Here is a 111114-nt window from a genome sequence, read left to right on the forward strand (position 1 = left end):
TTTGCCGTCGCGATAGACGAAGTACATCGGTACATCGAGCATGTAGTCGACGTAGCGTTCGTAGCCGAAGCCATCCTCGAAAACGAAGGGCAGCATGCCGGTACGATGCGGATCGGTGTCCGACCAGATATGGCTGCGGTAGGAGAGGAAGCCGTTGGGCTTTCCCTCGGTGAAGGGAGAGTTGGCGAAAAGCGCGGTCGCAAGTGGCTGCAACGCCAATGAGGTGCGGAACTTCTTCGCCATGCAAGCCTCGCTCGCATAGTCGAGATTGACCTGGATCGTGCAGGTCCGCAGCATCATGTCGAGGCCGAGGCTGCCGACGCGCGGCATGTGCCGCATCATGATCTCGTAGCGCCCCTTGGGCATGATGGGCAGCTCTTCGCGGGTCTTGTCCGGCCACATGCCGAGGCCGAGGAAACCGACGCCGCAAGCCTCGCCCACTTCCTTCACCTGTTGCAGGTGGCGACCGGTCTCGGCGCAGGTCTGGTGCAGGTTTTCGAGCGGGGCGCCCGAGAGTTCGAGTTGTCCGGCAGGCTCGAGGCTGACCGTCCCGTCCTCGCCGCGCATGGCAATTACCTTGCCGTTTTCCTCGACCGGCTCCCACCCGAACTTGCGCAAACTCAGGAGGATATCGCGGATACCTCCATCTTCCTCATAGGAAGGCGCGCGGAAATCATCGCGCTTGTAGACGAGCTTTTCATGCTCGGTGCCGATGCGCCAGGCGCTCTTCGGCTTTTCGCCTGCCTGCATCGGCGCGACCAGCTGGTCGCGCGATTCGATGACGGGGTCTTCTGCCCCCGAGGTCTCCCGCGTGCTCATGCGCGTTGCGATAGGCAACCGATTGGCGTGAGGGAAGCGCTAATTATGCGTCCCTGCGCTACCAGTCTCCAGTTGTTCCCATCCAGAGGGCTGTCGCGGCAATCGTCGCAGTCTCGCCGCGAAGGATACGCGGGCCGAGGGTGATTGCCCGCGCTTCCGACAGGGCGCGAATGTCCGCACGCTCCGCGTCGTCGAAGCCGCCTTCCGGTCCGACCAGCAAGGCCGCCGGCGAAGCATGCTCGCGGAATTGTTCGGCGGCGGCTTCTCCGCCCTCTTCGTCAGCGAAGAACAGCACGCGCCCCTTCGGCCAGGATTTGAGCAGGGCGTCGAGCTTTACCGGCTCTGCAACCTCGGGCAGCGCGGTCCGCGCGCATTGTTCGGCGGCTTCGGTCACGATATGGCGCGCGCGGTCCATGTTGAGCTTGTCCGCGACACAGCGCCGGGTGATCACCGGCTGGATTCGCGCGACGCCCAGCTCGGTCGCCTTTTCGAGCACGAGATCGAAGCGGTCCTTCTTCAGCAAGGCGGCGCAAAGCCAGAAATCGGGCACATCTTCTCGTGGCCGCAAATGTTCAACCGCTTCGAGAGCGACACTGCGTTTGGCAGCATCGACCACATTGGCAGCCCATTCGCCGGTGACGTTGTCGCAGAGCATCACCGTATCGCCCGGGGAGACGCGCATGACTCGCGAAAGGTAGTGCGCCTGATTGCCCTCGATCGTGATGTGGGCATTCGCCGAGAGTTCCTGTTCGACGAACAGGCGCGGTGCGCTCTTGGGCGGCCAGGCAGGAGTGGCAGGCATGACTAGGCAGGTGGCACGGGGCGCGTTAGGGGGCAAGGGATGAACGATACCGTCGTCCCCGATAGCGAACATCGCGGTCTCGTCGCACGGCTGCCGCAATTGCCGCGCGATCTTGCACAACTCGCACGGTTCGACCGTCCGATCGGCTGGTGGTTGCTGTTCTGGCCCTGCGCCTGGGGCGTGTGGCTGGCGGGAGAGGGCGCACAATGGGCGCTGATCGGCTGGATGCTGCTCGGAAGCATTGCCATGCGCGGTGCTGGCTGCGTTTATAACGATATCGTCGACGCTGAGCTCGACCGGAAGGTCGCCCGCACTGCCGTGCGTCCTGTTGCAAGCGGACGGGTCTCCAGGAAACTTGCCTGGGGCTGGCTGCTGGCGCTCTGCGCCATTGGCCTCGTCGTGCTGCTGCAATTGCGTTGGGAAGCGCAACTGGTGGCGCTCGCCAGCCTGGCGCTGGTTGCAGCCTATCCTTTCATGAAGCGGATCACATGGTGGCCGCAGGCGTGGCTCGGGCTGGTCTTTACCTGGGGCCTGCCGGTGGGATGGGTGGCCATGCGGAGCGACAATCTCGACGTGCTGGCGGCGGCCTATGCGGGCGCGGCGTGCTGGGTGATCGCCTATGACACGATCTACGCCTTGCAGGACCGCGAGGATGATGCACTGGTCGGGATCCGCTCCTCCGCCCTGCGCTTGGGAGAGCGGGTGCGCGGCGGGGTGGCTGGTTTCTTCACTGCCGCGATAGCCTTGTGGGCGCTCGCCTTCTGGCTCTATCGCGAGGATTGGGTCGCTCTGCTCGCGCTGATCCCTGTGGCGCTGCACTTTGTCTGGCAGGTGGCAACGCTTGACCCCGAAGACCCGTCCAATCCGCTTGAACGCTTCCGTTCGAACCGCTGGGCGGGCGCGTTGATGGCGGCGGCCTGTTTCATCGTCGGCAACGCCTGAGGAGCCCGCCTGATGTGCAATCTCTACCGCATGACCAAGGGCAAGGACGAGGTCGCCAAATGGTTCGAGGCGATCGAGGAAATGGGCGGCGCGAACTTCGGCGAGGAAGTCTATCCCGGATATCCCGGAGCGGTCGTCGCCGAAGGGCGGCTACGGCAGATGAACTGGGGCTTCCCGCTGGTGATGAAGGGCAAGCAGGGCCAGCCGCTCAAGCCCAAGCCGGTCAACAACACCCGTACCGACAAGCTCGACAGTTTCTTCTGGCGCTACAGTTTCGAGGAGCGCCGCTGCCTCATACCGGTGACCGCCTGGGCCGAGGCCGAGGGGCCGAAGGGCTCGAAGACCCGCACCTGGCTCTCATTGCCGGATAGCGAACTGTTCGCCTGTGCAGGAGTCTGGCGCACGAGCGACGAATGGGGCGATTGCTATTCGATGGTCATGACCGACGCGGGTGGAGCGGCGGCGGAAGTGCACACGCGCATGCCGGTGATCCTTGGGCGCGAGGACCACGGCACATGGGTTTCGGGCGAACCGGATGCGGCGCGCGCGCTTTGCCAGCCATGGCAGGGCGACATTCTGCTCGACCGCACAGACCAGCCTTGGGCAAGGGGAAGTGCGAGCAGTGGCGCCTCTCAGAAGAACCTGCTCTAGCGCTGCTGGAAAAGCTCTCCGCCCTTGATCACCGCATCGACATCGGCGAGTTCCCCTACATCGGCCAGAGGATCGCCATCGACAGCGATCATGTCGGCCCATGCACCCGGCTTGATCACGCCGACCTGACCTTTCTGCCCCAGCGCCTCGGCTGCGTTGATCGTAGCCGCCTGGATTGCTTCAAGCGGAGTCATTCCGTACTCGACCATCACGCGGAATTGGCCGCCGACATCTTCGTGAGGCATCACGCCTGCATCGCTGGCGAACACCATGCGGACGCCGCCCTCGTGCGCGCGGCGGAAATTGTCACGCTGGGCCTGACTTAGCGCGCGTTCCTTGGCGATGTTCTCTTCAAGCACGCCGTTAGCCGCGCCCTGGCTCAGCGTGTATTCGGTGTTGAAGATATCCATCGAAAAGAACGTGCCGCGTTCCTTCGCCAGCTTCACGGCCTCGTCATCGGCGTAGCTGGCGTGCTCGATCGTGTCGAAACCGGCGCGGATTGCCGCCTTGATTCCCTCTGCGCCATGAGCATGCGCCGCCGCCTTCAGGCCCCAAAAATGCGCCTCGTCCGCAATCGCGGTGAGCTCTTCCAGCGTGAGCTGCTGGATGCCTGGTGCCGTGTTGCGGCTGAAAACGCCGCCTGTGGCGCAAGCCTTGATCACTTCGGCACCGAACTTGCGCTGTTCGCGTACGCGCTTGCGCAATTCGTCGGGGCTGTCGCCGATCGCGGGGCTGGGCGTGTTCATGCTCGGTGGGAGAAACGTGTTGTCGCAATGCCCACCGGTTGCGCCCAGCGCGTGTGCTGCGGCGACTATGCGCGGGCCCTGCATCCAACCCTCTTCGATGACCTGATCGAGGCCGACAACGTTGTAATCGTCAGCGCCGAGATTGCGCACGGTCGTGAAGCCCGCGCCGAGCATCTTCTGCGCGTTCACCGCACCGATCACCGTCCAGAAGCGGTCGGTGAACTGCAGGCCGGAGTAGCCGCCGTACTCGGGCCTCCCGTCGAGATGGACGTGCATGTCGATGAGGCCGGGTAGCAAGGTATGCCCCGAAAGATCGATCACTTCCGCATCGGCAGGCGCAGAGCCGTTAGCTTCGACCGAGACGACCTTGCCATCCGTCACCGTGATAAGCGGAGCGGTCACATAGCGCCCGCTTTCGACATCGAGCATCCGGTCGGCGCTGACATAGATGGTTTCGGCCGAGGCAGGTGCCGCGGCGAGACCAGTCAGCGAGAAGGCGAGGGTTGAAGCGATGGCGGCGAAGCGCATGGGCGAGTTTCTCCCTGTTTCGAGTTCCGCTCATGTCTGGCAACTTCGCCATGCTTTGCAAGCGGCTTGAACATCGGTTCGCGCAGGATCGGCTCGTTCATGAGGCTTCTCCCGATGATGCGTAGCTCACGACCTCGAACTCGATCCCGTCCCAATCGAAGAAATAGAAACGCCGGCCGGGTTCATAGTCGTCATGGCCGAAGGGGGCGAGCCCATGGCGCTTTACCACTTCCTCCGCGCCGTCGAGATCGTCGACCGTGAAGGCGAGGTGGTTGAGTGGATTGCCCTTGCTGTACTCGCCCCTCACATGATCGCCCGTGTAGAGCGCAAGGTAATAATGATCGGTACCGACATGGATTGTCTTGCCACCGAGCATGGAGGGGCCGCGCCAGCGCTCTGCCCAGCCGAGCAAATCGACCAGCAGGGCGGCGCTGCGTTCGGGATCGGTTACCGAAATATTGGCGTGTTCGAGGCGTCCTTGAGCCATTGTGCATCTCCTGTTCTGTCTCGCCACGGGGTGCAGCGAACTGCGACGCACACATTGATGCAACCTTAAGCTAAGTTGAGGTCAAGGGTTAATTGCTCTATGTCTGTGATCGATGAAACCGAACGACCTTCTGACCATCGGGGAAGTGGCGGGCCGAACCGGTCTCTCCGTTTCCGCCATTCGCTTCTACGAAGACAAGGGGCTGGTCGAACCGATCAGAACCTCGGGCAACCAGCGGCGCTTTCTGCGCAGCGACATCCGGCGGTTGAGCTTTATCCTGATCGCGCAGCAGCTTGGATTACCGCTCGCTGAAATCGAGGAGCAGCTGAAGAAGCTGCCCCATGGCCGGACGCCCAATGCGGGTGACTGGCGCCGGATCAGCGCATCGATCCGTGGTGAGCTCGATCGCCGCATCGCGGAGCTCGAACGGACGCGCGACCGGCTCGACGGGTGTATCGGCTGCGGTTGCCTAAGCCTGAAGAAGTGCGCGCTCTACAACCCGGATGATCGTCTGGCCGCAGAAGGGCCGGGCCCGCGCCAGGTCCTGCGTTAGGCCTCCGGCCCGAGCTCGGGGTCGAGATCGCGCGGGCGCGCGAGATGGACCAGCTTGCCGCAGCCCTTCTTCAGCTGAGACCACTCTTCGATATCGCACTCGAACACACAGAAGGAGGCGGTCGGCAATTTGGTCGCTGCTTCGTCGAAGAGGGCGTTCTCGTTCTTCGGGTCGACCAGTTCGAACAGCACTTCCTGCAGGCCCGGATTGTGACCGACGACGAGCACGGTGTCGGCATCGCCTGCATGGTCGATGATGACTTCGAAAATCGTGTCGGCGCTGGCGAGATAGAGCCGCTCGTCCCATTCCACTTCAAGTTCGGGCAGGCCTGCCAGCACCGTCCGCTTCACGCGCTCGGCAGGGCTGGCAACGACGACGTCCCACTTGATGCCGTGATCGCGCATGTGCTGACCGATGAGCGCGGCACCCTTCCGTCCGCGCTCATTTAGTCCGCGGTCGAAATCGCGCTTCGAAATATCGTCCCAGTCGGACTTGGCGTGGCGCAAAAGGGCGAGGATTTTCAATTCAGCTGTCCGACTGTTCGTGCGCGTCTGCCGCGATCTCGTTATCACTCGAAACACCAGCAGCAACGCGTTGTAAAGCCTCCTCCAGCGTCAATCTGATGACAGGGGTGCCTTCGGGGAAGGCGCTCAGCAGGCGGCTGGGGAAGGCGGGGGAGAGCACGATGAAGTGTCCGGCGTCCTCCTTGGTGCGGATCAACCGGCCGAAAGCCTGGGCGAGCCGGGCGCGGATTATGCGGTCGTCATAGGCGCTGCCGCCATTGGCCGCGCGCCGTGCCTTATGCAGGATATCGGGGCGCGGCCAAGGGACTTGCTCCATGACGACGCAGCGCAGCGAGTGGCCGGGAACGTCGACCCCGTCGCGCAGGGCATCGGTGCCGAGCAGCGAGGCACGCGGATCGTCGCGGAAGATATCGACCAGCGTTCCGGTATCGATCGGATCGACGTGCTGCGCATAAAGGGGCAGTCCGGCGCGGGCGAGCCGGTCGGCGATGCGACCATGAACCGCGCGCATCCTTCGGATCGCGGTAAACAGGCCGAGCACGCCGCCGTCCGATGCCTCGATCAGCCGCGCATAAGCGCCGGAGAGCGCGGGCAGGTCACCCTTCTTGATGTCCGTGACGATCAGCACTTCGGCGCGCGCGGCGTAGTCGAACGGGCTTTCGGCAGATGTCAGATGGGGCTGGCTCTCGACATGCTCAGCGCCGGAGCGGGCAATGGCGGACTCCCACGGATCGGCTTCTGGGCTACGGTCGGTCAGCGTGGCACTAGTCAGCATCACGCCATGTGCAGGTTCGAGCACGACCTTGGCGAAGGGCTTCATCGGATCGAGCCAGCGGCGATGGATGCCGACATCGAACTCACGCGCGTCCGATCGTTCGACCGAAAGCCAGTCGACGAACTCCGGGTCGGCCGGGCCGCCAAGCCGGTCGAGCAGCGCCTCCCATGCCGCGATCAGGTCGATCCGCCATTGCAGCGAGAAGCGCGCACCTTCGATTCGCGCACGGCCCTGCGCGTCGAGCCAGTCGGGCGCGTCTGCCATGACCGCCTCGAGCCGTGTGCCGAGCTTTATCATCGGGGTGCGGATGGCCGCGAGCGCTTCGGCCGCCGCGCCCGCAGCCTCGATCAATTCGCCCGGCAGGCCCGAAGCCTCGGTCTCGATGCCATAGCCTGCATCGATGCCGCCCGATTCATCGCGGGCATAGGTGGCTGTGCGGACCTGGGCGAGAAGCGCTTCGAGCGGGCCATAGGGTTCGCCTTCATTGAGGCGGCCGAGCCAGCCGTCGGAGGGGAGGGCGAGCGCGGCTTCCAATGCCGCCTCGATCGCATCGCCGCCTTGTTCGTCATAGCTCGCGACATCGGCGAGTCGCGCGGCAAGGCCGCGCCGCCGCCCGCGCGAATTGCGCTCCGGCCCGATGATCCAGCGGCGCAGCTCGATCGCTTCCTGACCGGAAAGCACTGCGGCGAATGTCGAATCCGCAGCCTCGAAAACGTGATGTCCTTCGTCGAAGATGATGCGCGTGGGGCGCTGCGCATGGTCGCGGCCGCGCGCGGCGTTGACCATCACCAGCGCATGGTTGGCGATGACGAGATCGGCCTGGGCGGACGCTCGCGCGGCGCGCTCGATGAAGCATTTGCGGTAATGTGGGCAGCCGGCATAGACGCATTCGCCGCGCTGGTCGGTCAGCGCCGCGATGCCGCGCTTGCGGAACAGCGTGCCGAGCCAGCCCGGAAGGTCTCCGCCGATCATGTCACCGTCCTGGCTGAAAGCGGCCCAGCGCGCGACCAGTTGCGCCAGGATCGCAGGCCGCCCGGCAAAGCCGCCCTGCAGCGCGTCCTCCAGATTGAGCAGGCAGAGATAGTTCTCGCGCCCCTTGCGAACCACAACCGGCTTCGATCCGTCGGCGCGCTCGGCAGGCCAGGCGCGGCGGCTCTCCTGCCTCAGCTGCCGCTGCAGGTTCTTGGTATAGGTCGAAACCCAGGCTGTCCCCTGCGAGGCGTTCGACCACAGCGATGCTGGTGCGAGATAGCCCAGCGTCTTGCCGATCCCGGTGCCCGCCTGCGCCAGCAACAGGTGCGGCACTTCACGCCTGTCGCGCGGGGCGAAAACCTGCGCCACGTCGCGCGCATAGGCCTGCTGTCCCTCACGTTTCTCCGACCCTTCGCCAGTGAGGTGATCGAGCTGCGCCTGCACGTCTTCGGGCGCGAGCTGCACTTGCGAAGGGGCGGGGCGCTCGGGCGCTTCCTCCCATTCGGGCAGCTTGGAAAACAGCCATTTCTCCGCCTTTTGTGGCTTGGCGACATGGGGGCTTAGCACCTGCGCCCAAGGCCACCGCAGCCGCACCAGCGATTGCAGCGTGGACCAGGCGCCTTCGCGCTCGGGCCAGTTCTCGCTCTCGCACATGGCGATCAGCGCGCCCGCCGCCTCCTGCAGGAAGGCAGGCACGTGCTCGTCGCCCTCCGGCTCTTCCAGGTCGAGCGCCTGCGCCAATCCCCGCGGTGTGGGCACGCAAAACCGCGCCGGATGGACGAAGGCGTAGAGCTCGAGCAGGTCGAGGCCTGACAGGTCGGGATAGCCCAAGCGGCTCGCCACCAAAGGCGCATTAAGCAGTAGCACCGGCGTGTCGGCCGCCGCCATGATCGCGTCGCCCTTCGACACGGCGCCGGTCGCGGCATTGGGACCCTTCAGCCAGGTACCGGAGTGGCTCGCGTGGAGTGCGGGGAGGGGAAGCGGGGCGGACACGGTTCAAGCGTTGCAAGAGCGAGAACGAAAAGTAAACGCTCGCAAAGCCAGATTTCCCTCGTTCGGGTCGCGCTCTTACCGGGCGACGGCAGTTGGCGGTCGCAATCGGGTCTTGGCGGATCGACTCTTCGCGCTTGCAACATGCGCTGCCTTGCGCAAGAGGCGATTGCCATGAGCATGGAAGAACTGATCGCCGCTGCACGTGTCAACAAGGCCTGGCCTTTCCAGGAGGCGCAGCGCCTGCTCAAACGCTATCCCGACGGCACCAAGCCCGATGGCTCGCCGGTCCTGTTCGAGACGGGCTACGGCCCCTCGGGCCTGCCGCATATCGGTACATTTCAGGAGGTGCTGCGTACCACGCTGGTGCGCCGCGCCTTCGAAGCGCTGATCGGTGCGAAGCCCGAAGACGGCAAGACGCGCCTCGTCGCCTTCTCCGACGATATGGACGGCCTGCGCAAGGTGCCTGACAACGTGCCGAACCAGGCGCTGCTAGAAGCGAATCTGCACAAGCCGCTTAGCCGGGTGCCGGACCCTTTCGAAAAAGGGCATGAGAGCTTTGCCGCGCACAACAATGCGAAGCTGCGCGAATTCCTCGACCGCTTCGGTTTCGAATATGAGTTCGTTGCGGCCAACGACATGTACAATTCCGGGCGCTTCGACGATGCGCTCCGTCAGGTCCTGCGCAAGAACCAGGATATTCTCGACATCATGCTGCCGACCCTGCGCGAAGAGCGGCGGCAGACTTACTCGCCGGTCCTGCCGATCAGCCCGTCGACCGGCCATGTGCTGCAGGTGCCGGTCGAGGTGGTCGATGCGGAAGCGGGCACTATCCGTTTCACGGACGAAGATGGAACCACGGTCGAGCAGAGCGCATTGGGCGGCATGTCCAAGCTGCAGTGGAAGGTCGACTGGGCGATGCGCTGGTATGCGCTCGGCGTCGATTACGAAATGTACGGCAAGGATCTGACCGACAGCGGCGTGCAGTCGGGCAAGATCGTCAAGGTGTTGGGCGGCCGCAAGCCCGACGGACTGATCTACGAGATGTTCCTCGACCAGAACGGCGAGAAGATTTCCAAGTCGAAGGGCAATGGCCTCTCGATCGAGGAGTGGCTGACCTATGGTAGCGAGGAAAGCCTCGGCTTTTACGTGTTCCCCAATCCCAAGAGCGCGAAGCAGCTCCACGTCGGGGTTATCCCGCGCGCGGTCGACGATTACTGGCAGTTCCGTGAAAGGCTCGCCGAGCAGCCGCTCGACAAGCAGCTTGGCAATCCCGTGTGGCACCTTCAACGCGCCAATGGCGGGTTCGAGGGCAGCGAGGCGCCCGGTGCTGGCGACACCTTGCCAGTGACCTATGGACTGCTGCTAAACCTCGTCGGGGTGCTGGGAGCCGAGGCGAGCCACGAGCAGGTCTGGTCCTATCTCGGAAACTATATCCACGATGCCGATCCGGAGCATCACCCCCAACTGAACGGGCTGGTCGATTGCGCGCTTGCCTACAACCGTGACTTCATCGCCCCCACGCTCAAAAAGCGTGCGCCGAGCGAGAACGAGGCCGCCGCTCTGCGAGCGCTCGACGAAGTTCTGGCGGGGCTCGATCCGGAAACTCCGGCAGAGGATATCCAGACCGAGGTTTACGAGATCGGCAAGCGCGAGGAGTTCGATTTCGAATCCCTGCGTGACTGGTTCAAGGCGCTCTACGAGACCTTGCTGGGCAGCGAACAGGGGCCGCGCATGGGCAGCTTCATCGCGCTCTACGGGGTTGAAAACTCGCGCCGCCTGATCGCGGAGGCACTGGCAAAGGCCTGATCTTTCAGGCTTGCCTGCTTATTTCCACTTCCGGGTCCGGTACCACTTGGTGAAAACATATTTGGCGCCCTTCACGACCGGCGTTCCGGCGTGCATCGTGTCTTCGTTCGGGGTGCCGTCGGGCAGAGCATTGTTCCAGACCAGAAGGACGCCGGGCTTCGGCTCGATCTTTACGCCGACCTCGGTGAAGTGAGTCTCGCCGCCTTCTTCGACTTCGTTGAGGAAAGCCATCGCCGTCCATGATCGCTGTCCACCTCGCTTGCGCTCCAGCTCCCAGTACTTCTCGCTGGTGTAGAACCAGTCGTTGTGCGGTTTGAACTGCTGGCCCGGCAAATAGCGCTGACCCTGGATGGCCTCGCCGCAAATCGGGTTCATGCCGAGCCGATCATCGATCCGGCGCGAAATCCCGATGACGAATGGGTCACGCGGATCGAGATCGCCCGAATAGGAGGTGCGAAATCCGCTCGCATAGTCTTGCTCGTGCAGCGTAGAGGGTTTCGCGGTGACGTCGATCATCATGCACAGCCGCTGACACTCAGCGGGGCTCAGGAAATCGCCGATCGCGAAGATTTCGGCCTTGTCGGTCTCTACCTTGTACGCCTCCGGATCGGCTTCAAGCCGCTTGCGCACGCTGGCACCGACGCGTTTCAACGCATCCTTGTCGGGAATCACTGCAGTCTTCGTCATAGCGCCTCGTCCTAGCAATTGAGTCTCGCCCCGCAAGCCACGCGCTTGCCGCTAGGCCCAGCAATGCTACACATGTCTCACAATCCGTCTGGGGAGGAAACGATATGACCGATGCTTCGCAGTCACGTTATTCGACTGTCGCCATGCTGTTTCACTGGGTGATCGCGATTTTGGTGATCGTGAACTGGCGCATCGCCGAAGGTGCCGAGCATCTCGAGGGGGCCGAGAAAGCCGCAGCCATCGCCCCGCACAAGGCAATCGGGATAACCATTCTTGTGCTTACGGTTCTGCGTCTGCTCTGGCGGTTGGGGCACAAGCCGCCGCCGATGTCCGATCTCATTCCGAAATGGCAGCGCGTGCTGGGCAAGACCACGCATATCATTTTCTACGTCCTGCTAATCGGGCTTCCGATCGGCGGCTGGCTCGCCGGGTCTTATGCGCAGAGTCCGGTCAACTACTTTGGATTGTTCGAACTGCCGATGGCGCCGGTCGAGCAGAATTACGACATGGCAGGGACAATCATCGAGCAGCATGCGCTTGGCGGCTCGATCATGATCTACCTCATCGCGCTGCACATCCTCGGTGCGCTGAAGCATACTTTCATCGACAAGGTGAACGGTATCGGGCGGATGCTGCCTTTCGGCCGCACCTGACGCCCACACCGCGCAACCCAACATTCAAAAACCCCCGTCGGCACCGCCGGCGGGGGTTTCTTGGCAGCTAGCGCCGTGTTCCAGGGAACGGCGCCCAGCTTTCTTCAGGTGGCCGAAGCCTACCAGAAGAAATCGTAGATCACGTCGACCACTTCGCCGGTATAGATATTCACCAGCATCACGTCGTCGTAATAGCGCACCCAGCGGTAGGGACCATAAACCTCCGGCAGGCGATAGTGCCACGGATCGCTGATCCAGTACCGATTGCCGTAGAACAGGCTGTCGAGATAGAACCCGATGCTGATCCGGCTGTAGTAGTGGTTGCGGTAGGGCGAGTAGTAGCGCCCAAGCCGATAGATACTGCGATTGTGGCGGCGATAGTTGTGCCAGTTGTAGCGGTTGTTGTTCCGCCACCGCTTGCGATCCCACCGGCGATAATCGCCGTGGCGGTAGTCGCGCCGTCCGTCGCGATAGCCGTCACGACGTCCGTCACGATAGGAATCGCGGCGGATTTGACGATCCTCATACCGATCACGGTAGCGCTCGGCCCTGCGACCGTCGCGGCGTCCGTCGCGATAGCTACGATTACGATCGCGATCTGCGTAGGAGCCATTGCGCGATTCTACCCGGCGTTCCACCCGGCGCTCTATATTGGGCCGAGCTGGTTGCCGGTCGCCACGGTTCCAATCGCGCGAGTTACGCTGCCGGGCAACGTCCGCGCTCCGGTCGCCACGGTTCCAATCGCGCGAGTTACGCTGCTGGGCAACGTCCGCGCGGCGATCGCCGCGATTCCAATCCCGGCCCGAGCGTTCGACATTGCGACGCTGCTCGCGCTGCCTGACTTCCTGCGCACGGCGTTCCTGGCGCACCTCGGCCCGACGCTGCTGGCGATTGTCCTGACGCGACTGCTGACGGATTTCGCGGCGAACTTCGCGCATCTGCCGCCGGTCACCGCGTTCTGACTTGTTGCGCTGCTGCGAACGTTCGCGGTCGCGTTGTTCAGCGGCGTTGCCCGCCGCTTCTGCCTTTGTCGGAAACGCGGTCAGCGCCATCGTAGCGGCGAGGGCGGAAAGCGCGCTCCCTTTGAGTAACTGGGTAACTGTCATGTTGGGCTCCTGTTCAAGCCGCCCCACCACTTGCGGCCCAATGTGATGCCCGCCTTCTACGCGGCACGCCCTGACCCCAAAGTGAACCAGTTGTTTGGGCTTCTGTTCAGGTTCGTGCTTATTTTCCTGAATCTCCCAATCGTTGACACGGTAGCCCGTTGCGCAGATGGCGACCCTTGCATGTTCGACACATTCGATCACGTTCGCGCCGATATTGTGCAGCGCCTCGCCGAGGGGGCGAGCGACCGCAAGAGCGCGATGCACACACCCGTGGTTGCGACAGCCGATGCCGATGCGCGGGTGATGGTGCTGCGCGCGTTCGACCGCGACCTTTGGACGCTGCGTTTCAACACCGATGCACGCGCGCCCAAGGTGCAGACAATCGGGGCCGGCGCACCGGTCGGCGTACTATTCTACGACCGCGAGGCAAAGCTGCAGCTTCGCGTGCGCGGGCAGGGGCGGATAGAGACCGACACGCCGCTGGTCGATGCGGCCTGGGAGGAAAGCACCAATTTCGCGCGGCGCTGCTATCTGGGCGAAGGGCCGGGCGCCGTTTCCGATACGCCGACATCCGGCCTTCCTGCAGAGTTCGAGGGTGTCGAACCCGAAACCCACGAAGTCGTCCCGGCGCGCGAGAACTTCGCCTGCCTCATCGTCGAACTGCATTCGCTCGACTGGTTCTACCTTGCGCATACCGGCCATGTTCGCGCGCAGTTTTCGCGAAAAGCCCGCGGCGAGTGGGAAGGGCGCTGGGTCGCGCCCTGAGTTTTCCAACAAACTTGACACAATTGACACCCTGTCAGGTGCCTGTTTCCGTATCAAGTCACTGATCTTATTGGGAAAATGGCCTGAATGCTCGCTTGACACTTTGCCTACAGAATTGCGCAAGCGATGGGAGATAGGGAAAGTGCTCATGCCTCTCTCGCTAGCGGGCGCAGCGCGAGTAGGAAAAGGCCAACACCGATCCTTCGCAAATTGCTTGAGAAACGAGCGGCGCGCTGTAATCGGACGCACATGACCCTGCGCGGTTTCCTTCTGGCGATGCTGGCCCTGATCGGCGCGCAATTCTCGCCTGCCGGTTTCATGCCGGCTCAGGCGCAGGACGGGACCTTTGTCATCACGATCTGTACCGGAAGCGGACCCGTCACTCGCACGGTCTCTTCGGACGATCCGCTGCACGAAGTGCTCGCTGCCGAGGCAGGCAGCGACGAATCCGGTAGCCCATCGGGTGACCGGTTTCATGACGAGACCAAGATCAACAAGGAGTGCGAGTTTGCAGGCGGCGCGGGTGCGATCGATATCCCGCCTTCGCCAGCCCTTGTTGCGGCCTGCATCGGCTGTATCGAGCCGACCGGCCAGCTGCCACTCGCGCTGACCGGCATATTCCCGCAAGGGCTTCCTCCGGCGACAGGTCCGCCCGTTCTTTCCTGAGCCTACCGGATTGCGCCTTGTGGCGCTCCAACACCAAAATCAGGAATGAAAAATCATGAAATCCAGTAATTTACTGGTGGGCGCACTCGCGCTCACCGCTTCGCTTGTCCCGTTTGCCGCCCATGCGCACAGCATCAATGCAGACGACCACGCGCCGATCGGCGTGATGGGCGATCATGCACACAAGAAGGGCGAGATCATGCTGTCCGCCCGCTATATGCACATGGGAATGGCGGGCAACCAGATCGGCACGGATGACGTCACGCCCGAAACAATCACCACCACCGTGCCCAATCGCTTTGCCGGTATGCCGATGCAGCCGCCGACCCTGCGCGTCGTGCCCGAAGCCATGCGGGCCGAGATGGTGATGATCGGGGCAATGTATGCGCCGGTTGATGCCTTCACGCTGGCAATCGGCGCGACCTATGTGACCAAGGAGACGGACGCGCTCACATTTCAGGGCGGCATGGGCACGGCCGAGCTTGGCCGCTTCCAGTCGAGCGTCGAGGGGTTCGGCGACATGAAGGCGATGGCGATCATCCCGTTGCTGCCGCTACCCGACAAGACCGCCGACCGCCGCGACGAGCTCTACCTCAAGGCAGGTTTCAACGTGCCGACAGGTTCACGCACCAAAACGGACGAGGTTCTGACGCCGATGGGCACTACCATGACCATGCGCATGGCTTACGGCATGCAGCTGGGCACCGGTACCTGGGATTTCGAACCGGCGCTGACCTACAAGGCGCGGCGCGGCAAGATAGGCTACGGCGTGCAGGGCAGCGCCTCGCTCAAGCTGGGCGATAACACCCAGGGTTACAGCTTCGGCGATATCTACGAGAGCACCGCTTGGGTCAGCTATCGACCGGCGCAATGGGTCAGCCTGTCGGCGCGGGCCAAGGCGCGCACGATGGGCAGCATCGACGGGATGGACCCGGCCATCATGGGACCGACGCAGGGCGCCAATCCCGATCTATATGGCGGGGAACGGGTCGATCTGCTGGCCGGGGTGAACTTCGTCGGCACGCATGGCGCGCTGGCGGGACACCGGCTCGGGATAGAACTGGGAAAGCCGGTCTATCAGGATCTCAACGGCCCGCAGCTGGCGAGCGACTGGTCGCTGATGATCGGATGGCAGAAGGCCTGGTGACAGGAGCTGCCGTATTGAAGTGAGAGATCGGCAGGCGGTGGCAGGGGCAACGCGCCCGGATCGCCAACCGCCTGCCGAAACTCTGGTTATGCAGCCTGCTTGATATCGCGCAGGGTCACGTCGAAGGTCAGGTCTTCGCCGGCGAGCGGGTGATTGCCGTCAGCCTTCACCGTCTCGTCCCCCACTTCGAGGATGTAGAGCGTCATTGGCTGGCCGTCGGGCGACTGCGCCTGCAGCGCCATGCCGGGCTCCGGGGCCGGTTCGGGCGGCAGGTTGCCGCGCGGAATGTCGATCACAAGCGCTTCCTGACGCGGGCCGAACGCATTGTCCGAAGCGATCGCAACGGATTGCTGGTCGCCAACCTCCATGCTCGTGAGCGCTTCTTCGATCGCGGGGAAGATCTGGCCGCTGCCGAGCTGGACCTGCTGCGGGCCGACCTCTTGCGTGTTGCCGACGACTTCGCCGTCGGTGCGCTTGAGAACATAATCGATGGTGACGGTGTCACCGTTGTTGGGAGTGGTCATGAATATCCTTTTGGGATTTCGTGTTTGTGGCGCTCATTTGCGCCTTCAGGAATGCGCCCGGCTGAATAGTGCGGCATGGCCGCGTGCGGACGCTCGATCTCGCGGCATTCATGGGTTGAATGCCTGTTCTGGAGTCTCGCAAGTCGGGCGCGGCGTGTCAAATGGCAGGCCCAGTTGCTCGCAGACTTCTTCTAAGATGGTCCGATAGGGATCAAGATCAAGACCGCGATCAGGAAAGCGAGACCTGCGAAGGGCAGTTTCGTAAACCGACCGAGCACGATCCGGTCGCGCACGATCAGGCTGAGAAAAAGCACCAGCCAGACGAGCGGAACCGTGCTCATCGGCGAGAGACCCAAATGACCCGCAGCGCGCGAAGCCAGCGGTTCGAGGATCAGGAACGTGCCGATCATCATGAGCCGCTTGTGCAATTCGGGACGGCTGCGATTGGCAATGGCGAAGGACACGCACACAGCGAAAGCTGCGGCCATGATCGAGTTGATCAGGGCAAGGCCGGAGAGCCCGTCGTTCCGAACATAGTGCAGTGTCTGCAAATAGCCTGTCGTAAGGACGAGACCGGCTGCGGCAATCGCACCAAGACCTCCCAGCTTACGGTGCAATTTCACATTGCCTGTAGCGATCAGGTTTGGCTGCACAGCCAGGAGAGTAAACCAGACCAGCGCGAAGAGGCCATGGATGATGAACCGGGGTTCTCTGTTCGAAGGTTGCCCGATGTCGGTGAAGAGATTGTCTGAAAAAGCTACCAGGGACAAAGCGAGCAGAAATACGCCCACAACCGGAAAATAAGCCTTCTCGACCAGTGTCTTCACGTCAACAGCCCCCCATTGCGATGCCCCACGCTATCCGCGGTTTGCGCGCGAATATTGTCTGAAAACGACAGAGGCGGAAGTCAGGCGGTGAGGAGACGTCCGCGAGCGTGGGTCGCAATTCGGCTTGGGGTCACCTCGTCAGCTTCTTGTAAGCGAGGCGCGTCGGACGATCAGCAGCATCACCCAGCCGGCGGCGCTTGTCTTCCTCGTATGCCTCGAAGTTGCCTTCGAACCATTCGACATGGCTGTTGCCTTCGAAGGCGAGGATGTGCGTCGCGAGGCGATCGAGGAAGAAGCGGTCGTGCGAGATGACCACGGCGCAGCCGGCGAAGTTCTCGATCGCTTCCTCGAGCGCACCCAGCGTCTCGACGTCGAGGTCGTTGGTCGGCTCGTCCAGCAGCAGCACGTTGCCGCCCTGCTTGAGCATCTTGGCCATGTGCACGCGGTTGCGCTCACCGCCGGACAGCTTGCCGACGTTCTTCTGCTGGTCCGCGCCCTTGAAGTTGAACGCGCCGACATAGGCTCGCGTCGACATGTCGTGGCCGTTGACCTTCATATAATCGAGCCCGTCCGAAATCTCCTCCCAAACGTTGTTCGACGCGGTGAGGTCGTCGCGGCTCTGGTCGACATAGCCGAGGTGCACGGTCTCGCCGATTTCGATCGTGCCGCTGTCCGGCGTTTCCTGCCCGGTGATCATCTTGAACAGCGTGGACTTGCCGGCGCCGTTGGGGCCGATCACGCCGACGATGCCGCCCGGAGGCAGCATGAAGGAGAGGTTTTCGAACAGCAGCTTGTCGCCATAGGCCTTGGAGATGTTCTTCGCCTCGATCACCTTGCCGCCCAGACGCTCGGGCACCTGAATGACGATCTGCGCCTTGCCCGGCTTGCGATCCTGCTGGGCGTCCTGCAGTTGTTCGAACTTGCGGATACGCGCCTTCGACTTGGTCTGGCGCGCGCTGGGCGACTGCCGGATCCATTCGAGCTCGCGCGACAGCGATTTCTGGCGACCCGATTCTTCGCGCGATTCCTGTTCGAGACGCTTCGCCTTCTTCTCGAGATAGGTCGAATAGTTGCCTTCGTACGGATAGTAGGTTCCGCGGTCGAGTTCGAGGATCCAGCCGACCACATTGTCGAGGAAGTAGCGATCGTGGGTGATCATCAGCACGGCGCCGGCATATTCCTTGAGGTGGTTCTCGAGCCATTCGACGCTTTCCGCATCGAGGTGGTTGGTCGGCTCGTCCAGCAGCAGGATCGACGGTTTCTGGATCAGCAGGCGGGTGAGGGCGACGCGGCGCTTCTCACCGCCTGAAAGGTTTTCGACCGAGGCATCGGACGGCGGGCAACGCAGAGCCTCCATCGCGATTTCGAGCTGGTTGTCGAGCGTCCAGCCGTCGACCGCGTCGATCTCGGTCTGCAATTCGGCCATCTTTTCGCCGAGCGCTTCGAAGTCGGCATCGGGCTCGGCCATTTCGGCGGCGATCGCATTGTACTCATCGACCTTGTCGGCGATGTCGCGCGCGCCGTCCTTGACGTTTTCGAGCACGGTCTTGGTCGGATCGAGCTCGGGCTCCTGCGGCAGATAGCCGACGGTGATGTTCTCACCGGGCCATGCCTCGCCACTGAAATCGGTGTCGATCCCGGCCATGATCTTCATCAGCGTGGACTTGCCCGCGCCGTTGGGCCCGACGATGCCGATCTTCGCGCCCTGGTAGAACTGCAGGTTGATGTTGGAGAGCACGGGCTTCTGAGCACCGGGGAAGCTCTTGGTCATGTTCTTCATGACATAGGCGTATTGCGCGGCCATCTGGCGGGTCCTTCGAGTATCTTGCGAATGAGCGGGATTTACACGCGCAGATAGTGGGCGGCGGCGCTGAGGGCAAGGCGCGAATGGCGGCGCGGGATTTAGCTTGGAATTAACCTTGACCAACTAGGCAGCCAGGTGAGTTTTCGCAGGGGGCGCACGTGTCTGACCAGGTACTCGGGATCATAATTCCGGGCATGTCTCTGATCTTTGCAGCCGCAGCCTTGCTCGTCTGGTTGCGCGACAAGCGATCGCATTACCTGCTCGGTTTCGTGGTCGCGCCGATCGCGATCGGCGTCAGCCTGACGCTCAATCACTACGTGCTGGGCTGGGGCAGCGTCTCCATGCACGCGATCGCCCAGCTCTGTTCGGGCGGCGGCACCGTCGCGCTCGCCTGGGCTGCCTGTGCGCGGGTCGGCAAGAAAGCACCACTTGCGCTCTGGGGAGCGGGTCTAGCCCTGATGCTGGCAATCAACGCGCTGTCGCTGCAACAGGGCAATTTCACGGTCAATCTCTACCTCCTCAACGCCTATTGCGGGATCGTCATGACGATGGCGGCGCAACTGATGGCGGCTTCGGGTTCGAAGGATGTGGTCGACCGGGCGATGATCTGGGCTTTCGGTATCACCGCCCTTCAATTCTTCCTGCGGCCCGTTGCGGTGATGATGATGGTCGAGAACCTGACCGCGGCAAGCTATCGGGATTCAGCGGGGCACGCGATACTCATCGTGACCGCCGCGCTCTTCACCTTGATGCTGGCAGGAGTGATCCTGGCCGCTGTCATCTCCGACCAGATCGCCAGCCTCAAGTCGAGCTCGCAGATCGACGCCCTGACCGGACTGCGCCTGCGCCGCCCGTTCGAGGAGGGCGCGATGGACATGCTCGAGCGGAGCAGCAAGGAAGGGCGCGATGTAGCCATGATCGTCGGCGACATCGATCACTTCAAGCAGGTCAACGACCTGTGGGGACACCAGGCGGGCGACAATGCGATCGCCGCCTTCGGCAGCCTGATCGGCTCCATCGTCCGCTCCGAGGATATTTGCGGGAGGATCGGCGGGGAGGAGTTCTGCATCATGGTGTGGAACTGCAACCTCGACGATGCGAGCAACATGGCCGACCGTGTGCGGCGCGCCTTTGCCGCGATGCGGCATGACGGGATCAGCGAGAATGTCAGTATCACGGCGAGCTTCGGTGTGGCCTGCTGGCGCGAGGGCGAGGGCTACGGCAAGCTCTTCGCAAGGGCCGACGCTGCACTGTACGAAGCCAAGGATGCCGGGCGCAACTGCGTGAAGACCGAGGGTGCCAGACGAGGAGCAGGCCGCCGGAACGCTGACGAAGCCGCCGATACAGGCCAGTTGTCCATGCGCGCAGTCGGCTGATAGACGCTTCGCTTCTGTCGCGGACCCAGCACCAATCTTTAAGGCGAAACTGGCTGCAAGACCGCTGATTAAATTAACGAAATCACAAGTATCGCGGATCCCCACAAGAGTTGGTTAACCAATATCTTCTAAACCGGAAGGAGCCGGATGGAAGGGGTGAATGAACACGCAAATCATAGGCTTGACGACGCCGCTCATGGCGCTGGTCTTCTTTGCCACGTTCCTCCTTTTGTGGTGGCGCGGCAAGATGGACGCATATGTGCTGGGTTTCGCCGCGAGCTATCTGTTCTTTGCGCTTGGCTTTGCCGCGACACATCTGCTCGATCCCACTTCCGCTTACCTCTTCCACGCCACGCAGGCGCTCTACACTGCGGGGACCGTTTCGCTACTGTGGGGGGCAACGCGCCGCATTAACCAGCCGCTGATGGTCGGCCCGATCGTCGTGACCTACGTCGTTGCCGCAATTGTCCTGGCTATAGCTGTGGCCGTGACCGACGATGTCGCGCCCCGTCTCTATATCGTCAATACCAGCTACGGCGTGATGTTCGCATTTGGTGCGCTCACCCTCTTGCATTCGCGGAGGCGCGAGCTGTTCGATATTCTCGTGATCGGGCTGTTCGTGGCGAGTGCGATCAATTTCTTCATTCGTCCGGTCCTGACGCTGCTGGTCGAGCAGAGCATCCAGGCGTCGGATTATCGCGAATCCGTCTACTACTCGGTGCTCAACCTCGCTCTTGCGATCATGTCGCTCATGACCGCCATGACTCTGGTCGGCGCCTGCGTCTCCGACCTCGTCAGCTCGATCCGCGACAAGTCGGATCGCGACCTGCTGACAGGTTTGCGCAATCGTCGCGCGTTTGAGGCAGACATCGACGACTTGCTAGACCGTGCCCGTCACGACGATGTGCCAGCGAGCCTGGTCGTCGCCGATATCGATCACTTCAAGCAGGTGAACGATCTGTGGGGCCACCAGGCAGGCGATCAGGCCATCGCCAATTTCGGCAAACTGATCCAGACCATGGTGCGCGATGTCGACATCGTGGGCCGGATCGGGGGCGAAGAGTTCTGCATTCTGATCTGGAACTGTCCCGAGAATTCGGCCCACAAGCTGGCGGAGCGTATCCGCCACGCTTTCGCGCAGATGGCGCATGATGGTATCAGCGAAAACATCCACCTTACCGCCAGCTTCGGTGTGACCGAGTGGCGCAGCGGCGAACCTTATCGCAAGCTCTTCGCAAGGGCTGACAGCTACCTCTACGATGCCAAGGAAAACGGCCGCAACAAGGTGGTTTCCGCGGGCAAACCCGCCGACCGCAAAACGGGTGATCGGACCGCGTCGAAGCTCGATGCCGAAGCAGAGCGCGCTGCCGCCGCTGCGTGATCGGATTCATCGCCGTGGCGCAACTGCAACGCCCTCCTGAATTGTGCGACGTTCTGGCAACAGCAAATTGACCGAACGCTGAATTGCGGCGATTTTGCGCAGCGGTTTCAATTGCAATCGGGTCGCTAGTCCTGCCGGAACGCGAGAGTGCGTTTTCACGGCCGACCAGCGTCAACAGGGATCATGATCATGCAGTCACCTTCGCGTCTTTTTGCTTCCGCCGCCCTCATCGCCATCTCCGTCGCCGGCATCGCAGCTCCCGCCTATGCACAGGATGCCGACACGACTGCCGAGGACGAGACCGGCGTCGGCACCATCATCGTCACGGCGCAGCGTCGCGAGGAAAACCTGCAGGAAGTGCCGGTTTCGGTGGGCACGCTCGATGCAGAGGCGCTTCAGGTCGCGACCGGCGCAGGCGCGGACATCCGTGCGCTTTCGGGCCGCGTACCCAGCCTCAATATCGAAAGCTCCTTCGGCCGGACCTTCCCGCGCTTTTACATCCGCGGGCTTGGCAATACCGACTTCGACCTCAACGCGTCACAGCCGGTCAGTCTCGTCTATGACGACGTCGTGCTGGAAAACCCGGTGCTCAAGGGCTTCCCCGTGTTCGACCTCGACCGCGTGGAAGTGCTGCGCGGCCCGCAGGGCACACTGTTCGGTCGCAATACGCCCGCCGGTATCGTCAAGTTCGACACGGTCAAGCCGGGTCGCGGTGAGAATTACGTCCGCGGCAGCTACGGCACTTACGACACGATCAATCTCGAAGCAGGCATCGGCGGGCAGCTCAGCGATCTGGTCGCCGTGCGCGTGTCCGGCCTTTACCAGGGGCGCAGCGACTGGGTCGACAATATCGATAATGGCCCGGGTGACGATCTCGAAGGGTTCGACGAGTTCGCCGTGCGCGGCCAGATCGAGTTTGTGCCGACCGATGCTCTAAGCATTCGCGTCGTCGGCCAGTACCGCGATCTCGACGGTACCGCGCGCGTCTTCCGCGCGAACGCCTTTGCCACCGGTTCGAACGATCTGGTTGGCCTTGGCGGACCGGGCACCGAGTTCGAGCGTGACAAGGTACGCGCCGATGGCCTCAACTTCCAGACGCTCGAGAACACCAATATCGGCGCGACCATTGAATATGATGCAGGCGCAGTGACGATCACCTCGGTGACGAGCTACTGGAATGCCAATCTCTATTCACGCGGCGATATCGACGGCGGCTTCGGCAATGCCTTCGCACCCGAAATGGGACCGGGCTTCATCCCGTTCAGCGCCCAGTCGCAGGACAATGTGCCTAGCCTCGACCAGTTCACGCAGGAACTGCGCATCGCTTCCAACGGCGGCAGCCCGCTCGGCTGGCAGGCTGGCGTGTTCTATTTCGACGAAGCGCTCGACATCGAAAGCTTCGACTTCGGCACGCCGACCGACACCACCCCAGCTGCAGTGGCCGTACAGCGCCAGGACAGCGAAGCATGGGGCGTGTTCGGCTCGATCTTCTACGAGTTCGACAACGGGCTGCGCCTGCAGGCTGGCCTGCGCTACAACAATGACGAGCGTACGCTGACCGCATCGCGCCCGGTCGACACCCGTCCGGGCTTCCTCGGCTTCGGCGGTCCGGTGGCACCGGTTTCCGCTTCGGTCGATGACGATGTGCTGACCTGGGATCTCGCAGCGACCGTGCCGGCAGGCGAGGATGTGAACTTCTATGCCCGCGTGGCGCGCGGATATCGCGCTCCGTCGATCCAGGGTCGTCTCGTGTTCGGCCGCGACCTCTCGATCGCCGACAGCGAAACCACGATGAGTTACGAAGCAGGTGTGAAGACGATACTCGCTGGCGGTGCGGTGCGCTTCAACCTTGGCGGGTTCTACTACAACACCAACGACCTGCAGCTGACCGCGGTCGGCGGCGCCAACAACTTCACCACGCTGCTCAATGCGGATGAGGTCGAAGGTTACGGCTTCGAAGCCGAGCTGCAGGCGCGCCCGATGGAAGGCATCGAGCTTTCCGCGGGTCTTTCCTACAACGACACGCAGATCAACGATCCGGCCGCTTTCGTTGCGGGTTGCGGCGCGCCTTGCACCGTGCTCGATCCGGAGCGTACCCCCGGTAGCGGGATATACTCGATCGACGGCAACTCACTGCCGCAGGCGCCGAAGTGGACCGCCAACTGGTCGCTCGGCCTGAGCGAACCGATCCCCGGCACCAGCGGTGAAATCTACGCCTACACCGACTGGGCGTATCGTTCGAAGGTGCAGTTCTTCCTCTACGAGTCGGTCGAGTTCAGCGACGATTCCATGCTCGAGGGCGGGCTGCGCATCGGTTACCGAACCGACCGCTATGACGTGGCCGGCTTTGTCCGCAACATCACCAATGACGTGTCGGCGGTGTCGGGCATCGACTTCAACAACCTCACCGCGATGGTCAACGAACCGCGCATCTGGGGTGTCGAGGTCGGCATCACGTTCTGATTTCGTCGCGCGTCCAGCTCTTGCTGGACACGCACACACAGGGGCGATAGCAGCGCGGCCATGAGAAAAAACATGGTCGCGCTCGCTGCGCTTTCGCTCGCCGCTTCGGTTTCGCTCGTCTCGGTCGCGCAGGCAACATCACAGGTACCTCTCGAGGCGGTCGCCGATCAGGCGCTCGAGCAGGATGAACGCGCCTGGGACTTCGTTGAAGGCATCACCACCGAAGTCGGCCCGCGCCAGGCGGGGACCGAGGCGGAAAAGCGCGGCCGCGACTGGGCGGTGGCGTGGCTGGAGAAACATGGCTTCGAGAATGTCGCGGACGAACCGTTCGAGATGGATACCTGGGTCCCGGGCGATCTGCACAAGGCGCAGGTGATCTCTCCTTTCCCGCAGCCGCTCGTGGTCCAGCCGCTCGGCAAGAGTGCTTCGACCGGTCCCAACGGGATTACGGCGGAAGTCGTCAAGTTCGACACACATGCCGATCTGGTCGCAGCTCCTGCGGGCAGCCTGGCGGGCAAGATCGCCTATATCAGCCATTCGATGACGCCGACGCAGGACGGCTCGCAATATGGCTTTGCCGGCCCCGCGCGCTGGACCGGGGCGGGTATCGCTGCGAGCAAGGGCGCGGTCGCGACCGTGATCAAGTCGGTCGGCACCGACTGGCACCGCAATCCCCATACGGGCGGCACGAGCTTCCCCGAAGGCGTAGAGCCAATCCCGGCGGGCGCATTTTCGCTGCCCGATGCGGCCAATCTGGAACGGATGTTCGAGCGTGCGGGTGGCCAGCCGATCATGCTGAAGCTGACGCTGACGCCGAAGAACCTCGGCACGACGACCAGCGGCAATGTTGTGGGAGAGATCGTCGGGCGCGATCCGTCGCTTCCGCCGGTCCTTGTCGCCTGCCACATCGACAGCTGGTGGAACGGCACCGGCGCGTTTGACGATGGCGCGGGCTGCGGCATCGTGGCTGCGGCGGCGCTGAATGTGCGTGATGCCGGACAGCCGCTGCGCACCATTCGCGTGCTGATGGCAGGCGCGGAGGAAACCGGGCTGTGGGGGTCGAAAGCCTATAGCGCCGCACATATAGACGAGCCGATTGCGGTGGGTCTCGAAAGCGATTTCGGCGCGGATCGCATCTGGCGCTTCGAAAGCAATTTCCGCTCCAGCAACTCCGATCTTCACGCCAAGCTCGCCTCGGCAGTCGCGCGCTTCGGCGTGTCGAATGGAACCGCGGTGGCGACGGGCGGAGCGGACATCAACATCGCCCGCGACCAGAAAACCGCGATCATCGACCTGCAGCAGGACGGCACGCGCTATTTCGACCTGCACCACACGCCCGACGATACGCTCGACAAGATCGACAAGGCCCAGCTGCGCCAGAATGTCGCGGTGTGGACGCAAGTGGTCGGGATCCTTGCCAACGAAGCCGATCCGATCCAGCCGCCCGCGACCGAGCCGAGCGCTCCGGCAATCATGGAACAATAGAAGCGGACCTCTTCGCGCACCGAGGCGTTGAAGAGGCATGTTTGTTTCAGAGACCGGTCCCGACATCGTCATTCGCGGCTTCGTGCTCGCCGCCCTTGCACTCATATGGGTAACAATCCTGATCCGCGTCAATGGGCTGCGGACGCTCTCCAAGATGACGAACTTCGACTTCGTCATGACGGTCGCGATGGGCAGCGTGGTGGCGGGGGCAGTGCAGGCAGATAACTGGGAAATCTTTGCCCAGGCGATCGTCGGAATGGGCGGCCTCGTGCTGGTGCAGTTCATTGCGGCGCGGTTGCGATCATCTTCCGAACTGATCGAGCAGACGATCCAGAACGAGCCGCTGCTGATCATGCGCGACGGCAAGATTCTGCGCGATGCACTGAAGCAAGCGCGCATGAGCGAAAGCGATGTCATCGCCAAACTGCGCGAGGCCAATGCGCTCGAACTCGATCAGGTGCGCGCGGTTGTGCTCGAAACGACGGGAGATGTGTCGGTCCTGCATGGCGAGCGCTTCGACGAAAAGCTGCTTCAGGGCATTCGCAATACCTAACCGGCGAAGGTCTTGCGCATCCGGCGCGGCAGCAGCGCCGCCTGGAACAGCGCGCGGACAGCGAGGAACAGCACGAAGCTGCCCCAAAGCCCCTGATTGCCGAGCGGCCATGTCAGCCAGAGCGAGGCGGCGAAAACCACGCTCGCCCCCAGCATTGAAAGCAGCAGCGCGCGCGTCCAGCTGGCGCCGACGAATACCCCATCGAAGATGAAACTGGTGACGCCAGCAAACGGGATGACCACCAGCCAGATCGCCTGGCGCTGCGCTTCGCGTGCGACTTCGGGCGTGGCGGCAAAGCTCGCGAGGATCGGGTCGGCCAGCAATGCGAAGGCGAGGGCAAGCAAGGCTGCGGCGGAAAGCCCGCGCCACAATATCGCGCGCACATAGCCGCTGAAGCCCTCGCGATCCTTCGCACCCAGCCGTTCGCCGTTCAAGACTTGAGCTGCGTTTTCAAACCCGTCCAGCAGCAGCGCGGTGAGGATGAAAAGCTGGTAGATGATGCCATTGGCGGCGAGCACTTCGGGACCGCGTTCGGCGCTCAGCCGCGTCAGCGATGCAAGCGCGACCGAGAGCACTAGCGTGCGCAGGAAAAGGTCGCGATTGACGCTCAGGAAAGGCCGCAGCTTATCCCAGCCGAGCGAGGCGCCGCCGTTCAATGCGCTCCTTAGATGACGCCCCGTCGCGCCGCACATCACGAACAGCGCCAAGGCCGCCAGCTTGGCGTATTCGGCGATGAAGCTCGACCAGCCGATCCCGGCAATGCCCCAGTCGAGGCGCAGTGCCAGCAGCAGGCCGAGCCCGACATTGAGCGCGTTGTAGCCGACCTCGATCCATAAGAGCGCGATCATCTGGCGCCGGCCGACCAGGAAGCCCATCAGCGCGAGGTTGAGCATGACGCCCGGTGCAGTCCAGTAACGGATATCCGCGTAGATTGTCGCGGCTGCCAAGACCTCGTTCTCGGCTCCGAGCGCCCCAAGTGCGAAGGGCATCAGCCAGGGCTTGGCGAGGATAAGCAGCGCGGCAATCACCGCGCCGACGAACAATCCTCGTACGAGGACCGCGACCTGAGGCTCTTCGCCCGCGCGCGTGCCTTCTTGAGCGACCAGTCCGGTCGTCCCGGACTTGAGGAAGTTCATGACGGTGAACAGCACAGCGAACAGCCGCGCGCCGACATCGACAGCGCCCTGTGTCGGGGCATCGTTCAATTGCCCAACGATCCACATGTCGCCGACGCCGATCAGCGCGGTCGCGACATTGGTCACCATGGCGGGCAGGGCAATTGCCCAGATCGCACGCGTCTCGAGGCTGGAGGTGGAGGAGGTGGGTGTCGCGGTGGAGATAAGGTATGCTCCCTATGTCCTCCCGCCCTTGCGGTTGGGAGTTTCGATGGAAAATGATCACCGGATCATTTTCTCTCATCGAAACTGGTCGGGGAGACTGGATTCGAACCAGCGACCCCCTGTACCCAAAACAGGTGCGCTACCAAGCTGCGCCACTCCCCGACCGATTTCATCGCATCGCCTGCCACCAGTGGTGGGCCCGGCAGGACTCGAACCCGCGACCTAGCCGTTATGAGCGGCCAGCTCTAACCAACTGAGCTACAGGCCCTCCGCCGGTACGCAGCAATGCGGCGTGCGCCCTACAATGGGTGCGCGCAGGTGACAAGACAATCTGTTGGTCAATATCACCTACGGGCAAGCGATTCAGTCGGCAACGACCGACTCCATGATTTCGGCAATGGTCGTGGGTCTGACTTTCAGCGTGTCGCAATAGGCATAGACTCGGCGGAACCACTCGTAGAGCGCGTCGAGATCGTCCTCGCTGCGGACATAGGGCGTGTGCCCCGGTTCGAGCGAAGGGCTGTGGAATGACAGGACCAATACGGGCAATCCGTCATCCACCGCGATGTCGATGCCGCGCAGCGCCTCTTCCGCGGTCACACCTTCCGGCGTCAAGGCGATGCGTTCGAGCAGCGAGAGGCGGGACATCAGCCCCCCGAGCTGGGGAATCTTTCGGGAGAGCCGCTGGATTGCCGCACCCTGTTTCCGCAGCATGCCCCAATACACGCTGGTCACTGGAAGCTCGAGCAGGGCGCGCTCCTGATCGACCCAATAGGGCCAAAGGGGATGCCCTGAATAATCGGGACCGTGGCCCGCGCTATAGTCGAACAGGCTACGCACCGAAGTGTCGATCGCAACGCCTGCATCCTTGAGCATGCCGGCGGACTTGGGGCCAAGCCCGTAGCGCCCGGCACGATAAACCATAGGAGTGGTCGTGAAGCGTTTCTCGATCTCGGCCCGAAGCCGCATGAACTTATCGCGTTCGAGTTCGTGTGGAAGATTGCCGGCGTAGGAGTTGAAAGCGTTCACTTCCTCGGTCTTCGGCGGGTTTACCCAGGGATGGAGCTGGATGCCGACTTCCGCCTTGCCGCGTTTGACCGCATCGCCGAGCATTTCGACCGCAATCTCGGACATCACGATGGGCCAGTCGACGAGGTAGACTGGGCTGACCCCGATGCCTTCGCAAAACTCCTGAAACTTGCGCAGGCGCATGACATGGTCGAGGCCATATCCGGTGGCGCTGAAGGGCGCGTTCCAGTCGAAGTCTTCCTCGGTGTCGACCGTCAGCAGCGTGCGCTGTCCGAACCCTGCGGCGAATTGCGCGCGCGATGATGCTGAAGGCGGGTCGAGCATGGAACCGGGCACTGCACTTCTTCCCCCGCGGCAGAGCGCGCTCAGCCCTGCTTGATGCCAGCCTCGCTCCGTTTGATCGTCGAGGTTTCGCTATTGGCCCCCGCGACCTCGGTCAAGAGCGGTAGCCGCACCGTCAACCGGTCGTCCTTCACCTCGAGAACTCCCCCTGCTGCGCGCACTTCTGCGCGGGCGAGGCGGAGGCTGAAGCCGGCACCGAACAGACCGGCGCTGAGACCGGCAGCGTTTGTCTGGCGTGTCTGGGCTGCGAAAATATCGTCCTGGGAGATCAGGTCGGCGGGAAGCTGACAGGTCAGGATGGCCTGACCTTCACCATGCGACAGCGTGAGCGCGATGGTTTCGCCAGCCGCGCATGCTCCAGCAAGGGTCGCGAGCACTCGCCACGCGAGGGTTTCGGCATCGCCTTCCTCGATGTTCAGAATCATCGGACCCGAGGTTTCGCGGGTTAGGTCGAGGCCCGCCATGCGCGGCGCGAGGACCTGCTGGATCTGCTCCGTCATCGGGCCGATTATGGCGGCGAAATCACAAGACCCCTCGGCAGGTCTGGCGTTTCCGCTTTCGAGCCGGGCCAGCCGCTCGAGCTCGTCGAAACCTGCGAGGATGCGCGCGGCATCGCCCGCGATGGCGGCGGCCATGGCGCGGTATTCATGCGGGGCGGGGCCGAACAGCTGCTGCTGAATGACCTCGGCAAAGCCCTGCAGAGCATTTACGGGCGTGCGCAATTCGTGGAGCAATTGGCGGATGCGGTCGGCCTCTGCTGCTGCGCGCGGGTCCACCATCCCTTCGGGCGCAGGACGGCGAAAACGACCGACATAGCCGTGGAAGCGGCCGCCCGAACGGGCAAAGCGCGGCTGCGCGTCGATTACCCATTGGCCGGTAATCTGCGGCGCGCCATCCAGCGTACGTGGGGCATTTTCGATCGGTTGCTGGCGAGAGAAGGCGCGCGCCATGGCGTCGACCGGCGCGTCATCGCCCAGCCGCCTTGCGGGGACGAGGCGTTTGCCGATGACCATCGGGGCCACTGCGGGGTCGGCCCATTCGATGCGTCCAGCAGCATCGGTGGCGAAGCCGAAGCCGGTAATGCCGCGCTTGTTCTTCTCGGGCATTTCGCCAAGCGGCAATTGCGGCGAATTATCGACCGGCGGCACGCCCGCCTCGCGGTCGCGGCGGAACTGCGCGATCCGTTCGACCAGCGCGGTGATCTCGCTCTTTTCGCCCTCGACTGCCGAGCGGGGCTGCGATGGCGGCGGCGTTTCGACCGGGTGGGGCGACATCGGCATAAGATCGCTGTCCGGATCTACCGATTTGTCGGCCTCTTTCGCCAGATCGGGGAAAGCCGATGGACCTTGACCGAGCTGCTCGATGGGCTGCTCGATCGACTCGTCTACAGGTGCGGTTTCGGGCGGCGCGGGAGTTTCGGCTTCGCGGAGGTCCACCTCGGCCGCTGGGAAATCGCTCACTTCGGCTCGTTCGGTCGCGCCGCTTGACTGTGCCTCAGTTTCGTCCGCACTGGCGGTCGGCTGCGGCAGCCCTCTATCGCGGATCCCCAGCCGTTCGAGAATCACCACCGCACCTTCGGGCAGATCGCGGCGCAGGCGGAGGAAACCGCGGGCTCGGATCGGCAGTCGCGGGATCAGCGCTTCCCAGTCATCTTCGGTGAGGTCCGCGCGGGAAAGCGCGGCCGAGGCGACTTCGGGTTCGTCTTCCGCCAGATGCGCGGCAAGTTCGGGGCTGCGGAATCGCCAGCCGGGTTCCGCGACCATGCGTGCGCGGTCGGCTGCGGGGATCTGCTCGCCCAGAGCACCAAGCCGCAGCCATGCGGCCGCAATCAGGCTTTCATCGCGACCGTATTTGCGATTCCCCAGCAGGTCGAGCAGCTGCCGGAACTGCGTGCGCGCCGCATTCTCGCTGGCAGCGCGGTGGCGCAGCACAGTGGCAAGGCGGTCGTCAAAAAACATCGGCACTCCGACTGGGAAAACACTCACCCACACGCATTGCGGGCACGATAGTTCCTACCAGTATATCCAAGCTGCACGGGAGCGGCTTTCTCGGTGCGTTGCAAAGCGGGACAATTGCTGGCAGGAACAATAAAATTAGTCTCGACACCTCATGGGGCGCATATCGTTTCACGGCGGCAGCGCGTTTTTCCACGAAGCCTAGGGACTGCTATCACGCTTGCGGGGCTGACGAATGGCCAATCTGGACGAAATCGACCGAAAATTGCTTGCAGAACTGCAATCCGAAGGGCGCGTGACCAATGTGGAACTCGCCCAGAGGGTCGGCCTAACGGCGCCGCCCTGCCTGAGGCGCGTTCGCGGTCTGGAAGAAGCGGGTGTGATTCGCGGATATCACGCCGATTTGGACCCATCTCGGCTGGGCTTTGCGATCACCGTCTTCGCGATGGTCAGCCTGAAGAGCCAGGCCGAAAGTGCCCTGCGCGAGTTCGAGGAAGCCATGCGCGAGCTTCCCGAAGTGCGCGAAGTGCATATGCTCAACGGCGAAATCGACTTCATCCTCAAGGTGGTGAGCCAGGATTTGCAGAGCTTCCAGGAGTTTCTCACCAGCAAGCTGACGCCAGCGCCCAATGTCGAGAGCGTCAAGACCTCGCTGACGATTCGCACCGCGAAATACGAACCGGGCGTGCCGCTCTGAGGCGGTGAGGCGCTGGGGGGCAATTTCCGGCGCCGTCGCCGCTCTGCTGCTGAACGCCTGCACGGGCGAACCGCATGACGCGGTGCTGCCCGAACCGCAGCAGACCAATATCATGGGATCCTTCCAGGCCGACGGCATGAAGCGTGTCGCGCGTTTCGATGCGACCGTCCTGGTGCTTTCGCGCAAGAGCTACACCGGCATCTTCGGCGACGAGATGGCCGAGTACTCGCCGTTCGATCTGGCGGTGGCGTGGGGCGAGGGCGCACTGGCCGACGTTTATGGCGCGCTCAGCATCAGCCAATCGAACCGCTTCTTCTACTGGAAGGCATCGAACGAGGCCTGGCAGGATCCGCGGGTGCGCCGTTTCGGGCGCAATGCCGGGAACTGGCACATCGTGCCGGAAACCGACGCGGTGATGGACGATTTCTTCGAGGTGATGGAAGGCGACGTCGTGCAGATGGAAGGCTTCCTCGTCGACATCCAGGGGCCGCGCAATTTCGTGTGGAAGACCTCGCGCAAGCGCAGCGACAGCGGACCGGGTGCCTGCGAGATATTCCTGGTGACGAAGGTTTCTGTGGTCGAAAGCTGAACTTCGCGGGTCAGTGAGGGTCAGCGTGGCGGGCGAAACATCGGCACCAGCGGCGGGACTGGATCGACATCGATCAGGCCGATCTGTTCGAATCCGAAGCGCTTGTAGAATGGCACGAGACCGGGGCTGGAAGCCTCGAGATAGGCGGGCTCGCTGCGCTCATCGATCTGTGCCAGTCGGTGTTCGAGCAGGAGTGCGCCGTAGCCTTGCCCTTGCACTGACGGGTCCGCACCGAGCGTCCAGAGATACCAGTGCGGCTCCGACGGATGATATTCGGCCATCGCAGCCTGCAAGGCCTCGCTCAGCGCGTCCTCTTCCGGGTCTCCGGCAGGCATGTCGAGCGCTGCGATATCGGCAGGGTCGGTTTCGACGCCTGGAGGCAGCCAGATCGCTCCGGCGCGAAAATCCGCGGTCGCCTCGACCCCGCCAGCAGCAAAGCCGTTCTTCCCGATCGCCATGACCCAGCGGGGCCACCAGTGCAAATAAGCTTCCGGAGTGGAGAAAAAGAACCGCGCAACCGGATCGCGGCCGAACGCCAGCGTTATGATGTCGAGGACGCGGGAAGCCGAGCCTTCATCTACACTGATGATGGCCGGCTTCTCCATGTCAGTCCTCGCGGGTCTCCAGCCACTCTTCGAGCCACTTGATCGAATAGTCGCCCGACAGCACGTCTTCCTGCCGCAGCAATTCCTGGTGCAACGGGATGTTGGTCTTGACCCCTTCAACGACCATTTCTTCCAGCGCGCGGCGCAGGCGCATGATGCAGCCTTCGCGCGTGCGGCCGTAAACGATCAGTTTGGCGATCATGGAGTCGTAGAATGGCGGGATGCGGTACCCTGCATAAAGCCCCGAATCGACACGCACATGAAGCCCGCCAGCGGCATGGTAATAGGTCACTTCGCCCGGGCTCGGCGCGAAGGTGAAGGGGTCTTCCGCATTGATGCGGCACTCGATCGCATGGCCGCGGAACTCGAGCTCGTCTTGTGTTACGGAGAGCGGCTTGCCTGCTGCGATGCGGATCTGCTCGCGCACCAGGTCGACCCCGGTAATCGCCTCGGTCACGGGATGTTCGACCTGCAGGCGGGTGTTCATCTCGATGAAGTAGAACTCGCCGTTTTCCCACAGGAACTCGATCGTGCCGGCACCGCGATAGCCCATGTCGCGCATCGCTTTCGAGCAGACTTCGCCCATGCGCTCGCGCTCCTCGTCGGAAATGACGGGGGAAGGGGCCTCCTCGAGCACCTTCTGGTGGCGGCGCTGGAGCGAGCAATCGCGTTCGCCCAGATGGATCGCATTGCCTTCGCCATCGCCGAAGACCTGGAATTCGATGTGGCGCGGGTTGCCGAGGTATTTCTCGATATAAACGGTGTCGTCACCGAAGGCCGCCTTGGCCTCGCTGCCGGCCTGCTTCATCAGCGTTTCGAGCTTGTCTTCGCTCTCGCACACTTTCATCCCGCGACCGCCGCCGCCCGAGGCCGCCTTGATGATGACCGGATAGCCGATCTCGGCGCAGATCTTTTTCGCCTCGTCATAGTCGGACACGGCGCCTGCACTGCCCGGCACCAGCGGCAGGCCCAATTCGCCCGCTGTCTGCTTGGCGGCGACCTTGTCACCCATCGTGCGGATGTGTTCGGGCTTGGGACCGATCCACTTGATGTCGTGCGCTTCGACGATCTCGGCGAACTTGGCATTTTCCGAGAGGAAGCCGTAGCCCGGGTGGATCGCGTCGCAATGCGCACATTCGGCGGCCGAGATGATGTTGGCTACGTTGAGATAGCTATCGGTCGCAGGCGGCGGACCGATGCAGACGGCATGGTCGGCCAGCCGCACATGCATGGCATCGGCATCGGCGGTGGAGTGCACCGCGACCGTCTCGATCCCCATTTCATGCGCCGCGCGGTGAATACGCAGGGCGATTTCGCCGCGATTGGCAATCAGGATACGCTTGATAGTCATGCGTTCGCCTTAGCCGATGACGACGAGCGGCTGATCGAACTCGACCGGCTGGGCATTGTCGACGAGGATCGCCTTGATCGTGCCTGCCTTGTCCGCGGTGATCGGGTTCATGACCTTCATCGCTTCGACGATCAGCAGCGTATCGCCTTTTTCGACACTGTCGCCGACCTTCACGAAGTTGTCCGCACCCGGTTCCGCCGCGAGATAGGCGGTTCCGACCATCGGCGACTTGACCGCATTGGCATGGTCTTCGGCAGGCGATTCCTCAGCCGCAGCGACAGGAGCTGCGCTGGCAGGCGCCTGGGCAACAGGAGCGGCTGCAGGCATTGCTGCCGGCGCTGCCATGGCAACGCCGCCGCCGCGCGAGACCTTGATCTTGCGCTCGCCGTCTTCGACTTCGATTTCGGTAAGCCCGGTTTCCCCGAGCAGTTCTGCCAGCTCGCGGACGAGCTTGGTATCGACATTCATGCCGGATTTTCCTCCGGCAGCGCCCTTGCGTTCGGCCATGGATGCCCCTTAGCGTTGTTGGTTGCGGGTGCGACTATCCCCGCGAATTGTGGCTGGCAAGGGGCAGCGGGTCAGATTTCGCCGCTCGCCACCGCTTCCAGCGCGATGAGATAGCTCTTTGCGCCGTGTCCTTCCACAGTCTTCGCAGCCGCCATGCCGACGTAAGATCGGTGTCGAAACTCTTCGCGCGTCTTGGGATCGGACAGGTGCACTTCGATCACCGGCGTGCGGATCGCCTTGATCGCGTCGAGCAGCGCGATGGAGGTGTGGGTGTAGGCCGCCGCGTTGAGCAACACGGCGCGCGCACCCTCGGCCTGCGCCTCGTGCAGCCAGTCGACCAGCATGCCTTCGTGATTTGTCTGGCGCATGTCGATTGCGAGATCGTGCTCGCGCGCGAAATCCTCGAGCATGCCGGCGATGTCGTCGAGTGTTTCCGAGCCGTAGATATCCGGCTCGCGCGTGCCGAGCAGGTTCAGGTTCGGCCCGTTGAGGACGTAGACGGTATTGGTGATGGGGACGCTCATGCGCGCTGATTAGCTGCTGCAGCGGGGATTAGAAAGCGCAAGGTTGTTGGCTTAGTCCGGAGTGCAAGCCAACGACCCGATTGCGGTCGTGCCTGAATCTAATAGTGAAAATCTTCTAATTCAAGGAGTTCGGTCGCATGTTTCTTTATTTATTGGCTCAGAGCGCGAAAGTTTTGTCCGGCGAGCCAGGTTATGATCACATCGAGGAAGTCGCCGCCGTAGCGAATTTCTTGGCTGAAGCAGAGAGCGGCGAACTCGATCTCACCGAGGTTGAGCTCGTTAATCGATCCGACCCTGCACGGAACACATGGGTGAGCCTTATGGACTATGTGCGAGAGTGTTCGATCGAGGAGATTTCCGCCATTGCTTCTACTGATCGCAGCTCACCATTGAGCGTCCAGTGGGATTGCGGGCGGTATATCGAGATAGAAGGCAAGCCGAAGTGGGAAGAACGTCACGCTTCATTCTGGGTTGAGCAGGGACGAGTGACGAAGATCGCGTTTGGCGAAGGTGATGCCCTCGTTATCCCACCGGCAATATCCGCATCTCACACACTTCCTGATTAAGCGCGCTACCGATCCACGCCCTTGACCTTACCCCACTGGCGCGCGGCCGTGTAGCCGAGGTAGCCGGTGCCGAAGAGCGCATAGAGCGGCTCGGGCAGGGCGGAGAGGTAGCTTGTCATCCCTTTGCCGATGGCGAGCGCGGACGCGGGATCGAACGCGGCAATCACGCCCATCGGCACGCTGAACAGGATCAGCGCATACATGACATAAAGGAAAGATGGGCGAGCACGGCTCGTCCACGGATCCTTCGACTCTGCCTCTGCCACGATCGCCTGCAGCCGCGCCTCGATCTGCTTCAATTCGTGCGAGCCCTCCATTCGGATCAGCTCGAGCTTCGCCTTGGCGCGGGCTTCCTTGTCCGGAATGATCTTGTCGATGATCGAGGCGATGGGGCCGATGAGGCTTTCGAGTACAGCCATGAATGCGCTCCTGCTGGATGAGTCGCGCAATCAGATAACCAAATAGGTTCAAGTAGGAAAATTTTGTGTCGGATGATGTCGTCCACTGGTCGGGATGGCTGGATTCGAACCAGCGACCCCCAGCGTGCGCTCTGATGCAAATCGCAAGCTGACTACTCAAGCGGACGTTGCAACTTGGTCATGCCGATTTAGATTATATCAGCTTCGACCATGCCATCCGGGGAGCGGACATGATGAGGATTAGCGAGCGCGCTCAGCGAACCATGGAGTTTCTGGTAATCGGGCTGGTCATGGGCGTCACGGAAGATTTGCTCGCAGTCTGGCTTAGCACGGGTGAGCCGATAACCTGGTCGGTTCTCGGCATCGTAATTGTCGTCGCCTTGCCGTTTGCATTCCTGAGTGAATACATCGTGGATCATCCCAAGTTTTGGCAGAGGACAATCGGACTGCGATTGAAGAAACCCGGATCCGATGATCCGTCCCGATGACCGATTGCGGGTCGAAAGCCCAGCCATTCTTGGGATTGGGCCACCCACGGTCGTGCAATGGCTCCCGCAGCATGCCAGAGATCTGATCTAGTCTTTCGGTTCGAGCGGCAATACCTGTCCGGTCACCGCCCCGCCATCGATCACGAACTCGCTGCCTGTCGAAAAGCTCGCATCGGTCAGCAGGAAAACTACCATGCGCGCGACTTCTTCTGGCTCGCCGAAGCGCGGTATCGGCTGGCTGGCAACCACCTCATCAGACATACCTTCGGTCATCGGGGTGCGAATAGGACCGGGGTGAAGCGAGATGACGCGAATCGCATCGGGCGCGAGATCGAGCGCGGCCGCCTTCGTCAGTCCGCGAACGCCCCATTTGCTTGCGACATAGGCGGCGAGCCCGCCGTAGCCCTGCAATCCTGCGGTCGAAGAGGTATTGACGATTACGCCTCCTCCCGCACGCCTGAGAGCCGGGACGGCCGCCCTCATTCCGAGAAAGATTCCCGTAAGATTTACGTCGATCACGCGGCGAAATCCTTCCGGCGTGCAATCTGCGACACTGCCCAGGGAGAGGATACCTGCGTTGTTGAACAGTGCGTTGAGCTGGCCAAATGCCTTCTCGGCTTCGTCAACTGCAGCCTGCCACTCACTCGCGTTGGTGACGTCGAGCCTGCGGTAGAGAACGTTTGCTCCAAGTTCGTCGGCCAGCGCGCGTCCCTCCTCGTCGAGGATGTCGGTGATCATCACCCTCGCGCCAGCCTTGGCCAAGGTTTGAGCAGCCGCCGCACCGATACCGCGCGCGCCGCCGGTCAAAATAACGCGCAAATCCTTGCTCTGTATTCCGGTCATGCTGCGTGCCTCCTCCTTTCCGGATTTGAGCACCAGCATATCCTGGCAGGCTAGGCGGCTTTATCGGTAAAGCTACGGAGTCCTGCGCGATCGACGATCTTAGGTTCCAAACTTCGCCAAGTCGCTTCGACGGGATCGGCCAGCGCGCAACAGATTGTATTCCGCTGACGCGATTGCTGGTAATGTGATTTTCGAGCCGATTTGCTGAGGAACATGCATGAGTGAAAAGCAGCTGAATCTGCGATTTCATGGTGCCGCCGGGACGGTAACAGGTTCCTGCATGGAGTTTTCGCTCGGACAAAGCCGGGTTCTGGTCGATTGCGGGATGTTTCAGGGGAGCCGTTCGCTCGAGCATCTGAACATCGATGACTTCGCATTCGATCCTAGCCAGATCGATGCCGTCATTCTGACGCATGCGCATATCGATCACAGCGGGATGCTTCCCAAGTTGGTAAAAGGGGGCTTTACCGGGCCGATCTGGTGCACGCTGCCGACCAGTGATCTCCTCGAGCACATGCTGGCGGATTCCGGCAGGATCCAGGAATATGAGGCCGAACGGCGCAACCGTCGGCGCGACCGGGCGGGCGAAGAGCCGTTCGTCCCGGTCTACACCAGCAGCGATGCGATGGAGGCATGGCAGCAATGCCGCCCGATCCAACTCGAGGAAGCTTTTGAGCCCGCCCCAGGGTTCCACGCCCGCCTATGGAACGCCGGACATATTCTGGGATCTGCGTCGGTCGAACTTAATGCGGGCGGCGTCCGCGTCATTTGCTCAGGCGATCTCGGCCCCGAAAACAAGGCCTTCCATCTGGATCCCGAGGGACCATCCGGTTTCGACTTTGTCGTCTGCGAGGCCACCTATGGTGATCGCCAGCGCGAACGCGTGACCATCGCCGAGCGGCGAAAACTGCTGCAGTCCGAAGTGGAGGCGGCAATTACGCGCGGCGGCAATCTGGTCATTCCGGCCTTTGCCCTCGAACGGACGCAGGAATTGCTGCTCGACCTGCATCACCTGATGTGTTCCGGCGCGATACCCGATGTTTCGGTCTTCATAGATTCGCCGCTGGCCAATCGCGTGACGGAGGTCTTCGAGCGGCACGCATCCGAACTGGAAGACACTGGCAAGGTGAACATTTTCGATCACCCTTCCTTTCATTTCGTCACCGATGTCTCGCAATCGATAAGTCTCAATTCCGTATCAGGAGCGGTCATTCTCGCCGCATCGGGCATGTGCGAGGGAGGCCGCATCAGGCACCACCTGATCCACAATCTTCATCGCAGGGATTCGACCGTACTGTTCGTCGGCTTCCAGGCTCAAGGGACCTTGGGGCGCGTTATCATGGAAGGTGCCGAAAGGGTCAGGATCAGCGGCAATGACGTGCGCGTCCGGGCACAGATCAGGCGCATCGACAGCTATTCCGCCCATGCCGATCAGACCGAGCTGCTCGACTGGATTGACGAACGCTCTCCGATTTCGGGGAGCCTGTTTCTCGATCACGGTGAGCCTTCGGCACTTGAAGCCATGCGCCGGGAGCTGCAGCGTCGCAATCCCGGTCTCAACGTACGTCTGCCACAGATTGGAGAGCTTTATGCTCTTGCGCCGAAGGAGCAGGCTGCGCGCCTTGAGACGGGCAGAACCGATCTGGCCGAAGCGCTCGGCCGCGATTGGCAGAACACCTATGCCGATTTCGCGACATCGCTGAAGGCGGAACTGGCGAAGCTGCGGAGCGATCGCCAGCGGGAAGAAGCGCTCACGAAGATGCGGCATGTGCTGGAAACCTATAACGCGCACATGGCATCAAGGAACGGAAAGTCCGGAGAATAGCGTTTAGCGCTCGTTTGCTTCCGACCAGGTCCTGGCATCCGCCAGAAGAGAAACGACTTCGGCGTCGCTGGTCTGATCGAAATCGCTGTAATGCGCACCGACGGCATAAAACGGGTCGGGCGTGCTCAGGCAAACGATATCGTCGCTCAGCTTCTCGAGCTCCTGAAGTGCGGATTTCGGCGCAACCGGCACGGCTAGGACGATCCGTGACGCCTCCGACTTGCGCAGGGCCTTGAGCGCCGCCCGCACCGTGCCGCCTGTGGCAATGCCATCGTCGACCAGAATGACATTCCGGCCCCTCGGCGAATGCGAAAGGCCCGATCCATAGGCCGCACGCCTGCGTTCGACTTCGGCCAATTGGCGCTGCACTTCGCCTTCGATGTATTGAGAAGTGGCACCGACCATCCGCGCGATATTTTCGTTGATCACGACTTGCGGCGATGCGCCATCCACCAGGGCACCGATCCCGTATTCCTCGTGACCGGGCGCGCCGATCTTGCGCACCAATAGAATGTCGAGAGGCGCATCGAGCGCGCGAGCGACTTCGTATCCCAGGGGAACCCCGCCGCGCGGCAGGGCAAAGATAATCGGGTCTTCGATGCCGAGTGATGCGACCGCCCTGGCCAGTTCGCGGCCCGCTTCTCGCCTATTGGCAAATTGCCTGTTCACGCCTGCTCTCCTTCCAGGTGGTCGAGGAACCAGCCAATCGCCAGCCTTACCACCTCGTCCAGCGTTCCCGGCTCTTCGAACAGATGGCCCGCCCCCGGAACGATGGCCATGCGCTTTTCGCAGTGCATGGCCTCGGCAGCATCGCGATTGAGATCGATGACCAACCCGTCGAGGCTGCCGACGATCAGCAGAGTTGGCGCCTCGACTGTTGCCAGCGCAGCAGCACCGGCGAGGTCGGGCCTTCCCCCGCGTGAGACGATGGCGGCGATCCTGTCGTCCCCTGCCGCGGCCCTGATTGCGGCGCCGCCGCCGGTGCTTGCCCCGAAATATGCAGGGCGCAAGGCTGCGGTCGCCTCGGACGTGGCGGTCCAATCGACCGCCATACGAAGCCTAGAGGCGAGAAGGGCGATGTCGAAAACGTTGCGGCGGTCCCGTTCTTCGACTGGGTTGAGAAGGTCGAGAAGCAGCGTTGCAAGCCCGGCTTCGCGCAGCCGTTGCGCCACGTAATTGTTGCGTGGGCTCAATCTGCCGCTGCCACTGCCATGCGCAAAGATCACGATCCCCTTCGCCGCATGGGGTATGCCGAGAAACGCACGCAGGTCGAGCGCGCCGCCGAGCGTGACCTCGCTGCATCCGGGTGGCGGCGTGACCGCGTTCATAGCCCGAAGGGCCATGTTTCCGGCGCGCCATGCGGCCGCTCCCGCCCGAGCGGCGTAACGGCTCGGCTTTCCTCGAACCAGACATAGGCATCGAACTGGTCGGCTAGTACGGCTTCAAAATAGTGGCTCGTGAGTTCCGACTGCGGCCGGTAGACGACGCCGATCGCCCGCTCGAGCAAGACAGCGGAAAGAGCGGCAACAAGTTCGCTATCCTTGCGGGCGCGCCAGTCCGTGAGCGATCGGCTGAGACCGGTCAGTCGGAAAGCCCCCTCCCAACTGTCATCGCGTGCGGAGCGGACCGCCATGATCTCCATTTCCGCGCCCCAGTCAGAAGCGGCGGCAACAGTCCCGCGGTCGGTGCCGAAGCCGATCAGGACCGCCTGGTCACCGTAGGACTTGCGAACAAGTTCACCGATATTGAACTCTCCCTGCCAGCCCATCGCAGTCGCGGATGCATTGCCGATATGCGAGTTATGCGCCCAGACGACTGCGCGCGCGTCCTTATGATGCGCTATGAGCTGCTGGAGCGTTTCGAACATGTGCCTGTCGCGCAGGTTCCAGCTTTCGGCCGCCCCCCAGTACATCGCGCGATAGTATCGCTCCGCAGCGCGCACGATGCGGGCATTCTGTTCGGCGTCGAAATAGCTATCGCCATCCTGCGCGATCCATTCCATCCGTCGTTTGAGCAATTCGTCGAGCTGCGAAACGATGGCGTCCTCGCACTTTGACACCCCCTCATATTTTACAGCGCGCCCATAGTTCTGGGGTTCATCCTGCCACGGCGTCAGGCAACTGTAGCGCCTGCGCGCCTCATGAGCTTCGGCGGGGGAGTGCTCATCGAGATAGGAGATGACCGAATGTATTGATTGTCTGAGGCTATAGACATCGAGCCCGCGCATGGAGACGCGCTGGTCCTGAGGTCGGTCTTCATTGTGGCGACGCAGCCAGTCGGCAAAGGCCAGCACTTCTTCATTGCGCCACATCCATGTCGGGAAACGGGCGAATGGCTCACCGCTCCGGGGACGCGCCGCTCCGTGCCGGACATATTCATCGATACGCGCGATATCCGGCCAATCGCCTTCGACAGCAACGATGTTGAACCCGTGCTTTTCGATCAGGCGTCGGGTGATTTGCGCTCTTGCGGCGTAGAACTCATGCGTTCCGTGTGTCGCCTCGCCAAGCAAGACGATGCGTGCATCGCCATATCGGTCGAACTCCCGGCCAAAATCGGGATGGTCCGGTGAGGGGATGGTCACCGAGCCAGCGCGAAGCGCGGCAGGCAGGTCTGCCCTGATTTTTCGAATGGGGTGATGTGCGGTCACGTCTGCCTCCCCTCCCAACGGACTGTCGGCCTCGCCCAAAGCCAATGCTGCCTGCAGGCGCATCGGCGCCGAGATTTCGAGCAGTATCGGGATTTCCAGGCGGCGGTGAATTGATCGACGTCAACGCCGAGGTGAGGGCGCGCGAATGTTCGACTTTCAAGGCAACTGCTGGCGAGAGTGGCATCCCCGTTCGACCGGATACGTATAATCCCTCATTTTGTGAAACGCTCGCGCTTGCAAGAAGGGCGCTGCGACCCGAAGGCCAAGAGATTGGCTTAACGCTTGAGGCGGCAGGAAACTGCCGCCTCTTTCTTGTAACGGACGTGTCGCGACGTCGTCCATCGGAGGCGGGAGAACCTCGGCGAAATCGTCTTGATTTCTTTTGCTGGAATCAGTCGGTCCGCGACAACCTGAACTACTACTCCTGTCTGTCGACCAGTTTCATATTCCGGTTACCGCGGACCTATCTGGATGGGTCGTCGTTTCCTTGCGGTTACTCGCCAACCAGCAAATGTCTTTTGCCACGAAACGCCTGATGCATCTTGACGATCATCAAGGGCGGACACCGAAATGTCGATCTAAGTACATTCACCGATGCCGCGGCAAGGAAGTTTGAGTCATCGTCGACTCCCTTTGACGACTTTGGCAAGGCAGCGATGTACCAGACCCCTGACATTCTGGCGGAGCGGCGCGCGATCGGGATACCGGCACGGGCGCATGAAACACTATTCATCAAGGGCGAACCGAGCTCCTGCCTTTTTGAAGTGAGGCGCGGGGTTGCGCGCGCGGTGCATTATTCGGCCGAGGGTGACCGGCAGGTGATGGCATTCTTCTTCCCCGGTGATGTCCTCGGCCTCCCGCTGACACGTCGGCATCGATATTCTGCCGAAGCGGCAAGCGACATGATCTTCACCAGATTGCCGTCGCGGGACTGCCAGCCCGGCAATTCTTTTCCCGCAACCCGCGATACCACCGTATCGCGGGCGATCTGGCAGGAGGAAAAATCCTTCATGACCCGTGGTCTCATTATCGGGCGCGTCGGCTATCTCGCGCGGGTCGCGGCCTTCGTGAATTACGTGGCGAAACATTTGCCAATGACAGACGAAACGCTGGAGTTTCCTATCCCGCGCGGGGACATCGCATCTTATCTCGCGACCTCGCCGGAAACGATCTGCCGGACCCTGCGCCAGCTTCGCGAAATGCAAATCATCGCGATGCCGCGGCTCGATAGGCTTCAGGTCAAGGACCCGTCGCGCCTGGCGCAGATCGCGGGAGGTCCATAACCAATCTCGGAAAAGCGTGTGAGCGCATAACGTAAATTGATAGGCCCCGGATCGGGCCGGAAGAAAAAGCTACGGCCATGCCCTGGACACTGGTCAGACTGGAGTTGGGACCGACGGAAGAGTTTCCGCAGGGTTCGGCTGCCCGTGCGTTCTGCCTTCGCATACCGATCGACATCGATGGACGCATCGAAGCGGATCTCCATGCGAACGCTCCGTTGCACGCGACAGCAAGATGCTTCTGGCCCAATCGGCCCGACCTGACCGGCTATGTGGTCCGCAAGCGAGATGGGTGGCAGATGAAGTGGAGAAACCCCTCCGCAGCGACTTCGGCAGACTGCTGGTTCGACAATGCTATATTCGCCGAGAACGCAATGCTAAAGATCCACGGTATCGCCCGTTCGGCAACGCCTTTTCTGGTCAAGACAATCAGGCGCGGTCAGCAACTCTAGGTCCGGCCTGGCTCCGAACCACCCGGCTGCTGCTCGATTGGCCTGACCTCACCCACATCTGCTGCGAAGGCAATGCGGAGCAGGTCCGAGAGGTTGGAGACATCGAGCTTTTTCATGACATTGGCGCGGTGTATCTCGACCGTACGAGGGCTGATGCCGAGGTCGTATCCGATGGTCTTGTTTGGATGCCCTTTGACCAATCCTTCCAGCACTTCGTACTCACGCGGCGTCAGCGCGTTGATCAGCACCTGTGCATCTGCGCGGTGCTGCCTCCTCGCATCATTGTGGTCGAGCCGATCGAAGGCTTCGCTGATCGCGCCGAGCATCTCTTCCTTGGCGAACGGTTTCTCGATGAAGTCGATCGCTCCGGCCTTCATCGCCTTCACCGCTACGTCGATATCGCCATGGCCCGTCATCACCACGACCGGAAAGGGGAGACCGAGCTGGCGCATTTCTTCCTGCACCTCCAGCCCGGTCATCTCCGGCATCTGGATGTCGAGCAGGACGCAGCCCGGGTCGAGCATCCGTGATTCCTTCAGGAAATCGGTGCCATTCTCGAACGACTCGACCGTATAACCCGAGGTCTTGAGCATAAAGCCGACCGATCGCCGGACGTCGTCGTCATCATCGACGAGATAGACGGGATATTCAGTCACTCTCTTCTCCGATTTGAGCAAGCGGCAGGGTGAAATGGAAAGCTGTTCCGCCAAAGTCCGAGGGTTCGACCCATATCTTGCCGTCATGGGCGGTGATGATGTCGTGACAGATCGATAACCCGATACCCATGCCGCCGGGCTTGGTGCTGTTGAAAGGGTGGAAAAGGCGATCGGCGACCTGCGGCTCGAGTCCCGGACCGCTGTCAGAAACGCTGACGTGAACGAAGCTTTCGTCATACCGAGAGCTTGAGACGCTGAGCTGTTTGTGATCGACTTCGCGCATCGCTTCGAGTGCATTGCGGAGCAGGTTGAGTATCACCTGCTGCACCTGGATTGGATCGACCAGCACTGCGTCCACCGAGTCATCGAGCGCGGTCTCGAAATCCACGCCCCGACCATCGCCATTCATCAGTGCAAGCGCAGAAGCCTCCTGCGTTAGTCGGCGCAAGCTGGCGATCTGCCTTTCGGTATCTCCGCGAGAGATGAAATCACGCAAGCGGTGCACGATCTTTCCGGCGCGAATGGCCTGCTCTGCGCAGTGCTCCATGGCCTCGCGGGCGAGCGCGAGATCCTCCGCCTTCGGCTCGTCGAGCAGGTCGCGCGCGGCATTCGCGTAATTCGCGACCGCGGTGAGAGGCTGGTTGAGTTCGTGCGCGAGCGAAGTGGCGAGACTTCCCATCGAGGAGATGCGCGAAACATGGGCAAGGTCGGCCTGGAGTCCGTGCAATTCCCGCTCGGTCTGCTGTTTTTCCGTCAGGTCGCGGATGAAGCCGATGAAACCCTGCGTCCCGTCGATCTTCACCTCTCCGATCGAGAGGTTGATCGGGAAGGTGTTGCCATTGCGGTGCCTGGCCGTCGTGATACGACCGATGCCGATTATGCGCTTTTCCGCAGTTGCGAGATAGTGGCGGATGTAGCCGTCATGATTTTCGCGGTCGGGCGATGGCATCAGCATGCTGACATTTTCGCCGAGCACTTCTGCTTCGTCGAAGCCGAACATCGCTTCGGCACCTCGACTGAAAGAGCGGATGGCACCAGCTTGATCGATAAGTACCATCGCGTCGGGCACAGTATCGATAAGTGCATGAAGCTCCTCCTCTTTCCTCCCGGAAAGAAAAGGCTTGGTTCTCACTTGTTCTTTCGCCCTGCCGTCCATCCCGCTTGCCGATGAGTCGTGCTTCTGTACGCCGACGTAGCACATCTATACGTTGGTTTACGCATTTGATGCATTTGTCAGATTGGACAGCATGCCCGAAGGGGGACAGTTCGATGATCAAACGTGTTGGCGCCTTTTTGCTCGCAATCGCGATCGGCATTGCCGGCCCGGCTCAGGCGGCACCCACTTGGACGCGCGATCAGGCGGGACAGCTTTTCAATTGGCTCGAACGTGCCCCGGAAGAAGGGATCGACTTGCCCGAGGAGACCATCGCGCGGTTTCGCAGCGCCATTCGTGGAGACGATCCGGAAAAGCTCGATGAAGCGGCACAAACGGCCGCGCTCAAGCTGTTGCAGGCCTGGCATGGTCGCTGCTGTGGAATGAACCAACCTCAATGGTGGCACATCGACAGGGGCGCTGACGATGATGAACTGCGCGCCGGACTCGAAGCGGCTGTGCGAAACGACACCCTTGGGGCATATCTGCTTTCAGCCAGACCAAGGCACTCGCATTATGACGCACTGGTTCAACAGTACGGGCAGGAAACAAGGACGGACCGGCGCGCGATTATCGCCGCAAACCTCGCCCGTTGGCGCTGGATGCCGAGCGAACTGGGCCAGCGCTATCTGCTCGTCAATATCGCCTCCCAGAACCTTACGCTGTGGGATAGCGGTAGGGTTACCGGGCGTTGGCGCGTCATCATCGGGAAGCCTGCAACGAAGACGCCGGTATTCACCACGCACGTGACAGGGGTGGTGATCAATCCCTGGTGGGAAATCCCCTCCAGCATTGCGGCAGAGGGGATCGCCAGCTTCGTACGGCGCAATCCCGCGGCTGCTCGCGCTCGCGGCTATGTCTATCAGAACGGACGGTACCGACAGATGCCAGGCGACAATAATGCACTGGGAAGGATGAAGCTGGTCATGCCCAATCCCTACAGCGTGTTCCTCCACGATACCTCAAACCGCGAGTTGTTCGGTGAGGAACGGCGCGCATTCAGCCATGGCTGCATCCGCGTTGATCGCGCACTGTCGTTCGCCGCAACCTTGCTGGCCCGCGATGGCTGGGACATGGCGCAGGTCGATGACGTGGTGGCGAGCGGCAAGACCCGCACCATAGATCTGTCGGACCATATCCCGCTCTATGTCACCTATTTCACGGTCGAGCCCGCACCATCGGGGAATATCTGTTTCCTGGAGGATCTCTACGGACGCGACCCGGTAAAGCTCGATCGCACCGCCACCGATGCGACGTCAGGCGGGGATGATCCGCTGTTCCTGTCTGCAGCGACCGTTCCCGGCGCCAGCATGGGCGCGCAGGATTATTGCGAGATCTGACCGCGCGTTTCAGGGGGCTGGCTTACGGAGGTTTGCGTATCCAGATCGGTAGGCTGGGCGGCTAACATTGCTACCTCAAACGCCACCCCGAATGGAGTCAAGCAAATGGCCGATGAAACCCTCCTTGCCGCACGCCCACGCCAGCAGACCGGGCTCTCCGATTACCTGCGCGAACCCTTCAGCAGGCTGCGCGGCGAGATGGACCGGATGTTCGACGAGTTTCCTCCCCGCTTCCCCGTCGCGCAATTCGGAACGCGTTATCTCGCCTCGCTTCCGATGCCCGCGCTCGAAATGACCGAAACGGAGAAGGAGTATCGCATATCCGTCGAAGCCCCCGGTGTAGCGGCAAGCGATATCGATCTGTCGGTCGAGAAGGACATGCTCGTCCTCAAGGGTGAAAAGAAGGAAGAACGCGAAGAGAAGGAGCGCAACTACAGCGTTTCCGAAAGGAGCTATGGCGCGTTCGAGCGGCGCATTTCGCTTCCTTCCGACGCCGTGACGAGCAAGATCAGCGCGACGAGCGATAAGGGCGTGATCAAGATCGTGATCCCACGCGACGGGAAGGCTCAGCCGGAAAAACGCACTATCGAGATCAAGCAGTCCTGATCCGCCCCTTGGCTCTCCCACCGGCTGTCCCCGATTTGAGCCGGTCGAGAGCCGGATAGCCCGCGACCCGGCTATCCGAGACGCTATCCCGGTCCGCACACCGTCCGCGGACCGGGATAGCTCCTTTCATTTGGCGAAGACAGTCATCCGCGCGCCGTCAGATCCATCATATCTTGGGCGATTGCCGGGCTATTGAGTTCGCTGGTTCGCCTAGTCGCGAGGCGTGACTCGCATCCCGTCTTCCAGCGACGTATCGGGATTGACGATGACCTGCGCGCCTTCATCGAGGCCCGAGGTTACTTCTGCATATTTGTCATTGACGTGATCCAGTCCGACAGTCGTTAGGCGTGCGCGACCTGCCTCGATGGCAAATAGCTGCCATTCGCCATCCGGCCCGCGGAACAAAGCGCCGATGGGCACGCGCAAAGCATCGTCAGCTCGCCATAATTCGATGGTCGCATCGACCTGGTAGCCATGGCCGAGCCGCGCGGCGTCGCGGGCGGATTTGCCACTGAAACCGATGATTACGTTGACCCGCTGTTCCTCAATTCCCAGGGCAGAAATCTTCAGCCTGCCAAATGGTTCGATGCGCTCGACTTTCCCCACCAGCGGATCGGGGCCGCCCCACTGGGTTATCGTAACCCTGTCGCCCGGCTTGACCCTTACCGCCTCGCGCGAAAGCAGATCGACCACCACTTCGATCGTATCCGGATTTCCCAGCGTCACCAATGGTGTGCCTTCTGCGAATACTCCCTCACTTTCGCTGATGACCGTGAAAACCTCTCCACTGGCAGGCGCTCGTACGGGCACCGGTGCGCCGCTCGCAGAACCATCCGGACTGGCCAGTTGCGATTGCAGGCGGGCAATCTCGGCGCGCGCCTGAGCACGGGCCGAACGGTCGGTGGCGACACGTGTTCGCGCTGCTTCGAGCTGAGCCCGGGGAAGAAAGCCGCGCTCTGACAGTTCTTCTGCCCGAGCGAGATCGCGCTGCGACTGGTCAAGAGAGGCGCTTGCGCCCGCCTCGGCGGCTCTGGCCGCAGCAAGCGCGGCGCGCAGCTCGTCACCCGTGCGTTTGTCGAGCGGGCTCGACGGTCGACCCGTCATCCGGGTGATGAGCGCCCCGCGGCTGACCTTGTCCCCCGGTTCGAGCTCCACACGGGTAAGGTAGCCTGTAACGGGCGCAGAGACGACGTAGAATTCGTCGGCGCGGGTCACACCGTCATCGGTCACCGCCACTATCATCTCGCCCCGGGTCACTTCGCCCGTGTCGACAATCTTCGCTTCCGGCCAAAGGGCATAGGCGAGCCCTGCCACGAGCAGCGCTGCAATGAGGAGGGCCCAGCGCCAGTTCTTGAGGATCCTGCCCATCAGTCGCGCGACTTCAGCACCCGCACCATGTCGAGCTTCACTACACGGCGCGACACAACAAGGGCGGTGGCGATCGCCGCGGCAAGGACCACGATTACCGAATAGGCATAGGTCGCGTTCGAAGGAGCAAACGGAAGACGGAAGAGATCAGAACTGAACATCGTGATCATGATCTGTGCAAGCCAGTAACCCGCAACCAGTCCGAAAGGCACAGCAATCGCCACCAGCAAGGCGATCTCGCCGATCAGCACAACCGCGACCTCGATCCGATGATAGCCCAGAACGCGCAATGTCGCCAATTCGTGCGCGCGTTCGGAAAACAGGATCCGCGCGCTGTTGTATACGACGCCCACTGTAATTGCGGAGGCGAAGCCGATGTAGAACACGATCATGGTGTTGATGTTTTCGTCGATCATCTCGGTGAAGCGCTCCATCTCGAGATTGCGATCACCGATACTGAGTACGGCAGGCATCGACTTGAGCGCCCTGAGAAGATGTTCACGTTCCGCGGGATCGATAGCAAGAAGGGCCGCACTTACGGGTGCGCCATCCCTGGCGAGACTTTCGATCGTTCGTGTCGGCGCATAAGCACTCGCCCCGATGAACTCGTCGACAATCGCGCCGACCGGCAACATCTCTTCGGTCCGGCGGCCACCCAGCATCTGGACCCGAACGGAATCGCCGCTTTCGACCTCCAGCTGGTCGGCCAGCTGTCGACTGAGCTAGAGACCGCCTGGTGGCATTTCAACGAGGTTTCCGGCCTCGTCGATGCGCGCGGTGAGCTGCGCATCCGGCGCGCTAGATTGCAATGCGGTACGTTCGTGGCGGTTGCCGTAGCTCATCTCGACGCTGAGCGCCCTTTGCGGTTCGACCCGCAGGACGCCGGGCAGTTGCGCCAAGGCATAAAGGACGTCTTCATTGCGCGCCTCGGTGAAGGTCACCGACAGGTCATAACGCTGCGCACGGAAGAAGTAGGATTCGAGCATGAAGCGGCTCGCATCGATGAACTGCAGGGTCGCGAACAGCAGTCCCATCGAAAGCGCGACGCCGCTTACCGTGATCGCGGAGCGGCCAGGCCAGCGCGCGATATGCCGCACGATCATGTGACCGATCGCAGTGAACCCGGCGCGCGCTCCCAGCCGCTCTGCTACCCCGGCGCGATAAACCGGTGGCGGAGGCGGTGACATGGCAACCGCCGGGGTCAGTCGGGCGGCATTCAAGACGCCGCTGAGCGAACCCAGAGCCGCTGATCCCATCGCCAGAGCAAAGGCGCCAGCGAACACCACCGGGGAGAAATCGAAGCGCAGGAAGGGAAAGTGGTAATACTGGCCGTAAAGCTCGGTCATCGCCCGACCCATCCAGATGCCGGCCACGGCACCGATGATCGTTGCGACGATCGCAATCGCGAGCGCGAACTTGAGGAAATGCCAGGCGATCGCCCAATCTGTGTAACCGAAAGCCTTGAGCAAGCCGATTTGCGCGCGCTGGGTGCGGATCATCCGGCCCAGCACGACATAAACCAGGAAAGTCGAGACCAGCAGGAAAACTGGCGGGATGACTTTCACCATGGCGTCCAACTGGTCGAGCTCGTTCTGAAGAAACATGTTGCTCGGATGATCTTCGCGGCCATAGGCCCCCGTTCCGCCGAAGGGCGCGAGGATCGCATCCACCGCCCGAATTACGTCTGCTTCCGAAGCGCCCCGCCGCAGCTTGACCGAAAGCGCGTTGATCGCCTCTGTCCGGTCGGTCGCCGCCTCAAGAGCTTCCTCGCCCATCCAGAAAACGCCGAAGCGCGTATCGTCCGGAATGATGTCTCCGGGAGCAAGCGCATTGACGTAATTGGGTGCGAGGCCGATGCCGACAATCTTGAGGCGAAGTTTGCTGCCATAGACGATTGCGTCGATCTGATCCCCAGGGCCGACCGAATTGGCGATCGCGAAAGCTTCATCGACGACCACTTCACCCGGTTGCCCGGGCGATGGCATTCGACCCGATTTCAGCACCACTCGGTTGAGACGGTCGCGCCCGTATTCGTCGACCGATTGCAGAAGCGCGCGAACCGCTTCGACCCGATCGGGAATATCCAGTATCGCATACTGCAGGATCGAACCTTGCGCCTGCTGAACCCCGTCGATCTGCTTCACTCGCTCCACGATACTGCGGGGTGCCCGCGTCATGTTCGCGAAGACGTCGCCGAAACTGTACTGGGCGTAATAGGCATCGCGCGTTTCCGACAGCGAGCGGTGGACGCCAGCCGATAGGATGAAGGTGGCAGAGGCAGCCGCCAGCACGATCGCAATCGCAAAGGCTTGCCCGCGCATATGCCAAAGATCGCGCACCAGCTTGAGGTCGAGCGCCTTCACCAGCTGATCTCCGCCGGTTTGATCTTGCTGCTGTTGCTCTCTATCCGCGCGATCTGCCCGTCGAGGAAATGGAAAACCCGGTCCGCCATCGCTGCGATCCCGGCATTGTGGGTGATGATGAGCAGGGTCGTTTCGAGCTCTCGATTGGCCGCTTCCAGGGTTTCGAGCACGCGCACCCCGGTCTGGCTGTCGAGCGCGCCGGTGGGCTCATCGCAGAGCAGCACGCCGGGCTGCTTGGCTATGGCGCGCGCGACGGCCACCCGCTGCTGCTCGCCGCCCGAAAGCTGCGCCGGGAAATGGTGGCGGCGCTCCGCTAGCCCGACCCGCGCCAGCGCCTCTTCAGGCTCCATCGGATTTTCGGCGATATCGGTGACGAGCCGCACGTTCTCTTCCGCCGTGAGGCTGGGAATGAGATTGTAGAACTGAAAGATGAAACCGATCTGGGCCCGGCGGAAACGCGTGAGCTCGCGTTCGTTCAGCGCGGTCAGCTCGGTGTCGGCATAATGCAGCGTACCAGCCGTCGGTCGGTCCAACCCGCCAACGATATTGAGCCAGGTCGACTTGCCACTGCCCGAGGGGCCAAGGAGTACGAGTATCTCGCCCTTGCGGATGTCGAAATCGACTCCGCGCAGCGCATGAACTTCGGTCGCGCCTGTGACATAGGTTTTACGTAGGTCCCGGCCCGAAAAGGCGCGGTGATTGTCCCCCAAGTCCTCCGCAGTCTGCATTTTCCGGTCATAGCAGGCCTAAATGCGACGAACCTACGTAAATTCCCGCATTGCCCTTGTGCCTGGAAAAGCCGCCAAAGCCGCGCTCTGGAAACGTTAGCGCAGTCACCTCTGGCTGACAGGACCACAGCGCGCGCTCAGGGCGTTCTGAAATGAGACTTCCGGTAGGGGACTGTTCGCAACCGGCCCATTTCCTGCAAAAGAATCGTGAATGAGCTTATGCAAATCCGCAATTCTCGAAGAGACAATCGTGGCGGATTGATGCAGGTGAGATTGACCCGCGCGCTTGCCAGGTGATCACTCGCTCAGAAAGCGGCAAGGTCAAACCGTAGTAAGTGCTTGAAACCACTGGTCGGGATGACTGGATTCGAACCAGCGACCCCCACACCCCCAGTATGGTGCGCTACCAGACTGCGCTACATCCCGATCCAGTGGAGGGCGGCCCTATAGGATGGGCACCGGGACGTTGCAAGCGGCGAAACGCGCCTGTTGCGCTATCGCAACTTCTCAGGCCGAGCGCGATTGTGGTGGACTTGCAATGCTGCTAGGCGCGCCCAATTAGCGACCGGGGAACGGTGCGGCGTGCCAACAGGTGTGTCCGATCCAGGCCCTGGACGGGTTCATATTCAAATCTGACAGGCTTTATCTCAATGTTCGATATTCTCGCCGCAGCAGCCAGCGCCGATGCGCCGCCCGCATGGATCCAGTGGGCACCGATCGTCGGCATGATCGTGATTTTCTGGTTCCTGATCATTCGCCCGCAGATGAAGCGGCAGAAGGAACACCAGGAAAAGATCGGCGGGCTGAAGAAAGGCGACCAGGTGGTCACTGCCGGCGGTCTGGTCGGCAAGGTCATCAAGGTCGATGACAGCTATGCCGAACTCGAACTCGCGCAGGGCGTGCGGGTGAAGGCGGTCAAGAGCACGATCGGCGATATCATCCCGCCCGGTGGCAGCGCCGCGAACGACTGAACCCAACCACTCAGGCGCTCGACAGACAGCCGGATACGAACGGACTAGACGCGAAAAATGCTCGATTTTCCGACATGGAAGAAGATTTGGCTCTGGGGGCTGACGGCGCTTGCCGTGCTCGCAGCCATTCCTTCGCTTTTCTCTGCGGCCAATATCTCATGGCCCGATACGCTCCCCGATCCCGAGGTAAACCTCGGCCTCGACCTTGCCGGCGGCAGCCACATCCTGCTCGAGGCACAGGCCAGCCAGGTCGCGGCGCAGCGGCTCGAGAACATGGAAGAATCGGTCCGCTCGCTCATGCGCAATGCAGAGCCTCGCATTCGTATCGGCGATGTTTCGACTTCGGATGGGCGGATGAGCTTCATGCTCGACGATCCCGCCGATGTGGATCGCGCGCGCGAAATTCTGCTGCCGATCGTCAATGGCACCGGCCTGACCCGCGAATGGGACCTTGCTTTGGTGGACGATCAGCGCATCGTTCTGACCCCGACCGAAGACGGTCTCGAACAGGCGGTCAGCGATGCGATGGACAGCGCGACCGAGGTGGTCCGCAAGCGTATCGACAGCCTCGGGACGCGCGAGCCCACGATCATCCGCCAGGGCGATACGCGTATCGTGGTGCAGGTTCCCGGGCTTCAGGACCCCGACCAGCTCAAGGAACTGCTCGGCCAGACTGCCAAGCTCGAGTTCAAGCTGGTCGATGAAGACGCGCTTCCGAGCGATGTCGCCGAAGGACGCGCGCCGCTTGGCAGCGAGATTTTCCCCTATTCCGAAACCTCCGACTTTCCCGGCCAGTTCGTGGCGGTGGAACGGCTCGGCGGCATACGCGGCGACAGCCTCACCAATGCGCAGGCCGGTATCGATCCGCAAACCAACGAGTCGGTGGTCAACATCACCTTCGACCAGCAGGGCGGAGCCAAGTTCGCGACGCTCAGCACGGAAAATGTGGGCAAGAGCTTTGCCATTATCCTCGATGGCAAGGTGATTTCGTCACCGTATTTCCGCGAGCCGATTCTTGGCGGAAGCGCCCAGATTTCGGGCGGCTTTACGGCTGAAACCGCCAACAATCTCGCGATTTCGCTGCGGTCGGGCGCGCTCCCGGTCGACCTCACCGTAATCGAGGAACGCACGGTCGGGCCGGACCTCGGCGCGGATTCGATCAAGCGCGGCATGCTCGCCATGTTGATCGGTTCGGTCGCGGTGATCGTGCTGATGATCGCGAGTTATGGCCGCTTCGGCATCTATGCGACCATCGCGCTGGTCATCAACGTGCTGATGATCCTGGGGATTATGGCTGGCCTCAATACGACGCTGACTTTGCCCGGCATCGCCGGCTTCGTGTTGACGATCGGTGCGGCGGTCGACGCGAACGTGCTGATCAACGAACGAATACGCGAGGAGCGAAAGCGCGGGCGACGCGTCGTGGCTGCGGTCGAGAATGGCTACAAGGAAGCCAGCCGCGCGATCTACGATGCGAACATCACCAATCTGATCGCCGGCGCGCTGCTTTTCATCTTCGGCTCTGGCCCGGTGCGCGGTTTTGCCGTCGTGCTCGTGATCGGCCTGTTCACCAGCGTCTTCACCGCCGTCGTCCTGACCCGCATGTGGGTCGCCGGATGGCTGCGCAAGACGCGCCCCAACGATATCAATCTGTAAGAGGAGGCGAGACCAATGCGACTTCTGAAACTCGTCCCCGACGATACGAACATCAAGTTCCTCAAATGGCGCATGCCGTTTTTCATCGTCAGTATTCTGCTGATCGTTGGCAGCTGGGCTTTGGTGATGACCAAGGGCATCAACTACGGCGTCGACTTCGCGGGTGGCCAGGAAGTGCGGCTCACCTTCGAACAGCGCGAAGAAGCGCCGATCCCGCAACTGCGCGAGATCGTGAGCGGGTTGGGCTACGGCACGCCGGTCGTGCAGGAATTCGGCGAACCCAACCAGGTTTCGATCCGAGTGCGCTTGCCTGAAGAGGCGGAAGCCACTCCGGGCGCTGCGACCGAGATCGGCAACCGGGTCATTTCGACCATTGAGAGCGAATATCCCGGCGTACGCAGGGACGGCAACGATACCGTTTCGGGCAAGGTAGCGGGGGAATTCCGCAATGATGCGGTGCTGGCGCTGATCGCCGCGATGTTCGCGGTCGCTATCTACATCTGGATCAGGTTCGAATGGCAATTCGGCGTCGGTGGCCTATTCGCGCTATTCCACGATGTGTCGCTGACATTGGGCATGTTCGCGTTGTTCCAGCTCGAGTTCAGTCTTCAGATCATCGCCGCTATTCTGGCTATCATCGGCTATTCGCTGAACGATACGATCGTCGTCTATGACCGCATTCGCGAGAACCTGAAGCGTTTCCGCAAGATGCCGCTGCCCGAATTGCTCGATCTGTCGGTCAACGAAACGCTGGCGCGGACGGTGATGACCTCACTGACGCTGCTGGTTGCGCTTATCCCGCTGCTGTTGTTCGGCCCTGCCAGCCTGTTCGGCCTTACCGCGGCGATTACGCTCGGTATTTTCGTCGGTACGTACAGCTCGGTCTACATGGCCGCCCCGCTGCTGGTCTGGATGGGCGTCACGTCCGACAGTTTCGTTCCGGATGAATCGGTAACAGAGAAGCAGGAAAAAATCGCACGCGGCGAAGCCTGATGGCATGGGGGTCGGGCTAGGCGTCCGGCCCCGCCAGCTTCTCGAAATGCTCGGCCAGTTCGGCTGCGTTGTTCGCCCAGCTGAATCGCTCCACATTGGCTGCGACTTCGGCGGGCGAGGGCTTGTCCGCGAGTATTGCGCGGACTGCCTTTACGACAGGATCAATGTCCCTCGGCACCAGTCGCCCTGCGCTCTTGTCACGGATCAGTTCGCGCGCGCCGCCGACGTCGCAAGTCACCACCGGCGTCCCGCAGGCGAGCGCTTCGACCCATGCGTTGGCCAGGCCTTCGCTGCGCGTCGGCAGGACCATGACATCGGCTGCCGAGAGAATCACCGGCAGCAAGTCATGGTCGATCGAGCCGGCGAAATAGACGCGGTCCGCGACGCCGATATCCTCGGCCAGCCGCCTGAGATGCGCCTCGTCCTGACCTTTGCCGACGAGGATCAGGCGGGCTTCCTGCAGGCTGGCGAGGGCGCCTATTGCCAGATCCTGACCCTTGCGCTCGATCAGCGCGCCCACCGTGGCGAGGAGGGGGGCGCTGTCCGGCATGACGAAGCCCAATTCCCGGCCAAGCTGTTTGCGGAGGCCGGTGTGATCGAGGGGGCGGAAACGGTCGCGGTCGAGCCCTGTATAGTGGATCGTGATTTTCTCGCGCGGGATGCCAAGCTTGCCCATCTGCCGGGCAAGGTCCTCTGAAACGGCAAGCAGCCCGCTTGCACGCTGGGCTGCGTCGAGCATCTGTTCGCGGGCGAAGTCCTTCGCGCCCCAGAACACGATGTCCGCGCCGCGCGCCTTGATCGAGAACGGGATGCCCAACTCGTCGGCAATGGCCGCGATAGCTGGGCCATCGGGGTAGAAGAACTGCGCGTCGAGCAGGTCGATCGGCTCACGCTCGTGAATCTCGCGGATGAGGGGCAGCGCGGCTTTCGCAATTGCGCCCGCGTTCATGCGCGCGCCCAGCTTGGGCACCAAGGTGAAGCGAGGACGATGGACCGTGAGGCCGTGTTCCTCGGCGACCGGCGGCAGTTTCGCAAGCGGGCGATACCGGCCGAGCGCAAGCGGCGGGATACCGATCGGATTGACGACCGTCACCTTCCAGTCGCCTCGCACCGCCAGCGCCTCCAGTGAACGCGCAACGAAGGTACCGAAGCGCGGATTCGCCTCGTTCGGATAAAGCGTCGAAAGCGAAAGGACGTGCTTCAAAGCCGTCGCACCAGCATTTCCGCCACTGCAATCCATGCGGGGCTTTCGACCACCTGCTGTTTCTGACCGCTGCCGGGCGGGAGGATGCCGACGAAATCGCCCTGCCGGTCGATCAGCCGCCCGAAATAGAACCGCCCGCCAGCCCGCGGGACCAGCACATCGCGGTTGATGGCATGGGGCGCGTCCTCGGGCGCGATCTGGCGCAGGTAGAGCATGTCGCCGGGCCGGAACTCGCCCACGCTTTCCTCGACCGTCAGCACGGTAAGCGATCCTTCGCCGGCGATGTCGGCGGGCATGATCGCCTCGCGGGGGCTGTCGAGCGCTTCGGGGCCGGCATTGCGGAGCCGCGCGACGACCATGGGCGCTTCGCTTTTTTCGGAGCGAACCAGCATTTCCGGATCGACCTCGAGCGCAGCGGCGATGCGGTCCATCCACTTGATGGAGAGGTTTCGCATGCCGGTTTCGAGCCGGCCGATCGTCTGTGCGGTGGTCGGGGGAGTGCAGGCGTCGGCAAGCTCTGCCAGCGTCCAGCCCTTTTCCTTGCGAATATCGCGGATGCGGTTGATCATCGCCGAGCTCCTCTAACCCAATTGGTTATTTTTCTTTCCTACAGCCATGCAGCGCTTGCAAGTGGCTGGGACGATTCATGCACAGGAGGACAGCCAATGCAGCGCAAACTGGTCGAACGCGAACTCACCGAAGAGGGGCCGCGCCGCGGATCGAGCGCCCGGGGCAAGCGCCGCACGGTGACGATCAATATCGCGGAATCGCCGCTCAGCTGGCTGCATGCGCGCGGCCATATCGATGACCGGCTGTTCGATGCAGGCGAGCGTTTGCGGATGGATTACGAGCGCGCGCAATTGGGGGCGAATGTCACGATGCGCTGGGATCCGGTGCGGGTGAAATCAACCGGCGACCTTGGACTCTCCGCAAGCGAGCGGCAGATCGCCGCGAAGGAGCGCTTCCACGCTGCGCTCGATCAGGCGGGCAAGGGGCTGAGGGACGTGCTGTGGCGCGTCGTCTGCGCCTGCGAAAGCCTGTCCGATGCGGAAAAATCGCTCGGCTGGCCGGCGAGGAGCGGCAAGCTGGTGCTCAAGTTGGCGCTCGACCGGGTGGCGGATTTCTACCGGATCGCTTGAGCCACAGCGGCGCGTAGTTCGGGCAGAACCTCGGCCTCGAACCAGGGGTTCTTTCCCATCCAGATGCGACTGCGCCATGCCGGGTGGGGCAGGGGGATGACGGGCGCGAACTCGTGCCAGCGGCGCACGCGCTCGGTCATGGAAAGCTTGCGCGTCTCCGGCAGGTAATGCGCCTGCGCATAGGCACCGACGAGCAGCGTCAGCCGGTCTGCGGGCAGGGTTTCGAGGACGCGGTCATGCCAGGCTGGCGCACACTCCTTGCGCGGTGGCATGTCCCCGCCCGACGCCTTGCCCGGATAGCAGAAGCCCATCGGGACGAGGGCGACCTGAGCAGGATCATACATCTGTTCCTTGTTGAGACCGGTCCAGTCGCGCAGCCGGTCTCCGCTGTCATCGTCCCACGGAATGCCGCTCGCATGGACCTTCGATCCCGGCGCCTGCCCGATGATCAGGATGCGGCTGGTGGCTGAAAAGCTTACGACCGGGCGCGGGCCGTGGGGGAGGTGGTCTGCGCAAATCCTGCAGGCACTGATCTGTCGGAGAAGGTCTTCGCTCACCCCTCGACCTGTTCGGCAAGCATCAGCCAGCGTTCCTCGGCCTCGTCCTTTTCAGAGCGGGCGTTTTCCAGCCCCTTGGTGATATTGGCGAACTTCTGCGGGTCGCTGGTGTAGAGATCAGGGTCCGCCAGCAGTTTTTCGCCGCGCGCGATGGCGGCTTCGAGCTCCTCGATCCGAGCGGGCAGTTGCTCGTAATCGCGCTGATCCTTGTAGGACAGCTTGGCGGACTTGGGAGCGGGGGGTGGGGGCGCTGAAGGCTCGGCAGAAGACTTGTCCGCCTTTTCCTTCTTCGGCGCGGGCGTGCGGCGTTTCGCTTCCCAGTCCTCGTAACCGCCAGCAACGATGTCGACTTTGCCCGATCCATCGAGGCCGAGCGTGATCGTGACTGTCCGGTCGAGGAAGTCGCGGTCGTGGCTGACGATCAGCACCGTGCCGTCGAAATCGGCGATGACTTCCTGCAGCAGGTCGAGCGTTTCGAGGTCGAGATCGTTGGTCGGCTCGTCCAACACCAGCAGGTTTGCGGTGCGCGCGAATTCACGCGCCAGCAGCAGGCGCGAACGTTCGCCGCCTGACAGCGTGCCGACCTTGGTGTCGACGATCTTGGGATCGAACAGGAACTCCTTGAGGTAGCCCTGCACGTGCTTGCGCTGACCCTGTACATCGATCCAGTCACCGCCTTCGGCCAGCACGTCGCGCACGGTCTTGTCCGCGCCCAGCATCTGGCGCTGCTGATCGATCATGATGCCCGATAGCTTTTGGGAGATCGTCACCGTGCCAGTGTCGGGCTCGATCTCGCCGGTCAGCAGTTTGAGCAGCGTGGTTTTGCCCGCGCCATTGGCTCCGACGAGGCCGATCCGGTCGCCGCGCTGGATGCGGAGCGAGAAATCCTTGATGATCGCGCGGTCATCATAACTTTTGCCGACTTTCTCCGCGACAATTACTGACTTCGACTTGAACTCTTCGTCATTGGCGAGCTTGAGCTTGGCGCTGCCGGCGGTCGATATCATCGCAGCACGGGCGGCGCGCATCTGGTGCAGCTTCTCGAGCCTGCCCTGGTTGCGCTTGCGCCGAGCGGTGACGCCGCGCTCCAGCCAGTGGGCCTCGATCTTCAGTTTCGCGTCGAGCTTTTCGGCGGCGCGCGCTTCCTCGGCATAGACCTGTTCTTCCCAGGCCTCGTATCCGCCGAAGCCGACTTCCTTGCGGCGGATAATCCCGCGGTCGAGCCACAGCGTCGCGCGGGTCAGTCGCTTCAGGAAAGTCCGGTCGTGGCTGATGGTGATGAAGGCGCCCTTGTAGCGGTTGAGCCAGTCTTCCAGCCAGTCGATCGCGCCGAGATCGAGATGGTTGGTCGGCTCATCGAGCAGCAAGAGGTCGGGCTCCTGCGCCAGTGCCCGGGCAATGGCAGCGCGGCGTTTCTCGCCGCCGCTCGCGGTCGAGGCATCGGTCGTCATGTCGATGCCGAGCTGGCCTGCGATCGCTTCGACTTCATGCGGGGCAGGGGCATGATCGCCTCCCAGCGCGAAATCCATCAGCGTCGCATGGCCGGAGAAATCGGGCTCCTGCTCGAGGAATACGATGCGCGTGTTCGGCTTGATCTTGCGAATGCCCTGATCGGCCTCGATCCGGTTATCGATCAGCTTGAGCAGCGTCGTCTTGCCCGCGCCATTGCGCCCGATCAGCGCCAGCCGGTCGCGCGGGCCGATATGCAGATCGATGTTCTCGCGGTCAGGGCCGCCCAGCAGCCAGCGCCCGCCTTGCTGCAGGCCAAGGCCTTCCCAGGAGAGGATCGGAGGTTGCGCCATAGCCGGGCGCAGGTAGGCGCACGTGCCCCTGGTCGCAAGCCATGATCGCTATCAGCGCGCCGCTTTCTGCGCTTCGACCATCTCAGCGACATCGGCGAGCAGAGCGCGCGCATCGTAAACTACGCCGTCCTTGATCGTCCAGCGCACCCCGCCTTGCGTCTCCAGCGTATTGCTCTCGCGATTGAGGCGTACATGGCCGGTGCCGTAAAGCACCTTGAGGTTCGCCAGCGGATTGCCGGGTACAATCACGAGGTCGGCGAGCTTGCCTTCCTTGATCGAGCCGAAGGGCGGTTCGCTACCCTTGGGATCGTAGATCTCGCGCGCGCCATTGATCGTTGCTGCCTGAATTACCTCCATCGGCGAAAGCCCCGCTTCGCGCAGCATTTCCAGCTCGGAGATATAGGCGAAGCCCCAGGTCTGGTAGATGTAGCCGGGGTCGGAGCCTGCCGTGACACGGCCGCCCTTGTCCTGAAAATCGCGGGTGAGGGCGAACCACTTGGCATAGAAGCGCTTCCACGCGGCTTCGTCCTCGCTCGTCCAGTCATGATAATAGCTGCCGTGATTGGTCAGGCTGGGTGCGTAGAAATCCATCAGCGAGGGCAGGGTATAGGCATCGTGCCATTCGCGGTTGCGCGCCGCGCTGACATCGCGGCTGGCCGCATAGATGTTGAATGTCGGACTGAGCGTGACCCCGCTATCGACGAGAAAGTCGACATACTCGTCCCATTTCTCGCTGCCGGGCTCGACTGCTTGATCTTCCAGCCGCGCGACCCAGGCGAAGCGCGATTGCTCGTCGAGATAGTTGTAGTCGGCGGGATAATGCGGGGTCGAACCGTCGGCGAGCAGGCTCTCCATATGGCCGTAGAAGTGCGTCACGCCGTCGAGGCCCAGCTCGACCGCTGTGCGCCCATTCACCTGCGCAACGCCGCGCTGGCCGAGATGCGCCACCGTGCCGAGGCCCAGTTTCTCCGCCTCGTCATTGATCGCGGCGAAGGTCGCGGGATCTTCCATGTTGAAGAACTTTATCCCGTCATAGCCGCGCTGCTTGATCCAGCGGACCCATGCGCGGCCCTGCTCAGGCGTGCGCACCGCACCATTTGGCCAGACGTCGCCCGGCACGGCATAGGCGAACAGGCGCGGCGCGGTGATCGTATTGGCCGCGCTGCGCGCCCTCTGGTCGAGCGAGGGATCATCGGCACCGCCACCGAAGCCGACACCCCGTACGCTGGTCACGCCATGCGCGAGCCAGAGCTTGAAGCCGTAAGATGGCTGCGGAGCTTTAGAGGGATCGCCGTTGTGCCCGTGCACATCGACGAAGCCGGGCAGCACATGCATGCCGCTCGCATCGATCACGCGGTCCGCCGCGACTTCACCACCACCGCGGATGATGCGCGCGATCCGGTTGCCCTCGATCAGAATGCTCACCGGCCCCTCCGGCGGGGCGCCGGTGCCATCGATCATCGTGGCATTCTTGATCAGCAAGGTGCCGAAAGGGCCTTGCCCTTCACCGGCGGGCCGGTCGGGCACCCGTTCCATTTGCGGCTGGCTGCCGTCTTGCTGGGCAAGGGCTGGGGCCGCACCGAGGAACAGGGCGGCGGCAATAAGCATTCTGAGCATGTTGATCCCCTCAAGTGAAGCCGCTCTAGCGCGCTAGAATGAGGTTGCAAACTAGCGCATTCACATGCGCTAAATGACGCACCGCGCAGCATGGCTGGCAAAGGAGAATATCGATGAAGCATTCGTTTGTACCCGCGATCGCTATGGCAGGCGCCGCCGCAGCAGCATCCGCTCCCCTGGCTGCCGCGCAAGTTCAGATTGCCTCCAGCGGTCCGGTGGTCGAGCTCAATGTGCAGGAAAGCATCGATATCGAGCCCGACATCGCCACGATCAGCGCAGGCGTGACGAGCGAAGCGCCGACTGCGGTGGAAGCCATGCGTCAAAACGCCACAGAGATGCGGCGTGTGATCGAGCGTATCAAATCGCTGGGCGTGGCGGAAAAGGACATTCAGACGACCGGCATCAATCTCAATGCGCGCTATGACTATGACCGCAACAGCCAGCAGCAGGTGTTCCGCGGCTACCAGGTATCGAACCGCGTCAGCGTGAAGCTGCGCGACATCGACCGTACCGGCGCGGTGCTGGATGCCCTGGTCGAGGCCGGTGCGACCGACCTCGGCGGACCGAGCTTCTCGGCCGATGACGACACCGCAGCCAAGGAAGAAGCGCGCACCAAGGCGATGGCGCGCGCCAGGGCGCAGGCGCTCTCCTACGCGCGCATGGCAGGCTACGGCGCGATCCGCCTCCTCGAAGTGAGCGAATCCATCACCGGAAGCGGACCGGTGCCGCCAGTGATGCGAACCGTATCGATGGATGCGGCACAGGAATCCGCTCCGGTGCAGCCGGGAATGATCTCCTCGGGGGTTAACCTTACGGTGAAATACGAGATGACCGCTGGCGATTGATGACATTTCGTCAATCAGTCTGAACGCCGGGCACGAGCCGTATTCACACCTTGTTCAATGCCCGTCGCTTAGGCACAAGATCATCATGAACCGGATTTTCTCTCTTTTCGCGCCCGCCGCGCTGGTCCTTACCGGGCTTGTCGCGACCCCTGCCGATGCGCTGGGGCGCGGCGATGAACAGGGAGAGGCGCGCAAGGAAATGAAGGCGGGCAACCAGCTTTCCCTGCGCGAGATCGAACGCCGGATCCTTCCCCGCATGCGCGGCAGCGAATATCTCGGCCCTGCCTACGACTCCACCGCGCGCGCTTATCGGCTCAAGTTCATTCGGGATGGCCGCGTGACCTATGTCGACGTCGACGCAAGGACGGGCCGCATCATCAACCGCTCGCGCTGACGGCGCCTTGCGATGTTTACTGCATGCTATGGTGATGGAACCCGCGCCTTGCTTGACGCATTTCCCGCAAAAGCCCAACTAGGCGGCCAGTTTCGCCGACAATACGAGGAAACGGGGACTATATGCGCATCCTGATCGTCGAAGACGAACCGACGCTGGGACAACAGCTCAAGACGACGCTTGAGCAAAACGGCTATGCAGTCGACCTGTCCACCGATGGTGAAGACGGTCACTTCCTTGGTAGCACCGAGGATTACGACGCTGTCATTCTCGACCTCGGTCTGCCGGAGATCGACGGCCTCACCGTGCTTGGCATGTGGCGCAAGGAAGGGCGAGACTTTCCGGTTCTCGTCCTGACCGCGCGCGACAGCTGGTCGGATAAGGTTGCCGGCCTCGATGCAGGCGCCGACGACTACCTTGCCAAGCCCTTCCAGACCGAAGAGCTGATCGCCCGCCTGCGCGCGCTCATTCGCCGCGCTTCGGGCAATACTTCGGCCGAACTGACGGCTGGCAGGGTGCGTCTCGACACGCGCTCGGGCCGCGTCACGCTGGAAGGCGAGCCGGTCAAGCTGACCGCGCAGGAATACAAGCTGCTGAGCTACCTCATGCACCACAAGGGCAAGGTGGTCAGCCGTACCGAACTGATCGAGCATATCTACGACCAGGATTTCGACCGTGATTCGAACACGATCGAGGTTTTCGTCACGCGCATCCGCAAGAAGCTCGGCGCCGAAGTGATTACGACGATCCGTGGACTTGGATACAGCCTCGACGACCCCGAAGACGCCCCTCGCGCCAACTGAGGATAGCGCCGACGGCGATGTCGCCAGCGCTGGCGTTGCTTCAAGTGAAAGCGCCGCGTCTGAACCCGTATCGCCAAGCGAAGCCGAGGAGAGTATCGAGGCGATCCGCACGCAGGGCAGCCTTGCGCGCCGCATGGCGCTCATCGCGGCTGGCTGGATTGCGGTGCTGCTGCTGGGTGGCGGGCTTGCGCTCGATCGCACGCTGACCAACCTCGTTCAGGGCAATTTCGACGATCAGCTCGAATATGTGCAGACCGCGCTCATCGCCTCGGCGGAAATCCAGGCGGGCGGCGAAGTCTATCTCTACAGCCAGTTGGGCGACCAGCGCTTCTTCGAACCGAACAGCGGCGTTTATTGGCAGATCAGCGGCCCGGGTGAAGAGCCCCTGCCGAGCCGCAGCCTGTGGGATCGCTCGCTCGAGGTGCAAGGCGATCATTTCGACAGCGAGCCGCATTTCTACGATTCCGACCAGTTCCGCAACGAGCCGCTCCGGATCGTCGAGCGTACCGTGATCCTGCCCGGAAGCGACACGCGCTGGACCTTCGCCGTGGCCTCTGCAACCGGAGAACTCGACGCACAGCTTAGCCGTATCCGTTCGATCCTCGTCTGGAGTTTCGCAGTGCTCGGGATGGGCCTGTTCCTGATGGCGCTGCTGCAGATCCGCTATGGCCTCTCGCCGCTGCGCCGTGTGCGGGCAGCGATCCAGAAACTTCGCACCACCGGCGATAACCGCATCACGGAGCCACTACCGACCGAAGTTCAGCCGCTCGTGCAGGAATTGAACATGCTGCTCGAACATTCGGAAAAGCAGGCGGAAGAAGCGCGCCGCCACGCGGGCAATCTCGCGCATGCGCTCAAGACCCCGCTCACCGTGCTGACCAATGCCGCGACTGCTCAGGACCCGAAGCTTGCCAGCCACGTGTTCCGCGAGACGAAGGTCATGCAGCGCCATGTCGACCATCACCTCGCGCGTGCGAGGGCTGTCGGCAGGCGTGCGACCGGGCTGTCCCGGGCAAGCGTCTGGCCGAGTGCGGAATCGGTCCTTCGCGCAGTCACACGCATTTACGAGAACACGCGGTTCGATCTCGATGGAAAGCGCGATGCACAAGTCGCGATCGAGCGGCAGGACCTCGACGAGATCCTCGGTAATCTGATCGACAATGCTGCGAAATATGGTGGGGGCAGCGTGTTCGTCACGATCGATGCCGAGCCGGATTCAGAACAATGCGTGATCTGGATCGAGGATGACGGGGCGGGGATTCCGGCGAACAAGCGGGAAGATATCTTCGCCCGCGGGGCGCGGCTCGATACGGGTAAGCCGGGAACCGGCCTCGGCCTCGCCATCGTCCGCGACGTTGCCAACATCTATGGCGGTGACGTCGAATTGGGCGAGAGCGAGGATCTGGGCGGATTGCTCGTCCGGCTCAGTCTTCCCCGCGCCGCCTGAGCGGCGGAACGAGACCACCCAGCAGATAGCGGAACGCCTGCTGGTTTCGCGCAATACGGGAAACCGTCTCGACATCGTCCTCGCCAATGTCCTGATCCAATTCATCAATGAAGGAGATTGCGAGGAAATTGGGCTCGTGCCGTTCTACGCGAAACAGCAGGTCCAGCCCTTCGCAGTGGAACAATCCATCGTCGCCCGGCCTGACACGGGCCGCACTCGTCAGCTTCGCGCCATGGTGCGAAATGTCGATCACGCGGCAATCGTATCGGCCCGATCGCAAGACCAATTCACCGGACCAATACATGTTCAAGCGATCCGACCGGCGCACTTCAAGACTGACCGTTTCGCAGGAGGCAAAGCTGTTTTGCGGCATGGCCATGCCTTGCCTGAAATTTCGGAATTATTTCGTCGGGCGGCCTTAGGGGAAAACCCTAAGCCTGATCGGTCGTCTCGCTCGCCCCACGCGCCTTCTCGTGATGACGGATTACCTCGTCGATGATGAAGCGCAGGAACTTTTCCCCGAACTCGGGGTCGAGATCCGCATCCGCAGACAGTTTGCGCAGCCGCTCGATCTGGCGTTTTTCCCGATCGGGATCGGCAGGCGGGAGCGTGACCTTGGCCTTGTATTGACCCACGGCCTGCGTGATGCGGAAGCGCTCGGCCAGCATGTGAATGAGCGCCGCATCGATATTGTCGATGCTCTTGCGATAGGACGCGAGAATTGGGTCTGAGGCTGGTGGCTGTTGCGTTTCGTCTGACATCACTTGCAAGGCTAGCAGCAAATCACAACTTGCCAAGCGCACATGCGAACGCCAAATGCGCAGTTCATGAGCGCTGAGGTTATTCCCCTTCCCAATCAGCGGGCCACTCTCGATCCGATGCTGGCCCTGACCGCTTCGGGCATGAACGCGGTAAACTCGGTCATCCTCGAAAGGATGCAGAGCGAGATTCCGCTCATCCCACGCCTGGCGGGGCATCTCATCTCGGGAGGCGGAAAACGCTTGCGACCCATGCTGACCCTCGCAGGGGCCGAGCTGGTCGGCTACCAGGGTACGCGCCATCACAAATTGGCCGCTGCTGTCGAGTTCATCCACACCGCGACGCTGCTGCATGACGATGTCGTCGACGGCAGCGAACTTCGCCGTGGAAAGGCTGCTGCCAACATCATCTTCGGGAATCCCGCGACCGTGCTCGTCGGCGATTTCCTATTCAGCCGCGCATTCGAACTGATGACCGAGGACGGAAGTCTGAAAGTTCTCAAGATCCTCAGTCACGCCAGTGCGGTCATCGCCGAGGGCGAGGTTGCCCAGCTTGGCGCACAGCGACAACTCGAAACGAGCGAGGAACGCTATCTTCACATCATCGGCGCGAAGACAGCTGCGCTATTCGCTGCCGCCAGCCAGATCAGCGCTGTAGTCGCCGAATGCGGTGAGGAGCAGGAGCGCGCATTAGAGGATTACGGGCGCAATCTCGGCGTCGCCTTCCAGCTGGTCGACGATGCGATCGACTACGATTCCCAGGCAGCCGAGATGGGCAAGGACCAGGGCGACGATTTCCGTGAAGGCAAAATGACACTCCCGGTAATTCTCGCCTATGCGCGCGGAAGCGAGGAAGAGCGCAAATTCTGGAAGGCCGCGATCCAGGGGCACAGGACTTCGGACGAAGACCTCGGCCATGCGATCGAGCTCGTGCGCCGTCACAATGCGGTCGACGACACGCGGGAGCGGGCACGCCATTTCGCGCAGCGCGCGATCGATGCGATCTCGATCTTCCCTAGCAGCAAGGCGCGACAGGCGATGACCGAAGCCGCGCATTTCGCCGTGGCACGTGGCTACTAGTCGAGGCGCGAAAAACCCCGACCTCGCCAGATGGAAAGGCCGGGGCTCTTCAAAACATTCGGCTCAGCTTACTGGCGCGTCGCCGAGAACGTGAACTTGCTATCGTCGCGCGGATCGACCGAGACGAAGTTGGCCGTATTCCCGTCGATGGTTACGTCGGTCACGCCGATCGTCTCGCCATCGCGAATGTAGGTTTCGCGGAAGCTGTTGTCGCCGGTTCTTTCGACCTGCACCATCGTGTTCGATTCGCTTCCTTCGATCGCGACAGGTTCGCCGCCGAGCACTGCCGACCAGCCACCGTCGTTCGAGGTCGAGGACAGCGTGTCCCCATCGAGCGTATAGGTAAATGTCAGGCCTGCATCGCTTAGTTCGCCATACTCGCCAAGCGTCCACTTGCCTGACATCGCGTGCGAACCTTCGGGTCCTGCGGCGGTCCGGACGAGGGTCAAATTGCCTTCGGTCGTTTCGTCCCCGTCGAGGTTGACGAAGGATTGGGCCATCGAGTTGCCGTCCTCGCTGACCGTCCAGGTCGAGTTGCCGAGGTCGCGTCCCTCGAACCGGAAAGCGGTCTTGACGGTCTTGTCGTCGACGACTTCCATCATGATTTCATCCGCCCCGGGGCGATCGACCTTCTGCCATTCGCCATTGGCCGTGTAGGAATAGGGCGGCAGGCAGCTGTTGCAGGTGAACTCACCATTGGCGAGCACGAAGTCTCTTTCGTCATTCTCTGCCTGCGCGCTACTTGGATCGGCCTTCCAGGTACCGGAAATCGTGCCAGTGCTCGCTGCTGCAGCCTCCGTATCGGCTCCTTCGCTGCATGCAGCGGTGCCGACGACAAGCGTCAGTGCGGCAAATGCCGTCATCATAGTCTTCATGAAATCCTCCCTTGCATAAACCAAGTGCTCCCGGTGCTGCTGTGTCACCGGAGACGCTTTGGACCCTCCCACCTCCCACGCCCGAGAGAGAAGCAAGTTTTTTCAACCTATTGGATTCCTGGCCGGTCGCCCATACCCCCACCCATGCCAAAAAGGGGTAGTGCCCTTTGATGGGCGATGAAGCGAATGAATGGCATTTCAGCCATCAATGCCCGGCGCTCGCAATCCGGAGTTACGCCCAGATTCGCTGGCTGGCGCAGGTCCGGACCAGACCGCCCAACCATACCCTGGTTTCAAAACCGGTATGAAACGCTTGCACGGCGAAGCGTTTGCGCCATATCCTTTCCCGCAACTTGCCGGGCGGGGGCGCAGCGCTCCGGCGAAAACCTTCAGGGAGATTTGCATGCAACGCCGCCGTCTGGGTACATCCGCCATCGTGGTGTCCGATATCTGCATGGGGACGATGACCTTCGGCAGTCAGACGGATGAGGCCGAGGCCTTCCGCGTTCTCGACGCCTGCTTCGATGCGGGTATTGATTTCTACGATACGGCAGAAGGCTATCCTGTCCCGCCCGATGCAAAATACGTCGGGCGTACAGAGGATATCGTCGGCAAGTGGCTGAAGACCAAACCGCGCGATGCGATCATTCTGGCGACCAAGGTTTCGGGGCCGAGCCACGTCTGGTTTCGCAGCCCCAAACGCTCCGGCATGACTGCGCTCGACCGGCGCAACATCCGAACCGCGGTTGAAGAGAGCCTAAAGCGCCTGCAAACCGACTACATCGATCTCTACCAGACGCACTGGCCCGATCACGACACGCCTTACGAAGAGACGATGGAAGTGCTCGACGAGCTGGCGCGAGAGGGCAAGATCCGCATCTCCGGCTGCTCCAATGAGACCAGTTGGGGGCTCATGAAATCGATCGCGGCTTCCGAAAAGCTGGGCGTGCAGCGCTACCAGACCATCCAGAACAATTTCAGCATGAACAACCGCCGGTTCGAGGACGAACTGGCACAGGTCTGCCGCAAGGAAGGGGTCAGCCTGATCCCCTATTCGCCGATTGCGGGCGGCGTCCTGTCCGGCAAGTACAATGACGGTGGCCGGCCCGAAGGTGCGCGCTTCACACGCTATCTGGAGATGGAGGGGCGACAGGCTGCGATGGGCAAGCGCTTCGTCAATGAGCGTTCGCTGGAGTCCACCGCCCGGTTCCATGACATCGCCAAGGAAGCCGGGATTGATCCCGTCACCATGGCGGTCGCCTGGTCGAAGCAGCACGATTTCGTCGCCTCGACCATCGTCGGCGTGTCGAGCTTCGACCAGCTTGATCCGATCGTCGCCGCGGCCGATCTCGAGCTGGACGCCGACACGATGAAGGCGATCCACAAGGTGACGCGAGAAATCCCTTACCCGATGGGGTGAGATCGTTCATGGCACCCGCGTGAGCGACCTGCCGATCCATGACGTTCTGCCGGACCTTCGCGCAGCGTTGAGCGCGAAGGGTGCCGCCGTGCTGATTGCGCCGCCCGGAGCGGGCAAGACGACCGCGGTCGCGCCCGCGCTGCTCGACGACGACTGGTGCAGCGGCCAGATCATCCTGACCTCTCCCCGCCGTGTCGCCGCGCGTGCTGCGGCGGAGCGCATGGCGGAAATACTCGGCGAAAAGCCGGGCGAGACCGTGGGTTACGTCACGAGGCTCGACAGCAAGCAGTCGGCAAAAACCCGCGTGCTGGTCGTGACCGAGGCGATCTTCGTCAATCGCATCCTCGACGATCCCGAGCTTGAAGGCGTCTCGGCAGTGCTGTTCGACGAGGCGCATGAGCGGCATCTCGACAGCGATCTGGGGCTGGCGCTGGCACTCGAGAGCCGCGCGGTCCTGCGCGAAGACCTGCGCGTGCTGGTTATGAGCGCGACGATCGATGGCGCGCGCTTTGCAAACTTGTTGGGCGAAGATGCGGCCGTGATCGAGAGCGAGGGGCGCGCCTATCCGCTCGACATCCGCTGGCTCGGTGCGTCGCCCGATGCGCGGATCGAGGACGCGATGGCGAGCGCGGTCATGCAGGCATGGCGGGAAGAGCAGGGAGACATTCTCGCCTTCCTTCCCGGCGTCGGCGAGATCGAGCGCACGCGCGAACGGCTGGAAGCGCGGCTGCCGGATGTGTCGGTCCTGCCACTGCACGGACAGGTTCAACCCGCCGGGCAGCGCGCTGCCATAAGGCGCGATCCCGAAGGGCGGCGGCGGATCGTGCTCGCGACCGCCCTTGCCGAAACTTCGCTGACGCTCGATGGTGTTTCCGTCGTGGTCGATAGCGGTCTCGCGCGCATGGCCGAGTTCGACCGCGCGGCGGGCACTACGCATCTCGTCACGCACCGCGCTAGCCAGGCATCCTCGGCGCAGCGGGCGGGGCGCGCGGCGCGGCAGGGTCCGGGTGTCGCCTATCGACTGTGGGAAGAGCATGGCCATGCCGGCCGTCCCGCATTCACGCCGCCCGAGATCGAAACAGCGGACCTCGCGCCGCTTGTCCTCAGCCTCGCCAAATGGGGCACGAACGATCCCGCCTCACTGCCGTGGATCGATCCGCCGCCGCAGGCATCGGTAGCAGCAGCGCGCCATGCGCTGCGATCATTGGGCGCACTGGATGAGGACGGGCGCATCACGCCTTGGGGTAGCAAGATCGCTTCGCTTCCGATGGACCCGGTGTCGGGCGCGGCGGTGCTGTTCGGCGCGAAGTCCGGTCAGGCGCTCGACGCGGCAAAGCTGGTGTTGCTGACGCAGGAGCGGGGGCTCGGCGGGCGAGGGGAAGATTTGCTCCAGCGGCTCGATCGCTGGAACGGCGATCGGAGCGCGCGGGCCGAGGCCTCACGCAAGCTGGCGACGCGCTGGGCCAAGGCGGCGGACCGGCTGATTTCAGGCACCAATGAAGATGCGATCAATCCCGCGGTCTTTCTCGCCTTCGCGCGGCCGGACTTTGTAGCCAAGCGCCGCGATGCAAGCGGCGAACAGTGGTTGTCTGCGGGAGGGCGGGGTTTCCAGCTCGATCCCGCATCCTCGCTGGCACGGGCGGAGTGGATCGTGATCGGGGATGCGCAGGGGCAGGCGAAGGGTGCGCGCATCACCGCGGCCGCCGAACTGACCTCGCAAGAGATCGAGAAGCATCTTCACTATCTGATCGAGAAGCGATCCATAGTGCGCTGGAATAATTCCGAAAACCGGGTCGAGGCGCGGCTGGAACGTCGATTGGGTGCGATCACGCTGGCCTCCGGACCCGACCCCGATCCCGACAGCCAGGCCCTTGTGGATAAACTCAAGGATAAAGCGCGGGAAAACATGGTGGATATCCTGCCGAAAGGCCTTTTGGCGCGGGGAACGTTCTCAAGTGTCGAGGCGCTTTCGCTCGATCACTTGAGCGACACCGCGGAGGTCTGGCTTGCGCCGCTGCTCGAAGGCAGGCGCGATCTGAACCTCGCCAAAGGCAAGCTGGTCGATGCAGTCCTGAATCAACTCGAGTGGGGAGACCGCGAGAAACTCGACAAGGAAGCGCCGCGCGAGTTCACCTCCCCCGCCGGTACGCGCCATGCGATCGACTATGGCGGTGACGATGCGCCAAGCGTCGAAGTGCGGGTGCAGGCGTTGTTCGGGCTCGATAGCCACCCGATGATCGGCCAAGGGAAAGCAGCGTCGCCGCTGCTGCTCAAGCTAACCAGTCCCGCCGGCCGCCCGATCCAGTCGACCCGCGACTTGCCCGGTTTCTGGCGCGGCAGCTGGGCCGACGTGAAGAAAGACATGAAGGGCCGCTACCCCAAGCATCGCTGGCCGGACGAACCCTGGGCCGAAAAGCCGAGCCTGAAGACGAAGAACGCTTTTAGGCAATAGGCCTCAAACGCCGGCGTTCGCATCCGCTCACTTGGCTGTCCTCGCTCACACGACCTGAAGGTCGCATCGCTGCGGGCGCCCGTTCGGGCTTGCGACGCTGCGCGCCGAAACCCGCTTGATTTCTCCAGCAGCATGAAGAAAAGGAAGATTATGAGCGCACGCATCTACCAACGCCCCAAATCTGCCATGCAATCGGGCAGGGCCCGCACCGATCAATGGGTGCTCGAATTCGAACAGTCCGAGGCGCGCCGCGCCGACCCGCTGATGGGGTGGACCGGCAGTGGCGATACGCAGGCGCAGGTTCAATTGAGCTTTCCGAGCAAGGAAGAAGCGAAGGCTTATGCCGAGAAATACGGCATTTCCGCGCGCGTTCACGCTACGCCGCCCAGAAGCCTGAAGCTTCAGGCTTACGCCGATAATTTTAAGTAGGATTTTGCTGTCCGCACGCCCATCCGGGCGCGCGATCCTCGGCGCAATTCCCGTCGCTTCGCTTCGGGGCGCCTGCGGACGGCCAGTCGGCCTTTGGCTGCCGCGACCTGGCGTCTAAGTAGTGGCTTGAAATTCCCCGAATGCCCCGCCATATGGCCGCCCGGGAGTCGGGTGGACGTTTGCGTTCGCTCACCGGGTCAGGTCCGGAAGGAAGCAGCCCAGGTGGATTGCGGCGGGTCGCTCGGCTCCTTTTTCGTTTTCCCCACATCACTGTCATGACAATCGGCGCGCGAGCGCCTACCTAATCGTGCATGGGTGATTCACCGGAAAATACGGATTCGCCTCCCTGGGAAGAAACAGGCGAGGAGCAGGAAGAGGCGCAGCCGAGCGCGGCCGAGCTGGAGGCAGCCGGGCAGAATTCGATGTTCGGCGATCCCGAGCCAGCGACAGAGCCTGCGCCCGAGCCAGCGCCCACTCCAGAACCGCCCGCTGATCCTGACGCGGAGCAAGCGCCGCCACCTGTCGCGGCTCCCGCACCGGAGACGAACCAGCCCTACCGTGTCCTCGCGCGCAAATACCGGCCGCAGACCTTTGCCGAACTGATCGGGCAGGACGCGATGGTCCGCACGCTCGCCAATGCGATCGAGCGTGACCGGCTGGCGCATGCCTTCCTCATGACCGGCGTTCGCGGGGTGGGTAAGACCTCGACCGCGCGCCTCATCGCCAAGGCGCTCAACTGTATCGGTCCCGACGGGCAGGGCGGTCCGACGATCAACCCCTGCGGCCAGTGCGAGCCGTGCACCGCGATCGCCGAGGGCCGCCATATCGACGTGATCGAGATGGACGCTGCCAGTCATACCGGCGTCGACGACGTGCGCGAGATTATCGAGGCGGTGCGCTATTCGGCGGTTTCGGCGCGCTACAAGATCTACATCATCGACGAAGTTCACATGCTGTCGCGCAACGCCTTCAACGCGCTGCTCAAGACGCTTGAGGAACCGCCAGCGCATGTGAAGTTCCTCTTCGCCACCACCGAAGTCGAGAAGCTGCCGGTCACCGTGCTAAGCCGAACCCAGCGCTTCGACCTGCGCCGTATTCCGGCCGAGCTACTGCAGAACCACTTCGCGGATGTCTGCTCGAAGGAGGGCGTCGAAGCCGAGGCCGAGGCGCTGCATATCATCGCCAATGCTGCCGAAGGTTCGGTGCGAGACGGGCTTTCGATCCTCGATCAGGCGATCGCCCATGCGGACATGGATGAGGGCGGTCGTGTCAGCGCCCAGCGGGTGCGCGACATGCTCGGCCTCGCCGACAAGAGCGCGCAACGCAGGCTGCTCGGCAATTTGCTTGAAGGCGATGCCCCGGCGCTGCTGGCGGCGGTCGACGAGCAATATGCCCTGGGTGTCGAACCGCTCGCCCTGATGCGTGGGCTGATGGATCTCACCCACCGCGTAACGCTGGCGCAGGTCTCGGGCGCGGAACCCGATGTGCCGACGGCGGAAGAACGCGCGGCGCTGGGCGAGTTCGCCGAACGCCTCACCGCCGCACAGTTGCACCGTCTCTGGCAGCTTCTGCTCAAGGGGCACGAGGAAGTGCGCCAGGCACCCGATCCGCTGGTTTCGGCGCAGATGGCGCTGCTGCGCGTGATGCACGCGGCGGACTTGCCCGATCCGGGCAAGCTGGCGCGCCGGATCGAGGAACTGGCGGAGCGCGGTCCGGCCCCGGCGGCGCAATCGGACGGGAATGTCGCTGCGCCTGCGAATGCGCCAGCCGCGTCGCTCGACTGGGAAAAGCTGGTCGAGAAGATCGATGCCTCTGGCCAGCTGCGCGTTGCCCAGATGATGCGCGACTGGATTCGTGTTATCGAGCTGTCGCAAGGACGGCTCGTCTATGCGCTAGCGGACGGCATCTCGGACGATCCCGGTCCGGAACTGCGCGATGCGCTGTACAAGCTGACCGGTGAACGCTGGCAGATCGAACGGGGACAGGGTCAGGGCAATCCGACGCTGCGCGAGCAGGAGGCGGCCGATCAGGCTGCAGCCGAAGAGAAAATCCGTGAGCACCCGATGGTGAAGGCGACGTTCGAAGCCTTCCCCGACGCCGAGATGCTCGATCCCAAGGAAAACGTTGCCCGGGCGGGCGGCTCGAAATGGAATAGGTAAGACTGATGAAATCGATGGAAGAAATGATGCAGGCTGCGCAAAAGGCGGCCGAAACGATCCAGAGCCAGATGAACGACATGCAGGCCAAGCTCGATGCAATCGAGGTGGAGGGCCAGTCGGGCGGCGGTCTGGTCAAGGTCCGCGCAAGCGCCAAGGGCCGCATCCTCGGCGTCGAGATCGACGAAAGCCTGATGAAGCCCGAAGAAAAGCAGATGGTCGAGGACCTCGTCGCTGCCGCGTTCAACGATGCGCGCGACAAGGCGGATCGTGTTTCGGCTGAGGAAATGAAGAAGATCCAAGGCGGCATGGGCCTCCCGCCGGGGTTCAATTTGCCAGGTATGGGGTGAGCTCAAACCGTGCTATTGGCACGGCAAAGAACACTGAGGAGAGACACATGGCCACGCTGATGAACGATAACGCAACCGGTTCGGACGCCGACGTCCGCGGACAGGTAAGCGATGAGGAATGGCAGGTTCGCGTCGATCTCGCGGCCGCATATCGGCTGGTCGCGCATTATGGCTGGGACGACCTGATCTTCACTCATCTCTCGGCGCGTATTCCGGGGCCGGAGCACCACTTCCTGATCAATCCGTACGACATGATGTTCGACGAGATCACCGCTTCGAGCCTGGTCAAGATCGACGTCGAGGGTCAGCCCGTGCTTCCGACCGCACATCCGGTCAATCCGGCCGGCTTCACCATCCATTCTGCGCTGCACATGAACTGCGACAATGCGAACGCGGTCATGCACCTTCACACGCCTGCCGGTCAGGCCGTCAGCGCGATGGAGTTCGGCCTCTTGCCGCACACGCAGACCAGCATGATCGCCGGATCCGATATCGCCTATCACGAGTATGAAGGTATCGCGACCGACCTCGAGGAACGTGAGCGGCTGGTCGAGGACATGGGTGACAGGCACGTCATGATCCTGCGCAACCACGGTACCCTCGCCATCGGCAATACCGTGGCCGAATGTTTCCTGCGGCTCTATTTCCTAGAACGGGCCTGCGATGCTCAGGTCAAGATGCTCTCGGCGGGGTATGACAACCTCAGCACGCCTCCGCAGGGCACGCCGGAGAAGGTCAAGGAGCAGACCAAGCCCGAAGGCATGGGCATGATCGCAAACGGCCTCGCCTGGCCGGCGCTGCTGCGGAAACTCGACCGCATCGACCCCAGCTTCCGCAACTGACCGCGACCTCTTTTCGCTGGCGCATCGCGCTGGGCCTTTAACCTCGGTGTGGTCCGATGCGCCGCGATATTGCCTGAATTGCTGCCTCGCGATATAAGTTGGTCGTGTAACAGTCAGATAAACGCGGCAATATAACCATAACGGGAGCGCGATTGCCGACCATTCGACGCAGCAATGCGGGGGCGAATTATGTCGGTCTCATACAAGTTTTGGCGTGAGGCGCTCGCTAAGCATGTCGCGGGGGGCGCGCCATGAAGCACGACAGAATTCTGGAACCGGCCTATGTGATCAAGGCGGAAGAACTGGTTTCGATCAATTATTTGCCCGCGGATCATCCCAAGCCGCGTGAGGTTGAGTGGATTAACCGCGGCACCGACCAGGTCTTGCGTCCGACCACTGCTGACCAATTGCTTCGCACGCTGTACCAGCCCACCACCACGCCCAGCATCAAGAAGCTCCACGACAGTGCCGGTCTTCGGGTAAAGTTTCGCTCGGAGCGCGAACGCGACAAGTTCGCCGCAGATTTTGCCGAGGCGCGCAAGCGTGAGGTGGTCGCGAAGGATCATGTTCTGACCGCCCTGTTCGACGGGCGCGAAGCTGCCGAAGAGGCGATCAACGATCTCAGCATTGCGGGCGTGCCGGAGGATGCAATGTCGATGTTGTGCCGGTCGAACCAGTTCCTTGAAGCTGAAAAGTCCTGGCCAGAGGGCCACGGTACGGCGAGCGTCGCCAGCGCGATAGCGGGCGGCGGCTTTGCCGGTGCGCTGCTCGGTGTGGGTATCCTCTTCGTACCCGGCGTTGGCCCCGTTGCCGCAGCAGGTGCGATTGCAAGTTCCGCGCTGACCTCGGTTGCGTCCGTCAGCGGTATCATCGGCGCGACGGGCGGCGCGATTGCGAAAATGCTGACCGATCACGATGTCGACGGCGTATCGGCCGCGCAATATGACGCTCTGATCCGCCGCGGCAAGATTTTCGTCTCGGTCGACACGCACGAAACCGATATCGAACGCGACAAGATCCGCGAGATTTTCCGGCGTCACAAGGGCCGCGATGCGGCGGAATCTGCCGAATAGCGCACGCGCGGTTTTGTCTTTGCACAGCTAGCATCGTGCCCGGCATTGCGGGCGGAACAAGTCATTCCCATATTCCGTTGCAAAGGCGAGCCCCAATGGCCGCCGCAGGATTATCGAATGACTCAAGCCTTTCCCCTTCTTCCCTTGCGCGACATCGTCGTCTTTCCCGGCATGGTTGTGCCGCTGTTCGTAGGACGCGATAAGTCGGTAGCGGCTCTCGAAGCTGCGATGGAAGCGAGCAAGGACATCTTCCTTCTCGCTCAGCTCGATCCGGGCTGTGACGATCCGGAACGCAGCGACCTCTATGACGTGGGCGTGGTCGCCCAGGTGCTTCAACTTCTCAAATTGCCCGACGGGACGGTTCGCGTCCTCGTCGAAGGCACCATGCGCGCGGACCTCAAGGACATGCGCGCCGAGGGCGATTACGTGCTCGCGGAAGTCGAGCTGAACGAGCCTGACACCGTCTCGGGCAGCGAAGTTACCGCGTTGATGCGCCAGGTGACCGAACAGTTCGGCGAATATGCCAAGCTCAACAAGAAGCTTGGCGAAGAAGCTGGCGCGGACGTCGCCGACATAGATGACGCAGGCGAACTGGCCGACACCATTGCTGGCGCGATAAGCGCCAAGGTTTCTGACAAGCAGTCGCTCCTGACCGAGAGGAGCCCGCTGAAGCGGCTCGAAATGGTCATGTCCTTCATGGAAGGCGAGCTGTCGGTACTGCAGGTCGAGCGCAAGATCCGCGGGCGCGTGAAGCGCCAGATGGAGAAGACCCAACGCGAATATTATCTCAACGAACAGCTGAAGGCGATCCAGAACGAACTGGGCGGCGATGATGGCGAGGACGGCGACGAGATCGCCGAACTCCAGGCCAAGATCGACACGCTCAAGCTGTCGAAGGAGGCAAAGGCGAAGGCTGAGAGCGAGCTGAAGAAGCTCAAGAGCATGCAGCCGATGAGCGCCGAGGCGACCGTCATCCGCAACTATCTCGACGTGCTGCTCGGCTTGCCCTGGGGCAAGAAGAGCCGGCTCAAGAAGGATATTGCCAAGGCGCAGGAAGTGCTCGACGCCGATCATTACGCGCTGGAAAAGGTCAAGGACCGGATCATCGAGTACCTCGCTGTCCAGGCCCGCACCAACAAGCTTAAGGGGCCGATCCTGTGCCTCGTCGGCCCTCCGGGCGTCGGCAAGACCAGCCTTGGCAAGTCGATTGCCAAGGCGACCGGCCGTGAATTCGTGCGCCAGTCACTGGGCGGCGTGCGGGACGAGGCCGAGATCCGCGGCCACCGTCGCACTTACATCGGATCGCTGCCGGGCAAGATCGTCTCGAACCTCAAGAAGGCCGGGGCCAGCAATCCGCTGTTCCTGCTCGACGAAATCGACAAGCTTGGTCAGGATTTCCGCGGCGACCCAGCCTCGGCCCTGCTCGAAGTGCTCGACCCCGAACAGAACAGCAAGTTCCAGGATCACTACCTGGAGCTCGACATGGACCTGTCGGACATCATGTTCGTCACCACGGCGAACAGCCTCAACCTGCCACAGCCACTGCTCGATCGCATGGAGATCATCCGGCTCGAAGGTTACACCGAGGACGAGAAGGTCGAGATTGCGCAGCGCCACCTGATCCAGAAGCAGGTCGAGGCGCATGGTCTGAAGCAAGGCGAATTCGAGCTGACCGAAGAGGGCTTGCGCGACCTGATCCGCTATTACACCCGCGAGGCCGGCGTGCGTACGCTCGAACGGGAAATTGCGCGGCTGGCGCGCAAGAGCCTGCGCAAGATCCTGGAGAAGAAGGCCGAGAGTGTAACCATCACGCCGGAAAACCTTTCCGACTTCGCAGGTGTGCGAAAGTTCAAGCACGGCGTTTCGGAACAGGAGGCGCAGGTCGGTGCCGTTACCGGGCTCGCCTGGACCGAAGTCGGCGGCGAATTGCTGACGATCGAAAGCGTCACGACGCCGGGCAAGGGCGAGATCAAGTCGACAGGTAAGCTGGGCGACGTGATGAGCGAGAGTATCGCGGCGGCCTTCAGCTTCGTGAAGGCGCGTGCGCCGGCCTATGGCATCAAGCCGTCGATCTTCCAGCGCAAGAACATCCACATCCACCTGCCCGAAGGGGCGGTACCGAAGGATGGGCCGAGTGCTGGTGTGGGCATGGTCACGTCGATCATCTCGACCCTGTCCGGCGTTCCGGTGCGGCCCGATGTTGCGATGACCGGTGAGGTGACGCTTCGCGGCCGGGTGCTCGCCATCGGAGGGCTCAAGGAGAAGCTGCTCGCGGCGCTGCGCGGCGGGATCAAGACGGTCCTCATTCCCGAGGAAAACGTGAAGGACCTCGCCGAGATTCCCGACAATGTGAAGGAAGGTCTCGAGATCATTCCGGTCGGCCATGTCGATCAGGTTCTGGAGAATGCGCTCACCGCATTGCCGGCGCCGATCGAATGGACCGAGGCCGACGATCTCGCGAGCCAACCCAGCGCCCATGTTGCAGGTAGCGAAGGCGCGCCAACGGCGCATTGATTGCAGACTGATATGCTGCATCGCAGCGAATCGGAACGGCAAAAGCAGAGTATCCGGGCAGGCGATCGAGGCCTGTCCGGATCTTTGTAGCGGCATCACTCACGGTTCGCCGCAAATGTCATGAAATTGGCTGTAATTGGCGCGTTTTCGCCGGATTTGTCTTTGACACCTCCCTCAAAACACGCTCAATTCTCCGACCTTGGTCGCGGCGATTCCCAGCCCGACATCAAAAAATCCGAATATGGGGGTTCCAAGAATGAACAAGAACGATCTGATCGGTGCAGTTGCTGATTCCAGCGGCCTGTCAAAGAGTGATGCCTCGGGCGCCGTCGAAGGCGTATTCGATGCCATCACCAAGGCGCTGTCGAGCGGCGACGAAGTGCGCCTGGTCGGTTTCGGCACTTTTTCGGTCGCAAAGCGCAAGGCTTCGACCGGTCGCAATCCGCGGACCGGCGAGCCGATGACGATCAAGGCTTCCAACCAGCCCAAGTTCAAGGCTGGCAAGGGTCTCAAGGACGCGGTCAACTAAGCCGAAGCAAACTACCGCTGCGCGTTCAACGCGAGGCAAGAGAAAACCCCGTCGACACGATGTCGGCGGGGTTCTTCTTTGCGCGCTGTGTTCCGCGTGAAGGGCCGCGCGATTGGCGCCAACCTGTGCAAGCGTAATGACTAGTTCGACAGGTCGACGAGGGCGGTCGGTGCTGCCTCGGTGCGCGGCGTGATCTCCCAACGGAGCACCCGCAGATCGCCGACAGTCTCGGCGCCTTCATCGGTGTTGTTCGCGAGGATTTCTCCATCTGTGCGGATCGCGAAGGTGCCCTCGGTCATCGCTAACTCGGTCTTCGTGTCGCCGTCCGATCCTTCCTCCATCTGCGCAAGACCCATCATCCCGCTCATCATGCCCTGAAGGGGATTGCCTGCTCCCTGAGCGGCGAAGCCCGGTGCGTCGACACGAACCTTGCCATCTTCGCGCAGGATCACGGTGACGAAGCTCGAGCCGATCGGCATCTTCTCGATCAGCGGGAAGACGAAGTCGTGGGTCAGCTGACCGTCGATGGCGAAGTCCACTTCGAACAGCCCGTCGCCCTTGTGCACCACGCTGCTCCAGCCTTTCTGGCGCTGCAGATGTTCGGCCAGTTCGTTTGCGGCATCGGGGTTCGAAGGGTCGACACCGCCCATCATCGCCTTGAACTGCTCGGCCTCGCGCTCGCGCTTCATCCGGCGGTTCTCGGCATTGGCGTCCCACTCTGCCTTTTGCCCCGCGATCTCGTTGGCGGTGCATGGCCGGGTTTCCATCCCGTCGTCGCTGTAGCAATCCTCGGCTTCAAACTCTTCCTCTTCCTCCGCGCCCATTTCGGCAAGCTTGGAAAGGCCGAGCATCTGGATTTCGCCCTTGTAGCTATAGCTGAACGCGCCGCTCTTCATCAGCGCAAGCTCGGAGTTGAACTTGCCGGGCGAAAGCAGGCAGCCGGTCAGCAATAGCGGCGCGAGCAAAACAAAGAGCAGACGCGATTTCATGGAAGTTCCCCCTCAGGATGTGCGTGTCGCAACCGCGTAGAGCGCAATTGCTGCCGCATTACTAACATTGAGGCTCTCGATCGCCGAACTGATCGGCAGGCGGGCGAGGGCATCGCAATGCGCTTCGATATTATGCCGCATGCCTTCGCCCTCCGCACCCAGCACCAGAGCCACCTTGCCTGCAGGCATCGCCTCGGCGAGCGTGGCCTCGCCTTCGCCGGTGAGGCCGATCCGCCAGAATCCGGCTTCCGCCATTTCGTCGAGTGCCCGGGCGAGGTTGACGACGCGCACCCAGGGCACGGTCTCAAGCGCGCCGGAAGCCGACTTGGCAACGACACCGGATTCCGGCGGCGCGTGCCGGTCCTGCGTCACCACGGCTGCAGCACCAAAGGCCGCTGCCGAGCGCAGGATCGCGCCGACATTGTGTGGGTCGGTGACCTGGTCGAGGATTACCAATGGCCGGGCAGGGTCATCGCCCTTCAGCACGTCATCGAGAAAGATGTCGTCCAGCGGCTCGCATTCCAGCACCAGACCCTGGTGCGGCGCATCCTTGGCGACGAGCCGCGCAAGATCGGTCACGTCGGCATATTCGACCGGAAAATCGGCCGGGAGTTCACCATCGAGCGATTCGATGCCATCGCGCGTGGCCCACAGCTTGCGATGGCTGCGCCGCGGATTCTTGAGCGCGGCTTCGACGGCATGGCGTCCCCATAGCCGCACGTGGCCGGAAGTCGCACGGCCCGAACCGCGCCCACCCTTCATCCGTCCTGCCCGTCCTCGCAGCGCGCGTTTGCGCTCGCCCTTTGCCATTTTGCTTTCCTGTAGGTTGATTGCTCCGGCCCCTCTGCCAGCCACCCCATTGACAGGCAAGCGCCGCTTCGCCAAAGGGGCGCCTCTCGGCAAGCAGGGCCGCGTCTCGCGCAGCCCGATTTCCCGCTGGAAGCATGAGTGGACAGGTGGCCGAGTGGTTAAAGGCAGCAGACTGTAAATCTGCCCGCGCAAGCGTACGCTGGTTCGAATCCAGCCCTGTCCACCACCTTCCCTTTCCCTGACGATCTCCCCGTATCGCTGGAAAGCGCGGTTTCCCAAGGAAAATGCGCGCGTCCCTTTCCGCGCCCGATCATTGCCAGCCGCCCCAATTCGCGGTAAAGTGTGGGTGAAAAATGTGGGGGAGGGCGAGCGCCCAGGCCATTTGCAGTCCGTTTCCCCCACACCGCGATCGGCTGGAGACGCGCACTTGGGGAAGCTGACTGCCAAGCAGGTGAAGGACGCATTGAAAGCGCCCGGTTCCTATCAGGACGGTGACGGCCTCTTCTTAAAGGTGGATAAGCGGGGCGGAGCCTCGTGGTATGTCCGGGTGCAGCACCAGAAAAAGCGCCGGGACATTGCGCTTGGAAGCGCCAAGCTTGTTTCGCTGGCAGAGGCGAGGGGAATGGCCGTGCTCGCCCGCAAGGCAATCAAGATCGAAGGCCGCGACATTATCGCGGAGCGGCGCAAGGAGAAGGCGGATGCCGTCACGTTCCGACAGGCGGCGGAGCGGTATCATGCCGAGAACAAGGGCGGCTGGAAAAGCGACGGCTACGCGAACCAATGGCTCGCCAGCCTAGAGCGCCATGCCTTCCCGCGCTTTGGCGATCGACCAGCGAATGACATTGCCGCGAGCGATATCATCGCCGCGCTCTTGCCTATCTGGCAGGCCAAGCCGGAAACCGGGCGAAGAGTCCGCCACCGGATTTGCACCGTGCTCAATTTTGCCCATTCGCGCGGCTGGCGGACGCATGAAGCGCCTTCGAGCAGCGGTTCCCTGAAAGCAGGAAACGGCCTTCCCAAGCAAACAGGCGAGCGCCAGCACCGCAAGGCAATGCCTTACAAGACCGTCCCGGCGTTCCTGGAGGAATTGCGGGGCAGACCGTCTTTCGGGCGGTTGGCGCTGGAGTTTACCGTGCTGACGGCGGCGCGGAGCCAAGAGACGCGGCTCGCCACGTGGGACGAGATCGACCTGGAGGCCAAGCTTTGGACCTGTCCGGGTGAGCACATGAAGCGCGGTAGGGCGCATATCGTCCCGCTAAGCGAGGCGGCGTTGGCCGTGCTCCGAAAGGCGGCGGCGCTCAAGCTGGCAGGCTCCAACCTGATCTTTCCCGGCGTGAGCGGCGAGCCAATGTCCGACATGACCTTGCTGAAAGTGCTCCGCGATGCGGGCGAGCCGTTTCACGTGCATGGCTTTCGATCGACCTTCACGGATTGGGCGGCGGACAAGACGACCTTTGCCAATGCCGTGGTGGACGCGGCGAAGGCGCACAAGACACCGGACGCGACGGAAGCGGCCTATCGGCGCACGACGCATCTGGAAAAGCGGGCGAAGCTCATGGAGGCCTGGGGTTCTTATTGCGCCAGCGGCGCGGAGGGGAAGATTATCAGCTTTCCTAGGAAGGCTGCGGAATGACTGACGAGCCAAGAGAAGAGCCGAGGGATTTGCGAATTGGTATCGCCATCGCGCGCGATGAATTCGACCTTGTCGAGAAGCTTACAGAAAGCGAACTGGCTGATGCGCTGCGAAGGGAGGCTCAATGGGTGGATCAACCCTACCTTTTGTTGGCTGTGGCAGACGCTCTTGATCAACCGGATGCTCCTATGAGCCTTCAGCTGGTGCGGTCGAAGCGTGGCAAGCCGAAAGAAAGCACCTTTCTGCGTGACCTTTGGGTCGCGGATTTCGTCAAGGTCAATGTTGATAACGGAATGAAACAGGAGGCAGTAATTGCAGAGGTGCAGCAACGGCTGGGTATTAGTCGCGCGACTGCTATGAAGGCCCTAGCTGAAGGTCGAAAACGGCAGCAGTTTGTGGACACTATAAAAGTTTATCGCGACGAATTGCTCATGGACCGTGAGTCTAAGTAAAGCCGTCTTAAGATAGACCAGCATTTGCTCTCATAAAATCGGAAGAGTGCATATCATTCCGTCTGCGTCCCTCAAGATTCGCTTGTTCTCAGGCGGGTCTCCCAATTCCGGGAGCGGCGCAAAATAAGGAAAGGCACTCTTCTATGACCCACATCCCCCCTGTCCTCTGCAGCGTTGCCGATGCGGCGCGAGCCTTAGGCATTGGAAAAACGAAAACCTATGCGCTGATCTCCGATCAACTGCTAGACACCGTTACCATTGGCAGTCGGCGACTAGTGACAGTCGAAAGCATTCAGCGACTGGTAGAAAAGGCGCGCATAGATGAGGCCGCTTGATATGAGGGCGGCCAAAACAATGCGAGCCGGGACGGCGGGCACCGTTCCCGACTCGACTGGTGTCAAAGCTAGGTGCTCGACACCTTCACCTAACCTTGTCGCTAGGGCGGGGCAATCAATTCCCGCCTCGAAACCAGCCGGACGGCAAGGGGGTACGCTGTGATCGGCAATTCCCTTCGCGCGGCGATCGACAGCAAATGCCGGGATTGCGGAGCCTGTGACGCGGGAGCCAATTGGCGCGAGCATGTGTCCTGTTGCACCGTGACGGATTGCGCCTTGTGGCCTGTCCGGCCCTTGTCCAAGACAGCGCCTGATTGGCTCGCCAAACGTGATGCCGGGTCGTTCCCGGGCGGCTGGCAAAAGCTTCCCATCGAGGCGGCGCTCGCCCTGCTGCGTAAAGGCCGTTCCAGCCGCTCGCAGGATAGCCAGAGGCCATCCCGTGGCGATCGGGTGGGGCAATGGCGGGGGAATAGCCCCGCGCGCCCCCAAGAGCCTTGCAAGCGGTCCTGTGGCCGTCCTGAAAAGGGGTGAGCCATGCTAATCTTCGAGCAACAGCACGGGCGGCACGTCTGGCGGCTGGAGGCGACTGTCTGGAATGGTGAGGCGCGGCTTCAAGTGTGGCCGTGGTATCAACCCAAGGACGGCGGCGATCTGCGCCCATGTGCAGCGCGATTCGGCGGAGGCTTTGCCATTCCGCTTGAGCGGCTGGACGAACTGAAGGCGGCGCTGGGGTCGATCAACCACCGCGCCGACTCCGCCTGATAATACAGGCGATAACAGGTGAGACGGGGCGGGGGCGGACAGTGCGAGCCGTCCCCGCTTCCCGTTCGCCAGCGGTCACTTGAAAAACAAGACGGGGTTTGCAGATGCCGCGCCACGATGACGGGCAATTTCCCGTAAATAAGCGTATTTTGCGCGAAGCGGCTTGTCGTGATGGCGGGCGGTGCGTTGAATTTTCCCAAGCCGTAAAAAAGGGCGACTTGCCAGCGGCTTGCGAGGCTCGCTTGGGCGCTGGCACGAAGCTTGCGAATATAGCTACACCGCTAGGGTGTGTGCCATCTCTTGCCGTGTCCCCCCTGTTTCCTCATGGCGGCGCTCGAAACCGCGCTGACAGGGTGAGCGAAGGATTGTCATTCGAACAGGCACAAAGGCTGAGTGCGGCGGCGCGCCAGGCCGTGGCAATCGGAAGGCCGTTCAACCGATTCATAACGGTGCATTGGGAGACCGCTGGCTTGACCGATCGGGAGGCGATGAGTGCCACGACAGGGTTCCTGAAATACTTGCGCGAATGGTTGCGAGGCCAAACAGCCTACCTCTGGACGCGAGAGAACGGCGATGGGAAAGGCTCTCATGTCCATATTCTCGCGCACATACCGGGCGCCAAAAAAATGAATGGAGCACTTTCCCGGCTCTGGGTGGAGCGATGCACAATCCGCAGGTATCGGGCGGGTGCTATCCTTAGCAGGAAAATAGCCGGTGCGAGCCAGCCGACAAGCGCGCACTATTTGGAGAACCTGTCCAAGGTGCTTGGTTATGTCCTCAAAGCAGCGGAGCCGGAAGCGGCGGCATCGCTGGGGATTACGCACCAATATGGCGGGCCTGTGATTGGTAAGCGGTGCGGAACGAGTCGAAATTTGTCAGGGCAAAAACCGTAGCTTAGCGTCTCAATCGCTGTAAAACTCGTCAAGATTGACTGCGACCGTCCCCCTGATAATAGGTCGAGAATGAAACATTCAGCAGTCGCGATGCTAGCCGTCATTTCCAGTGTGTTGAGCGCTTGCTCTGCTCAGGTAGAAGAACCTATCACTGCTTCATTGATCTGGGACAGTGTCGAATGCTCTGGGACTGAATGGCCATTGGCGATTGACCTTACGAATAACACGGGTGAATCAACCCGCGAGGTGGAATGGGATTTTTCGGTAAAGCTAAAAAACCATTCGAACGAACTAGTTCATCGCCTTCAAGAAATACTGGACGCCCCTGTGCGATCTACCGACCGAATTATTGCTCCTGGTGAGACCTACCGTGTGTGTTCATCGGAGCCACCGCTGAAAGAAGAATATGAGCGTTCCGAATTGGAATATACTGTCATTGCTTCAGCAACATTTATGCCCGAAACATAGGTTCAAAAGGGCTAGCCGGAGGGACGGCTCTACGCCGAAACCTTAGGAAGGGTCTTTGATTACGTCTTGAACGGTGCGAAGCAAGACACGGCAGCAGAGATCGGAATTGAGCGCGAGTAGGTCGGTCCGTTCATCGGAAAGCGATGCGGCATGAGCAGGAACTTGATGGGGCTCGCTTAATAGCGGCGCTAAGCGGTTTTGCGGAGCAATACGCGCGGACGCTAAGCTAGGAATACGGTCCGATTTATCGCGGATTCCGTGCGGGCGCGAAGCTTAAAGCTATAGCTAGTTAACGGGTCTTCGCGCCGGCTCTAAAATTTCCGTTCGCTAAGATCTTGTGCTCTGCACATTCCGGTAAACCCGTTATCCCCCGTCATGATCCCAGTTCGGCGATCGATGAGGAATTTAGTCCCAGAAAAGAGGCCATAGCGAATGCGGCCTTCAATCTCGTCCTCGCTAATGTTCAGGTCTTTCACATCCCGCCAGCCCTTTTCCCCCACGCAAATTGAGCACGTGGGAGGTTGAGGAAGATTCAATCGTGCTTCGCCTTCCTTGAGTTCGAACAGGGCAATTGTCGGAATATCTCCGTATTCCGAACTGGCAGAACCGCCTGAATAAACTTTTCCCTCAGGTGTAATCACCGCTCCGCTTACACCACGGTCTTTGAACTCGCCTCTGAAGGCGCCTTCGCAAATGAGGGAAAGACGATCTTGAGCAGTCGCAGGAAGCGTGGTGAGCAATGCGGTGCTAGCGATCAATACCTTCAACATTATCGGTTCCCCAGTCCTATGCCTACTCGGTTGCATAACTCATGCCCGCTCGAATCAACAGGGAGGGCGGGTAAAATCCTAGCGGCGGTAATCGATAGGACCGGTCGTGCTAAGCCGTCATTTTGCAAACCCCTTTTTCGCGTGGGCGCGCGAGGCTTTGCTAAAGTAGAGCCAAATAGAAACCTCAGACACGTGGAGCTCGTGGGGGAAAATGTGGGGGAGCTTTGCGCAGCTGAAAAATAACCAAGATCTATCAAGGCACTAGACGCGAGGTTCTATTCAAGCCCTGCCACCACCGCTTCTTTTCTGTCAGCTAGCGTTAGAGTCCCCGCTCAGGTCGGGTCGATAATGCCTGTCCCGATCATCCGCAGTGCGGTGAGGCTGGGCATGAAGAAGTAATCGCCGCCGCGCGATTCAACCAGCTGAGGCAGGCCGCTGCAGATATGCGGCGCCGCGTCGGTTTCCTCGTCGACCGCGATCACGAATTTCGCATCGTCGCGCTCCGCATGGTTTCCGATGACCGGGCAGGTGTCGCTGCCTGCATCGAAGTCCAGCCCGTATTGCATCCATTGCTGCTGCACGAACTCGAACTGGCGGAAGATGCTGGCGCAGACCGCCATGAAGATGATCCCGTGATCGCCATGGTCGCTCGGGGCCGAGCGATCATACTGGCCATAGGGCAAGCCGCGCCGCAGGATCCGGTGGCGATTGACCAATGCCGATCCCGCCGTGCCCGCACCCGTCTTGTCGAAGGTCGGGCCAAGCGCATCGCGCGGATTGGCGCGGCGCAAATGCGACGTCACCGGGCACTTGGTGCCGGGCGGATCGCTGGCGTAGGTGAAATTGGTATAGGCGAGCGCGAGCTTGGCCAGTTTCGCCTTGTCCTTATTGGCGCGGGCACGCTCCTCTTCCGCCTGAAAGGCCTTCCAGTCGGCATAGGTCGGGGCGGCCATCAGCGGGATGCCATCCTTCCATCGCCCGACCATCTTCGCCTTGATCGTATCGACTGCCTCTTCATGCGACACGTCGAACTCCTTGGCGTAGCTATCCGCCTGTTCCCCGACGTAACGCTCGAACGCGGCCACATCTTCGTGCAGCTTGCGATAGGCGACGAAAGTGCCGTTCTTGCTGAACTCGATCGGCATGCTCGCGCCGGGCATTTCCTGCGCCTCGTCCGCATGGCCGAGCAGGAACTCGCCGGTCGCCAGCGGAGCCCAGCTGTCGTCCTCAAGCAGCTTGCCGCCGCCTGCGACACGCACGCGCTCCGCCTCGCCCGAGAATTGCCCGGAAAAGACCGGATCGCCAAAACCGTCGGCGAGGTCGAAATGCTCGCGATTGGTCGGTTCGGGATAGCCGTCCTTTATTTCCATTACCGCCGACAATTCCTGCCAGCGGGCGCCATCGGGACCATTGCCGTCGAGCAGGACCACACCGCCATCCGAGCGATCGCACAGATCGACAAGCCACTGCGTCCGCTCGTCGAGTTCGGGGCAGGGTGTGCCATCCTTCATCATCTGCGCGGCAATGGTGACGAGGATATGCACCCGTCGATCGCCACGCGAGTTGCGCCAGATCGCATCGCGCTTGTCGAGGAAGGGTTCGTCCCCGATGATCGGTGCGCGTTTCTCCATCCCCTCGATAAACTCGTCGGGCATGTTGCGGAGCGTGGGCGAGGGCACGCCGAGCGCTGCGAGGCCGGGATGGGTGAAAGCGATATTCATCGTCACCTTCGGCTTCATCAATTGCACGCGGCCGGGATAGTCGGGTACGCCCTGCGCGCGGGCGATATCCTTTGCACGCGGATTCTCGCCGCGAACCAGCGGCTCTTCGCGATTGGGATCCTTCCAGCGAGCCGCCGTGGTTATCAGCGGACGGAGATGCTCGATGAACGCTCGGCCTTTTTCCGCATCGCGCACATTGAAGAACAGGTTGCGCCCCTTGGGGAAGCTGCTGCCATAGGTGCGCAAGATCCCGCCCTGGATATCGGCGAGATCGAGCAGCGTTGCAGGGGGTGTGGGCGATGGAGAGGTCATGCGTTCCCTCCTTCCAGCTTGCTTCGCACGACGCCGGGCGGCTGGGTCGGACCCTCGAGATTGGCGGGATCGACCGATTGGAGGAAGCTGCGGAAGGCGGCCCCGCGCTGCGCAAGGTCGCGCGGCTGCTGCTCCTCGGCAAAGCGGGTGAAGGCCTGCTGCAGATAAAGGCCCTTCAGAACATCGGGCAACTTTGTTCCCGGTGCGGCTGGCATCGGCTGTTCGCCGCGGTGCATGATCAGCTTGTAGTCGATGAATACCGCGAGAATCAGCAGGAGTACCGCAAGCGCGACGGCCCAGTGCCAGCCGAGCCAGCCGAGCAGCGCGGCGATGACCGGCAATACGATTGCGAGCGCGGGCAAGGCGATCAGCAGTGCGGTCGAAACCGTGGGGACCTTGACGGCCTCCCACCAGTAATCGTGGAATGACATGGTCGTCTCGACCTGACAGCGGATCATGTAGCTGGCGAAATCGGCCGCGCTTTCGACCTCGTCGAAGCCGTAGCAGTACTGGAAGACAGAGCGCAGCTCCGGCTCCATCTGTTGCCACAGTTCCTCGAAATAGCTTCGCGGATCCCCCTTGCCAGATGGTTCGAGCAGGTCGAAGTCGATCATCACCATGATGTAAGGGCAGGATAGCTGGTCGATCGGCCCCGGCTTGACCAGATCGGTATTGGCAATCGCATCGATGATCGCATTGCTGTTGGGGCGCCCGTTGAAATTGGGTTGGTCGATCACGACGAAGCGCGCGAAATGCGTCCGTGAATTGCGAGAGAAGGGGCTGTTGATGCCCAGCCTTTCGGTCGCGGGAGTCTGGAGCGCGGTGGGCATGGTCTCGAGCACCTCACGCACCAGTTCGATCGGCGAGGTCCGGACGCCGTCATGCTCGACGATCCCCTCGTTGCAGACAGGGGCGAGGGCGGTGAAGAAATAGGTGTCGACGTCGATGTTAGGCATCCTCGCCTCCTACGCCAGCTTTTTCCCGTTCGAGCGGCGGAGCCTCGTCGACCCGTGATTGCGTGCCCAGGACTTCGTCGACCGCCGCGCCCACTTCGATGCGCTGCGTGACGTCGGCATTGGCGGCAGAAGCGTGGACGGTTGCTGCAGGTACGGGCTGCAATTGGCGCGCGGCAGTCATGGCGCCGGTCTTGCGCAGATCCCTTTCCGCCCTGGCGCGGTTGCGGTCAGCTTCCGTCGTCGCGACACTTGGGACGGGCGCATACCCGGCAGAGCCGAGCCCACCCTGATTGTCGCGGAGAACCTTTGCGTAGAGCTTGCCCAGCGCTTCGTCGTCGAGCGTATCGAGCTGCGCGGCAGCCTGCCTGAGATCGTACGCGAGCCTCAGCGCGCATTTGATATCGCGCTGACCGCTGCCGGGCGTCGCGTTGTAATAGTAATTCGTATCGATCTGGTTGGCGCGAATGTAGTTCTTGAACGGCGTCACGGGGATCGACTGCGGGAAGCGGACGCTGGTCTGCCAGATCAGGTTGAGGCCCGCAGGCAGCGTGTCGGAAAAGGCGTCGACATACTGGTCCCAGGTGCCGTTGAAGTTGCTGGCGAACAGCATGTAATCGTGGGTGAGGTGGGATTTCGGCTGGCCAAGCTCCGGCCACTGGTCGCGGCGCACGATTACCCAGCGTGCAAAATGAATCAGCCCGAGGCCCAGCAATGGCGCGAGCGAATCCTTGAAAGCGCGGGTGACCATGAACACGAAGCGCGTCAGCCAGGACATGCCCGGCGGAATCGGCGTCGCGACGTTCATTGCATAGGCTTTGCCGGCCACATTCGTCATAACCAGACCCCCCGGTAGTTTCGGACTGAATTGCAGACGTGCGACCTTATCGCACCCGAGACTAAGGCTTCGCGGCGCTTTTGCAATTCCCCTGTGGAAACAGCCGTATGGGCGCGCAGCAACCTGGGCGGGGCAGGCTGGTAACTTCCTCGCTCTTGCCTGCCGAACGCGCTGGGAATAGACACCGGCGCCATGCAGAACAGCACCCCACAGCCAATGACCGGGCACCCCGTCATCTCATCGACCGGCCTCTTCACGCCGCAAGACGTCATCACCAACGAAGAACTCGTTGCCAGCTTCAACGCCTTCGTGGACCTCCACAATGCGCGCAATGCCGAGGCGATCGCTGCTGGCGAGGTCGAGCAGCTACAGCACAGCTCGGTCGAGTTCATCGAGAAGGCGAGCGGGATCAAGGCGCGTCACGTGATGGCGAAGGAACCTGTGCTCGATCCGGAAATCATGGCGCCGCGCTGGGAAGAACGGCCCGATGACGAGATTTCGATCCTCGCCGAGATCGGTGTGAAGGCTGCTGAGGAGGCGCTGAAACGGGCAGGGCGGGATCCCAAGGATGTCGATGCAGTGTTGTGCGCCGCGTCCAACATGCAGCGGCCCTATCCGGCGATGGCGGTGGAGATACAGGATGCTCTGGGCATCGATGGGTTCGGCTTCGACATGAATGTTGCCTGCTCCTCGGCAACTTTCGGCATTCAGACGGCAGCGGACTACATCCGCGCCGGCAATGCGAAAAGCGTCCTGGTCGTCAGCCCCGAGATTACCTCGGGCCACTTGAACTGGCGCGACCGCGACAGCCACTTCATTTTCGGAGATGTCGCAACGGCGGTGCTGGTCGAGGATGCGGCCGTCGCACCGGAACAGCATTGGGATATCCTCGGCACCAAGCTCAAGACGGTGTTCTCGAACAATATCCGCAACAATTTCGGCTTCTTGAACCGCGCGCATCCAGAAACAGAGGGGGCTCCGGACAAGCTGTTCGTGCAGGAGGGGCGCAAGGTCTTCAAGGAAGTCGTACCGATGGTCGCGCAGATGATCCTTGACGAGGCCGAACGGCTCGATCTCGATCCCACGGCGCTGCGCCGCCTTTGGCTGCATCAGGCCAATGCCGGGATGAACCGCCTGATCGCGCACAGGGTGCTGGGGCATGAGGCCGATGCCGACGAAAGCCCGACGGTCCTCGACACCTATGGCAATACCTCGTCAGCCGGTTCGATCATTGCCTTCCACAAGCACAGCGAAGACCTGGCCGATGGCGATGTCGGCCTGATCTGCAGCTTCGGCGCCGGTTATTCTGCCGGGACGGTGTTCGTACGCAAGGTCGGCTGAGCGAAGGGCGAGGGGACTTTGTCCCAGGCGGCGAAGATCAGCTTCGCCAGCCACCACAAGGCCGCGACGGCGATCAGCGAAACGAGGCCGTCCACCGCGTAGTGATAGGCCGTGTGGACCGATCCGATCCAGATCGCGACCATGAACCAGAAGAAGAAGCGGCTGTGCGCTGGCGAGATCTCGCGCGCGGCGAGCCAGTAGAGAACGCAGATCGCTACGTGCATGCTCGGCATAGCGGAAATGCCTTTGCCAAGGCCGCGATCGCTGGCGTCGTATCCCTCGATCAGCATGTCCTGTACGTCCAGCACCATGATCGGGACCTGCTCGTTGGCAGCGCGAAGGTAGGCCATCTGACCCTGAAAATCGGTGATTCCGAGGATCGGCTCGACGAATACGGGGCCGACGCTCGCGAAATAGGTCGCCATCAGCCCACCGACGATCGGCCATGCCATGCAATAGGTCAGGAAGAACTTGCGCCGGGTATCTTGCTCGACAGCCGGTGACCACGCCATGAAAAGCACGCCTGCATAAAGCAGCAGCATCCACAGATGGTAGATCACCGCGACGCCAGCCGTAACGAGCGGGTAGCCGAGCACCGGCTGGAGCAAGACCCACGCGTCATAGCCAAAGAACAACGCGCGGTCCCATTCTATGAAGGTCGCGTCCCAATCATATTCGGTGAACATCGGAATCATCGACTTCACGGTCGAGAAGGCCGGGATGATCGCGACGCAGATCGCCAGCACCGGAAGGCTGAGCAGGAGTGTCCTGCGAACTTCGGGTGCGCGCAGCTGCTCTGCCGCCCACGAAATAGGGCTTTCCGGCTTCGCCTTGAGCAGCCTCACGATGAAAAGCGGAGCCCCCAGAAATATCAGGAAACCGCCAAACAGTTTGAGGTTGAGTAAAATGCTGTCGAGATGGAAGGTGACGCCATAGGCGCGCCAGACCGCCATGCAGATTGCAAAGCCGATCAGCGCGAAAAGATAAATCGGCATTTCGCCCCACAGACGCGCGGTCGCGCGTGTGTCGGTCTTTGCCCCTTCACCGGTCATCGCTGGTCCCTTACCCGCCATATCCGGCCTCTTAACAGCGATCGGCTCCCAAAACATTAACCATCGCGCGATCGTCTACTACGCTTGTCGGAGGGCCGCCAAGCGCCTAGATGACTGCGATGGCCGGAGAAATACTCGATAATCAGGGTCGTGGCGACGCCAGCTGGAGCTGGCCCCCGATCCACCCCGAAGGACGCAAGTTCGGTGTCGCAGCGCTGGGAATATCCCTCATCTTCGCATTTCTTGCGTGGGAGACACTCGCTTGGCCGATGGCGTTCCTGTCATTGGGCGTGTTCGCATTCTTTCGCGATCCGGAACGGGTCGTGCCCCAGGACCCAAGGGCGATCGTTGCGCCTGCCGACGGTCTCGTCTCGCTGATTGCCCAGGTCGAACCGCCGCAGGAACTGCAGGTCGATGACGGAACCGGGCAACGCGGGCTACCTCCCGGGCAGGTCACGCGGATCTCCATCTTCATGAGCGTGTTCGACGTGCACATCAATCGCGCTCCTATCGAAGGTTCCATCAAGCGACTCGTTTACATCCCGGGGAAGTTCATGAACGCCGACCTCGACAAGGCGAGCGAGGAAAACGAGCGCCAGCATATCCTCATCGAGCGTCAGGACGGGCTGCAGCTCGGGTTTACGCAGATTGCAGGACTTGTGGCACGACGCATCGTGCCCTTCGTGAAAGAAGGCGATCTCGTTGCGGTCGGCCAGCGGGTCGGCTTGATTCGCTTCGGCAGCAGGGTCGACGTCTATCTTCCTGCCGGTACCGACCCCAAGGTCACGGTAGGCCAGAAGATCATCGCCGGCGAGACAGTCCTTGCCGAAGTAGGTGAGCAGAAGCTGCTCGAGGCGATTTCGCAATGAGCGACGAGCCATCGCAGCACGAGAAAACACGCATCGGTCCCAAGGCAGAAGAGCACGAGGTGACCGAGGGCAGTGTGGCTCGCGGCCTTTCGCTGCGAGCGATGATACCTAACGCGATTACGGCGGCTGCGCTGTGCGCTGGCCTCACCGGAATTCGCTTCGCCATCAGCGGTGACTGGAACTTCGCGGTACTTGCTGTGATCCTCGCGGGCGTGCTCGACGGGGTGGATGGACGTATCGCGCGGCTCTTGAATGCCCAATCGCGCTTCGGTGCGGAGATGGACAGCCTCGCCGATTCTCTCAGCTTCGGCATGGCACCGGCGCTCATTCTCTACATGTGGTCGTTGCAGGACCTGCCGCGCATCGGCTGGTTTGCGGCGCTCGCCTTCGCGATCTGCTGCGCATTGCGGCTGGCGCGCTTCAATGCGCAGATTGATGTCGACGAACAACCGCACAAATCGGCCGGCTTTCTTACCGGTGTTCCTGCACCTGTTGGAGCAGGCTTGGCGTTCCTGCCGTTCTATCTATGGATGGCGACCGATATCGCCGAGTTCCGCAATCCGGTTTATCTGACGATCTGGGTCGGCCTGATCGCGTTCCTGATGATCTCCAACATGGCAACGCTCAGCTGGCGGGCAATTCGGCCGCGCCGGAACATCCGCCTCGAATTCATCGCGCTGGTGGGAATTGCGTTTGGGGGAGGGTTGTTGCTCGAAACCTGGTGGACGCTGATCGTGATCTGTGTCGGTTATCTGGCACTGATGCCAATCGCGTTGGCGCGATATGGCAAGATCAAGCGGCAGCGCGCTGAGGCTGCGACGACAGGCGCTGCGTAGCGACCCGGTCTGGGCGCGCATGCGACCTCAGCCTCACTACATCGGCAGAGAAGCTGGGTAGGGCGAGATCCTGGGCGGACCGCATTTCGGCGCGAATGGCGCGAAACGCATTGCGCCCTCTAACGAAGCTGTCGAAGAGGCTCGTCAGAGTGACCAGAGCTGAAAATCCAAAGAATGCGAGCAATAGATAAGCGATCATCTCTCTTCTCTTTCGTTCGATTCGCGAGGCTGCTTGACAGTCCGCGGATATAGGTAGAAACCCCGATGTGCGCGGTTTGTTCCGCCTGGCTCCTTGTTCTCCATTTGTTCCAAGCTGTCAAGCGGCTTTTGGCACTCGCACGACATCCGAGTAATTAAGGCTGGATTTTCGCGCGAGGCCCAGCTAATGGGCCGCCGTCCGCAGGCGTATCTCGCGATCTTCGCAGGGTGCTTCCCGCAGATAAATCCACATGGAAGGCGCAACATACCGGTGCCGCAGCGGGATCTCCGCAGTCGGTTCCAGTCTTCCAGAGGCATAACCGGAAAGGAATTGAATTATGGCGGCTCCTACCGTCACCATGCAGCAATTGATCGAGGCCGGATCGCATTTCGGCCACCAGACCCACCGCTGGAACCCGCGGATGAAGCCGTATATCTTCGGCGCCCGCAACGGTGTTCACATCATCGACCTGTCGCAGACCGTGCCGCTGTTCGCGCGCGCTCTCGATTTCGTCGAGCAGACTGTCCGCGCGGGCGGCAAGGTGCTGTTCGTCGGCACCAAGCGCCAGGCGCAGGAGCCGATCGCTCAGGCAGCCAAGGCTTCGGGTCAGCACTTCGTCAACCACCGCTGGCTGGGCGGCATGCTCACCAACTGGAAGACGATCTCGCAGTCGATCAAGCGCCTCAAGACGCTTGAAGAGCAGCTTTCGGGCGACACCAGCGGCTTCACCAAGAAGGAAGTTCTCCAGCTCACGCGTGAACGTGACAAGCTCGAGCTTTCGCTCGGCGGTATTCGCGACATGGGCGGCATTCCGGACGTGATGTTCGTGATCGACGCCAACAAGGAAGACCTCGCCATCAAGGAAGCGGCCGTTCTCGGCATTCCGGTGATCGCGGTGCTCGACACCAATGTCGATCCGACCGGCATCGCATTTCCCGTCCCGGGCAATGATGACGCAGCCCGCGCGGTTCGTCTCTACTGCGATGCAGTGAGCGAAGCTGCCGTTGCAGGCCGTGGCGGCGCTGTTCAGGACTCCGGCGCTGACGTCGGTGCGATGGAACAGCCCCCGGCAGAAGCCGACGCCTGAGGCATTCCTCCCGCAAGGGACGTGAGTTGAAAACCATTTGGCGCGCCGGACCATCCCCCCGACAGGTCCGGCGCCCACAGATCATTTGAAAAGGATATCACCATGGCCGATTTCACCGTCGCCGATGTGAAGAAGCTGCGCGAAATGACCGGCGCAGGCATGATGGACGCCAAGAAGGCGCTTTCCGAAGCGGGCGGCGACATCGAAGCCGCCGTCGACGCGCTGCGCGCCAAGGGCCTTGCCACCGCCCAGAAGAAGTCGAGCCGTACCGCGGCCGAAGGTCTTGTCGGCATCGCTGTCGAAGGCACCAAGGGCGTCGCCGTCGAGGTCAATTCGGAAACCGACTTCGTTGCCAAGAACGACAAGTTCCAGGACTTCGTGCGCAAGACCACGCAGGTCGCGCTTTCGCTCGGCAGCGACGATGTCGAAGCGCTCAAGGCGGCCAGCTATCCCGATGGCGGCACCGTTGGCGACAAGCTGACCGACAACGTCGCGACCATCGGCGAGAACCAGCAGGTTCGCCGCATGAAGACCGTTTCTGTCTCGCAGGGCGCAGTCGTCGCCTACATGCACAACGCGGTTTCGCCTGAAGCGCAGGACCTCGGCAAGATCGGCGTGCTGGTCGCGCTCGAAGGCGATGCCAGCCAGGACGTGCTTGCAACGCTCGGCCGCGACATCGCACAGCACGCTGCCGCCATGTTCCCGCAGGCGCTCGACGCCGACGGGCTCGACCCGGCCGTGATCGAGCGTGAGCGCGCGATCGCACAGGAAAAGGCTGCCGAAAGCGGCAAGCCTGAAAACGTGCAGGAAAAGATGGTCGAAGGCGCGGTCAAGAAATACGCCAAGGAAAACGCGCTGCTGAGCCAGGTCTATGTCAAGGACGGCAAGGCAACCGTTGAAGAACATGTCGCCCGCACCGCGAAGGAAGCAGGCGCCACGATCAAGCTCGTCGACTATGTCCGCTTCCAGCTCGGTGAAGGCATCGAGAAGGAAGAGAGTGACTTCGCTGCAGAGGTTGCTGCGGCAGTCGCCGGCTGATCAAAGCCTGACGACACCGTCAATTCAACGTTCAGCCGCTCGTCCCCATAAGGGGCGGGCGGTTGTTCGTTGCGCCCCTCTCGGCGAGAGGGCAGGGCGCATGGGCACCGTCCCAGATAGTATCATCTGTAACAGTTCGCGGCGAGCGGCCAACCGTGCCGATGTCGCTTTCGCAAGAGCGAAGACTGCAGATCGTTCGGGTCGCAATTAGAACGGATTGCAGTGTCTCCTGCCCACCAGGAGAAGCGACACCCGCCGCGGCTGTGCAGATGTTGGCGCGGCGACAGGCGCTTAGCCTTTGCTTCGCGCTGGTTTCACGGCTAAGCAGCGCCGCACTCCAAACCGCGTTCGAAAGCCTATTCCACCATGCCCATGCCCGACGTCAAACGCATCCTCCTGAAACTTTCGGGCGAGGTGCTGATGGGAGAGCAGGAATATGGCATCGACCCGGCCTATGTCGCGCGCCTCGCCGAAGAGGTGAAGGCCGCAAAGGACAAGGGCCTCGAGATCTGCCTGGTGATCGGTGGGGGTAACATCTTTCGCGGCGTCGCTGGCGCTGCCAGGGGCCTTGACCGGACCACCGGCGATTACATGGGCATGCTCGCCACCGTGATGAACGCGCTGGCGATGCAGAACGCGCTCGAACAGCTGGGCGTGCAGACCCGCGTGCAATCGGCCATTCCCATGAGCAGCGTGTGCGAGCCCTATATTCGCAGGCGCGCCGAGCGGCACCTGCAGAAGGGCCGGATCGTGATCTTCGCTGCCGGTACCGGCAATCCCTTCTTCACCACCGATACCGGCGCCGCTCTGCGTGCTGCCGAAATGAATTGCGACGCGCTGCTGAAGGGTACCAGCGTTGACGGCGTCTATGATGCGGACCCCAAGACCAATCCGGACGCCACCCGTTTCGAGACAATCACTTACAACCAGGTATTGTCGGACAATCTCAAGGTCATGGACGCCGCAGCCGTCGCGCTTTGCCGCGAGAACGACATTCCGATAGTAGTCTTCTCCATCCGCGAAAGAGGAAACGTCGCCCGCGTGCTCGACGGCGAGGGCGTGCAGACAATCGTACAAGAGGAAGCCTGACACATGGCAGAATATGACAAGGCCGACATCGAGCGCCGCATGGGCGGTGCCGTGGAATCGCTCAAGAGTGATCTTTCGGGCCTGCGCACCGGGCGCGCAAACACCAGCCTGCTCGATCCCGTGGTCGTCGAAGTCTATGGCGCGATGATGCCACTCAATCAGGTCGCGACGGTTTCCGCGCCGGAGCCGCGCATGCTCAGCGTGCAGGTGTGGGACAAGAATAACGTCTCTGCGGTCGAGAAGGGTATCAGCAAGGCCAATCTGGGCCTCAACCCGATGACCGACGGGCAGAACGTGCGTCTTCCCATGCCCGATCTCAACGAAGAGCGCCGCAAGGAGCTGGCCAAGCTTGCCGGCGAGTATGGCGAGAAGGCGAAGATCGCGATCCGCAACGTGCGCCGCGACGCCAACGAATCGCTCAAGGTTGACGAGAAGAAGAAGGAAATCTCCGAGGACGATCGCAAGCGTCTGGAGGACGAAGTCCAGAAGATGACCGACAAGCATGTCGCCGATACCGACGCGGCGGTCGAGAAGAAGGTCCAGGAAATCCTCTCTCAGTGATGCGGGCGGTTCCAGGAGAGGATTGATGGGGGCCGAGGCTGCCACCAACAGAGCGCGTCACGTCGCCATCATCATGGATGGCAATGGCCGCTGGGCCAAGAAACGCGGGCTGCCCCGCGCGATGGGGCACAAGCGCGGCGTGGAGGCGGTGCGCGAGCTGGTCCGCAGCGTCGAGTCCATGGGCCTCGATTGCCTGACGCTTTACGCTTTCTCGTCGGAAAACTGGCGGCGGCCCGATGAGGAAGTCGACGACCTGATGAACCTCATGCGGCGGTTCATCAAATCGGACCTGCCCGAGTTCATCGCCAACGATGTCCGGCTCAAGATCATCGGCGACTGGCGCGGGCTTGCCCCCGATATCGTCGCCATGCTCGAAGACGCGCTCGAGCAGACGTCCAAAGGTACGCATACGCTCGCCGTGGCGCTCAATTACGGCTCGCAGCAGGAAATCGCGCGCGCTGCGGCAAAGGCCGCGGCAATCGGCGAAGTGACCGAGAAGACCATCGCCGCGCATCTCGACACGGTGGAGCTACCACCGCTCGACCTTCTGATCCGCACCAGCGGCGAAGTGCGCCTGTCGAACTTCCTGCTGTGGCAGGCGGCCTATGCCGAGATGCTCTTCGTAGATACCCTTTGGCCCGATTTTACGCCCGCCATGCTACAACAGGCGCTCGACGATTTTGCCAGGAGGGAGCGTCGTTTTGGCGGACGGTGATCAGGCGCAGCCGCGCAAGTCGGACCTGTTCGTGCGGGCAGCATCGGCAGTCGTCATGCTGGCGATCGCGGGGCTTGCGCTTTTCATGGGCGGTTTGTGGTTCGACGGTTTCGTCGTGCTGGTAGGGATGCTTTGTTACGGCGAGCTTGCGCGGCTGGTGATGCGGTCAGTGCACCGCCCGCTTCCGCGTGCCGCGGGCCTCATCGCAGGATCGATCTACGTCCTTCTGGCCATTTTCGCTCTTCTGGTTTTGCCCGAAGCGGTCGTGATCGGCATTCTGGCAGTGGTGATCGCCACGGATACGGGGGCCTTTTTCAGCGGACGGTCGATCGGCGGGCCGAAGATCGCTCCGGCGATCAGTCCGTCGAAGACATGGGCCGGATTGTTCGGCGGGATGCTGGCGGCAGGATTGGTTTCGGCAAGCTTCTTCGTCTGGAATACGGGCGAGCTCACGCTGCGCCCCATGCTGTTAATCGCTTTTGCCATCGGCGCCATACTGGCCGTGGTCGCCCAGTGCGGGGACTTCTTCGAAAGCTGGCTGAAACGGCGGGCGGGCCAGAAAGACAGTTCGAACCTGATCCCCGGGCACGGCGGGGTGCTGGACCGGGTTGACGGGCTGCTGCCGGTAGCGATTGTTTCGACCCTGCTGTGGGGGCTCCACCCGGCATGACCCGCTCGATATCCATCCTCGGTGCGACCGGTTCGGTTGGCGAACAGACGCTCGACCTCATCGGTCGCAATCGTGAAGAGTGGCGGGTCGAGGCGCTGACGGCCAATTGTTCGGCGCAAAAGCTGGCGCAGATGGCTCGCGAGTTCGGCGCGAAGCTGGCGGTGGTCGGCGACGAAAATTGCCTTCCCGAACTGCGCGAAGCTCTCGCGGGGACCGATATCGAGACGGCTGGCGGTCCGGCGGCGCTGTGCGAGGCAGCAGCGCGCCCCGTAGATATGACGGTAGCGGCAATCGTCGGCTGTGCAGGGCTGGGCCCGGTCATGGCCGCGATCGAGCGCGGCGGCACCGTGGCGCTTGCCAACAAGGAAGCGCTCGTCTCCGCAGGCGAGGTGATGACCGCTGCCGTTGCGAAACATGGCGCGACGCTGCTTCCGGTCGACAGCGAGCACAATGCGATCTTCCAGTGCCTGCAGGGGCACAGGCTCTCCGATGTTGCGCGCATCACCCTGACAGCGAGTGGCGGGCCGTTTCGCGAATGGACGCAGGAGCAACTGGACGCCGCGACGCCCGAACAGGCGGTGGCCCATCCCAATTGGGACATGGGCGCCAAGATCAGCGTCGATTCCGCGACGATGATGAACAAGGGCCTCGAATATATCGAGGCGCACCACCTCTTCCCCGTCGGTCTCGAGCGGCTCAAGATCGTTGTGCACCCGCAGAGCGTGATCCATTCGATGGTCGAATATCGCGACCGCTCTACACTGGCGCAGCTCGGCCCCTCCGACATGCGCGTTCCGATTGCGTCCTGCCTCGCCTGGCCGGCGCGAATGGACACGCCGATGGAGACGCTCGATCTCGCAGAAATCGGCGAACTCAGCTTCTTCGCGCCCGACGAGACGCGCTTTCCCGCCACGAGGCTCGCCCGTGAGGCGATCGAGGCGGGCGGGGCCGCACCTGCTACCCTCAACGCGGCGAACGAGGTTGCCGTTGCGGCTTTCCTCGCCGGTCAGATTGCATTCACCCGCATCCCGGTAATGGTCGAGCAAACCCTGAACCGCTATAGTGCAGCTGCGCCCCGAACTCTCGAAGACGTATTGAGCGTCGATTCCGAGGCAAGGGCGCATGCCGCCGAGTTGCTGGAGAACGCGTAAGTTGTTTGAATCGCCACCTTTCTGGATGTGGATTGTCGGCTTCCTGCTGCTGCTGGGGCCTCTGGTGACGCTTCACGAGCTGGGGCATTATCTCGTCGGGCGCTGGTTTGGCGTGAAGGCGGAAGCCTTTTCGATCGGTTTCGGCAAGGAATTGTGGGGCCGCACCGACCGGCGCGGCACCCGCTGGAAGCTCGCGGCTATCCCCTTGGGCGGCTATGTCCAGTTCAAGGGCGACATGAACCCGGCCAGCATTCCCGACCCCGATGCTCCGGCAGAGAGCGATACTTTCCAGAGCAAGAGCCTGTGGCAACGTGCCCTGATCGTCTTCGCAGGTCCGGCAACCAACCTTCTGATTACCGTGGCTATTTTTGCCTCGTTCAATCTTGCCTACGGCAAGTACGAGGCGAACAATGCGATCGACAGTTTTGCCGAGGAATCCGTCGCTCAGGAAGCCGGTATGGAAGTGGGCGACCGCATCGTATCGATCGACGGCTATGTGATCGAGGATTTCGCCGACATCGGACCGCGCGTGCTCATGTATCCCGGCAAGGAGATCGAGATCACCTTCGTGCGCGACGGGCGGGAGCAATCGCTTCCCATCGCGATCGGTGAAAGCATCGAGACCGATCAGTTTGGCAACGAATCGCGCGTCGGCAGGCTCGGCGTTTATTCGGGTGCGCCGCAAGTCGTCTCGGTCGGTCCGGTCGAATCGGTCACACTGGCGTTCGAGCAAAGCTGGGGCCTGGTGAAGATGATGGTCACGGGAATCGCCCAGATATTCACTGGCGACCGCTCGCTTCAGGAGCTTGGCGGGCCCATCAAAATTGCAAAATATTCGGGTGAGCAATTGAGCCTTGGACCGCAGGCCTTCGTGAGCTTCGCTGCGCTGATCTCAATTAACTTGGCATTCATCAACCTCTTGCCAATTCCCGCGCTCGACGGTGGGCACCTGGCGTTTTACGCGGCTGAGGCGATCCGCCGTAAGCCGGTCAGTGCCCGCGGCATGGAATGGGCGTATCGCACCGGCGTTGCTCTCGTGCTCATGCTGATGGTCGTCGTGACGGTGAATGACCTCATCTCGCTCCCGCTTTTCGGGAGTTAGTCGGGGACAGGAGCCTGCAGAACGGTGATTGGCGGTTCACACCGCTTGATTGCCTTCGCGCCATCGGGCAGAGGCGGCACACGCGTCCAGCCCCGAACCGGAGCTCGTTTTGCGGGCCATCGCTGCGGCGCAGATTTTGAACGAGTTTGGACGGGAATACTGCAAAGATGAGTGGACGGAACATGGCGGGCCAGCTTCATGCGAAACCCGCTGCGCGACTGGCGGCGACCCTGCTTTGCGGCACCATGCTGTCTGGCTTGCCCGTGGCGGCCCTGGCGCAGGAGACCGGCGAGGAAGAGGCGGCCGAGCCTGCGCCCGTCGTCGCTCCTGCCAGCAACACGATCCGCTCGATCTCGATCGAGGGCGCCCAGCGTCTCGAACCGCAGACGATCCTCAGCTACATCCGCCTGCGCGTGGGCGAGGAATATACCTCTGCCGCCGCCGACCAGGCGCTGAAGGACCTCGGTGCGACGGAATTGTTCTCGAATTTCTCGATCCGCAACGACGGCGGGAATGTCGTTATCAACGTGACCGAGAACCCGGTGATCAACCGCATCGTTCTCGAAGGCAACAAGCGGATCAAGAACGACAAGATCCTGCCCGAGATCAAGCTCTCGCCGCGCCAGATCTTCACGCGTTCCAAGGTGCGCGCCGACGTTGCGCGCATCATCGAGCTTTACAAGCGGCAGGGCCGCTTTGCCGCGACAGTCGAGCCCAAGATGGTCGAACTGGCGCAGAACCGCGTCGATGTGGTGTTCGAAATCAACGAAGGGCCCAAGTCCAAGGTTCGCCAGATCAACATCATCGGCAACGAAGAGTTTTCCGATGGCGATCTTCGCGGCGAGATGGTGACGAAGCAGGCGCGCCTGACCAGCTTCTTCAGCTCGAACACCAGCTATGACCCCGATCGCCTTGCCTTCGACCAGCAGAAGCTGCGCCAGTTCTACCTGACCGAAGGTTATGCCGATTTCCGCGTCGTTTCGGCCGTAGCCGAACTGACGCCTGACAAGCGCGACTTCATCATCACCTACGTCGTCGAGGAAGGCGAACGCTACAAGTTCGGCGATGTTGCGGTCGAAAGCGAGCTGCGCGATTTCGACAGCGAAGTGATGACCGGCCGTCTGCCGATGCAGAGCGGCGACTGGTACGATGCGAAGCAGGTCGAAGATACGGTCGAGCAGATTTCCGAGCTTGCCGGAACTTTCGGCTACGCCTTTGCCGACGTGCAGCCGAACTTCACCCGCAACAAAGAAGACCTCACGATGGACGTGACCTTCGTGATGCGTCAGGCGCCGCGCGTCTATGTCGAACGGGTCGACGTCAACGGCAACACGCTGACCCAGGACAAGGTCGTACGTCGCGAATTCCGTATCGGCGAAGGCGACGCGTTCAATTCGCTTCAGGTCAAGCGCACCACGGCTCGCATCAATTCGCTCGGATTCTTCCAGGACAATTTCGAAGTCGAGCAGAGGGAAGGTTCACAGCCTGACCGGATTATCCTCGAAGCCAATGTCGAGGAACAGCCGACCGGCGAACTCCAGTTGTCGGCAGGCTTCTCCTCGATCGAGAGCTTCATCCTCGCTGCATCGATCCGCCAGCGCAACTTCCGCGGACGCGGTCAGACGGTTGGCCTCAGCGTCAATTACTCGCGTTACTCGCGCTCGGCCCAGGCAAGCTTTACCGAGCCTTACCTGTTCGATCGCAATATCTCTGCCGGGGTCGATGTCTACCGCCGCGACTTCAACAGCTTCAACCGTTTCCAGCGGCAGAGGCAGAACTTCTACGAGCAATCGACCACCGGCTTCTCGCTGCGTGCGGGCGTTCCGCTCACCGAGTACATATCGCTGATCGGCAGCTACACGCTAAACTTCGATGACGTTTCGGTCGATCGGAGCATATTCTTTTCCGATATCGACGGCGACGGGGTTCCCGAGTGTAACTTCTTCCGCTCAGGTCGTTACCTGTGCGAAACTCTGGGCGAGCGCACAAGCTCGATCCTCGGCCTGAGCCTGGCCTATAACTCGCTGGACAGCCGTCTGCGTCCGACGCGCGGTCGCAACATCACCTTCTCGACCGAGCTTGCCGGCCTGGGCGGTTCGGAAAAGTACATCCGGGTACGCGGCAAGGCGGCGCAGTATTTCCCGCTCGGCAGCGGTTTCATCTTCTCATTGTCTGCAGAAGGCGGCGCGATCAACGCGCTCGAGAGCAATGACATCCCGGGCGTCGACGATGTGCGCCTGACCGACCGCTTCTTCCTTGGCGAGCCGCAGATCCGCGGCTTCGACATCAGGGGTGTCGGTCCGCGCGTCCTGCGTCAACGCTATGTCGACGACGAAAACGGCAATCCGATCGCAATTACCGACCGCGAACAGTCGATCGACGATTCGCTCGGTGGCCGCGCTTATTACCTGGGCCGTGCAGAGCTCGAGATTCCGCTCGGCTCGGGTGCGAGCGAACTCGGCCTGCGTCCGTCGATCTTCATGGACGTCGGCGCTCTGTTCGGGGTCGACCGGCCCCTGTTGCAGGACAATCCCAACGGCGTGCAGGCGCGTGATTCCAGCGGCAACCTGGTCTTCCTCACGCGAGCCCGCGACGAAAACGGGGACGTCATTCTCGACTCTGCTGGCAATCCCGCCGGTTTCGTCGAGACGGTGGACCCCATCGATCCGGACGGGGTCGCCAACACGGCGCGGATCATCGACGGCAGCCGCATTCGCGAGGTATTCCTCGGCGATTCAGCTTCGCCGCGTATCTCCGTCGGTATCGGGGTGAACTGGAACTCGCCCTTCGGTCCGTTCAGGATCGATTTTGCCCACGTGCTCAAGAAAGAGCCGGGCGACGACACCAAGAAATTCACGTTTAACGTAGGAACTCAATTCTAATGAAACTGATTACCAAAACGCTCGCTGCCGTCGGTCTTGCGACTGCGGCTATGGCTTCCATGCCGGCCTCGGCACAGGTCCAGGGCAATATTGCGACCGTCAATACGCCCGGTGTGATCATCAACACGACCGCTTTCCAGAACGCCTATCAGCAGATCGGCACGACCTACAAGACGCAGCTCGACACCATGGTTCAGCGCAATCAGGAGCGTCAGACGCTCCTTCAGCAGCTCGATACCAATGGTGACAACCAGCTCGACGAAGCCGAACAGCAGGCCGCGCAGAACAGCCAGCAGGCGACCCGTATCGGTGCCATCGACCAGGAACTTCAGCAGCTTTCAAACCAGGTTGACGGAGCGCGCATTTATGCGATCGAGCAAATCCTGCGCCAGTATTCGCCTGCCCTTCAGGAAGTGGTAACGCAGCGCCAGATCCAGATGGTCGTCTCGCCCGATGCGGTGATCTATGCGCCGCAGCAGGCCAACATCACCCAGCAGGTCGCGACTGCGCTCAATGCAAAGGTCGCTTCGGTTCAGGTCGTTCCGCCGCAGGATTGGCAGCCGACCCGCAATGCCGTCGGCATGTTCCAGCAGATCCAGCAGGCGCTGATGACCGCGCAGGCAATCCAGCAGGCGCAGGCTGCCCAGCAGGGCGCACAGCAGCCGAACAACCAGGCACCGACCGGCCGTTAAGGCAGGCAAGCCGTTGAAGATGGGGGCAGGGCAATGAGCGAAGATACTTCGGGTGACGCGGATTTCTCCTACGACATCCACAAAATCCTCAAGGCCCTGCCGCATCGCTACCCGCTGTTGCTGGTCGACCGGGTAAAGTCGCTCGAACTGGGTGAGAAGATTCACGCGGTAAAAGCCGTGACCATGAACGAGGAGTTCTTCCAGGGGCATTTCCCCGGCGCTCCCATCATGCCCGGCGTGCTTCAGATCGAAGCGATGGCTCAGGCGGCCGCGATTCTCGGCATCGAGACGCTGGAGCTGGCCGGAACGGGCAAGCTGGTCTTCTTCATGGGAATCGAGAACGCCAAGTTCCGCAGTCCTGTGACTCCGGGCTGCCTGCTCGATCTGAAGGTCGAGTTCGTCCAGAAGCGTAGCCGCGTCTACAAGTTCAAGGGCGAGGCGAGCGTCGAAGGCAAGGTAACCTGCCAGGTAGAGTTCACCGCAATGATCGCCGACCCGCCGGCTTGATTTGCGCGCCAGTTGGCGTGCGGAAGAGAAGGCAATAGTTTGGGTTGCTTTTCCCTGCGGGCCAAACTAAACGCGCCGCTTCTCCAAAAGACAGCACCGCCGGTCGGAACCGGCGAAAGCTATGAAGGAACAGAGTTATGAAAGCCGAAGGGCACCCCGAGTACCACATGATCACGGTCAAGATGACCGATGGTACCGAATTCCAGACGCGCTCCACCTGGGGCAGCGAGGGCGATACGCTTACGCTCGACATCGACCCGACCAGCCACCCGGCATGGACCGGCGGTCGTCAGCAGCTTCAGGAAGGTGGCCGCGTTGCAGCCTTCAACAAGCGCTTCGGTGGGCTTTCGCTCAAGAAGTAAGCGACTTACGAGCTTCGCGATCTTCGGATCGCAAGGGGAAGGCGGGCTGACGGGTCCGCCTTTTTCGTTTCTGGCCCAGATGGCCTAAGCAGCTTCAGAAGCGCAATTGATGCAGCGGGTGGCGATAGGGCGTGCTTCGAGGCGTTCCTTGCGGATTTCGTTGCCGCACTTCGCGCAGGTGCCATAGGTGCCGTTCTTGATCCTGAGCAGCGCGAGGCGGATCTGCTGGATTTCGGCGCGAAGGACATCGTCGACACCTTCAAGCGCTTCGTCATCTGCGAGGTCGACCGCCTGCTCTTCCCAGTCATCGTCGAGCGGGTGACGCAGGTCGTCCTCGATCACTTCCGCCCGCGTCAGCAGATCGTCGAGCCGCGTGCGCAGCTTGGCTTCAATCTCGCTATATTCGCTCATCGTCATCCCCACTCCTTTTCGCGATACCATTTGGTTATCACATATTTGACGCCCTTGCGGACCTTCATTCCGTGATGGAGCGTCGCAGGATTGACGCTGCCATCGGCGCGGCGGTTGTTCCAGCAGAGCAATTTGCCCGTTTCCGGCTGGAATGTCTTGCCCACCGCCTTGAAACGCGTAGCACCGCCAGCCTCGACTTCATTGAGGTAGATCATGAAAGTCCAGCTGCGCTGCCCGGCGACCGAGCAGAACCTGGAATAATCCGCGCCCTCGGGCGTGAAATAGTCCGTATGCGGCTTGAACTCCTGCCCGACATCATAGCGCTGACCCTGCACCGGTTCGCCGTGTGCCGGATCGATCCCGTTGAGCGCGAAGAGCAATTCCTCCAGTCGCGAGACGGCTGGTTCGTCGGCGTCGAGATCGCAGGTTTCGCTGGTGCGAAAATAGGCGTCGCCATTGTCGTCGGCTATCGTCGAAGGACGACGGTTGGCGTCGATAAGATCGATCAATTTCGCACAAAGCCCGGGAGGCACGAAATCGCGACATTGGAACAGTTCGACCCTGGGGCTGGGGACGCGTCGCATGCCGTTACGAGTCATCAAGCGCTCTGCAGAAGATTCGCCCGCGGCCAGCATGATGGAAGAATAGCCCAGCGGCTCGTTCGGACAAGCGCGAAATAATCTTGCTTTCTGGCGTGCGAGACGCAGTTTTCGCTTTGCAAATCATCCGCCCTGTGCAACAGGCTCGCCCCCGCTGCGGCGAGCCTTGACGGCACTGCCAAGGCGCGTATCAGCCCCGACTGCGCGACACGCAAAGGCATCGGGTCGGGGCATATGGCGATCGTAGCTCAGTTGGTTAGAGCGCCGGTTTGTGGTACCGGAGGTCGGGGGTTCAAGTCCCCTCGGTCGCCCCATTTTCCCTCTCTCATGCCCATGTGACCGCGCACCACGCGATGACGCGATAAAGGGCTTTGCAATGACGGCTTTCTGGACCGAACCGGATTTCGACGAACACGAGCGGGTCGAGCTCGTTCATGATCGAAAGAGCGGCCTGACCGCCATTATCGCGATCCATTCCAGCCATCTCGGCCCGGGCGCCGGTGGCACGCGTTTCTGGCACTATCCCGATCCTTCGGGCGCAATGCGCGACGCGCTGCGCCTCAGCCGCGGGATGAGCTACAAGAACGCGATGGCCGGACTGCCGATGGGCGGAGGCAAGGCCGTGATCCTCGCGGACGAGAACCGCACGAAGACGCCTGAAATGCTCGCCGCTTTCGGCGATGCGGTGGACAAGTTCGGCGGCCACTATGTAACGGCCGAAGACGTCGGCATTTCCGAAGCGGACATGGTTGCCGTGTCGCAGCGGACGCAGCACGTTTCGGGTCTTCCGGCGCAGGGCGAGGACGCTGCTGGCGGCGATCCGGGCCCCTTCACCGCGATCGGTATCTTCCATGGCATCAAGGCTGCGGTCGAGCACAAGCTTGGCAAGGACAGCGTCGAAGGTGTGCATGTTGCGATCCAGGGCACCGGCAGTGTCGGCGGCGGTGTCGCGCGATTGCTGGCCAAGGAAGGCGCCAAGCTGACGCTCGCCGATATGAACGCCGACCGGGCTGAGGCGCTGGCAAAGGAGCTGGGCGGCGAAACGGTGGCCGCAGACGCGATCATGGGCGTTGCCTGTGATGTATTCAGTCCCAATGCGCTGGGCGCGATCCTCGATGACGAGGGGATTGCGCGGCTGGAGGCGCCGATCGTGGCAGGCGGCGCAAACAACCAGTTCGCCCGCGCGCATCACGGCAAGGCTCTGGCCGAGCGCGGGATCCTTTACGCGCCCGATTATGTCATCAACGCCGGCGGGATCATCTCGGTGACGATGGAATATCTCTGCCGCCAGCACGGCGAACCTTGCGACATCAATGAAGTGCGCAAGCGGATCGCGCAGATTCCCGGGCGGCTCAAGCAGATCTGGGAAGAGGCGGAAAGCAGTGGCCTCTCCTCCGATGTCGTCGCCGATCGCATGGCGCAAAAGCTCATCGGCCGGTAACCTGCGCCCGATGCACCGCCGCTTGCGTGTTTTGCGGCTTGCGAGTGGCGAGTAGCGCTGTAATACGCGCGGCAACGGTTTCGTATCCATGCATGGTTTCGCCAATCCCAAACGGTTTCTCTCGCTCGCGCGATGGCTGACCCCTGCGCTGCTGGGGAGCGGCGTTGTATTGACGGCGCTCGCTTTGCTGTGGGGGCTGTTTTACGTGCCGCCCGACCGGCTGATGGGCGAGACGGTCCGCATCCTCTTCATTCATGTGCCGAGTGCATGGCTGGGGATGGGCGGCTGGGCCGCAATCGCCATCTCCAGCCTCGTACTGCTGGTGTGGAAGCACCCGCTCGCCGCCATCGCGGCGCGCGCAGCTGCTGTCCCGGGCATGGTGTTTACAGCCATATGTCTCGCCACCGGATCGATCTGGGGCAGGCCGACCTGGGGCACCTGGTGGGTGTGGGACGGTCGGCTCACGAGCATGCTGGTGCTGTTGTTTCTCTATGCCGGCTATATCGCACTGGCGCAGGCCGCCTCGCGCGATGGAGCCTCGGCGCGGATTCCCGCCATTTTCGGCCTCGTCGGTGCGATCAATATCCCCATAATCAACCGTTCGGTCGTGTGGTGGAACTCGCTTCATCAGCCGCCGTCGATCACGATGGGAAAGAGCGCGATCGATCCGGCGTTTCTCTGGCCGCTAGGTGTCGCGGTGCTTGGGTTCTCATTGATTTTCGGCGGTGTAGTGCTCGCCCGGATGCGCGCCTTGCTCGCCGAATTCCAGGCAGAGGCGCGGATGCGCCGCAGGGCCTTGGAGGCCGCATGACGTACGAAGCACTCGATCAGTCGACCTTTGTCGCGGCTGCCTATGTCGTCGGCGTCGGCGGAACGCTCGCCATGATCGCATGGAGCTGGTTTTCCATGCGCCGCGCCGAAGATCGACGTGACCGGGTGAAACGCGGATGAGCGCGCTCAAGCCCAAGCACCAGCGCCTCGTGCTGGTCATCCTCGCCCTTGTCGCAATCATCGGCGCCGGGCTCATCGCGGCTTGGTCGCTGAGGAATCAGGCGAACTATTTCTACCTGCCCGACCAGTTGGTTGAAGCGCCGCCGTCGGTGGGGCAAGCCGTGCGTCTCGGCGGGATGGTGGCGGAAGGCTCGCTCCAGACGCTGCCCGATGGCGTTACCATCGCGTTCGAGGTGACCGATCAGGAGGAAGCGCGCGTGCCGGTGCGCTATCGCGGGATCGTGCCCGACCTGTTTGTCGAAGGTTCGGGCGTCGTAGCCGAGGGGAGCCTCGATGCCAGCGGAACATTCGTCGCCACCAATCTGCTTGCGAAGCATGACGAGAACTACGTCCCGCGCGAGCTGCAGGAAATGAGCGAACACCAGGCGGCCAAGATGGCTGAAGAGACCACGGTGGGCCTCGAGTGATTCCAGAGCTCGGCCTTGCCGCATTGTGGCTGGCCGCCGCGCTCGCGGCCTTGCAGCTGTTCGCAGGCGCAATGGCACAGCGCGAAGCGACGGGCGAGCTTGCCATGCTGGTCCGCCCCGCTGCAATCGTCCAGGGCCTTCTCGCCGCCTTCGCGTTCGCGATGCTGCTGTGGGTCTTCGCCATAACCGACCTTTCGGTGAAGCTTGTGGCGAGCAATTCGCACTCGATGAAGCCGCTGATCTTCAAGCTATCGGGAGCCTGGGGCAATCACGAAGGTTCGATGCTGCTGTGGGTCACCGTGATGGCGCTGGCTGGTGGACTGATCGCGCTGGTGGAGCGGCGCCTGCCGGAGAAGACGATGAATGCGACGCTTGCTGCGCAAGGCTTCGTCGCGCTCGGCTTCTACGCTTTCCTGATTTTCAGCTCCAATCCTTTCGAGCGCCTTCCGGTCCCGGCGGCCGAGGGCCTCGGCCTCAATCCGCTGCTGCAGGACATCGGTCTCGCCTTCCATCCGCCCACGCTCTACATCGGCTATGTC

At 62.0% G+C, this 111114-nt stretch carries 112 protein-coding genes, 5 tRNA genes and 1 other RNA gene (2 of these 118 only partly in view); 69 read left to right on the top strand and 49 right to left on the bottom strand.

Annotated features, from left to right (window positions below):
- A protein-coding gene (locus CCE89_RS11085; protein ID WP_086438159.1) for a glutamate--cysteine ligase crosses the window boundary here: on the bottom strand, positions 1-819 show its 5' portion. It extends 552 nt beyond the left edge of the window; only the first 819 of its 1371 coding nucleotides appear in the window; it begins with the start codon at positions 817-819; its stop codon lies off the left edge, out of view.
- A gap of 58 nt (positions 820-877) precedes the next feature.
- On the bottom strand, positions 878-1621 hold the full coding sequence (locus tag CCE89_RS11090) for a 16S rRNA (uracil(1498)-N(3))-methyltransferase (RefSeq protein WP_086438160.1): 744 nt from the start codon (positions 1619-1621) through the stop codon (positions 878-880).
- Between the two features lie 39 nt (positions 1622-1660).
- Between CCE89_RS11090 and ubiA the strand changes: the two genes are divergently transcribed.
- Together ubiA and CCE89_RS11100 are read left to right on the top strand one after the other, a co-directional pair.
- On the top strand, positions 1661-2563 hold the full coding sequence (gene ubiA / locus CCE89_RS11095; protein ID WP_086438161.1) for a 4-hydroxybenzoate octaprenyltransferase: 903 nt from the start codon (positions 1661-1663) through the stop codon (positions 2561-2563).
- A gap of 12 nt (positions 2564-2575) precedes the next feature.
- The gene (locus CCE89_RS11100) at positions 2576-3214 is read left to right on the top strand and encodes an SOS response-associated peptidase (RefSeq protein ID WP_086438162.1); all 639 of its coding nucleotides are present in this window, start codon (positions 2576-2578) and stop codon (positions 3212-3214) included.
- Here the strand turns inward: CCE89_RS11100 and CCE89_RS11105 are convergent.
- Both CCE89_RS11105 and CCE89_RS11110 read right to left on the bottom strand, forming a co-directional pair.
- Complete coding sequence (locus CCE89_RS11105; RefSeq protein WP_086438163.1) at positions 3211-4488, bottom strand: Xaa-Pro dipeptidase; 1278 nt, start codon at positions 4486-4488, stop codon at positions 3211-3213. The two genes, CCE89_RS11100 and CCE89_RS11105, sit on opposite strands and share 4 nt — an antisense overlap.
- A 97-nt stretch (positions 4489-4585) precedes the next feature.
- Positions 4586-4975 (bottom strand): VOC family protein, encoded by a 390-nt coding sequence (locus tag CCE89_RS11110; protein ID WP_086438164.1) that lies wholly within the window; start codon positions 4973-4975, stop codon positions 4586-4588.
- Positions 4976-5087: 112 nt separating this feature from the next.
- Here CCE89_RS11110 and soxR point away from each other — a divergent pair, with 112 nt between their 5' ends.
- A complete protein-coding gene (gene soxR, locus CCE89_RS11115; RefSeq protein ID WP_086438165.1) occupies positions 5088-5528 on the top strand; it encodes a redox-sensitive transcriptional activator SoxR in 441 nt (146 codons plus the stop codon).
- On the opposite strand, the gene CCE89_RS11120 is transcribed toward soxR, so the two are convergent.
- Together CCE89_RS11120 and CCE89_RS11125 are read right to left on the bottom strand one after the other, a co-directional pair.
- Positions 5525-6052, bottom strand: a complete 528-nt coding sequence (locus CCE89_RS11120; protein WP_086438166.1) for a SixA phosphatase family protein — start codon at positions 6050-6052, stop codon at positions 5525-5527. The two genes, soxR and CCE89_RS11120, sit on opposite strands and share 4 nt — an antisense overlap.
- Position 6053: 1 nt before the next feature.
- A complete protein-coding gene (locus CCE89_RS11125) occupies positions 6054-8792 on the bottom strand; it encodes an ATP-dependent DNA helicase (protein ID WP_086438167.1) in 2739 nt (912 codons plus the stop codon).
- Between the two features lie 171 nt (positions 8793-8963).
- Between CCE89_RS11125 and CCE89_RS11130 the strand changes: the two genes are divergently transcribed.
- Positions 8964-10598, top strand: coding sequence for a lysine--tRNA ligase (locus CCE89_RS11130; protein ID WP_086438780.1), 1635 nt, complete (start codon positions 8964-8966; stop codon positions 10596-10598).
- A gap of 18 nt (positions 10599-10616) precedes the next feature.
- Here the strand turns inward: CCE89_RS11130 and CCE89_RS11135 are convergent, their stop codons facing one another.
- Complete coding sequence (locus CCE89_RS11135; protein WP_086438168.1) at positions 10617-11285, bottom strand: prolyl hydroxylase family protein; 669 nt, start codon at positions 11283-11285, stop codon at positions 10617-10619.
- A gap of 104 nt (positions 11286-11389) precedes the next feature.
- Between CCE89_RS11135 and CCE89_RS11140 the strand changes: the two genes are divergently transcribed.
- Positions 11390-11938, top strand: coding sequence for a cytochrome b (locus CCE89_RS11140; protein ID WP_086438169.1), 549 nt, complete (start codon positions 11390-11392; stop codon positions 11936-11938).
- A 119-nt stretch (positions 11939-12057) separates the two neighbouring features.
- Here the strand turns inward: CCE89_RS11140 and CCE89_RS11145 are convergent, their stop codons facing one another.
- On the bottom strand, positions 12058-13044 hold the full coding sequence (locus tag CCE89_RS11145) for an RcnB family protein (protein ID WP_234990056.1): 987 nt from the start codon (positions 13042-13044) through the stop codon (positions 12058-12060).
- A 180-nt stretch (positions 13045-13224) separates the two neighbouring features.
- On the opposite strand from CCE89_RS11145, the gene CCE89_RS11150 reads away from it, so the two are divergent.
- The 3 genes from CCE89_RS11150 (at position 13225) to CCE89_RS11160 (ending at position 15622) form a co-directional block, all read left to right on the top strand.
- Positions 13225-13809: a pyridoxamine 5'-phosphate oxidase family protein gene (locus tag CCE89_RS11150; protein ID WP_086438782.1), complete on the top strand. Its 585-nt coding sequence runs from the start codon at positions 13225-13227 to the stop codon at positions 13807-13809.
- A 249-nt stretch (positions 13810-14058) separates the two neighbouring features.
- Positions 14059-14475 (top strand): hypothetical protein, encoded by a 417-nt coding sequence (locus CCE89_RS11155; protein ID WP_086438170.1) that lies wholly within the window; start codon positions 14059-14061, stop codon positions 14473-14475.
- A gap of 55 nt (positions 14476-14530) precedes the next feature.
- A complete protein-coding gene (locus tag CCE89_RS11160; protein ID WP_086438171.1) occupies positions 14531-15622 on the top strand; it encodes an alpha-amylase in 1092 nt (363 codons plus the stop codon).
- 86 nt (positions 15623-15708) lie between these two features.
- Here CCE89_RS11160 and CCE89_RS11165 read toward each other — a convergent pair whose 3' ends face one another.
- From CCE89_RS11165 to ettA, 3 genes are all read right to left on the bottom strand, one after another.
- The gene (locus tag CCE89_RS11165; protein WP_086438172.1) at positions 15709-16146 is read right to left on the bottom strand and encodes an FKBP-type peptidyl-prolyl cis-trans isomerase; all 438 of its coding nucleotides are present in this window, start codon (positions 16144-16146) and stop codon (positions 15709-15711) included.
- Positions 16147-16337: 191 nt separating this feature from the next.
- The gene (locus tag CCE89_RS11170) at positions 16338-16973 is read right to left on the bottom strand and encodes a hypothetical protein (RefSeq protein ID WP_086438173.1); all 636 of its coding nucleotides are present in this window, start codon (positions 16971-16973) and stop codon (positions 16338-16340) included.
- Positions 16974-17103: 130 nt separating this feature from the next.
- Positions 17104-18777: an energy-dependent translational throttle protein EttA gene (gene ettA / locus CCE89_RS11175; RefSeq protein WP_086438174.1), complete on the bottom strand. Its 1674-nt coding sequence runs from the start codon at positions 18775-18777 to the stop codon at positions 17104-17106.
- A 158-nt stretch (positions 18778-18935) separates the two neighbouring features.
- On the opposite strand from ettA, the gene CCE89_RS11180 reads away from it, so the two are divergent.
- The 5 genes from CCE89_RS11180 to CCE89_RS11200 all read left to right on the top strand — a co-directional run bounded on the left by CCE89_RS11180 (position 18936) and on the right by CCE89_RS11200 (position 26035).
- Positions 18936-20153: a GGDEF domain-containing protein gene (locus CCE89_RS11180; protein ID WP_143256029.1), complete on the top strand. Its 1218-nt coding sequence runs from the start codon at positions 18936-18938 to the stop codon at positions 20151-20153.
- A 160-nt stretch (positions 20154-20313) separates the two neighbouring features.
- A complete protein-coding gene (locus CCE89_RS11185) occupies positions 20314-21534 on the top strand; it encodes a GGDEF domain-containing protein (protein WP_086438176.1) in 1221 nt (406 codons plus the stop codon).
- Positions 21535-21723: 189 nt separating this feature from the next.
- Entirely contained in the window at positions 21724-23997 is a 2274-nt protein-coding gene (locus tag CCE89_RS11190) for a TonB-dependent receptor (RefSeq protein WP_086438783.1), read from the top strand.
- A gap of 60 nt (positions 23998-24057) precedes the next feature.
- A complete protein-coding gene (locus CCE89_RS11195) occupies positions 24058-25482 on the top strand; it encodes a M20/M25/M40 family metallo-hydrolase (protein WP_086438177.1) in 1425 nt (474 codons plus the stop codon).
- 37 nt (positions 25483-25519) lie between these two features.
- Positions 25520-26035 (top strand): DUF421 domain-containing protein, encoded by a 516-nt coding sequence (locus CCE89_RS11200; RefSeq protein WP_086438178.1) that lies wholly within the window; start codon positions 25520-25522, stop codon positions 26033-26035.
- On the opposite strand, the gene CCE89_RS11205 is transcribed toward CCE89_RS11200, so the two are convergent.
- The 5 genes from CCE89_RS11205 to CCE89_RS11225 all read right to left on the bottom strand — a co-directional run bounded on the left by CCE89_RS11205 (position 26032) and on the right by CCE89_RS11225 (position 30704).
- Positions 26032-27300 carry an MATE family efflux transporter gene (locus CCE89_RS11205; RefSeq protein WP_086438179.1) on the bottom strand — a complete coding sequence of 423 codons (1269 nt, stop codon included), beginning with the start codon at positions 27298-27300 and terminating at the stop codon, positions 26032-26034. The two genes, CCE89_RS11200 and CCE89_RS11205, sit on opposite strands and share 4 nt — an antisense overlap.
- Before the next feature lie 160 nt (positions 27301-27460).
- Positions 27461-27537 (bottom strand) — tRNA-Pro (locus CCE89_RS11210).
- A gap of 29 nt (positions 27538-27566) precedes the next feature.
- Positions 27567-27643: transfer RNA gene (locus CCE89_RS11215), tRNA-Ile, on the bottom strand.
- Positions 27644-27738: 95 nt separating this feature from the next.
- On the bottom strand, positions 27739-28740 hold the full coding sequence (locus tag CCE89_RS11220) for a polysaccharide deacetylase family protein (protein WP_086438180.1): 1002 nt from the start codon (positions 28738-28740) through the stop codon (positions 27739-27741).
- A gap of 29 nt (positions 28741-28769) precedes the next feature.
- Positions 28770-30704: a histidine kinase dimerization/phospho-acceptor domain-containing protein gene (locus tag CCE89_RS11225; protein WP_086438181.1), complete on the bottom strand. Its 1935-nt coding sequence runs from the start codon at positions 30702-30704 to the stop codon at positions 28770-28772.
- 232 nt (positions 30705-30936) lie between these two features.
- Here CCE89_RS11225 and CCE89_RS11230 point away from each other — a divergent pair, with 232 nt between their 5' ends.
- Both CCE89_RS11230 and CCE89_RS11235 read left to right on the top strand, forming a co-directional pair.
- Positions 30937-31398, top strand: coding sequence for an Lrp/AsnC family transcriptional regulator (locus CCE89_RS11230; RefSeq protein ID WP_086438182.1), 462 nt, complete (start codon positions 30937-30939; stop codon positions 31396-31398).
- A 4-nt stretch (positions 31399-31402) separates the two neighbouring features.
- Positions 31403-31987: a hypothetical protein gene (locus CCE89_RS11235; RefSeq protein ID WP_086438183.1), complete on the top strand. Its 585-nt coding sequence runs from the start codon at positions 31403-31405 to the stop codon at positions 31985-31987.
- Positions 31988-32007: 20 nt separating this feature from the next.
- On the opposite strand, the gene CCE89_RS11240 is transcribed toward CCE89_RS11235, so the two are convergent.
- The 4 genes from CCE89_RS11240 to CCE89_RS11255 form a co-directional block, all read right to left on the bottom strand.
- On the bottom strand, positions 32008-32592 hold the full coding sequence (locus CCE89_RS11240) for a GNAT family N-acetyltransferase (RefSeq protein ID WP_086438184.1): 585 nt from the start codon (positions 32590-32592) through the stop codon (positions 32008-32010).
- Position 32593: 1 nt separating this feature from the next.
- Complete coding sequence (gene accC, locus CCE89_RS11245) at positions 32594-33943, bottom strand: acetyl-CoA carboxylase biotin carboxylase subunit (RefSeq protein WP_086438185.1); 1350 nt, start codon at positions 33941-33943, stop codon at positions 32594-32596.
- Positions 33944-33952: 9 nt separating this feature from the next.
- Positions 33953-34450, bottom strand: coding sequence for an acetyl-CoA carboxylase biotin carboxyl carrier protein (gene accB, locus CCE89_RS11250; protein WP_086438186.1), 498 nt, complete (start codon positions 34448-34450; stop codon positions 33953-33955).
- Between the two features lie 71 nt (positions 34451-34521).
- On the bottom strand, positions 34522-34974 hold the full coding sequence (locus CCE89_RS11255; protein ID WP_407640398.1) for a type II 3-dehydroquinate dehydratase: 453 nt from the start codon (positions 34972-34974) through the stop codon (positions 34522-34524).
- A gap of 137 nt (positions 34975-35111) precedes the next feature.
- Between CCE89_RS11255 and CCE89_RS11260 the strand changes: the two genes are divergently transcribed.
- Positions 35112-35540 carry a hypothetical protein gene (locus tag CCE89_RS11260; protein WP_086438187.1) on the top strand — a complete coding sequence of 143 codons (429 nt, stop codon included), beginning with the start codon at positions 35112-35114 and terminating at the stop codon, positions 35538-35540.
- A 5-nt stretch (positions 35541-35545) separates the two neighbouring features.
- Here the strand turns inward: CCE89_RS11260 and CCE89_RS11265 are convergent, their stop codons facing one another.
- On the bottom strand, positions 35546-35959 hold the full coding sequence (locus tag CCE89_RS11265) for a holin family protein (RefSeq protein ID WP_086438188.1): 414 nt from the start codon (positions 35957-35959) through the stop codon (positions 35546-35548).
- A 230-nt stretch (positions 35960-36189) separates the two neighbouring features.
- On the opposite strand from CCE89_RS11265, the gene CCE89_RS11270 reads away from it, so the two are divergent.
- Positions 36190-36447 (top strand): hypothetical protein, encoded by a 258-nt coding sequence (locus CCE89_RS11270; RefSeq protein ID WP_143256030.1) that lies wholly within the window; start codon positions 36190-36192, stop codon positions 36445-36447.
- Between the two features lie 87 nt (positions 36448-36534).
- Here CCE89_RS11270 and CCE89_RS11275 read toward each other — a convergent pair whose 3' ends face one another.
- Entirely contained in the window at positions 36535-37290 is a 756-nt protein-coding gene (locus CCE89_RS11275) for an SDR family oxidoreductase (RefSeq protein ID WP_086438785.1), read from the bottom strand.
- Positions 37291-37507: 217 nt separating this feature from the next.
- On the opposite strand from CCE89_RS11275, the gene CCE89_RS11280 reads away from it, so the two are divergent.
- A complete protein-coding gene (locus CCE89_RS11280; protein WP_234990057.1) occupies positions 37508-39115 on the top strand; it encodes an MBL fold metallo-hydrolase in 1608 nt (535 codons plus the stop codon).
- Positions 39116-39118: 3 nt separating this feature from the next.
- On the opposite strand, the gene CCE89_RS11285 is transcribed toward CCE89_RS11280, so the two are convergent.
- From CCE89_RS11285 to CCE89_RS11295, 3 genes are read right to left on the bottom strand one after another with little or no spacing between them, the layout of a single operon-like run.
- Positions 39119-39784: a phosphoribosyltransferase gene (locus CCE89_RS11285; RefSeq protein ID WP_086438191.1), complete on the bottom strand. Its 666-nt coding sequence runs from the start codon at positions 39782-39784 to the stop codon at positions 39119-39121.
- On the bottom strand, positions 39781-40458 hold the full coding sequence (locus CCE89_RS11290; RefSeq protein ID WP_234990058.1) for a dienelactone hydrolase family protein: 678 nt from the start codon (positions 40456-40458) through the stop codon (positions 39781-39783). The genes CCE89_RS11285 and CCE89_RS11290 overlap by 4 nt, the downstream gene beginning before the upstream one ends.
- Positions 40440-41828, bottom strand: coding sequence for an erythromycin esterase family protein (locus CCE89_RS11295; protein ID WP_086438193.1), 1389 nt, complete (start codon positions 41826-41828; stop codon positions 40440-40442). The genes CCE89_RS11290 and CCE89_RS11295 overlap by 19 nt, the downstream gene beginning before the upstream one ends.
- Positions 41829-42421: 593 nt before the next feature.
- Here CCE89_RS11295 and CCE89_RS11300 point away from each other — a divergent pair.
- Positions 42422-43048: a Crp/Fnr family transcriptional regulator gene (locus CCE89_RS11300; protein ID WP_143256031.1), complete on the top strand. Its 627-nt coding sequence runs from the start codon at positions 42422-42424 to the stop codon at positions 43046-43048.
- A 77-nt stretch (positions 43049-43125) separates the two neighbouring features.
- Positions 43126-43497 (top strand): hypothetical protein, encoded by a 372-nt coding sequence (locus CCE89_RS11305; protein ID WP_086438195.1) that lies wholly within the window; start codon positions 43126-43128, stop codon positions 43495-43497.
- On the opposite strand, the gene CCE89_RS11310 is transcribed toward CCE89_RS11305, so the two are convergent.
- Both CCE89_RS11310 and CCE89_RS11315 read right to left on the bottom strand, forming a co-directional pair.
- A complete protein-coding gene (locus tag CCE89_RS11310; RefSeq protein WP_234990059.1) occupies positions 43494-44153 on the bottom strand; it encodes a response regulator transcription factor in 660 nt (219 codons plus the stop codon). The genes CCE89_RS11305 and CCE89_RS11310 overlap by 4 nt on opposite strands.
- Positions 44146-45285: a sensor histidine kinase gene (locus CCE89_RS11315; RefSeq protein WP_234990060.1), complete on the bottom strand. Its 1140-nt coding sequence runs from the start codon at positions 45283-45285 to the stop codon at positions 44146-44148. Before CCE89_RS11315 ends, CCE89_RS11310 begins: the two co-directional genes overlap by 8 nt.
- Positions 45286-45422: 137 nt before the next feature.
- Here CCE89_RS11315 and CCE89_RS11320 point away from each other — a divergent pair, with 137 nt between their 5' ends.
- Positions 45423-46646, top strand: coding sequence for a L,D-transpeptidase family protein (locus CCE89_RS11320; protein WP_159456650.1), 1224 nt, complete (start codon positions 45423-45425; stop codon positions 46644-46646).
- Positions 46647-46751: 105 nt separating this feature from the next.
- Positions 46752-47252 (top strand): Hsp20/alpha crystallin family protein, encoded by a 501-nt coding sequence (locus CCE89_RS11325; protein WP_086438199.1) that lies wholly within the window; start codon positions 46752-46754, stop codon positions 47250-47252.
- A gap of 210 nt (positions 47253-47462) precedes the next feature.
- Here CCE89_RS11325 and CCE89_RS11330 read toward each other — a convergent pair whose 3' ends face one another.
- The 5 genes from CCE89_RS11330 to CCE89_RS11345 form a co-directional block, all read right to left on the bottom strand.
- Positions 47463-48620 (bottom strand): efflux RND transporter periplasmic adaptor subunit, encoded by a 1158-nt coding sequence (locus CCE89_RS11330; protein WP_086438200.1) that lies wholly within the window; start codon positions 48618-48620, stop codon positions 47463-47465.
- A complete protein-coding gene (locus CCE89_RS15470) occupies positions 48620-49282 on the bottom strand; it encodes an ABC transporter permease (RefSeq protein ID WP_234990061.1) in 663 nt (220 codons plus the stop codon). Before CCE89_RS15470 ends, CCE89_RS11330 begins: the two co-directional genes overlap by 1 nt.
- Positions 49283-49342: 60 nt before the next feature.
- Complete coding sequence (locus CCE89_RS11335) at positions 49343-50983, bottom strand: ABC transporter permease (RefSeq protein ID WP_234990062.1); 1641 nt, start codon at positions 50981-50983, stop codon at positions 49343-49345.
- Entirely contained in the window at positions 50980-51711 is a 732-nt protein-coding gene (locus tag CCE89_RS11340; RefSeq protein WP_086438201.1) for an ABC transporter ATP-binding protein, read from the bottom strand. Before CCE89_RS11340 ends, CCE89_RS11335 begins: the two co-directional genes overlap by 4 nt.
- 349 nt (positions 51712-52060) lie before the next feature.
- A tRNA-Pro gene (locus CCE89_RS11345) sits at positions 52061-52137 on the bottom strand.
- A gap of 224 nt (positions 52138-52361) precedes the next feature.
- Here CCE89_RS11345 and yajC point away from each other — a divergent pair.
- Genes yajC through secF form a run of 3 tightly spaced genes read left to right on the top strand, consistent with a single transcriptional unit; the run spans position 52362 to position 55331 of the window.
- Positions 52362-52682 (top strand): preprotein translocase subunit YajC, encoded by a 321-nt coding sequence (yajC, locus tag CCE89_RS11350; protein ID WP_086438202.1) that lies wholly within the window; start codon positions 52362-52364, stop codon positions 52680-52682.
- Between the two features lie 57 nt (positions 52683-52739).
- Positions 52740-54338 (top strand): protein translocase subunit SecD, encoded by a 1599-nt coding sequence (gene secD, locus CCE89_RS11355; RefSeq protein WP_086438203.1) that lies wholly within the window; start codon positions 52740-52742, stop codon positions 54336-54338.
- Positions 54339-54353: 15 nt separating this feature from the next.
- The gene (gene secF, locus CCE89_RS11360; protein WP_086438204.1) at positions 54354-55331 is read left to right on the top strand and encodes a protein translocase subunit SecF; all 978 of its coding nucleotides are present in this window, start codon (positions 54354-54356) and stop codon (positions 55329-55331) included.
- Between the two features lie 16 nt (positions 55332-55347).
- On the opposite strand, the gene CCE89_RS11365 is transcribed toward secF, so the two are convergent.
- Together CCE89_RS11365 and CCE89_RS11370 are read right to left on the bottom strand one after the other, a co-directional pair.
- Positions 55348-56535, bottom strand: coding sequence for a glycosyltransferase (locus CCE89_RS11365; RefSeq protein WP_086438205.1), 1188 nt, complete (start codon positions 56533-56535; stop codon positions 55348-55350).
- Complete coding sequence (locus CCE89_RS11370; RefSeq protein ID WP_086438206.1) at positions 56532-57104, bottom strand: helix-turn-helix domain-containing protein; 573 nt, start codon at positions 57102-57104, stop codon at positions 56532-56534. Before CCE89_RS11370 ends, CCE89_RS11365 begins: the two co-directional genes overlap by 4 nt.
- 96 nt (positions 57105-57200) lie before the next feature.
- Here CCE89_RS11370 and CCE89_RS11375 point away from each other — a divergent pair, with 96 nt between their 5' ends.
- A complete protein-coding gene (locus CCE89_RS11375) occupies positions 57201-57674 on the top strand; it encodes a DUF6456 domain-containing protein (RefSeq protein ID WP_086438207.1) in 474 nt (157 codons plus the stop codon).
- Here CCE89_RS11375 and CCE89_RS11380 read toward each other — a convergent pair.
- Genes CCE89_RS11380 through CCE89_RS11390 form a run of 3 tightly spaced genes read right to left on the bottom strand, consistent with a single transcriptional unit; the run spans position 57659 to position 61650 of the window.
- Entirely contained in the window at positions 57659-58231 is a 573-nt protein-coding gene (locus tag CCE89_RS11380; RefSeq protein ID WP_086438208.1) for a uracil-DNA glycosylase family protein, read from the bottom strand. The genes CCE89_RS11375 and CCE89_RS11380 overlap by 16 nt on opposite strands.
- Positions 58228-60033 carry an ABC-F family ATP-binding cassette domain-containing protein gene (locus CCE89_RS11385; protein WP_086438209.1) on the bottom strand — a complete coding sequence of 602 codons (1806 nt, stop codon included), beginning with the start codon at positions 60031-60033 and terminating at the stop codon, positions 58228-58230. Before CCE89_RS11385 ends, CCE89_RS11380 begins: the two co-directional genes overlap by 4 nt.
- 51 nt (positions 60034-60084) lie before the next feature.
- On the bottom strand, positions 60085-61650 hold the full coding sequence (locus CCE89_RS11390) for an amidohydrolase family protein (RefSeq protein WP_200810340.1): 1566 nt from the start codon (positions 61648-61650) through the stop codon (positions 60085-60087).
- A gap of 113 nt (positions 61651-61763) precedes the next feature.
- Here CCE89_RS11390 and CCE89_RS11395 point away from each other — a divergent pair, with 113 nt between their 5' ends.
- The 4 genes from CCE89_RS11395 (at position 61764) to CCE89_RS11410 (ending at position 65139) form a co-directional block, all read left to right on the top strand.
- Positions 61764-62495 carry an SIMPL domain-containing protein gene (locus tag CCE89_RS11395; RefSeq protein WP_086438211.1) on the top strand — a complete coding sequence of 244 codons (732 nt, stop codon included), beginning with the start codon at positions 61764-61766 and terminating at the stop codon, positions 62493-62495.
- Between the two features lie 85 nt (positions 62496-62580).
- Positions 62581-62889, top strand: coding sequence for a PepSY domain-containing protein (locus tag CCE89_RS11400; RefSeq protein ID WP_086438212.1), 309 nt, complete (start codon positions 62581-62583; stop codon positions 62887-62889).
- A gap of 122 nt (positions 62890-63011) precedes the next feature.
- A complete protein-coding gene (locus tag CCE89_RS11405) occupies positions 63012-63692 on the top strand; it encodes a response regulator transcription factor (protein ID WP_086438213.1) in 681 nt (226 codons plus the stop codon).
- Between the two features lie 133 nt (positions 63693-63825).
- Positions 63826-65139: a sensor histidine kinase gene (locus tag CCE89_RS11410; protein WP_086438786.1), complete on the top strand. Its 1314-nt coding sequence runs from the start codon at positions 63826-63828 to the stop codon at positions 65137-65139.
- Here the strand turns inward: CCE89_RS11410 and CCE89_RS11415 are convergent.
- Positions 65117-65518 carry a PilZ domain-containing protein gene (locus tag CCE89_RS11415; protein ID WP_086438214.1) on the bottom strand — a complete coding sequence of 134 codons (402 nt, stop codon included), beginning with the start codon at positions 65516-65518 and terminating at the stop codon, positions 65117-65119. The genes CCE89_RS11410 and CCE89_RS11415 overlap by 23 nt on opposite strands.
- 52 nt (positions 65519-65570) lie before the next feature.
- Complete coding sequence (locus tag CCE89_RS11420; protein ID WP_086438215.1) at positions 65571-65900, bottom strand: chorismate mutase; 330 nt, start codon at positions 65898-65900, stop codon at positions 65571-65573.
- Between the two features lie 66 nt (positions 65901-65966).
- On the opposite strand from CCE89_RS11420, the gene CCE89_RS11425 reads away from it, so the two are divergent.
- Positions 65967-66977, top strand: coding sequence for a polyprenyl synthetase family protein (locus CCE89_RS11425; protein WP_086438787.1), 1011 nt, complete (start codon positions 65967-65969; stop codon positions 66975-66977).
- A gap of 68 nt (positions 66978-67045) precedes the next feature.
- On the opposite strand, the gene CCE89_RS11430 is transcribed toward CCE89_RS11425, so the two are convergent.
- Positions 67046-67852 carry a hypothetical protein gene (locus tag CCE89_RS11430; RefSeq protein WP_143256032.1) on the bottom strand — a complete coding sequence of 269 codons (807 nt, stop codon included), beginning with the start codon at positions 67850-67852 and terminating at the stop codon, positions 67046-67048.
- 403 nt (positions 67853-68255) lie between these two features.
- On the opposite strand from CCE89_RS11430, the gene CCE89_RS11435 reads away from it, so the two are divergent.
- From CCE89_RS11435 to CCE89_RS11480, 10 genes are all read left to right on the top strand, one after another.
- On the top strand, positions 68256-69272 hold the full coding sequence (locus CCE89_RS11435) for an aldo/keto reductase (protein ID WP_086438217.1): 1017 nt from the start codon (positions 68256-68258) through the stop codon (positions 69270-69272).
- 19 nt (positions 69273-69291) lie between these two features.
- On the top strand, positions 69292-71724 hold the full coding sequence (gene hrpB, locus CCE89_RS11440; protein ID WP_086438218.1) for an ATP-dependent helicase HrpB: 2433 nt from the start codon (positions 69292-69294) through the stop codon (positions 71722-71724).
- A gap of 150 nt (positions 71725-71874) precedes the next feature.
- Positions 71875-72153 carry an ETC complex I subunit gene (locus CCE89_RS11445; RefSeq protein WP_086438788.1) on the top strand — a complete coding sequence of 93 codons (279 nt, stop codon included), beginning with the start codon at positions 71875-71877 and terminating at the stop codon, positions 72151-72153.
- Positions 72154-72313: 160 nt separating this feature from the next.
- Positions 72314-72408, top strand: an RNA gene (gene ffs / locus CCE89_RS11450) — signal recognition particle sRNA small type.
- Between the two features lie 56 nt (positions 72409-72464).
- Positions 72465-74312, top strand: coding sequence for a DNA polymerase III subunit gamma/tau (locus tag CCE89_RS11455; protein WP_086438219.1), 1848 nt, complete (start codon positions 72465-72467; stop codon positions 74310-74312).
- A 5-nt stretch (positions 74313-74317) separates the two neighbouring features.
- Positions 74318-74659 carry a YbaB/EbfC family nucleoid-associated protein gene (locus CCE89_RS11460; RefSeq protein ID WP_086438220.1) on the top strand — a complete coding sequence of 114 codons (342 nt, stop codon included), beginning with the start codon at positions 74318-74320 and terminating at the stop codon, positions 74657-74659.
- Positions 74660-74706: 47 nt separating this feature from the next.
- Complete coding sequence (locus CCE89_RS11465) at positions 74707-75501, top strand: class II aldolase/adducin family protein (protein WP_086438221.1); 795 nt, start codon at positions 74707-74709, stop codon at positions 75499-75501.
- 251 nt (positions 75502-75752) lie between these two features.
- Positions 75753-76574, top strand: a complete 822-nt coding sequence (locus CCE89_RS11470; RefSeq protein ID WP_086438222.1) for a hypothetical protein — start codon at positions 75753-75755, stop codon at positions 76572-76574.
- A gap of 117 nt (positions 76575-76691) precedes the next feature.
- Positions 76692-79088: an endopeptidase La gene (gene lon, locus CCE89_RS11475; RefSeq protein WP_086438223.1), complete on the top strand. Its 2397-nt coding sequence runs from the start codon at positions 76692-76694 to the stop codon at positions 79086-79088.
- Positions 79089-79344: 256 nt separating this feature from the next.
- Positions 79345-79617 (top strand): HU family DNA-binding protein, encoded by a 273-nt coding sequence (locus CCE89_RS11480; protein WP_086438224.1) that lies wholly within the window; start codon positions 79345-79347, stop codon positions 79615-79617.
- Between the two features lie 140 nt (positions 79618-79757).
- Here CCE89_RS11480 and CCE89_RS11485 read toward each other — a convergent pair whose 3' ends face one another.
- The gene (locus CCE89_RS11485) at positions 79758-80606 is read right to left on the bottom strand and encodes a hypothetical protein (protein ID WP_086438225.1); all 849 of its coding nucleotides are present in this window, start codon (positions 80604-80606) and stop codon (positions 79758-79760) included.
- A 12-nt stretch (positions 80607-80618) separates the two neighbouring features.
- Positions 80619-81416 carry a 23S rRNA (guanosine(2251)-2'-O)-methyltransferase RlmB gene (rlmB, locus tag CCE89_RS11490; RefSeq protein WP_086438226.1) on the bottom strand — a complete coding sequence of 266 codons (798 nt, stop codon included), beginning with the start codon at positions 81414-81416 and terminating at the stop codon, positions 80619-80621.
- A 140-nt stretch (positions 81417-81556) separates the two neighbouring features.
- Between rlmB and CCE89_RS11495 the strand changes: the two genes are divergently transcribed.
- From CCE89_RS11495 to CCE89_RS15170, 7 genes are all read left to right on the top strand, one after another.
- Positions 81557-81642 (top strand) — tRNA-Tyr (locus CCE89_RS11495).
- 201 nt (positions 81643-81843) lie between these two features.
- Positions 81844-83049, top strand: a complete 1206-nt coding sequence (locus CCE89_RS11500; RefSeq protein WP_086438227.1) for a tyrosine-type recombinase/integrase — start codon at positions 81844-81846, stop codon at positions 83047-83049.
- Complete coding sequence (locus CCE89_RS11505; protein WP_086438228.1) at positions 83046-83501, top strand: hypothetical protein; 456 nt, start codon at positions 83046-83048, stop codon at positions 83499-83501. Before CCE89_RS11500 ends, CCE89_RS11505 begins: the two co-directional genes overlap by 4 nt.
- Positions 83502-83644: 143 nt before the next feature.
- The gene (locus CCE89_RS11510) at positions 83645-83836 is read left to right on the top strand and encodes a helix-turn-helix domain-containing protein (protein WP_086438229.1); all 192 of its coding nucleotides are present in this window, start codon (positions 83645-83647) and stop codon (positions 83834-83836) included.
- A gap of 534 nt (positions 83837-84370) precedes the next feature.
- Positions 84371-84598 (top strand): hypothetical protein, encoded by a 228-nt coding sequence (locus CCE89_RS11515; RefSeq protein ID WP_086438230.1) that lies wholly within the window; start codon positions 84371-84373, stop codon positions 84596-84598.
- Positions 84599-84951: 353 nt separating this feature from the next.
- Positions 84952-85491: a hypothetical protein gene (locus CCE89_RS15475; RefSeq protein WP_143256033.1), complete on the top strand. Its 540-nt coding sequence runs from the start codon at positions 84952-84954 to the stop codon at positions 85489-85491.
- Positions 85492-85560: 69 nt separating this feature from the next.
- Positions 85561-85959, top strand: coding sequence for a hypothetical protein (locus CCE89_RS15170; protein WP_143256034.1), 399 nt, complete (start codon positions 85561-85563; stop codon positions 85957-85959).
- A 311-nt stretch (positions 85960-86270) separates the two neighbouring features.
- Here the strand turns inward: CCE89_RS15170 and CCE89_RS11525 are convergent, their stop codons facing one another.
- The 4 genes from CCE89_RS11525 to CCE89_RS11540 form a co-directional block, all read right to left on the bottom strand.
- A complete protein-coding gene (locus tag CCE89_RS11525) occupies positions 86271-86729 on the bottom strand; it encodes a hypothetical protein (protein WP_086438232.1) in 459 nt (152 codons plus the stop codon).
- 332 nt (positions 86730-87061) lie between these two features.
- Positions 87062-88762 (bottom strand): Dyp-type peroxidase, encoded by a 1701-nt coding sequence (locus CCE89_RS11530; protein ID WP_086438233.1) that lies wholly within the window; start codon positions 88760-88762, stop codon positions 87062-87064.
- Entirely contained in the window at positions 88759-89718 is a 960-nt protein-coding gene (locus tag CCE89_RS11535) for a hypothetical protein (protein ID WP_086438234.1), read from the bottom strand. Before CCE89_RS11535 ends, CCE89_RS11530 begins: the two co-directional genes overlap by 4 nt.
- Positions 89711-90553, bottom strand: a complete 843-nt coding sequence (locus CCE89_RS11540; protein ID WP_200810341.1) for a hypothetical protein — start codon at positions 90551-90553, stop codon at positions 89711-89713. Before CCE89_RS11540 ends, CCE89_RS11535 begins: the two co-directional genes overlap by 8 nt.
- Positions 90554-90745: 192 nt before the next feature.
- Between CCE89_RS11540 and CCE89_RS11545 the strand changes: the two genes are divergently transcribed.
- Positions 90746-91894 (top strand): beta-ketoacyl-ACP synthase III, encoded by a 1149-nt coding sequence (locus CCE89_RS11545; protein ID WP_200810342.1) that lies wholly within the window; start codon positions 90746-90748, stop codon positions 91892-91894.
- Here CCE89_RS11545 and CCE89_RS11550 read toward each other — a convergent pair.
- Complete coding sequence (locus CCE89_RS11550) at positions 91855-92946, bottom strand: phosphatase PAP2 family protein (RefSeq protein WP_234990063.1); 1092 nt, start codon at positions 92944-92946, stop codon at positions 91855-91857. The genes CCE89_RS11545 and CCE89_RS11550 overlap by 40 nt on opposite strands.
- Positions 92947-93065: 119 nt before the next feature.
- On the opposite strand from CCE89_RS11550, the gene CCE89_RS11555 reads away from it, so the two are divergent.
- The 14 genes from CCE89_RS11555 (at position 93066) to rpmE (ending at position 106706) form a co-directional block, all read left to right on the top strand.
- The gene (locus tag CCE89_RS11555) at positions 93066-93815 is read left to right on the top strand and encodes a phosphatidylserine decarboxylase (protein WP_086438789.1); all 750 of its coding nucleotides are present in this window, start codon (positions 93066-93068) and stop codon (positions 93813-93815) included.
- Positions 93812-94651 (top strand): CDP-alcohol phosphatidyltransferase family protein, encoded by an 840-nt coding sequence (locus CCE89_RS11560; protein ID WP_086438237.1) that lies wholly within the window; start codon positions 93812-93814, stop codon positions 94649-94651. Before CCE89_RS11555 ends, CCE89_RS11560 begins: the two co-directional genes overlap by 4 nt.
- A gap of 536 nt (positions 94652-95187) precedes the next feature.
- On the top strand, positions 95188-95937 hold the full coding sequence (rpsB, locus tag CCE89_RS11565; protein WP_086438238.1) for a 30S ribosomal protein S2: 750 nt from the start codon (positions 95188-95190) through the stop codon (positions 95935-95937).
- 102 nt (positions 95938-96039) lie between these two features.
- Positions 96040-96975, top strand: coding sequence for a translation elongation factor Ts (gene tsf / locus CCE89_RS11570; protein WP_086438239.1), 936 nt, complete (start codon positions 96040-96042; stop codon positions 96973-96975).
- Between the two features lie 366 nt (positions 96976-97341).
- The gene (pyrH, locus tag CCE89_RS11575) at positions 97342-98064 is read left to right on the top strand and encodes a UMP kinase (protein WP_086438240.1); all 723 of its coding nucleotides are present in this window, start codon (positions 97342-97344) and stop codon (positions 98062-98064) included.
- A 3-nt stretch (positions 98065-98067) separates the two neighbouring features.
- On the top strand, positions 98068-98625 hold the full coding sequence (gene frr / locus CCE89_RS11580; protein ID WP_086438241.1) for a ribosome recycling factor: 558 nt from the start codon (positions 98068-98070) through the stop codon (positions 98623-98625).
- Positions 98626-98650: 25 nt separating this feature from the next.
- Entirely contained in the window at positions 98651-99340 is a 690-nt protein-coding gene (gene uppS, locus CCE89_RS11585; protein WP_086438790.1) for a polyprenyl diphosphate synthase, read from the top strand.
- Positions 99327-100010 (top strand): phosphatidate cytidylyltransferase, encoded by a 684-nt coding sequence (locus CCE89_RS11590; RefSeq protein WP_234990064.1) that lies wholly within the window; start codon positions 99327-99329, stop codon positions 100008-100010. The genes uppS and CCE89_RS11590 overlap by 14 nt, the downstream gene beginning before the upstream one ends.
- Positions 100007-101161, top strand: coding sequence for a 1-deoxy-D-xylulose-5-phosphate reductoisomerase (locus CCE89_RS11595; protein WP_086438242.1), 1155 nt, complete (start codon positions 100007-100009; stop codon positions 101159-101161). The genes CCE89_RS11590 and CCE89_RS11595 overlap by 4 nt, the downstream gene beginning before the upstream one ends.
- A gap of 1 nt (position 101162) precedes the next feature.
- The gene (gene rseP, locus CCE89_RS11600; protein ID WP_234990065.1) at positions 101163-102263 is read left to right on the top strand and encodes an RIP metalloprotease RseP; all 1101 of its coding nucleotides are present in this window, start codon (positions 101163-101165) and stop codon (positions 102261-102263) included.
- 167 nt (positions 102264-102430) lie between these two features.
- Positions 102431-105145, top strand: a complete 2715-nt coding sequence (gene bamA / locus CCE89_RS11605; protein ID WP_407640399.1) for an outer membrane protein assembly factor BamA — start codon at positions 102431-102433, stop codon at positions 105143-105145.
- Complete coding sequence (locus CCE89_RS11610; protein ID WP_086438244.1) at positions 105145-105837, top strand: OmpH family outer membrane protein; 693 nt, start codon at positions 105145-105147, stop codon at positions 105835-105837. The genes bamA and CCE89_RS11610 overlap by 1 nt, the downstream gene beginning before the upstream one ends.
- Before the next feature lie 33 nt (positions 105838-105870).
- A complete protein-coding gene (gene fabZ, locus CCE89_RS11615) occupies positions 105871-106344 on the top strand; it encodes a 3-hydroxyacyl-ACP dehydratase FabZ (protein ID WP_086438245.1) in 474 nt (157 codons plus the stop codon).
- A 137-nt stretch (positions 106345-106481) separates the two neighbouring features.
- A complete protein-coding gene (gene rpmE / locus CCE89_RS11620) occupies positions 106482-106706 on the top strand; it encodes a 50S ribosomal protein L31 (protein WP_086438246.1) in 225 nt (74 codons plus the stop codon).
- An 84-nt stretch (positions 106707-106790) separates the two neighbouring features.
- On the opposite strand, the gene CCE89_RS11625 is transcribed toward rpmE, so the two are convergent.
- Both CCE89_RS11625 and CCE89_RS11630 read right to left on the bottom strand, forming a co-directional pair.
- A complete protein-coding gene (locus CCE89_RS11625) occupies positions 106791-107117 on the bottom strand; it encodes a TraR/DksA family transcriptional regulator (RefSeq protein WP_086438793.1) in 327 nt (108 codons plus the stop codon).
- A 2-nt stretch (positions 107118-107119) separates the two neighbouring features.
- Positions 107120-107752: a prolyl hydroxylase family protein gene (locus CCE89_RS11630; RefSeq protein WP_086438247.1), complete on the bottom strand. Its 633-nt coding sequence runs from the start codon at positions 107750-107752 to the stop codon at positions 107120-107122.
- A 201-nt stretch (positions 107753-107953) separates the two neighbouring features.
- Here CCE89_RS11630 and CCE89_RS11635 point away from each other — a divergent pair.
- The 6 genes from CCE89_RS11635 to CCE89_RS11655 form a co-directional block, all read left to right on the top strand.
- A tRNA-His gene (locus CCE89_RS11635) sits at positions 107954-108030 on the top strand.
- A gap of 62 nt (positions 108031-108092) precedes the next feature.
- A complete protein-coding gene (locus CCE89_RS11640; protein WP_086438248.1) occupies positions 108093-109157 on the top strand; it encodes a Leu/Phe/Val dehydrogenase in 1065 nt (354 codons plus the stop codon).
- 88 nt (positions 109158-109245) lie between these two features.
- A complete protein-coding gene (gene ccmC / locus CCE89_RS11645) occupies positions 109246-109968 on the top strand; it encodes a heme ABC transporter permease CcmC (protein WP_086438249.1) in 723 nt (240 codons plus the stop codon).
- Positions 109965-110108, top strand: a complete 144-nt coding sequence (locus CCE89_RS15345; protein WP_200810343.1) for a hypothetical protein — start codon at positions 109965-109967, stop codon at positions 110106-110108. Before ccmC ends, CCE89_RS15345 begins: the two co-directional genes overlap by 4 nt.
- Complete coding sequence (ccmE, locus tag CCE89_RS11650; RefSeq protein ID WP_086438250.1) at positions 110105-110575, top strand: cytochrome c maturation protein CcmE; 471 nt, start codon at positions 110105-110107, stop codon at positions 110573-110575. The genes CCE89_RS15345 and ccmE overlap by 4 nt, the downstream gene beginning before the upstream one ends.
- Positions 110572-111114 carry the 5' portion of a heme lyase CcmF/NrfE family subunit gene (locus tag CCE89_RS11655; RefSeq protein ID WP_086438251.1) on the top strand. 1416 nt of this gene lie beyond the right edge of the window, so only the first 543 of its 1959 coding nucleotides appear in the window; its start codon is at positions 110572-110574; its stop codon lies beyond the right edge, outside the window. The genes ccmE and CCE89_RS11655 overlap by 4 nt, the downstream gene beginning before the upstream one ends.

This window comes from Altererythrobacter xiamenensis, assembly GCF_900177715.1.
Classification (GTDB): domain Bacteria; phylum Pseudomonadota; class Alphaproteobacteria; order Sphingomonadales; family Sphingomonadaceae; genus Erythrobacter; species Erythrobacter xiamenensis.

Excerpts from the sequence above, each read along its gene's own strand:
- CCE89_RS11280 (WP_234990057.1), top strand. The coding sequence starts at position 37,508 with ATGAGTGAAAAGCAGCTGAATCTGCGATTTCATGGTGCCGCCGGGACG.
- CCE89_RS11130 (WP_086438780.1), top strand. The coding sequence starts at position 8,964 with ATGAGCATGGAAGAACTGATCGCCGCTGCACGTGTCAACAAGGCCTGG.
- CCE89_RS11325 (WP_086438199.1), top strand. The coding sequence starts at position 46,752 with ATGGCCGATGAAACCCTCCTTGCCGCACGCCCACGCCAGCAGACCGGG.
- CCE89_RS11535 (WP_086438234.1), bottom strand. The coding sequence starts at position 89,718 with ATGCCTAACATCGACGTCGACACCTATTTCTTCACCGCCCTCGCCCCT.
- CCE89_RS11455 (WP_086438219.1), top strand. The coding sequence starts at position 72,465 with ATGGGTGATTCACCGGAAAATACGGATTCGCCTCCCTGGGAAGAAACA.
- fabZ (WP_086438245.1), top strand. The coding sequence starts at position 105,871 with ATGAGCGAAGATACTTCGGGTGACGCGGATTTCTCCTACGACATCCAC.
- CCE89_RS11465 (WP_086438221.1), top strand. The coding sequence starts at position 74,707 with ATGGCCACGCTGATGAACGATAACGCAACCGGTTCGGACGCCGACGTC.
- CCE89_RS11205 (WP_086438179.1), bottom strand. The coding sequence starts at position 27,300 with ATGGTGACCAATGTCGCGACCGCGCTGATCGGCGTCGGCGACATGTGG.
- CCE89_RS11400 (WP_086438212.1), top strand. The coding sequence starts at position 62,581 with ATGAACCGGATTTTCTCTCTTTTCGCGCCCGCCGCGCTGGTCCTTACC.
- CCE89_RS11195 (WP_086438177.1), top strand. The coding sequence starts at position 24,058 with ATGAGAAAAAACATGGTCGCGCTCGCTGCGCTTTCGCTCGCCGCTTCG.
- CCE89_RS11330 (WP_086438200.1), bottom strand. The coding sequence starts at position 48,620 with ATGGGCAGGATCCTCAAGAACTGGCGCTGGGCCCTCCTCATTGCAGCG.
- CCE89_RS11525 (WP_086438232.1), bottom strand. The coding sequence starts at position 86,729 with ATGTTGAAGGTATTGATCGCTAGCACCGCATTGCTCACCACGCTTCCT.
- CCE89_RS11340 (WP_086438201.1), bottom strand. The coding sequence starts at position 51,711 with ATGCAGACTGCGGAGGACTTGGGGGACAATCACCGCGCCTTTTCGGGC.
- CCE89_RS11275 (WP_086438785.1), bottom strand. The coding sequence starts at position 37,290 with ATGACCGGAATACAGAGCAAGGATTTGCGCGTTATTTTGACCGGCGGC.
- CCE89_RS11320 (WP_159456650.1), top strand. The coding sequence starts at position 45,423 with ATGATCAAACGTGTTGGCGCCTTTTTGCTCGCAATCGCGATCGGCATT.
- CCE89_RS11305 (WP_086438195.1), top strand. The coding sequence starts at position 43,126 with ATGCCCTGGACACTGGTCAGACTGGAGTTGGGACCGACGGAAGAGTTT.
- CCE89_RS11185 (WP_086438176.1), top strand. The coding sequence starts at position 20,314 with ATGAACACGCAAATCATAGGCTTGACGACGCCGCTCATGGCGCTGGTC.
- CCE89_RS11555 (WP_086438789.1), top strand. The coding sequence starts at position 93,066 with ATGGCCGGAGAAATACTCGATAATCAGGGTCGTGGCGACGCCAGCTGG.
- CCE89_RS15345 (WP_200810343.1), top strand. The coding sequence starts at position 109,965 with ATGACGTACGAAGCACTCGATCAGTCGACCTTTGTCGCGGCTGCCTAT.
- CCE89_RS11425 (WP_086438787.1), top strand. The coding sequence starts at position 65,967 with ATGAGCGCTGAGGTTATTCCCCTTCCCAATCAGCGGGCCACTCTCGAT.
- soxR (WP_086438165.1), top strand. The coding sequence starts at position 5,088 with ATGAAACCGAACGACCTTCTGACCATCGGGGAAGTGGCGGGCCGAACC.
- CCE89_RS11200 (WP_086438178.1), top strand. The coding sequence starts at position 25,520 with ATGTTTGTTTCAGAGACCGGTCCCGACATCGTCATTCGCGGCTTCGTG.
- CCE89_RS15170 (WP_143256034.1), top strand. The coding sequence starts at position 85,561 with ATGAAACATTCAGCAGTCGCGATGCTAGCCGTCATTTCCAGTGTGTTG.
- CCE89_RS11105 (WP_086438163.1), bottom strand. The coding sequence starts at position 4,488 with ATGCGCTTCGCCGCCATCGCTTCAACCCTCGCCTTCTCGCTGACTGGT.
- CCE89_RS11460 (WP_086438220.1), top strand. The coding sequence starts at position 74,318 with ATGAAATCGATGGAAGAAATGATGCAGGCTGCGCAAAAGGCGGCCGAA.
- CCE89_RS11545 (WP_200810342.1), top strand. The coding sequence starts at position 90,746 with ATGCAGAACAGCACCCCACAGCCAATGACCGGGCACCCCGTCATCTCA.
- CCE89_RS11415 (WP_086438214.1), bottom strand. The coding sequence starts at position 65,518 with ATGGCCATGCCGCAAAACAGCTTTGCCTCCTGCGAAACGGTCAGTCTT.
- secF (WP_086438204.1), top strand. The coding sequence starts at position 54,354 with ATGCGACTTCTGAAACTCGTCCCCGACGATACGAACATCAAGTTCCTC.
- ubiA (WP_086438161.1), top strand. The coding sequence starts at position 1,661 with ATGAACGATACCGTCGTCCCCGATAGCGAACATCGCGGTCTCGTCGCA.
- rlmB (WP_086438226.1), bottom strand. The coding sequence starts at position 81,416 with ATGGCAAAGGGCGAGCGCAAACGCGCGCTGCGAGGACGGGCAGGACGG.
- CCE89_RS11300 (WP_143256031.1), top strand. The coding sequence starts at position 42,422 with ATGTACCAGACCCCTGACATTCTGGCGGAGCGGCGCGCGATCGGGATA.
- CCE89_RS11395 (WP_086438211.1), top strand. The coding sequence starts at position 61,764 with ATGAAGCATTCGTTTGTACCCGCGATCGCTATGGCAGGCGCCGCCGCA.
- CCE89_RS11515 (WP_086438230.1), top strand. The coding sequence starts at position 84,371 with ATGCTAATCTTCGAGCAACAGCACGGGCGGCACGTCTGGCGGCTGGAG.
- CCE89_RS11140 (WP_086438169.1), top strand. The coding sequence starts at position 11,390 with ATGACCGATGCTTCGCAGTCACGTTATTCGACTGTCGCCATGCTGTTT.
- CCE89_RS11385 (WP_086438209.1), bottom strand. The coding sequence starts at position 60,033 with ATGGCGCAACCTCCGATCCTCTCCTGGGAAGGCCTTGGCCTGCAGCAA.
- CCE89_RS11435 (WP_086438217.1), top strand. The coding sequence starts at position 68,256 with ATGCAACGCCGCCGTCTGGGTACATCCGCCATCGTGGTGTCCGATATC.
- CCE89_RS11160 (WP_086438171.1), top strand. The coding sequence starts at position 14,531 with ATGAAATCCAGTAATTTACTGGTGGGCGCACTCGCGCTCACCGCTTCG.
- pyrH (WP_086438240.1), top strand. The coding sequence starts at position 97,342 with ATGCCCATGCCCGACGTCAAACGCATCCTCCTGAAACTTTCGGGCGAG.
- CCE89_RS11405 (WP_086438213.1), top strand. The coding sequence starts at position 63,012 with ATGCGCATCCTGATCGTCGAAGACGAACCGACGCTGGGACAACAGCTC.
- CCE89_RS11595 (WP_086438242.1), top strand. The coding sequence starts at position 100,007 with ATGACCCGCTCGATATCCATCCTCGGTGCGACCGGTTCGGTTGGCGAA.
- CCE89_RS11445 (WP_086438788.1), top strand. The coding sequence starts at position 71,875 with ATGAGCGCACGCATCTACCAACGCCCCAAATCTGCCATGCAATCGGGC.
- CCE89_RS11255 (WP_407640398.1), bottom strand. The coding sequence starts at position 34,974 with ATGAGCGTCCCCATCACCAATACCGTCTACGTCCTCAACGGGCCGAAC.
- CCE89_RS11155 (WP_086438170.1), top strand. The coding sequence starts at position 14,059 with ATGACCCTGCGCGGTTTCCTTCTGGCGATGCTGGCCCTGATCGGCGCG.
- uppS (WP_086438790.1), top strand. The coding sequence starts at position 98,651 with ATGGGGGCCGAGGCTGCCACCAACAGAGCGCGTCACGTCGCCATCATC.
- CCE89_RS11640 (WP_086438248.1), top strand. The coding sequence starts at position 108,093 with ATGACGGCTTTCTGGACCGAACCGGATTTCGACGAACACGAGCGGGTC.
- CCE89_RS11560 (WP_086438237.1), top strand. The coding sequence starts at position 93,812 with ATGAGCGACGAGCCATCGCAGCACGAGAAAACACGCATCGGTCCCAAG.
- frr (WP_086438241.1), top strand. The coding sequence starts at position 98,068 with ATGGCAGAATATGACAAGGCCGACATCGAGCGCCGCATGGGCGGTGCC.
- CCE89_RS11625 (WP_086438793.1), bottom strand. The coding sequence starts at position 107,117 with ATGAGCGAATATAGCGAGATTGAAGCCAAGCTGCGCACGCGGCTCGAC.
- CCE89_RS11225 (WP_086438181.1), bottom strand. The coding sequence starts at position 30,704 with ATGTTTTTTGACGACCGCCTTGCCACTGTGCTGCGCCACCGCGCTGCC.
- accC (WP_086438185.1), bottom strand. The coding sequence starts at position 33,943 with ATGACTATCAAGCGTATCCTGATTGCCAATCGCGGCGAAATCGCCCTG.
- ccmE (WP_086438250.1), top strand. The coding sequence starts at position 110,105 with ATGAGCGCGCTCAAGCCCAAGCACCAGCGCCTCGTGCTGGTCATCCTC.
- CCE89_RS11510 (WP_086438229.1), top strand. The coding sequence starts at position 83,645 with ATGACCCACATCCCCCCTGTCCTCTGCAGCGTTGCCGATGCGGCGCGA.
- CCE89_RS11470 (WP_086438222.1), top strand. The coding sequence starts at position 75,753 with ATGAAGCACGACAGAATTCTGGAACCGGCCTATGTGATCAAGGCGGAA.
- CCE89_RS11090 (WP_086438160.1), bottom strand. The coding sequence starts at position 1,621 with ATGCCTGCCACTCCTGCCTGGCCGCCCAAGAGCGCACCGCGCCTGTTC.
- CCE89_RS11430 (WP_143256032.1), bottom strand. The coding sequence starts at position 67,852 with ATGAAGACTATGATGACGGCATTTGCCGCACTGACGCTTGTCGTCGGC.
- bamA (WP_407640399.1), top strand. The coding sequence starts at position 102,431 with ATGAGTGGACGGAACATGGCGGGCCAGCTTCATGCGAAACCCGCTGCG.
- ccmC (WP_086438249.1), top strand. The coding sequence starts at position 109,246 with ATGCATGGTTTCGCCAATCCCAAACGGTTTCTCTCGCTCGCGCGATGG.
- rpsB (WP_086438238.1), top strand. The coding sequence starts at position 95,188 with ATGGCGGCTCCTACCGTCACCATGCAGCAATTGATCGAGGCCGGATCG.
- CCE89_RS11165 (WP_086438172.1), bottom strand. The coding sequence starts at position 16,146 with ATGACCACTCCCAACAACGGTGACACCGTCACCATCGATTATGTTCTC.
- CCE89_RS11290 (WP_234990058.1), bottom strand. The coding sequence starts at position 40,458 with ATGGCCCTTCGGGCTATGAACGCGGTCACGCCGCCACCCGGATGCAGC.
- CCE89_RS11390 (WP_200810340.1), bottom strand. The coding sequence starts at position 61,650 with ATGCTCAGAATGCTTATTGCCGCCGCCCTGTTCCTCGGTGCGGCCCCA.
- CCE89_RS11485 (WP_086438225.1), bottom strand. The coding sequence starts at position 80,606 with ATGAAATCGCGTCTGCTCTTTGTTTTGCTCGCGCCGCTATTGCTGACC.
- CCE89_RS11370 (WP_086438206.1), bottom strand. The coding sequence starts at position 57,104 with ATGATCAACCGCATCCGCGATATTCGCAAGGAAAAGGGCTGGACGCTG.
- rpmE (WP_086438246.1), top strand. The coding sequence starts at position 106,482 with ATGAAAGCCGAAGGGCACCCCGAGTACCACATGATCACGGTCAAGATG.
- CCE89_RS11480 (WP_086438224.1), top strand. The coding sequence starts at position 79,345 with ATGAACAAGAACGATCTGATCGGTGCAGTTGCTGATTCCAGCGGCCTG.
- CCE89_RS11420 (WP_086438215.1), bottom strand. The coding sequence starts at position 65,900 with ATGTCAGACGAAACGCAACAGCCACCAGCCTCAGACCCAATTCTCGCG.
- CCE89_RS11410 (WP_086438786.1), top strand. The coding sequence starts at position 63,826 with ATGGCGCTCATCGCGGCTGGCTGGATTGCGGTGCTGCTGCTGGGTGGC.
- CCE89_RS11540 (WP_200810341.1), bottom strand. The coding sequence starts at position 90,553 with ATGACGAATGTGGCCGGCAAAGCCTATGCAATGAACGTCGCGACGCCG.
- CCE89_RS11295 (WP_086438193.1), bottom strand. The coding sequence starts at position 41,828 with ATGCGCCTGCAGGCAGCATTGGCTTTGGGCGAGGCCGACAGTCCGTTG.
- CCE89_RS11135 (WP_086438168.1), bottom strand. The coding sequence starts at position 11,285 with ATGACGAAGACTGCAGTGATTCCCGACAAGGATGCGTTGAAACGCGTC.
- CCE89_RS11530 (WP_086438233.1), bottom strand. The coding sequence starts at position 88,762 with ATGACCTCTCCATCGCCCACACCCCCTGCAACGCTGCTCGATCTCGCC.
- CCE89_RS11270 (WP_143256030.1), top strand. The coding sequence starts at position 36,190 with ATGATGAGGATTAGCGAGCGCGCTCAGCGAACCATGGAGTTTCTGGTA.
- CCE89_RS11150 (WP_086438782.1), top strand. The coding sequence starts at position 13,225 with ATGTTCGACACATTCGATCACGTTCGCGCCGATATTGTGCAGCGCCTC.
- secD (WP_086438203.1), top strand. The coding sequence starts at position 52,740 with ATGCTCGATTTTCCGACATGGAAGAAGATTTGGCTCTGGGGGCTGACG.
- CCE89_RS11550 (WP_234990063.1), bottom strand. The coding sequence starts at position 92,946 with ATGACCGGTGAAGGGGCAAAGACCGACACACGCGCGACCGCGCGTCTG.
- CCE89_RS11265 (WP_086438188.1), bottom strand. The coding sequence starts at position 35,959 with ATGGCTGTACTCGAAAGCCTCATCGGCCCCATCGCCTCGATCATCGAC.
- accB (WP_086438186.1), bottom strand. The coding sequence starts at position 34,450 with ATGGCCGAACGCAAGGGCGCTGCCGGAGGAAAATCCGGCATGAATGTC.
- CCE89_RS11610 (WP_086438244.1), top strand. The coding sequence starts at position 105,145 with ATGAAACTGATTACCAAAACGCTCGCTGCCGTCGGTCTTGCGACTGCG.
- CCE89_RS11505 (WP_086438228.1), top strand. The coding sequence starts at position 83,046 with ATGACTGACGAGCCAAGAGAAGAGCCGAGGGATTTGCGAATTGGTATC.
- ettA (WP_086438174.1), bottom strand. The coding sequence starts at position 18,777 with ATGGCCGCGCAATACGCCTATGTCATGAAGAACATGACCAAGAGCTTC.
- lon (WP_086438223.1), top strand. The coding sequence starts at position 76,692 with ATGACTCAAGCCTTTCCCCTTCTTCCCTTGCGCGACATCGTCGTCTTT.
- tsf (WP_086438239.1), top strand. The coding sequence starts at position 96,040 with ATGGCCGATTTCACCGTCGCCGATGTGAAGAAGCTGCGCGAAATGACC.
- CCE89_RS11110 (WP_086438164.1), bottom strand. The coding sequence starts at position 4,975 with ATGGCTCAAGGACGCCTCGAACACGCCAATATTTCGGTAACCGATCCC.
- CCE89_RS11260 (WP_086438187.1), top strand. The coding sequence starts at position 35,112 with ATGTTTCTTTATTTATTGGCTCAGAGCGCGAAAGTTTTGTCCGGCGAG.
- CCE89_RS11230 (WP_086438182.1), top strand. The coding sequence starts at position 30,937 with ATGGCCAATCTGGACGAAATCGACCGAAAATTGCTTGCAGAACTGCAA.
- CCE89_RS11630 (WP_086438247.1), bottom strand. The coding sequence starts at position 107,752 with ATGCTGGCCGCGGGCGAATCTTCTGCAGAGCGCTTGATGACTCGTAAC.
- CCE89_RS11375 (WP_086438207.1), top strand. The coding sequence starts at position 57,201 with ATGCAGCGCAAACTGGTCGAACGCGAACTCACCGAAGAGGGGCCGCGC.
- yajC (WP_086438202.1), top strand. The coding sequence starts at position 52,362 with ATGTTCGATATTCTCGCCGCAGCAGCCAGCGCCGATGCGCCGCCCGCA.
- CCE89_RS11240 (WP_086438184.1), bottom strand. The coding sequence starts at position 32,592 with ATGGAGAAGCCGGCCATCATCAGTGTAGATGAAGGCTCGGCTTCCCGC.
- CCE89_RS11145 (WP_234990056.1), bottom strand. The coding sequence starts at position 13,044 with ATGACAGTTACCCAGTTACTCAAAGGGAGCGCGCTTTCCGCCCTCGCC.
- CCE89_RS15470 (WP_234990061.1), bottom strand. The coding sequence starts at position 49,282 with ATGCTGGGTGGCCGCCGGACCGAAGAGATGTTGCCGGTCGGCGCGATT.
- CCE89_RS11190 (WP_086438783.1), top strand. The coding sequence starts at position 21,724 with ATGCAGTCACCTTCGCGTCTTTTTGCTTCCGCCGCCCTCATCGCCATC.
- CCE89_RS11100 (WP_086438162.1), top strand. The coding sequence starts at position 2,576 with ATGTGCAATCTCTACCGCATGACCAAGGGCAAGGACGAGGTCGCCAAA.